The sequence below is a fragment of the Sphingomonas sp. LR59 genome (assembly GCF_036855945.1).
GTDB lineage: Bacteria > Pseudomonadota > Alphaproteobacteria > Sphingomonadales > Sphingomonadaceae > Sphingomonas.
This window is the reverse complement of the sequence record NZ_JASPFL010000001.1, coordinates 630,001-745,343: the sequence shown is the minus strand read 5'-3', so window position 1 is coordinate 745,343 and position 115,343 is coordinate 630,001. Positions and strand designations below refer to the sequence as shown.

At 62.2% G+C, this 115,343-nt stretch carries 103 protein-coding genes, 3 tRNA genes, 3 rRNA genes and 7 pseudogenes (2 of these 116 only partly in view); 63 read left to right on the top strand and 53 right to left on the bottom strand.

Annotated features, from left to right (window positions below):
- The 6 genes and pseudogenes from glf to QP164_RS03490 all read left to right on the top strand — a co-directional run.
- A protein-coding gene (glf, locus tag QP164_RS03510; protein ID WP_443027470.1) for a UDP-galactopyranose mutase crosses the window boundary here: on the top strand, positions 1 to 466 show its 3' portion. Its footprint begins 1,736 nt before the window's first position; only the last 466 of its 2,202 coding nucleotides appear in the window; the start codon falls outside the window, past its left edge; the stop codon is at positions 464 to 466.
- Positions 463 to 1,446, top strand: a pseudogene (locus QP164_RS03505) (glycosyltransferase family 4 protein); the annotation flags it as partial. The gene glf and the pseudogene QP164_RS03505, both read left to right, overlap by 4 nt.
- A gap of 92 nt (positions 1,447 to 1,538) precedes the next feature.
- A pseudogene (locus QP164_RS19740) lies at positions 1,539 to 1,844 on the top strand (Gfo/Idh/MocA family oxidoreductase); the annotation flags it as partial.
- 90 nt (positions 1,845 to 1,934) lie between these two features.
- Positions 1,935 to 2,525, top strand: a complete 591-nt coding sequence (locus QP164_RS03500) for a Gfo/Idh/MocA family protein (protein WP_333922142.1) — start codon at positions 1,935 to 1,937, stop codon at positions 2,523 to 2,525.
- Positions 2,518 to 3,618, top strand: coding sequence for a zinc-dependent alcohol dehydrogenase (locus QP164_RS03495; protein ID WP_207901277.1), 1,101 nt, complete (start codon positions 2,518 to 2,520; stop codon positions 3,616 to 3,618). The genes QP164_RS03500 and QP164_RS03495 overlap by 8 nt, the downstream gene beginning before the upstream one ends.
- Before the next feature lie 83 nt (positions 3,619 to 3,701).
- Entirely contained in the window at positions 3,702 to 5,879 is a 2,178-nt protein-coding gene (locus QP164_RS03490; RefSeq protein ID WP_333922141.1) for a glycosyltransferase family 4 protein, read from the top strand.
- A gap of 737 nt (positions 5,880 to 6,616) precedes the next feature.
- Here the strand turns inward: QP164_RS03490 and QP164_RS19735 are convergent.
- From QP164_RS19735 to QP164_RS19725, 3 genes are all read right to left on the bottom strand, one after another.
- Positions 6,617 to 6,829, bottom strand: a complete 213-nt coding sequence (locus QP164_RS19735; protein ID WP_443027469.1) for a CHC2 zinc finger domain-containing protein — start codon at positions 6,827 to 6,829, stop codon at positions 6,617 to 6,619.
- 121 nt (positions 6,830 to 6,950) lie between these two features.
- Positions 6,951 to 7,397 (bottom strand): helix-turn-helix domain-containing protein, encoded by a 447-nt coding sequence (locus tag QP164_RS19730; RefSeq protein ID WP_443027416.1) that lies wholly within the window; start codon positions 7,395 to 7,397, stop codon positions 6,951 to 6,953.
- Positions 7,324 to 7,554: a helix-turn-helix domain-containing protein gene (locus QP164_RS19725; RefSeq protein WP_443027415.1), complete on the bottom strand. Its 231-nt coding sequence runs from the start codon at positions 7,552 to 7,554 to the stop codon at positions 7,324 to 7,326. Before QP164_RS19725 ends, QP164_RS19730 begins: the two co-directional genes overlap by 74 nt.
- A 173-nt stretch (positions 7,555 to 7,727) precedes the next feature.
- Here QP164_RS19725 and QP164_RS03485 point away from each other — a divergent pair, with 173 nt between their 5' ends.
- From QP164_RS03485 to QP164_RS03465, 5 genes are all read left to right on the top strand, one after another.
- Positions 7,728 to 7,874 (top strand): hypothetical protein, encoded by a 147-nt coding sequence (locus QP164_RS03485; RefSeq protein WP_333922140.1) that lies wholly within the window; start codon positions 7,728 to 7,730, stop codon positions 7,872 to 7,874.
- 3 nt (positions 7,875 to 7,877) lie between these two features.
- Positions 7,878 to 8,693 (top strand): recombinase family protein, encoded by an 816-nt coding sequence (locus tag QP164_RS03480; protein ID WP_333922139.1) that lies wholly within the window; start codon positions 7,878 to 7,880, stop codon positions 8,691 to 8,693.
- The gene (locus QP164_RS03475; protein ID WP_333922138.1) at positions 8,609 to 9,247 is read left to right on the top strand and encodes a recombinase zinc beta ribbon domain-containing protein; all 639 of its coding nucleotides are present in this window, start codon (positions 8,609 to 8,611) and stop codon (positions 9,245 to 9,247) included. Before QP164_RS03480 ends, QP164_RS03475 begins: the two co-directional genes overlap by 85 nt.
- Positions 9,248 to 9,738: 491 nt before the next feature.
- Entirely contained in the window at positions 9,739 to 10,278 is a 540-nt protein-coding gene (locus tag QP164_RS03470) for a hypothetical protein (protein WP_333922137.1), read from the top strand.
- Between the two features lie 92 nt (positions 10,279 to 10,370).
- Positions 10,371 to 11,180, top strand: a complete 810-nt coding sequence (locus QP164_RS03465; protein ID WP_333922136.1) for a SirB1 family protein — start codon at positions 10,371 to 10,373, stop codon at positions 11,178 to 11,180.
- Between the two features lie 33 nt (positions 11,181 to 11,213).
- Here QP164_RS03465 and QP164_RS03460 read toward each other — a convergent pair whose 3' ends face one another.
- From QP164_RS03460 to QP164_RS03440, 5 genes and pseudogenes are all read right to left on the bottom strand, one after another.
- The gene (locus QP164_RS03460) at positions 11,214 to 11,588 is read right to left on the bottom strand and encodes a hypothetical protein (protein ID WP_332756707.1); all 375 of its coding nucleotides are present in this window, start codon (positions 11,586 to 11,588) and stop codon (positions 11,214 to 11,216) included.
- Between the two features lie 68 nt (positions 11,589 to 11,656).
- Positions 11,657 to 11,899, bottom strand: coding sequence for a hypothetical protein (locus QP164_RS03455; protein WP_333922135.1), 243 nt, complete (start codon positions 11,897 to 11,899; stop codon positions 11,657 to 11,659).
- Between the two features lie 44 nt (positions 11,900 to 11,943).
- A pseudogene (locus QP164_RS03450) lies at positions 11,944 to 15,205 on the bottom strand (error-prone DNA polymerase).
- A complete protein-coding gene (locus QP164_RS03445) occupies positions 15,202 to 16,992 on the bottom strand; it encodes a Y-family DNA polymerase (RefSeq protein WP_333922134.1) in 1,791 nt (596 codons plus the stop codon). Before QP164_RS03445 ends, QP164_RS03450 begins: the two are co-directional and overlap by 4 nt.
- A complete protein-coding gene (locus QP164_RS03440; protein ID WP_332756703.1) occupies positions 16,907 to 17,668 on the bottom strand; it encodes an ImuA family protein in 762 nt (253 codons plus the stop codon). The genes QP164_RS03445 and QP164_RS03440 overlap by 86 nt, the downstream gene beginning before the upstream one ends.
- Before the next feature lie 194 nt (positions 17,669 to 17,862).
- Between QP164_RS03440 and QP164_RS03435 the strand changes: the two genes are divergently transcribed.
- Complete coding sequence (locus tag QP164_RS03435; RefSeq protein ID WP_332756702.1) at positions 17,863 to 18,309, top strand: hypothetical protein; 447 nt, start codon at positions 17,863 to 17,865, stop codon at positions 18,307 to 18,309.
- Here QP164_RS03435 and QP164_RS03430 read toward each other — a convergent pair.
- Positions 18,306 to 18,482, bottom strand: a complete 177-nt coding sequence (locus tag QP164_RS03430) for a hypothetical protein (RefSeq protein ID WP_332756701.1) — start codon at positions 18,480 to 18,482, stop codon at positions 18,306 to 18,308. The genes QP164_RS03435 and QP164_RS03430 overlap by 4 nt on opposite strands.
- 41 nt (positions 18,483 to 18,523) lie before the next feature.
- Between QP164_RS03430 and QP164_RS03425 the strand changes: the two genes are divergently transcribed.
- From QP164_RS03425 to QP164_RS03410, 4 genes are read left to right on the top strand one after another with little or no spacing between them, the layout of a single operon-like run.
- On the top strand, positions 18,524 to 18,793 hold the full coding sequence (locus QP164_RS03425; RefSeq protein ID WP_332756700.1) for an HU family DNA-binding protein: 270 nt from the start codon (positions 18,524 to 18,526) through the stop codon (positions 18,791 to 18,793).
- Positions 18,794 to 18,847: 54 nt separating this feature from the next.
- The gene (locus QP164_RS03420) at positions 18,848 to 19,519 is read left to right on the top strand and encodes an SOS response-associated peptidase (RefSeq protein ID WP_333922133.1); all 672 of its coding nucleotides are present in this window, start codon (positions 18,848 to 18,850) and stop codon (positions 19,517 to 19,519) included.
- Positions 19,520 to 19,545: 26 nt separating this feature from the next.
- Positions 19,546 to 19,833 (top strand): hypothetical protein, encoded by a 288-nt coding sequence (locus QP164_RS03415; RefSeq protein ID WP_332756698.1) that lies wholly within the window; start codon positions 19,546 to 19,548, stop codon positions 19,831 to 19,833.
- Positions 19,834 to 19,838: 5 nt separating this feature from the next.
- Positions 19,839 to 20,129 (top strand): DUF1488 family protein, encoded by a 291-nt coding sequence (locus QP164_RS03410; RefSeq protein WP_332756697.1) that lies wholly within the window; start codon positions 19,839 to 19,841, stop codon positions 20,127 to 20,129.
- An 83-nt stretch (positions 20,130 to 20,212) separates the two neighbouring features.
- Here QP164_RS03410 and QP164_RS03405 read toward each other — a convergent pair whose 3' ends face one another.
- From QP164_RS03405 to QP164_RS03390, 4 genes are all read right to left on the bottom strand, one after another.
- Entirely contained in the window at positions 20,213 to 20,398 is a 186-nt protein-coding gene (locus QP164_RS03405) for a hypothetical protein (RefSeq protein WP_332756696.1), read from the bottom strand.
- A gap of 302 nt (positions 20,399 to 20,700) precedes the next feature.
- Positions 20,701 to 21,162: a VOC family protein gene (locus QP164_RS03400; protein ID WP_333922131.1), complete on the bottom strand. Its 462-nt coding sequence runs from the start codon at positions 21,160 to 21,162 to the stop codon at positions 20,701 to 20,703.
- Between the two features lie 357 nt (positions 21,163 to 21,519).
- Positions 21,520 to 22,608, bottom strand: coding sequence for an NAD(P)H-dependent flavin oxidoreductase (locus QP164_RS03395; RefSeq protein WP_056025079.1), 1,089 nt, complete (start codon positions 22,606 to 22,608; stop codon positions 21,520 to 21,522).
- 307 nt (positions 22,609 to 22,915) lie between these two features.
- A complete protein-coding gene (locus QP164_RS03390; protein ID WP_333922130.1) occupies positions 22,916 to 23,809 on the bottom strand; it encodes a LysR family transcriptional regulator in 894 nt (297 codons plus the stop codon).
- A gap of 163 nt (positions 23,810 to 23,972) precedes the next feature.
- Between QP164_RS03390 and QP164_RS03385 the strand changes: the two genes are divergently transcribed.
- From QP164_RS03385 to QP164_RS03375, 3 genes are read left to right on the top strand one after another with little or no spacing between them, the layout of a single operon-like run.
- Positions 23,973 to 24,494, top strand: a complete 522-nt coding sequence (locus tag QP164_RS03385; RefSeq protein ID WP_333922129.1) for a pyridoxamine 5'-phosphate oxidase family protein — start codon at positions 23,973 to 23,975, stop codon at positions 24,492 to 24,494.
- Positions 24,491 to 24,901, top strand: a complete 411-nt coding sequence (locus tag QP164_RS03380) for a VOC family protein (protein ID WP_056025071.1) — start codon at positions 24,491 to 24,493, stop codon at positions 24,899 to 24,901. The genes QP164_RS03385 and QP164_RS03380 overlap by 4 nt, the downstream gene beginning before the upstream one ends.
- A 14-nt stretch (positions 24,902 to 24,915) precedes the next feature.
- Positions 24,916 to 25,380, top strand: a complete 465-nt coding sequence (locus QP164_RS03375; protein ID WP_056025067.1) for a nuclear transport factor 2 family protein — start codon at positions 24,916 to 24,918, stop codon at positions 25,378 to 25,380.
- 251 nt (positions 25,381 to 25,631) lie between these two features.
- Here QP164_RS03375 and QP164_RS03370 read toward each other — a convergent pair whose 3' ends face one another.
- The gene (locus tag QP164_RS03370) at positions 25,632 to 26,228 is read right to left on the bottom strand and encodes an alpha-ketoglutarate-dependent dioxygenase AlkB (protein WP_056485412.1); all 597 of its coding nucleotides are present in this window, start codon (positions 26,226 to 26,228) and stop codon (positions 25,632 to 25,634) included.
- Positions 26,228 to 27,322, bottom strand: coding sequence for a DNA polymerase IV (gene dinB / locus QP164_RS03365; protein WP_333922128.1), 1,095 nt, complete (start codon positions 27,320 to 27,322; stop codon positions 26,228 to 26,230). The genes QP164_RS03370 and dinB overlap by 1 nt, the downstream gene beginning before the upstream one ends.
- Before the next feature lie 314 nt (positions 27,323 to 27,636).
- Here dinB and QP164_RS03360 point away from each other — a divergent pair, with 314 nt between their 5' ends.
- The 6 genes from QP164_RS03360 (at position 27,637) to QP164_RS03335 (ending at position 34,113) form a co-directional block, all read left to right on the top strand.
- Positions 27,637 to 29,868 (top strand): TonB-dependent receptor, encoded by a 2,232-nt coding sequence (locus QP164_RS03360; protein ID WP_333922127.1) that lies wholly within the window; start codon positions 27,637 to 27,639, stop codon positions 29,866 to 29,868.
- Positions 29,869 to 29,941: 73 nt separating this feature from the next.
- Positions 29,942 to 31,366 carry a M20/M25/M40 family metallo-hydrolase gene (locus QP164_RS03355; protein WP_333922126.1) on the top strand — a complete coding sequence of 475 codons (1,425 nt, stop codon included), beginning with the start codon at positions 29,942 to 29,944 and terminating at the stop codon, positions 31,364 to 31,366.
- A 310-nt stretch (positions 31,367 to 31,676) separates the two neighbouring features.
- Complete coding sequence (locus QP164_RS03350) at positions 31,677 to 32,213, top strand: alpha/beta hydrolase (protein ID WP_333922125.1); 537 nt, start codon at positions 31,677 to 31,679, stop codon at positions 32,211 to 32,213.
- 72 nt (positions 32,214 to 32,285) lie between these two features.
- Complete coding sequence (locus QP164_RS03345; protein WP_333922124.1) at positions 32,286 to 33,299, top strand: fatty acid desaturase; 1,014 nt, start codon at positions 32,286 to 32,288, stop codon at positions 33,297 to 33,299.
- A gap of 5 nt (positions 33,300 to 33,304) precedes the next feature.
- Positions 33,305 to 33,916 carry a phosphate/phosphite/phosphonate ABC transporter substrate-binding protein gene (locus QP164_RS03340; protein WP_333922123.1) on the top strand — a complete coding sequence of 204 codons (612 nt, stop codon included), beginning with the start codon at positions 33,305 to 33,307 and terminating at the stop codon, positions 33,914 to 33,916.
- A complete protein-coding gene (locus QP164_RS03335; protein WP_333922122.1) occupies positions 33,913 to 34,113 on the top strand; it encodes a hypothetical protein in 201 nt (66 codons plus the stop codon). The genes QP164_RS03340 and QP164_RS03335 overlap by 4 nt, the downstream gene beginning before the upstream one ends.
- A gap of 105 nt (positions 34,114 to 34,218) precedes the next feature.
- On the opposite strand, the gene QP164_RS03330 is transcribed toward QP164_RS03335, so the two are convergent.
- From QP164_RS03330 to def, 3 genes are read right to left on the bottom strand one after another with little or no spacing between them, the layout of a single operon-like run.
- The gene (locus tag QP164_RS03330) at positions 34,219 to 35,112 is read right to left on the bottom strand and encodes a TauD/TfdA dioxygenase family protein (RefSeq protein ID WP_333922121.1); all 894 of its coding nucleotides are present in this window, start codon (positions 35,110 to 35,112) and stop codon (positions 34,219 to 34,221) included.
- Positions 35,070 to 36,362 carry an APC family permease gene (locus tag QP164_RS03325; RefSeq protein WP_333922120.1) on the bottom strand — a complete coding sequence of 431 codons (1,293 nt, stop codon included), beginning with the start codon at positions 36,360 to 36,362 and terminating at the stop codon, positions 35,070 to 35,072. The genes QP164_RS03330 and QP164_RS03325 overlap by 43 nt, the downstream gene beginning before the upstream one ends.
- Positions 36,362 to 36,904, bottom strand: coding sequence for a peptide deformylase (gene def, locus QP164_RS03320; RefSeq protein WP_333922119.1), 543 nt, complete (start codon positions 36,902 to 36,904; stop codon positions 36,362 to 36,364). The genes QP164_RS03325 and def overlap by 1 nt, the downstream gene beginning before the upstream one ends.
- 210 nt (positions 36,905 to 37,114) lie before the next feature.
- On the opposite strand from def, the gene QP164_RS03315 reads away from it, so the two are divergent.
- The 4 genes from QP164_RS03315 to QP164_RS03305 all read left to right on the top strand — a co-directional run bounded on the left by QP164_RS03315 (position 37,115) and on the right by QP164_RS03305 (position 41,080).
- Complete coding sequence (locus tag QP164_RS03315; RefSeq protein ID WP_333922118.1) at positions 37,115 to 39,508, top strand: TonB-dependent receptor; 2,394 nt, start codon at positions 37,115 to 37,117, stop codon at positions 39,506 to 39,508.
- 199 nt (positions 39,509 to 39,707) lie between these two features.
- Positions 39,708 to 40,229 carry a DUF6597 domain-containing transcriptional factor gene (locus QP164_RS03310; RefSeq protein ID WP_333922117.1) on the top strand — a complete coding sequence of 174 codons (522 nt, stop codon included), beginning with the start codon at positions 39,708 to 39,710 and terminating at the stop codon, positions 40,227 to 40,229.
- Positions 40,213 to 40,500, top strand: coding sequence for a helix-turn-helix domain-containing protein (locus QP164_RS19720; RefSeq protein ID WP_443027414.1), 288 nt, complete (start codon positions 40,213 to 40,215; stop codon positions 40,498 to 40,500). Before QP164_RS03310 ends, QP164_RS19720 begins: the two co-directional genes overlap by 17 nt.
- A 136-nt stretch (positions 40,501 to 40,636) precedes the next feature.
- A complete protein-coding gene (locus tag QP164_RS03305; protein ID WP_333922116.1) occupies positions 40,637 to 41,080 on the top strand; it encodes an SgcJ/EcaC family oxidoreductase in 444 nt (147 codons plus the stop codon).
- A gap of 638 nt (positions 41,081 to 41,718) precedes the next feature.
- On the opposite strand, the gene QP164_RS03300 is transcribed toward QP164_RS03305, so the two are convergent.
- Both QP164_RS03300 and QP164_RS03295 read right to left on the bottom strand, forming a co-directional pair.
- Positions 41,719 to 42,030 carry a cupin domain-containing protein gene (locus QP164_RS03300; protein WP_333922115.1) on the bottom strand — a complete coding sequence of 104 codons (312 nt, stop codon included), beginning with the start codon at positions 42,028 to 42,030 and terminating at the stop codon, positions 41,719 to 41,721.
- Between the two features lie 137 nt (positions 42,031 to 42,167).
- Positions 42,168 to 42,914, bottom strand: a complete 747-nt coding sequence (locus QP164_RS03295) for an SDR family oxidoreductase (RefSeq protein ID WP_056504455.1) — start codon at positions 42,912 to 42,914, stop codon at positions 42,168 to 42,170.
- Between the two features lie 308 nt (positions 42,915 to 43,222).
- Here QP164_RS03295 and QP164_RS03290 point away from each other — a divergent pair, with 308 nt between their 5' ends.
- Positions 43,223 to 44,284: a glycoside hydrolase family 43 protein gene (locus tag QP164_RS03290; RefSeq protein WP_132898275.1), complete on the top strand. Its 1,062-nt coding sequence runs from the start codon at positions 43,223 to 43,225 to the stop codon at positions 44,282 to 44,284.
- Here QP164_RS03290 and QP164_RS03285 read toward each other — a convergent pair.
- Entirely contained in the window at positions 44,281 to 44,766 is a 486-nt protein-coding gene (locus QP164_RS03285) for a PaaI family thioesterase (RefSeq protein ID WP_056024468.1), read from the bottom strand. The two genes, QP164_RS03290 and QP164_RS03285, sit on opposite strands and share 4 nt — an antisense overlap.
- A 124-nt stretch (positions 44,767 to 44,890) precedes the next feature.
- The gene (locus QP164_RS03280; protein WP_132898250.1) at positions 44,891 to 45,673 is read right to left on the bottom strand and encodes a glucose 1-dehydrogenase; all 783 of its coding nucleotides are present in this window, start codon (positions 45,671 to 45,673) and stop codon (positions 44,891 to 44,893) included.
- A gap of 179 nt (positions 45,674 to 45,852) precedes the next feature.
- Here QP164_RS03280 and QP164_RS03275 point away from each other — a divergent pair, with 179 nt between their 5' ends.
- From QP164_RS03275 to paoC (QP164_RS03240), 8 genes and pseudogenes are all read left to right on the top strand, one after another.
- Complete coding sequence (locus tag QP164_RS03275; protein WP_056024461.1) at positions 45,853 to 46,548, top strand: RibD family protein; 696 nt, start codon at positions 45,853 to 45,855, stop codon at positions 46,546 to 46,548.
- Between the two features lie 210 nt (positions 46,549 to 46,758).
- The gene (locus QP164_RS03270) at positions 46,759 to 47,991 is read left to right on the top strand and encodes an MFS transporter (protein WP_252574838.1); all 1,233 of its coding nucleotides are present in this window, start codon (positions 46,759 to 46,761) and stop codon (positions 47,989 to 47,991) included.
- Entirely contained in the window at positions 47,988 to 49,106 is a 1,119-nt protein-coding gene (locus QP164_RS03265) for an XdhC family protein (RefSeq protein ID WP_056024456.1), read from the top strand. The genes QP164_RS03270 and QP164_RS03265 overlap by 4 nt, the downstream gene beginning before the upstream one ends.
- Positions 49,090 to 49,743 (top strand): aldehyde dehydrogenase iron-sulfur subunit PaoA, encoded by a 654-nt coding sequence (paoA, locus tag QP164_RS03260; RefSeq protein ID WP_333922114.1) that lies wholly within the window; start codon positions 49,090 to 49,092, stop codon positions 49,741 to 49,743. The genes QP164_RS03265 and paoA overlap by 17 nt, the downstream gene beginning before the upstream one ends.
- Positions 49,724 to 50,673, top strand: a pseudogene (locus QP164_RS03255) (FAD binding domain-containing protein). The gene paoA and the pseudogene QP164_RS03255 overlap by 20 nt, the downstream one beginning before the upstream one ends.
- A 4-nt stretch (positions 50,674 to 50,677) precedes the next feature.
- Positions 50,678 to 52,885 carry an aldehyde oxidoreductase molybdenum-binding subunit PaoC gene (gene paoC, locus QP164_RS03250; protein ID WP_333922113.1) on the top strand — a complete coding sequence of 736 codons (2,208 nt, stop codon included), beginning with the start codon at positions 50,678 to 50,680 and terminating at the stop codon, positions 52,883 to 52,885.
- Between the two features lie 48 nt (positions 52,886 to 52,933).
- Positions 52,934 to 53,542: a cysteine hydrolase family protein gene (locus QP164_RS03245; RefSeq protein ID WP_333922112.1), complete on the top strand. Its 609-nt coding sequence runs from the start codon at positions 52,934 to 52,936 to the stop codon at positions 53,540 to 53,542.
- Positions 53,539 to 55,749 (top strand): aldehyde oxidoreductase molybdenum-binding subunit PaoC, encoded by a 2,211-nt coding sequence (gene paoC, locus QP164_RS03240; RefSeq protein WP_333922111.1) that lies wholly within the window; start codon positions 53,539 to 53,541, stop codon positions 55,747 to 55,749. The genes QP164_RS03245 and paoC (QP164_RS03240) overlap by 4 nt, the downstream gene beginning before the upstream one ends.
- A gap of 91 nt (positions 55,750 to 55,840) precedes the next feature.
- Here the strand turns inward: paoC (QP164_RS03240) and QP164_RS03235 are convergent, their stop codons facing one another.
- Complete coding sequence (locus QP164_RS03235) at positions 55,841 to 57,037, bottom strand: MFS transporter (protein WP_333922110.1); 1,197 nt, start codon at positions 57,035 to 57,037, stop codon at positions 55,841 to 55,843.
- A gap of 512 nt (positions 57,038 to 57,549) precedes the next feature.
- Here QP164_RS03235 and QP164_RS03230 point away from each other — a divergent pair.
- The 3 genes from QP164_RS03230 (at position 57,550) to QP164_RS03220 (ending at position 58,913) form a co-directional block, all read left to right on the top strand.
- A complete protein-coding gene (locus tag QP164_RS03230) occupies positions 57,550 to 57,921 on the top strand; it encodes a cyclophilin-like fold protein (protein ID WP_333922109.1) in 372 nt (123 codons plus the stop codon).
- 84 nt (positions 57,922 to 58,005) lie between these two features.
- Positions 58,006 to 58,794 carry a LysR family transcriptional regulator gene (locus tag QP164_RS03225; RefSeq protein ID WP_333922108.1) on the top strand — a complete coding sequence of 263 codons (789 nt, stop codon included), beginning with the start codon at positions 58,006 to 58,008 and terminating at the stop codon, positions 58,792 to 58,794.
- Complete coding sequence (locus tag QP164_RS03220; protein ID WP_333922107.1) at positions 58,698 to 58,913, top strand: LysR substrate-binding domain-containing protein; 216 nt, start codon at positions 58,698 to 58,700, stop codon at positions 58,911 to 58,913. Before QP164_RS03225 ends, QP164_RS03220 begins: the two co-directional genes overlap by 97 nt.
- A gap of 430 nt (positions 58,914 to 59,343) precedes the next feature.
- Here QP164_RS03220 and QP164_RS19715 read toward each other — a convergent pair whose 3' ends face one another.
- Complete coding sequence (locus QP164_RS19715) at positions 59,344 to 59,673, bottom strand: DnaJ domain-containing protein (protein ID WP_443027413.1); 330 nt, start codon at positions 59,671 to 59,673, stop codon at positions 59,344 to 59,346.
- Between the two features lie 331 nt (positions 59,674 to 60,004).
- Here QP164_RS19715 and QP164_RS03215 point away from each other — a divergent pair, with 331 nt between their 5' ends.
- The 12 genes from QP164_RS03215 (at position 60,005) to QP164_RS03160 (ending at position 72,400) form a co-directional block, all read left to right on the top strand.
- The gene (locus QP164_RS03215; protein ID WP_333922106.1) at positions 60,005 to 60,322 is read left to right on the top strand and encodes an antibiotic biosynthesis monooxygenase family protein; all 318 of its coding nucleotides are present in this window, start codon (positions 60,005 to 60,007) and stop codon (positions 60,320 to 60,322) included.
- On the top strand, positions 60,319 to 61,785 hold the full coding sequence (locus QP164_RS03210) for an 8'-apo-carotenoid 13,14-cleaving dioxygenase (protein WP_243693489.1): 1,467 nt from the start codon (positions 60,319 to 60,321) through the stop codon (positions 61,783 to 61,785). Before QP164_RS03215 ends, QP164_RS03210 begins: the two co-directional genes overlap by 4 nt.
- 285 nt (positions 61,786 to 62,070) lie before the next feature.
- Positions 62,071 to 63,243, top strand: a complete 1,173-nt coding sequence (locus QP164_RS03205; RefSeq protein WP_333922105.1) for a histidine kinase dimerization/phosphoacceptor domain -containing protein — start codon at positions 62,071 to 62,073, stop codon at positions 63,241 to 63,243.
- Positions 63,200 to 63,634 (top strand): response regulator, encoded by a 435-nt coding sequence (locus QP164_RS03200; RefSeq protein ID WP_333922104.1) that lies wholly within the window; start codon positions 63,200 to 63,202, stop codon positions 63,632 to 63,634. Before QP164_RS03205 ends, QP164_RS03200 begins: the two co-directional genes overlap by 44 nt.
- Before the next feature lie 118 nt (positions 63,635 to 63,752).
- Positions 63,753 to 65,243 carry an HWE histidine kinase domain-containing protein gene (locus QP164_RS03195; RefSeq protein ID WP_333922103.1) on the top strand — a complete coding sequence of 497 codons (1,491 nt, stop codon included), beginning with the start codon at positions 63,753 to 63,755 and terminating at the stop codon, positions 65,241 to 65,243.
- Between the two features lie 91 nt (positions 65,244 to 65,334).
- On the top strand, positions 65,335 to 65,685 hold the full coding sequence (locus QP164_RS03190) for a response regulator (RefSeq protein WP_093401120.1): 351 nt from the start codon (positions 65,335 to 65,337) through the stop codon (positions 65,683 to 65,685).
- Positions 65,686 to 65,822: 137 nt separating this feature from the next.
- Positions 65,823 to 66,704 (top strand): MBL fold metallo-hydrolase, encoded by an 882-nt coding sequence (locus QP164_RS03185; protein WP_277984196.1) that lies wholly within the window; start codon positions 65,823 to 65,825, stop codon positions 66,702 to 66,704.
- 90 nt (positions 66,705 to 66,794) lie between these two features.
- Complete coding sequence (locus QP164_RS03180; protein ID WP_056476130.1) at positions 66,795 to 67,670, top strand: SDR family oxidoreductase; 876 nt, start codon at positions 66,795 to 66,797, stop codon at positions 67,668 to 67,670.
- Positions 67,671 to 68,017: 347 nt separating this feature from the next.
- The gene (locus tag QP164_RS03175) at positions 68,018 to 69,529 is read left to right on the top strand and encodes an FAD-dependent oxidoreductase (protein WP_132898238.1); all 1,512 of its coding nucleotides are present in this window, start codon (positions 68,018 to 68,020) and stop codon (positions 69,527 to 69,529) included.
- Positions 69,514 to 69,885: an alpha/beta fold hydrolase gene (locus QP164_RS03170; protein ID WP_333922102.1), complete on the top strand. Its 372-nt coding sequence runs from the start codon at positions 69,514 to 69,516 to the stop codon at positions 69,883 to 69,885. Before QP164_RS03175 ends, QP164_RS03170 begins: the two co-directional genes overlap by 16 nt.
- Entirely contained in the window at positions 69,882 to 70,856 is a 975-nt protein-coding gene (locus tag QP164_RS03165; RefSeq protein ID WP_333922101.1) for an alpha/beta hydrolase, read from the top strand. The genes QP164_RS03170 and QP164_RS03165 overlap by 4 nt, the downstream gene beginning before the upstream one ends.
- On the top strand, positions 70,853 to 72,400 hold the full coding sequence (locus tag QP164_RS03160; RefSeq protein WP_333922100.1) for a GMC family oxidoreductase: 1,548 nt from the start codon (positions 70,853 to 70,855) through the stop codon (positions 72,398 to 72,400). The genes QP164_RS03165 and QP164_RS03160 overlap by 4 nt, the downstream gene beginning before the upstream one ends.
- 140 nt (positions 72,401 to 72,540) lie before the next feature.
- Here QP164_RS03160 and QP164_RS03155 read toward each other — a convergent pair whose 3' ends face one another.
- Positions 72,541 to 73,317 (bottom strand): SDR family NAD(P)-dependent oxidoreductase, encoded by a 777-nt coding sequence (locus QP164_RS03155; protein ID WP_132898237.1) that lies wholly within the window; start codon positions 73,315 to 73,317, stop codon positions 72,541 to 72,543.
- Between the two features lie 113 nt (positions 73,318 to 73,430).
- Here QP164_RS03155 and QP164_RS03150 point away from each other — a divergent pair, with 113 nt between their 5' ends.
- Positions 73,431 to 74,342: a LysR family transcriptional regulator gene (locus tag QP164_RS03150; RefSeq protein ID WP_277984178.1), complete on the top strand. Its 912-nt coding sequence runs from the start codon at positions 73,431 to 73,433 to the stop codon at positions 74,340 to 74,342.
- 9 nt (positions 74,343 to 74,351) lie between these two features.
- Here QP164_RS03150 and QP164_RS03145 read toward each other — a convergent pair whose 3' ends face one another.
- The 3 genes from QP164_RS03145 to QP164_RS03135 form a co-directional block, all read right to left on the bottom strand.
- Positions 74,352 to 74,672: a hypothetical protein gene (locus QP164_RS03145; RefSeq protein WP_333922099.1), complete on the bottom strand. Its 321-nt coding sequence runs from the start codon at positions 74,670 to 74,672 to the stop codon at positions 74,352 to 74,354.
- Between the two features lie 49 nt (positions 74,673 to 74,721).
- Positions 74,722 to 75,886 (bottom strand): IS3 family transposase gene (locus tag QP164_RS03140; protein WP_333922098.1). Its coding sequence is split into 2 segments (ribosomal slippage): positions 74,722 to 75,631 and positions 75,630 to 75,886, totalling 1,167 coding nucleotides; the frame shifts between segments, so codons are not numbered across the junction.
- 321 nt (positions 75,887 to 76,207) lie between these two features.
- Positions 76,208 to 77,518 (bottom strand): cation:proton antiporter, encoded by a 1,311-nt coding sequence (locus QP164_RS03135; RefSeq protein WP_333922097.1) that lies wholly within the window; start codon positions 77,516 to 77,518, stop codon positions 76,208 to 76,210.
- 519 nt (positions 77,519 to 78,037) lie between these two features.
- Here QP164_RS03135 and QP164_RS03130 point away from each other — a divergent pair.
- Positions 78,038 to 78,372: pseudogene (locus QP164_RS03130) on the top strand (HPP family protein); the annotation flags it as partial.
- Positions 78,373 to 79,257: 885 nt separating this feature from the next.
- Here QP164_RS03130 and QP164_RS03120 read toward each other — a convergent pair.
- The 6 genes from QP164_RS03120 to QP164_RS03095 form a co-directional block, all read right to left on the bottom strand.
- Positions 79,258 to 80,004 (bottom strand): hypothetical protein, encoded by a 747-nt coding sequence (locus tag QP164_RS03120; RefSeq protein ID WP_333922096.1) that lies wholly within the window; start codon positions 80,002 to 80,004, stop codon positions 79,258 to 79,260.
- 43 nt (positions 80,005 to 80,047) lie between these two features.
- On the bottom strand, positions 80,048 to 80,722 hold the full coding sequence (locus QP164_RS03115; RefSeq protein WP_333922095.1) for a hypothetical protein: 675 nt from the start codon (positions 80,720 to 80,722) through the stop codon (positions 80,048 to 80,050).
- A 561-nt stretch (positions 80,723 to 81,283) separates the two neighbouring features.
- Positions 81,284 to 82,696, bottom strand: a complete 1,413-nt coding sequence (locus QP164_RS03110) for a diguanylate cyclase domain-containing protein (protein ID WP_333922094.1) — start codon at positions 82,694 to 82,696, stop codon at positions 81,284 to 81,286.
- A 787-nt stretch (positions 82,697 to 83,483) separates the two neighbouring features.
- Entirely contained in the window at positions 83,484 to 84,227 is a 744-nt protein-coding gene (locus QP164_RS03105; RefSeq protein ID WP_333922093.1) for a TorF family putative porin, read from the bottom strand.
- The gene (locus tag QP164_RS03100; protein ID WP_055876914.1) at positions 84,224 to 84,673 is read right to left on the bottom strand and encodes a hypothetical protein; all 450 of its coding nucleotides are present in this window, start codon (positions 84,671 to 84,673) and stop codon (positions 84,224 to 84,226) included. Before QP164_RS03100 ends, QP164_RS03105 begins: the two co-directional genes overlap by 4 nt.
- Positions 84,674 to 84,765: 92 nt before the next feature.
- The gene (locus QP164_RS03095; protein ID WP_333924171.1) at positions 84,766 to 84,909 is read right to left on the bottom strand and encodes a DUF465 domain-containing protein; all 144 of its coding nucleotides are present in this window, start codon (positions 84,907 to 84,909) and stop codon (positions 84,766 to 84,768) included.
- 435 nt (positions 84,910 to 85,344) lie between these two features.
- On the opposite strand from QP164_RS03095, the gene QP164_RS03090 reads away from it, so the two are divergent.
- The gene (locus QP164_RS03090) at positions 85,345 to 85,629 is read left to right on the top strand and encodes a hypothetical protein (RefSeq protein WP_333922092.1); all 285 of its coding nucleotides are present in this window, start codon (positions 85,345 to 85,347) and stop codon (positions 85,627 to 85,629) included.
- A gap of 483 nt (positions 85,630 to 86,112) precedes the next feature.
- Positions 86,113 to 86,610 carry a hypothetical protein gene (locus QP164_RS03085; protein ID WP_333922091.1) on the top strand — a complete coding sequence of 166 codons (498 nt, stop codon included), beginning with the start codon at positions 86,113 to 86,115 and terminating at the stop codon, positions 86,608 to 86,610.
- Here QP164_RS03085 and QP164_RS03080 read toward each other — a convergent pair.
- Together QP164_RS03080 and QP164_RS03075 are read right to left on the bottom strand one after the other, a co-directional pair.
- A pseudogene (locus tag QP164_RS03080) lies at positions 86,600 to 87,433 on the bottom strand (MipA/OmpV family protein). The gene QP164_RS03085 and the pseudogene QP164_RS03080 sit on opposite strands and share 11 nt — an antisense overlap.
- 160 nt (positions 87,434 to 87,593) lie before the next feature.
- Positions 87,594 to 88,571, bottom strand: coding sequence for a TerC family protein (locus QP164_RS03075; protein WP_333922090.1), 978 nt, complete (start codon positions 88,569 to 88,571; stop codon positions 87,594 to 87,596).
- 637 nt (positions 88,572 to 89,208) lie between these two features.
- On the opposite strand from QP164_RS03075, the gene QP164_RS03070 reads away from it, so the two are divergent.
- Positions 89,209 to 90,765 (top strand): MFS transporter, encoded by a 1,557-nt coding sequence (locus QP164_RS03070; RefSeq protein ID WP_333922089.1) that lies wholly within the window; start codon positions 89,209 to 89,211, stop codon positions 90,763 to 90,765.
- A 237-nt stretch (positions 90,766 to 91,002) separates the two neighbouring features.
- Here the strand turns inward: QP164_RS03070 and QP164_RS03065 are convergent, their stop codons facing one another.
- The 8 genes and pseudogenes from QP164_RS03065 to QP164_RS03030 form a co-directional block, all read right to left on the bottom strand.
- Positions 91,003 to 91,476, bottom strand: a complete 474-nt coding sequence (locus QP164_RS03065) for an AI-2E family transporter (protein ID WP_333924170.1) — start codon at positions 91,474 to 91,476, stop codon at positions 91,003 to 91,005.
- Entirely contained in the window at positions 91,410 to 92,369 is a 960-nt protein-coding gene (locus tag QP164_RS03060) for an IS481 family transposase (protein ID WP_333922088.1), read from the bottom strand. Before QP164_RS03060 ends, QP164_RS03065 begins: the two co-directional genes overlap by 67 nt.
- Before the next feature lie 677 nt (positions 92,370 to 93,046).
- Positions 93,047 to 94,927 (bottom strand): putative bifunctional diguanylate cyclase/phosphodiesterase, encoded by a 1,881-nt coding sequence (locus tag QP164_RS03055; protein WP_333922087.1) that lies wholly within the window; start codon positions 94,925 to 94,927, stop codon positions 93,047 to 93,049.
- Between the two features lie 255 nt (positions 94,928 to 95,182).
- Positions 95,183 to 96,417: pseudogene (locus QP164_RS03050) on the bottom strand (integrase).
- A gap of 213 nt (positions 96,418 to 96,630) precedes the next feature.
- A complete protein-coding gene (locus tag QP164_RS03045) occupies positions 96,631 to 97,149 on the bottom strand; it encodes a hypothetical protein (protein WP_333922086.1) in 519 nt (172 codons plus the stop codon).
- Between the two features lie 48 nt (positions 97,150 to 97,197).
- Entirely contained in the window at positions 97,198 to 97,542 is a 345-nt protein-coding gene (locus QP164_RS03040; protein ID WP_333922085.1) for a hypothetical protein, read from the bottom strand.
- A 108-nt stretch (positions 97,543 to 97,650) separates the two neighbouring features.
- On the bottom strand, positions 97,651 to 98,277 hold the full coding sequence (locus QP164_RS03035) for a hypothetical protein (RefSeq protein WP_333922084.1): 627 nt from the start codon (positions 98,275 to 98,277) through the stop codon (positions 97,651 to 97,653).
- Position 98,278: 1 nt separating this feature from the next.
- A complete protein-coding gene (locus QP164_RS03030; protein ID WP_333922083.1) occupies positions 98,279 to 98,776 on the bottom strand; it encodes a hypothetical protein in 498 nt (165 codons plus the stop codon).
- Positions 98,777 to 99,173: 397 nt separating this feature from the next.
- Here QP164_RS03030 and QP164_RS03025 point away from each other — a divergent pair.
- Positions 99,174 to 100,000, top strand: a protein-coding gene (locus QP164_RS03025) for an IS5 family transposase (protein ID WP_443027412.1) whose coding sequence is annotated in 2 segments (ribosomal slippage) — positions 99,174 to 99,324 and positions 99,324 to 100,000 — 828 coding nt in all. Because the reading frame shifts where the segments join, the coding sequence is not laid out codon by codon here.
- Between the two features lie 103 nt (positions 100,001 to 100,103).
- On the opposite strand, the gene QP164_RS03020 is transcribed toward QP164_RS03025, so the two are convergent.
- The 3 genes from QP164_RS03020 to QP164_RS03010 form a co-directional block, all read right to left on the bottom strand.
- Positions 100,104 to 100,346 (bottom strand): hypothetical protein, encoded by a 243-nt coding sequence (locus QP164_RS03020; protein ID WP_056025607.1) that lies wholly within the window; start codon positions 100,344 to 100,346, stop codon positions 100,104 to 100,106.
- A gap of 83 nt (positions 100,347 to 100,429) precedes the next feature.
- Entirely contained in the window at positions 100,430 to 100,666 is a 237-nt protein-coding gene (locus QP164_RS03015) for a hypothetical protein (RefSeq protein ID WP_333922081.1), read from the bottom strand.
- 166 nt (positions 100,667 to 100,832) lie between these two features.
- Entirely contained in the window at positions 100,833 to 104,600 is a 3,768-nt protein-coding gene (locus QP164_RS03010) for a MobA/MobL family protein (protein WP_333922080.1), read from the bottom strand.
- A 467-nt stretch (positions 104,601 to 105,067) separates the two neighbouring features.
- On the opposite strand from QP164_RS03010, the gene QP164_RS03005 reads away from it, so the two are divergent.
- The 4 genes from QP164_RS03005 (at position 105,068) to QP164_RS19710 (ending at position 110,924) form a co-directional block, all read left to right on the top strand.
- A complete protein-coding gene (locus QP164_RS03005; protein ID WP_333922079.1) occupies positions 105,068 to 105,970 on the top strand; it encodes a hypothetical protein in 903 nt (300 codons plus the stop codon).
- A 101-nt stretch (positions 105,971 to 106,071) separates the two neighbouring features.
- A complete protein-coding gene (locus QP164_RS03000; RefSeq protein WP_333922078.1) occupies positions 106,072 to 107,013 on the top strand; it encodes an SAM-dependent methyltransferase in 942 nt (313 codons plus the stop codon).
- A gap of 668 nt (positions 107,014 to 107,681) precedes the next feature.
- On the top strand, positions 107,682 to 108,989 hold the full coding sequence (locus QP164_RS02995) for a hypothetical protein (RefSeq protein WP_333922077.1): 1,308 nt from the start codon (positions 107,682 to 107,684) through the stop codon (positions 108,987 to 108,989).
- A gap of 267 nt (positions 108,990 to 109,256) precedes the next feature.
- Positions 109,257 to 110,924 (top strand): recombinase family protein, encoded by a 1,668-nt coding sequence (locus QP164_RS19710; protein WP_443027468.1) that lies wholly within the window; start codon positions 109,257 to 109,259, stop codon positions 110,922 to 110,924.
- On the opposite strand, the gene QP164_RS02990 is transcribed toward QP164_RS19710, so the two are convergent.
- The 6 genes from QP164_RS02990 to QP164_RS02965 all read right to left on the bottom strand — a co-directional run.
- A tRNA-Met gene (locus QP164_RS02990) sits at positions 110,881 to 110,957 on the bottom strand. The genes QP164_RS19710 and QP164_RS02990 overlap by 44 nt on opposite strands.
- Positions 110,958 to 111,041: 84 nt before the next feature.
- Positions 111,042 to 111,156, bottom strand: a 5S ribosomal RNA gene (gene rrf / locus QP164_RS02985).
- A 221-nt stretch (positions 111,157 to 111,377) separates the two neighbouring features.
- A 23S ribosomal RNA gene (locus QP164_RS02980) occupies positions 111,378 to 114,175 on the bottom strand.
- A 462-nt stretch (positions 114,176 to 114,637) separates the two neighbouring features.
- Positions 114,638 to 114,713: transfer RNA gene (locus tag QP164_RS02975), tRNA-Ala, on the bottom strand.
- Between the two features lie 15 nt (positions 114,714 to 114,728).
- A tRNA-Ile gene (locus QP164_RS02970) sits at positions 114,729 to 114,805 on the bottom strand.
- Between the two features lie 230 nt (positions 114,806 to 115,035).
- Positions 115,036 to 115,343: ribosomal RNA gene (locus QP164_RS02965) — 16S ribosomal RNA — on the bottom strand; it runs 1,179 nt beyond the window's last position.
- The 16S, 23S and 5S rRNA genes sit together here with 3 tRNA genes alongside, the layout of an rRNA operon.

The window sequence follows — 115,343 nt, the reverse complement described above, 5'->3', positions numbered from 1 at the left end:
CATCGACGTCGACCACATCGTCTTTACCGGCCCGATCGACGAATATTTCGACTTCCGCTTCGGCAAGCTCCCCTATCGCAGCCTCCAGTTCCGCCACGAGACCCACGACGTGGCACAGTTCCAGCCGGTCGCGGTCGTCAACTATCCCGACGAAACCGTGCCGCAGACGCGCATCACCGAATACAAGCATTTGACCGGCCAGCTCCACGCGAAGACTAGCATCAGCTACGAGTTCCCGAGCGCGGAGGGCGATCCTTATTACCCGATCCCCCGCCCCGAAAACCAGGCGCTGTTCAAACGCTACGAGGCGCTCGCCGATGCTGAGGAAGGCGTGACCTTCGTCGGCCGCCTCGCGACCTATCGCTACTACAACATGGACCAGGTCGTGGGGCAGGCGCTCGCCACCTATCGACGCATGGTGGCCAAGTCCGCCGTCCTCGAAACCCCCGTGATGGCCGCCGAATGACCCGCATCTGCCTGTTGACCGACAGCCTCGCCCCGTCCGGCGTCGGCGCGCACATGATGACGCTCGCCGAAGGATTGGGCGGAGACGAGATCGTCGTCGCCGCGCGTCCCGGCACGGGCCTGCTCGAACACGCCGCCGCCAAGGGCTATGCGGTCAAGGCGCTCGACGACGATGCAGGCCTCGCGCGCTGGCTCGACCGCGCCGCGCCCGACATCGTCCACGTCCACGCCGGCATAGGCTGGGAAGGCCACGCCGCCGTCCGCGCCGCGCACGCCGCCGGCGTCCCCGTGATCCGTACCGAGCACCTCCCCTATCTCCTCACCGACCCCGCCCAACGCGACGAGCATCGCGACACCGCAGCCGCGCTCGCACGCCTGATCTGCGTCTCGGACGCAGTCGGCGACACCCACCGCGCGGCAGGCGTCGATCCGGCACTCGTCGCGACAATCCACAACGGCGTCGGCGCGCACAAACCCTCGCGCTCCCGCGAAGCCCTCCGCAGCGAATGGGGCGTCGGCACTGCCCCCGTCCTGCTGATGGTCGCGCGGTTTGCGGAGCAAAAGGGCCACGCGCTCCTGCTCGACGCATTGCCGGCTATCCACGCCGCGCATCCGGACGCGATCGTGCTGCTCGCCGGCGAAGGCCCACTCCTCACCCAGACCGCACGCGCCGTCGCCGCCCAAGGGCTGGCCGGTACCGTCCGCATGCTCGGCACTCGCGGCGATGTCGCCGACCTGATGACGCTCGCCGACCTGCTCGTCCTGCCCTCTGCATTCGAGGGCCTGCCGCTGGTCGCGCTCGAAGCGATGGCCGCAGGCCTGCCCGTCGTCGCCACCGTCGCGCCCGGCAATGCCGAAGCGATCGAGGACTGCGTCACCGGTCGCCTGACCGCCGCGGACCCGGCCAGTTTCGCCGATGCGATCGTCACGCTGCTAACCGACCGCGACCGCCTCAAGACAATGGCCAGCGCCGCGATCGAGCGCCAGCAAGACCTCTTCTCGGCCGATCGCATGATCGCTGACACGCGCGCGGTCTACGCCGCCGTGCAAGACCAAAACACAAGGGAGACGGCGTGGAGCGGACACGGATCGGGTTCATCGGCGCGGGCGGCATCGCCAATCGCCATTTCGGCGTGCTGGAGCAGTTCGACGACGTCGCGATCGTCGCGGTCGCCGACGTCGACATGGCCCGCGCGACCGAGGCCGCCGCCCGCTTCGGCGCCCGCGCGTTCGACGATGCCGCGGCGATGCTGGCCGCGGCCGACCTCGACGCGCTCTACATCTGCGTGCCGCCCTTCGCACATGGTGAACCCGAACGCCTGGCGATCGAGCACAAGCTTCCGTTCTTCGTCGAGAAGCCCGTCGCGCTCGACCTCGGCACCGCGGAGGACGTCGCAGCCGCAGTCGACCGGCTCGGCCTGGTCACCGCGGTCGGTTATCACTGGCGCTATCTCGACACCGTGGACGAGGTGAAGGCGCTGCTTTCGGCGACCCCCGCCCGCCTCCTGTCGGGCTACTGGCTCGACTCCACGCCGCCGCCGCGCTGGTGGTGGAAGAAGGACGCATCGGGCGGCCAGATGCTCGAACAGACCACGCATCTCGTCGATCTCGCACGCTATCTCGTCGGCGACGTCGTCCGCGTCTACGGCCAGTCGAGCCATGTCGACCGCGCCGCCTTCCCCGGCCTCGACGTCGCCACCACCAGCACCGCGATGCTCACCTTCGCCAGCGGCGCGATCGCCAATTTCGCGTCGACCTGCCTGCTCAACTGGAACCACCGCGTCGGCCTGCACCTGTTCGGCGAAGGCCTTGCGATCGAACTCACCGACCGCGACGTGATGATCGACATCGGCCGCGGCCGCCCGGTCCGCGGCACCGGCAGCGACCCGGTCGTGCTGGAGGATCGCGACTTTATCGACGCGGTGCGCGGGGGCGAGAACCGCATCCGCTGCCCCTATCCCGCCGCGCTCGAAACGCTCCGCCTCGCGCTGGCGATCGAACGCTCCGCCGTCGAAGGCCGCGCGATCGACGTCCGCGAGCGGGAGGTGATCCATGTCTGAGTGGCGCCACGTCCGCTCGCTCGGCGTCGAACGCCCCGGCCAGGCTTATTTCTTCGGCTATGACGAAGCGCCCCCAGGCGACGGCCAGGTTCGCCTCGACCTGCTCTACACCGGGTTTTCCGCCGGCACCGAACTCACCTTCGTCAAGAACAGCAACCCGTATCTCCACTCGCGCTGGGACGCAGGCCGCGGCGTGTTCGTCCCCGGCGAGCCCAGCGCGCACTATCCGGTACCGTTTCTCGGCTACATGGAATGCGCGCGCGTCAGCGACAGCCGGGTCGACGATTTCGCCAACGGCGACGTCGTCGGCACGGTGTTCGGGCACAAGACCGGCCACACCGCGGATCCGTTCAACGACCTGCTGACCAAGCTCCCACCCGAGCTCGATCCGATCCTCGGCATCTATATCGGCCAGATGGGTCCGATCGCCGCCAACGGCATTCTCCACGCGGACGTTGAGCTACTCGGACCCAATGTCGTCAATCTCGGCGACGGCATCCGCGGCCGCCCCGCTTTGGTGATCGGCGCAGGCATCGTCGGCATGCTCACCGCCCTGTTCGCGCAAGCCGCCGGCGCCAGCGAAGTCGTGATCGCCGACCCGTCCCCCTTCCGCCGCCTGCGCGCCGAATGCCTCGGCATCACCGCGATGACCGAGGACCAGGCCTGGGCCTACGCCAAGGCACGCTGGCTCCACGGCGGCGACGATCGCGGCGCGGACGTCGTGTTCCAGACCCGCGCCGACGCCGCCAGCCTCCACGCCGCGATGCGCGCGCTGAGACCGCAGGGCACGGTGATCGACCTTGCTTTCTACCAGGGCGGCGCCGACCGGCTCCGGCTCGGCGAGGAATTCCACCACAACGGCCTCTCCTTACGCTGCGCGCAGATCAACCGCGTCCCGCGCGGGCTCGGTTTCCAATGGGACCGCCGCCGCCTCGCCAACGAAACGGTGAAGCTTCTCCTCGCCCGCGGCCCCGAGATCCGCGCGCAGCTCATCACGCATGTCGTGCCCTATGACGACGCCCCCGCCTTCATCGCCCGGCTGGTCGGCGAGCGGCCCGAATTCCTCCAGATCGTCTTCAAGGTCGGCGATTAAGTACCGTACTCACTGCCGACGCCCGCCCGATCCGCATCCTGTTCGTCTTCGCCTGGCTCGTCGTCGGCGGCGAGGAAACGGAGGTGCGCTTGCTCGCCCAGGCGCTCGACCCGACGCGCTACCGGATCGAGGTCGTCGCGTGCTTCCGAAAAGACGGCATGCCCGAGCAGACGCACGCGCAGTTGGAAGCGATCGGCGTGCCCGTAGATCGCACACCCTACGCGCTCGGCTTCGACGAGACCGTCGCCTACCTCGCGAGCAAGCTGCCTGCGTACGACGTCGTCGTCTCGTGCCAGAACGTCGCGGACATCTATCCCGCGCTCGAACGCATGCACCTCCGCCCGCCGCTGATCGAGCATGGCGGCCTCGTCTCCGAAGCGCTCGCCGGCCCCAAGCATTTCACCGCGCGCTATGTCGGCGTCTGCGCCTCGATCCGCGACGCGGCCGCGAGCCGCATGCCCGGCCGCGAACACCACGCGATCGAGATCCCATCGATGGTCGACACGCGCGCCTTCGACCGCGCCCGCCGCGCGCCGGTCCGTGCGACGCTAGGGATCGCCGAAGACGTACCGCTGATCGGCTGGCTAGGCCGTCTCGACCCAAAGAAGCGCGTCGAGGACTTCATCGAAGCCGCCGCGCTCGTCCACGCCAACCACCCCCGCGCCCGCTTCGTAGTGATCGGCGGACCGGACGCCTTCATCCCCGAATACGCCGCCGCCCTCCGCAACCGCGCGCACGCACTCGGCCTCGACACCGCCCTGACCTTCCTCGGCGATCGCGACGACGTGCCCGACCTGCTCGCCGCACTCGACATGTTCGTCTGGCTCTCGCGCGGCGAAGGCATGCCGCACGTCATCGCCGAAGCCGGCGCCGCACGCCTCCCCGTCATAGCAACGCGCGACAACGGCTCGGAACAACAGATCGTCGACGGGGTGAGCGGCCTGTTCGTCCCCCACGAAGACCCGCCCTCCGTTGCCGCCGCGATCACCAAACTGCTCGAAGACCCAACACTCCGGACCCGCCTCGGCACCGCCCTCCGCGCGAAGGTCGACAGCGAGTACGCCGTCGCCGCCGTCGTCCCCCGCTGGGAAACACTGTTCGCCGAAGTCCGCTCCGACCGGTCACCTTTACCTCGTCCGACCGGACTTTTCCGCAGCTTCCTGCAAGGCGGCTTCGAATCCTCCACGCACCGCCGCGCGCACGACCGCAAGCGCGTCGACGTCATCGCCGCCAGCCATCACGACACCCTCGCCGCCCATGACTACAATGAACTCGCCAAGCTCGGCATCCTGACCGTCCGCGACGGCCTGCGCTGGCATCTGATCGAGCGCGAACCCGGCATCTACGACTGGTCCAGCCTCGATCGCCAGCTGGAAGCCGCCAAGACGATCGGCACCGAAGCCATCTGGGACCTGCTTCATTATGGCTTGCCTGACGATATCGACATCTGGACGCCCGCCTTCGTCACGCGCTTTGCGGCTTTCGCCGCCGCCGCGTCTCGCCATATCGGCCCGGCCGCACCCGACGAGACGCGCTTCTACGCCCCCGTCAACGAGATCTCGTTCTTCGCTTGGGGCGGCGGTGACGCAGCCTATCTCAACCCGTTCGCCCAAGGCCGTGGCTACGAATTGAAGGTCCAACTCGCCCGCGCATCGATCGCCGCAATGGAAGCGATCCTCGCGGTCGACCCTACCGCGCGCTTTGTACACGCCGACCCGGTCATCAACGTCATTACCGACCCTGCCCGCCCGAACGATGCCCCCGCCGCCGAAGGCCACCGCCTCGCGCAATACCAAGCCTGGGACATGATCGCCGGAAAGGCGTGGCCGCAGATCGGCGGCCGCGCGCCACTGCTCGATATCGTCGGCGTCAATTTCTACCACAACAACCAGTGGATCCACGGCGGCCCACCGCTAGCCTACGACCACCCCCTCAGCCGCCCGCTTCACGCGATCCTCGCCGACGCCTACGCGCGCTATGGCCGCCCGATCTTCATCGCCGAAACCGGCATCGAAGGCGGCGCCCGCCCCGCCTGGCTCCGCATGATCCTGCGCGAGGTGAAGATCGCCCAGTCGCTCGGCGTGCCGGTCGAGGGCGTGTGCCTCTACCCGATCCTCGACCACCCCGGCTGGGACGACGACCGCTACTGTCCCAACGGCCTCCTCGCCTGCTCGCCGATCGTAAGCAACCGTATCCCACATGCCGCACTCGCAGACGTCATTCGGACTCGGCCACTTTTAGTAAATCCAGAGAGTGCCTGAACTAAAGTACGCTCGTATCTTCAAGGCAGACCTTCAGCATGTTTAGGTTTTTCAGAAAAATTCGAGTCTTGTGTAGCAGACTGCCGCCAGCTATCTCGAAAGTATTTCAAATATACAATATTATCTAAGTCGACGCTGAGTAACTCAGCACAACTTCTTATGTCTCAGATTAAGAGGTAATTCCTATATTTTGCTAATTTTCACTTAAGCTGGATTTTGAACTTGAACGTCGAGATGGGTCGCATCGACACCTGCGATGTTCTGAGGACGGCAGATCGTAATTCCAGTAGCGCGCCACCTTTCGAAGCAGCTTTCAATTCCTTTTTCGTAATAAGTATTACTCGAGCGGCTTCGGCTGCCTTGCAAGCGCAAGCCTTCTCTCGCTTACCCCACTCCAAAGCGACCGATTCGCAACCCAGTGGGACGAGCGTTCAAGGGACCAAACGACGCGTAAACAAACGTCTATTTGTCTTTGAACGCTGGATTAAAGTCTAACAGCGGACGGGGGCTTTCTACTAACAGCAGCCTGTTGGGCCCATGCCCCAAAGCCTGAACGAACGTCTGCTTACGATCATCGCCTTCCGAAAGCGGCCGGGCTGCAATCCACCAATTTTGAATGCGGACGGTCGTGTTTCGTCACGGCGATCCGCCACACAATTAATATCCGCACGCCCGATCGATCAGACAAGGCCCCGTGTGCGTTGATACTCTTGGACGATGTGCCGCCACGACCGACTTCATTGCTTTGAACGGCGAAATTCGTGTAATCTTTTCTCCGCTTGCCTTTTGTCCACTGCGTCCCGCCTCATGTTCCAATCGACGGCATCACCACCAGCGCGGCAGGCAAAGCATTGCCATGCCGTGTCAGCCGCGTGGAGGCTGCGGGTTACATCGAGATGCCACGGACAGGTGCCACGGAGCCGGTCATCTCCATCGACGAATGGTTGCAGCTAGACGGTCTGGCTAATCAGCCCGACCACCGCATCGCGCGTTGATCCGTCGCGCAATGAGAACGTATTGTTCTCCATATTCGCCTGCCTCGTCCAGACCGCCGATCTGTATGCTGGACCATCATTTCGGTTGGTTCATCACAACGATCGTCGAGCCGGAGCAACCAAGAAACGCGGATTGGGTCGGTGTCGGCATCAGCGATGACCCCGCCCCGCTCGAACGCACGGTGCAGAGATTGCATGAACGATCGGCGCCAAGATCAGAATGAGGCGCGGCGCAATTTGCCCCCCGCGACCGCAGCGAGGAGCGGGTGGCCGAACACAATCCTCCGATCTTCACAAACGATGTTTCCGTCTTCCGGCTGCCAGATGAACACCGCGGAGCGGTAACCTCACCGCGCTCGATCCGGGACAACTGCGATGCGGAGACGCCGCTACGGCGAGCGAGCTCGGCGAGCGTCGAACCAAGCCGTCGGCGTCCCCATCGCAGAGGATCACAAAGATGAACTTGCTGACCATTTTTGGTTGGTGTCGGGCATCCGGGGATGAGGCCCCGCGTTCGGTCCAACCTCCGCCACTTGTGCCCAGTCCAATTCAAAGATCGCCATCATTCGCTTAAGCGTCTCGGAACGGGGCCACGCTTTTCCGTTTTCGATCCGTGAAACCGCAACCCGACTGATCCCGACCTGCACCGCAAAAACCTTCGGCGCAATCGGCTCGCCCATTCCCGCCTCGCCTCGTCGATAGCTCCGTATGATCTCACCCAAATCGGCACGAAGCCGACAGAAGCCTGCAGGCAGACGCATGCGGGGGCGCGGACGTTCGCAAGTCATCTAGGGCATTTACCGATTTTGTATCGTTGACGCACCCTGGATACCGACCATCCCAAAACGTCAGCATGGTCGCTGTGCAAATCGAGTGGGTGGAAGACGAGAAGGCGCAGGAGGCGCTTGCCGATCTCGTCCGGCTGCTCGCGCATCAGGCAGCAAGAGAGGCTCATCGGGAAGCGCAGGATTCCCGGCACCTCGAAGTTATGAAAGAATAAGTCATGCTGCCTCCCCTACCCCGCCGCATCGCGCTCTATGGCCGTCACTCGACTATCATGCAAACCGCGTCATCAAGCGCTGATCAGGTTGCGGCCTGCGCACCGATAGTCAGCTTTCTGGGCGGAAACGTCGTGGCAACCCAGCTTGATCCTCAGTTGTCAGGTTATCGCCGCAATCGTCCAGGATTGCAGCTGTTGCTGCGCGCAGCAGAAGCTGGTGAAATCGACATCATTGTCTGCGAGCCGCTCGACCGGCTAGCGCGTGATGCAGAAGACGTGGCTTGGCTGGGTAAGAAGCTCGCCTATCACCGCGTCCCGCTCCACACGGTTAGCGAAGGCCATGTTGACGAGATCAAGTTCGCAGTGGCAGGGCTACTCGGATCGATCTTCCTGAAGAATCTCGTCGAGAAGACGCTACGCGGAATGGAGGCCGCCGTCCTTGCGGGACGGTTCGCCGGAGGGCGTGCTTATGGCTACAAGCGGATGGTCCGGCTCGACGCGAACGGAGAGGTTCAACCCGGGCCGCTCAAAATTGACGAAGCGCAGGCTGAGGTGGTGGGCCGCATCTTCTCATGGTTCGCCGCGGGGGTATCCGCTATTCAGATTGCTCCCCGGCTAAACCACAAGGGCGTGCTAGGCCCCCGCGGTGGGGAGTGGAACGCCTCGACGATCCGCGGCGATCCCGCCAAACTTGTCGGCATCCTCAACAGCCCGCTTTATGTAGGACGCCTAGCATGGGGCGCCGGGAGTGGCGCAGGAACCCCGACAGCGAAAAACGCGAACGCCGCTATCGGCTCCGCGACCAGTCTGAGTGGGTAGAAATTGCGGTCCCTGACCTGCGGATCATCGACGATACTTTGTTCGAGGCCGCGCGCGATGAAATCGAACGACGCAAGCGGCCGGCAACGACATCGTCGACGGTCGGCAGCAAGCGCGCAAAGCATCTCCTGTCGGGGCTAATCCGCTGCGGTTGCTGCGGGGCAAACTATACGATCAGCGGGAAGGATTATTACCGCTGCGCTGGTCAGAAGGAGCGAGTCACGTGCGGTAATCGCGTTTCCGTGCGCAAGGAACCTCTGGAGGCCGCGACGCTGGCGGTTCTGCAGGAGCATCTGCTGACCGAGAACCATGTGCGCCTATTTATAGAAGAATTCGAGCACGAGATGCAGCGATTGGGCCGCCAGGACGCGGGCATGGAGCACGCAGCTCAACACCGCCTCAAGCAGGTCACTACTGAACTCGACAATCTGTACCAGAACCTGCTCGCCGGCATTGCCAGTCCGGTGCTCCGGGCGATGATCGCGGAGCGAGAGGCGGAAAAGGAGCGGCTGGCGGCACAAAGAGTGGCACAATTACCGGGAAACCGATCGTAGTCTCCCTGCCCCACCCGGTACTTATGGACCGCTTCCGCAGTAAGGTTGCGGCACTCCGCAAGTCGCTCGACGACGAAGCGATCCGGACCGAGCTGCGGCAGTGATGTCGACGCTCATCGAGAGCGTGACGATATTTCCCAACGAGCCGGGCGGCCCGGAGGCGGAGGTGGTGGCGAGGGTATCCGACTTGATGGCCTTCGCTACAAACGACAACGCCGCCCCGAGGGGCGGCAATCGTAGTTCTATAGCGGTGGTTGCGGGGACAGGATTTTACCGCTGCAGAACTCGTTTTAATTTACGCACCGCTCGCTGTGAGGTTGCATCAAACCAAGTTTAGAAAGATTTCCGGCGCCGCGCAGCTCCATAGATGAAACTTTTAGTTACCCATCACACTCACTTTTAATAGTGGCACTGACCCTCGAGAAGGCGTTCGGCCGTTGCCAAAAAGGCATCAGCGATTGCCGTCACGCAATGCATTAAAAGGATTCATAATGATCTGCGACGAGATGTGGAATAGCGTTACGCTTTACGGTCGACAGGCTGAAATTGATCGCTTCAAGGAGTTGTTCATCGACGTACCTGACGACGATGGCGACGAGACGCTCCTGGCCTTTGATGCCATCCTTCCGATCGCTCGAGCGGAAAGCCTTGAGCTTTTCGGAAAAATCGCAAGATGTGCGGGGTTCCAAACTTGGACTTTTCGCGATTCTATAAAACAAATCCTCGGAACCTACTATTTCGCGTTCGATACCGGCAATCGTTTCCCCGTTCCGGTATTTAATTATCTTGCCATACTATTTCCTGAACTAGCGTTCGATTGCTATTGCATTGCTGACAACGATTCATCGATGGGCTTCGGCTGGTTCAATCCTCCACCCGGAGGGGAGGATTTTTGTGATGAACATAGCGTACCGGTAGACCATTGGGAAGGAAACGGCCGTTATCGCATCGATCCAATAGCGCATGAGCAACATGAAAGATTGCGGGCTCTTGTGGCAAAGCAGGCCTACGATTTGGGCGTTGGCAATTAACCACCTCCCGTATCGTAAACTGGTTGGATGAGGCGCGCCGTATCCTGGCGTTGCCATGGAAACGATCGAAGCAGCCTCCCATCTAACGGCTCATGACCAATAGCATTCTGCATCTCGGCCTCATGGAAGACGGGGAGATCGAACTCGATCTGGCCGCCCTCGAACTCGCAGCGCTCGATCACCCCGGTATCGATCTCGATGAATATCTCGACGAGCTCACGGACATAGAAATAGCCCTCCGCGCCGCTGACGGCGACGCAGTGAGTAGCGTCGCGCAGGCTCAGGCCCTGAGCAGCGTGATGGTCGAAGAGTTTGGGTTCTCTGGCGACCGGGTGCACTACGACGATCCGCAGAATGCGGATTTGATCGCCGTCGTCGATCGACGGCTCGGCCTGCCGATCAGTCTCTCAATCATCTATGTGGCGATGGCACGGCGTCTCGGATGGTCGGCGATGCCGCTCAATACCCCCGGCCACGTCCTGGTGCGCCTTGGCGACGCATCGGATGCGCTGATCATCGATCCCTTCAACGATGGTCGTATCGTTGCCCCTGCACAGGTGGAAGCCTTGTTGGAGCAGATGACAGGCCAGGCCCGGTTTTCCGACGGGATACTTCCCCTGTCGAACCGATCGGCGCTCGTTCGATTGCTGCTCAACCAGGCAACCCGTGCCGAGCAGGCCGGGGATCCCGCGCGCGCGCTGGTCCTGTACGACCGCATGACGATCGTGGCGCCTACGCACGCCCATGGGTGGTGGGAGCGCGCCAGGCTTCAGTTGGTCGCAAGCGATGTGGCCGGCGCCCGCAGCAGCCTCAGTGCGATGCTGGAAATTACCCGGGATGACGATCTGCGCCTGCAGGTATCCGCAGCGCTCGATGCCCTTCCCCGGCCAACGCCGTCTTGAACGTCGCAGTGGACTGGCTCTCGCCGTAACGCCTTATCCGAAGCGCATCCACCGTCGCTCATGCCAGGCCCGGGACTGAACGATGTCTCCGAACCGCCAGAACCGGGTTTCCCGCGTGTGGGGACCTGCACGAACGAGGGTCCAACATTCGCCCGTCGGCAGCTCGGCGATGCGGTGAATGTGCGTAGCGTCGACGTGGTAGGTTTCGCCAGGGGGTCGGTGAACCAGTTCGCTGTGCCAACCGCCGTTTGGATCCAGGTGGAACACCTCTTCGACATAGCCGCCATCAACGATCTCGGTGTCGAAGCTCCAGGGGTGATCATGCGGGGTCGCATGCGGCTCTTCCATCTTGAACCGGTGCAGCGCGCGTCCGTCATCCAGATGATATTTGGTGAAAGCCCGCGACATGCGTTCGACGCTGACGATCCGCGTGCCGTCGGGAACGCGAGCAATCGCTGCTCGCGGTAATCGCATACTCACGGCTCAGACACCTCTTCATAACAGCCGGCGCGGCGCAGCTGGCGGACGATCCCGTTGAACGCCGCGGTCACACCCTGTGCCCTGCCGATCTCGTTCTCCTGCCGGGCGGCATCCCAGTAGAGCTCGAGGGGCCAGCGTTCCGGGCAGTGCGGGAGCAGGCAGCGCAGCGCCAACCGGATCTCGACGACATCGACGCGAGCGTCCGAGCAGCGCGCAACGCCGCCCCGCAAGATATGCACCGATAGTGCGATGACAACGCGTTGATGACGGACAAGCTTGGCCATCAATGGAAGTCGTGAGATTTGAATTTCACGACAGCTTCCGGATCCATGCCGTCCGCATGGGGCGGCCAGTAGGAATTGCGAGGGTTCGGGCTCCAACCCTTGTCACCGCGGTCGGGGGAACCGGCATGCTTCGCGCCGTCACCGCGGCCGGTCCGGTGCGGGAACGACATCTCGCCGACCCGGTGCATCAGATCGCCGTGGTCGATAATCCGATCGCAGATGACGTGGATGACCTCGCCCTCCTTCTGCACCCTGCCCTTCATGCCGATCATCGACGCGGACATCACAGTGCGGCGCTGCCGCTCGAACCGATCGGGCCACAGCATGCCGTTGGCGATCCCGGTCTCGTCTTCGATCGTGATGAATAGCACGCCCTTGGCAGACCCGGGCTTCTGGCGAACAAGGATGATGCCGGCGACCTCGACATGGCGTCCGTCGCGAATGGTCGCCAGGTCCGCACACTTGGTCACCCCACGGCGCGCCAGCTCGTCGCGCACAAAAGTCAGCGGATGTGCGCGCAGCGAGAGCTGCAGCGCCCGGTAGTCCTCGATAACCTCACGACCATCGGTCAGTGGGCGCAGTTCGACATCGGGCTCGATCCCTTCCGCGCTGACGGCCTGGTCCGCGCGGTCGGCCGCGGCAAACAGCGGCAGCGGCGCTTCGCCGAGCCCCTCACCTTCCACAGGCCCTGCCGACGATTGGCACCGAAGCTATGAAAGGCGTCGCCGTCGGCGAGCTTCTCGATCGCCGCGCGCTGGACGCCCGATCGTCGCCATACATCTTCCACGCTTTCGAACGCGGTCAGCTCGCGCGCGCCGACGATCTTGGCGCCGTCCGCATTGGACAGACCGCGGATCTGCCGGAGTCCCAGCCGTACGGCGAGGTACCGCCCGCCATACGGCTCCAGCGTGCAGTCCCAACGGCTTGCGTTGACGCAAGGGGGCGAACCACGACGCCATGCTCGCGCGCGTCGCGAACGATCTGGGCGGGTGCATAGAACCCCATCGGCTGCGCGTTCATCAGGCTCGCGCAGAACACGTCCGGGTGATGATGCTTCATCCACGACGATGCGTAGGAAATCTTGGCGAATGAGGCCGCGTGGCTCTCGGGAAAGCCGTAAGACCCGAAGCCCTCGAGCTGACGGAAGGTGCGTTCGGCGAACTCACGCGGGTAGCCGCGCTCGACCATGCCCCCGATGAGCTTTTCGCTGAAGTGCGACACGCCCCCTGTGAACTTGAACGTCGCCATGGCACGGCGGAGCTGGTCGGCTTCGGCCGGCGTGAACCCCGCGCCGACGATCGCGACCTTCATCGCCTGCTCCTGGAACAGCGGCACGCCGAGCGTCTTTTCCAGCACCGCGCGCAATTCGGGCCGCGGGTATTCCGGCTTCTCCAGCCCTTCACGCCTACGCAGATACGGGTGAACCATGTCGCCCTGGATCGGTCCCGGTCGTACGATCGCGACCTGGATCACGAGATCATAGAAGCGCCGCGGTTTCATGCGCGGCAGCATGCTCATCTGCGCGCGGCTTTCGATCTGGAAGGTGCCGAGCGTGTCGGCCTTCGAGATCATCGCATAGACGTCGGGATCATCGTCCTGCAGATCGGCCAAACCGACCCGAAGCCCCTTGTCCACCTCGAGCATGTTGAAGGCGCGATTCATGCAGCCGAGCATGCCGAGACCCAGCACGTCGACCTTCATGAACTTCAGCGCATCGATGTCATCCTTGTCCCACTCGATGATCTGGCGGTCTTCCATCGCGGCGGGTTCGATCGGGACGAGATCGTCGAGACGGTCATGGGTGAGAACGAAGCCGCCTGGATGCTGAGACATATGGCGCGGCACGCCGATGAGCTTGCGGGCTAGCTCGAGCGTGAGGCGCAGGCGACGATCGCCGATGTCGAGGTTCAATTCGTTGACCTGCTTTTCGCCGACGCCTTCGGCCGACCAGCCCCATACCTGGCCGGCCAATGACGAGGTCAGGTCCTCGGGCAGGCCAAGCGCCTTGCCGACGTCGCGCACCGCGCCGCGCGCCCGGTAGCGAGTGACGACCGCAGTCAATGCCGAGTGGTTGCGGCCATAGGTTTCATAGATCCACTGGATGATCTCTTCGCGACGCTCATGCTCGAAGTCGACGTCGATATCGGGCGGCTCGCGGCGCTCGCCACTTACGAACCGCTCGAACAGCAACTCATGCTTGATCGGGTCGATCGAGGTGACGCCAAGCACGAAGCAAACGCAGGAGTTCGCAGCGGAGCCCCGGCCCTGGCAGAGGATACCGCGCCGGCGGGCTTCGCGGACGATCGCGTAGACGGTCAGGAAATACGGCGCATAGCCAAGCTCGCCAATCAGCCGCATCTCGTGGGCGATCTGCTCGGCATAGGCAGCCGGCACCGCGCCGTTGAACATCACGCCGACGGCGTCTTCCGCCAGCTTCTGCAGGGCCTCCTGCGCGGTCAGCCCGTCGATCAGCCGCTCATGCGGGTATTGATAGGCCAGTTCACCCAGATCGAAGGTGCACAGACGCGCGATGTCGGTGCTGGCACGCAGCGCATCGGGATACGCCTTGAACCGCCGGACCATCTCCTCGGGGGATTTGAGCGCTCGGTCGGCATTGACCTCGCGCCGGTAGCCGAGTTCGTCGACGGTGCATTTCGCGCGCACGGCCGTCACGACGTCCTGCAGCAGCCGCTCTTCCGGCGCGTGGTAGAGGACATCGCCCGTCACCACTGCACGAACGCCGGCGCCGCCCGCCTGCCGCGCCAGCGCATCGATCCGCACGGCATCGTCCGGCCTGCGCCGTTGGAACAGCGCCATATACCCGCGACGGCCATAGACCGTCTTCAGGTCAGCGAGCGCGGCCAGATTATCCTCGTCCGGCTCAACCGGCAGCAGGATGGCGATCATGCCCTCCGACCAGGGTTCGAGGTCATGCCAGTGGAGGAGACACCCGCCCTTCCCTGCCCGCTTCTTGCCGACGGTCAGCAACCGCGTCAGGCGCGACCAGGCGGGGCGGTTGGTCGGGTAGAGCAGCAACTGTCGGCCGCAGGACAGATTGACGCGCGTGCCGGCGATCGAGCGAACGCCTGTCGCCTTCTGCGCTTCCCATGCGCGCACCACGCCTGCGACGGTGCCGATGTCGCTGACCCCGATCGACGGATAGCCGAGCAACGCCGCGGCCGCGAACAGCTCCTCGGGGCTCGATGCGCCGCGCAGCAGTGAAAAGTGCGTGAGGACCTGGAGTTCGACATAGTCTGTCATGCGAACACGCCGTGCATCCACCAGCTGAGATCGCCGGTATCCTCGACGAATCCGTCGCCACGCCGGAACACCCAGTAGCGACCGCCCGCGTCATCCTCGACCCGGTAATAGTCGCGGACCGCCCACACTTCCGCGTCACGGCGCCACCACTCACCGTGGATCCGCTCGGGGCCGTCGCCGGCGACGACCTTGTGCGGCCGACCGCGCCACTCGAACCGCCGGGGCGGCTGATCGGGCATCAACGCTATGACGCCCCACAGCGGTTCGGGTCTGGCCAGCAGACGCGTCGGTCGCCGCCATTTCGGCCATCCCGCGGGCGCCACCACCGGATCGGCGCGCATGACGGCACGCTCGGGCACGTGACTTTCAACAGGGGCGATCCGGAACACCGCGTCGGCGCCGATGCGACCGGCAACGACGTCGACGAGACGGGCCGGATCGCGCACGAGAACCTCACCGGCGAGAACCGCACCAAGATCGACCGCGTCAAGCGGCTCGGTATGCGGCGCCGCCAGATAGAATTGCTCGAGACCCAGACCTGGATCGATCCGCTCGATCCTGAGCTTCATAAGCCGCAACAGGTGCGAGACCTCGCGTGTTGGGCGTGAGGTGCCGACGGCGACGACCTGCTCGGTGCCATCGACGCGTAAGCCACCGAGCCGCAGCGACCGGACGCCGAGCCCCTTCGCACGCAGCAGCTCGGCCATGTCGTCGAGGAGATCCTCCATGACCTGCGCGATCGCGTCTGCGGTGACGATCGGTTCGAGCAATCGGCGCTCGACGATCGGCACGACCTCGTCGGTGCGCGGCGTGATGGGTTCGGCGACGGCGCCGAGGGCCTGATCGAGTCGCGTGATCGCAGCCAAGCCGAGCCGGCGCGCCAAGGGCCCGCGTGCGACAGGCAGGAGATCGGCGACGCGTTCGAAGCCGAACTTGCGGGCCGCAGTGATGGCCGTGCCGGCAAGGCGTAGGGCAGCGACCGGCAGACCGCTGAGCGCTTCGACTGTCCGCCCTGTGGGCACGATCGCGATGTCGGCAGACCCGAACCGGGCCACGGCGTGGGCTGCACCCGGTGTGTCTGCGACTGCCACACGTGCCGTGAACCCAGCGCGCTGACAAAAGGCACGCAGACGCCGACAGAACCGCTCTTCGCCGCCATGAAGATGCGCGCAGCCGGTCAGGTCAAGCCACAGTCCATCGGGTGGCGTGGCCGCGGCGATCGGCGACCAGCGGCGCACCGCGCGTAGCGCGAGTTGATCCAGCAACGCTGCATCCGCCTCGGTCTCGGCGGGACGGATGTCGAGATCGGACACCAGCGCGTGCGCATGGGTCGCGGCCATGCCGATCGTGATCCCCAACGCCGCAGCGCCTTCGCACGCGGCCACCACCTCTTCGCGCCGGCCGACCTTGCCCACCAGCGCGAGCGGCGCCCTGTGAAACGCGGCAACGGTCGCCGCGACCCTGTCGTGACTGTCGGCTTGCGCTGGTCCGTGAAACGGATGGTTCGCCGCCTCCGATCGTCGGCCGAGTTCACGCATGGGCGGCTTGGCATGCGCGGGCAGCGCTGCGATCTGACCTTCCACGTCATGCCTGGTCGGCATATCAGCGCGCGCCCACCGCGCACCCGGCCGCCACCCGCCGCCCCGCGGTACCGAACACGCACCGGGATCGTCGTCGACGGGAAGCTGAAGGGCGGGCCGCTCAGGCGGCCGCGTAGCGTGCCGGTCCAGCCGTCTCAGCCGCTCGATGGCCAAGTGCGGCAGGAACAGCGAGACAACCCGTCTCATCGCAGCCCTCCAAAATCATCGAAAATGCTTCACCGCCACGCTGCCGTGCGACCTCGACCTGCCACCGCGATCGGCCGACACCCGCGACACCCAGCCGTTCGGACGACGCACTGGCGATGCGCCAGCGCGTCCAGGCCGCAGACGGTTCGGCAAGCGGATCCTGGTCGCGGTTACGTCTGCGTCGCAGGATGAGAACGGGAATGTCGGCGTCGGCCGCGACCAGTTGCAGGCGCCGGGTCGCCACCATCGACATCCGGCTTACCTCGGCGATCACCGCCGACGGCGTTCCATCGCGCACCGCGTCCTCGACAACGGCCAGTAAGGCCGCATCGTCACGGGGTTGCGCATGGATTAAGTCGGCAGGCGCCAGCCCTGCCTGCTCAAGGCCGGGTGCATAGAGATCGTTGCGACAGCTTACCCACAGCACCGGTCCGCCTGTATGCGCCGCCTCGCGCGCGGCGATGCCTGTCAGGAACAGCGTTGCTGCGGCATCGTCGACCATCGAACAGCTTTGCGCGGCGACCTCATGCAACGCGCCGGCGCGAAGGCCCCTGCTTGCGAGGCGATCGTCGAGCACAGGGATACCGAACGGCATGATGCGGTGATCCACCACCGGCGTTGCGATTGTCCGCAGGTGGGCGATGGTTGTCGGGAGGGACTCGAGGGCGGTGATCATGATTTCTAGACTCTACATGTTCCCTTTATGTTCCGTTACCGGATGGCGTTGGTCAACTGGGTTTATGTCCCGCAGTTCAGACTCTTTGCTCTTGACCACGGCTCACCGCCGTACGGAACGGTTGCGCAACGAAACGTAAACAGGACGGAACGAATTCGCTTTCGTTCTGAACGCGGCTGACTCATAGAATCGTCATGCCGATCCGCCCCGAGAACCGCTGGCTCTACCCGATCGACTGGCGGCAGCTGTCGCAGACGGTCCGGTTCGATCGCGCGGGTGCTCGGTGCGAAGGATGCAGCAGGCCCCATCTGCGCCGTGTGGTCCATCTCGGCGACGGACGCTGGTGGGATGCCGATGTCCGGTGCTGGCGGTCGGACCGGGGCAAGCGTATTTCGATGAAAGCCGGGTTCGTCCTGGCGTCGGTCCGGGTGACCTATGTCGTCCTGGCCTGCGCGCACCTCGATCACGATCCGGGCAACAGCGCCTCTTCGAACCTCAAGGCGCTATGTCAGCGCTGCCATATGATCCACGATGCAGCCGAGCATCGCTGGCAGCGCTGGTGGAATGTCTTTCGGCTTCGTGCGATCCGCGATCTCTACGAGGATCCTCGCGTCACGCGCGAGCGCATCGCTGGCCGTTAGAGATCGATGTTTCGGGCACGCATTGCCTTGGGCGCCAAATCTGCGATCGGCCCCCGCCCTGCGGCCGCCTCAAAGATTTCGGCGACGTCATGATCCGCGAGGTTGTCCAGCGTGAGGCGAAACGCCGTAACGCTCGCGTCATCCAGTCCGGTCTTTGTCTCGTCGTTCGCCATGGCTAAGGTCCCGCCGGTCTTTCCATTGGAGAACGAATAGCATGAACGTAAGTGACCTGGCCAAGGGCGTCGCTGAGGCGACCGGTTCGAACGAAGCCGATGCGAAGAGGGCGATCACCGCCGTATTCGACCAGATCGCGGCCGCAGCCGTGAAGGGTGAGGAGGTTTCGATTCCAGGGTTTGGCAAGTTCACCGTCAAGGATCGTCCGGAGCGCGAAGGCCGCAACCCCGGTACCGGCGAGGCGATCACGATCGCCGCTTCCAAGAAGGTTGCGTTCACGGCCGCCAAGGGGCTGAAAGACAAGATGTAAGCCGCGCGCGCCGACGGGATCATCTCGTCGGCGCCAACCCTAGGAATACGCTTCGTGTGCAACCGGTATCGTATGACGGCGAAGGAAGCTGACCTTGCGGTCACCTTCGGTATCCGGCCTCCTTATGATAGGGACGAGGAATACCCCGTCGGTGACATCTTTCCGACCGGAAAGAAGACGCCGTTCTACGGCAAGGTGATCGTACAGGACGGCGGTGAGCGTAAACTCGAGCGGATGGAATGGGGCGTACCGACGCAGGTGCCCAGCGCGCGCGACCCCGCGGTTAAGCTCACCAAGTACGTGACGAACGTGCGCAACCTGAACTCGAGCTTCTGGCGCTCGATGTTGATGACGCCTGCGCGACGCTGTCTCGTTCCGGTCACAGCTTTTTCCGAATATGGATTGGCACCCGGCGAAGACGGCAAGAAGCCCCTTCACTGGTTTGACGTGCCGAGCCGTCCAATCTTTGCGTTTGCAGGCATCTGGCGACCGACCGAACGCGACAACGCCTATGGCTTCTTGACCACAGAGCCGAACGCGATCGTGGCGCTCGTCCACCCCAAGGCCATGCCGGTCATCCTACACGACGGCGATTATGATCGGTGGCTTACCGCCCCCTGGGACGATCTGAAGGACTTGGTCGCGGCCTACCCCTCGCAATTGATGCGGGTTGAAGGCTTGGTCACGGCAGACGCGGACCATGCCCGATCGCCTGTGCTATTCTAGCCGTTAAACCTGTAAGGTGACTGACAATGACAGAAGCGACATGGGGCGAAAGCGCCAAGACTCCGGACATCAACTGGCGGAAGAGTGCGTCATTGGAAAACGTGCCCCGTGGTGAAACTGATATTGCCGAGGTGACGAACCTTGAGCGCGCGGTGCGGGATTGGGTCAGGCTGGATCCTGAACATAGAGACACGGCTACCTTGACCACGGATCATCCCGTTCAGATCGAAGGAGTTTCCAGTACGACGTTCACTGGCGAGGCTATCGCAGCAATTGCCGAGCACCTGCCACCTATCCCAAGCGAAAAGGAGTAATAGCTATGGCGAAATCCAGCGTCCGGTTCGAGCGCGGTGACGGATATTGGGTGGCCGAGCGTGACAGCATCGGCTTCACCGGCGCGACCGACTTTGGCCCCGTTGAGTTTCTGATCACCAGCGAAGCGTTGGCCGAGATGCTGAACCCAGAGCTGGAAGGAATTGACCCGGAAACTGCGGTCGAGGTCTTCATCGAATTTGAAAGCGACATTCATCGCATCGCCCAGCGCGAATTTGTGAAACGCCTCGGTGGTGAGCCACCAATCCTGCTTACGACTGCAGATGTAGCGCTTTAGTGCCAAAAGCACGGTTGCAATCCGAGCGGGCTATTGGCCCGGGGCGGCTAACGCTCCGGGCCTACGTCGGCTACATGCTTATTTTAATATAAGCCGCCTTCTTCTCGCTCTTCCGCGCCTTCCTTCTGCGCTTCCTCAAGATCGCTTGGCTTTTGTTCGTCAGCGATTGACTTATCCTCTAAGGTATCTTCCGGCCCTTTGTTGTCGTCCGGAAGTTCATTGACGTCGGTTTCAAAACCAGGGTCTTCCGATTTCGGGGTGGTCATCATGCTTGCTCTCCTTCACCACACCGAACGATCCAAGAAACCGCTCGGTTGCGAACCGGCGGACGATACCCGACACCCGCCCGCAAGCGCTCGCGTTACCGCTCCTGACGAATCTCGATGATGGCGTAGCGTCAGAGGACCGATAGTCGAATGGACCCACTTGCGGTCATTCGCGGCCTCTTTCTGGCTCCCCAACTTCTGCCATCCATTCAGTATTGCAGCAGAGAAGGTGCTGAGCCTCGGCCCTGCACGCTGACTCGCCAGCTTTCAAAGGATGATGAGGCGGCAAAGCTTTTGCCGGCCCATTAACGGGCTGTCGGCTGCATAAGCTCTATCGTGATATGATCGGGGCCTGAAACGTAGGCCACCAACGTTCCCTTCCGTGGACCACCTGGGATCGGCAGCGGATTACCTTTCGCCTTCCATCCTGCTGCCTCGACACGGGCAATGGCGACATGAATGTCCTTTACGGTCAGAGCCAGGTGGGCCGCTCCGATCGATCCTGCGCCGCTGGGCACCGTCCCGTTCTGGAGCCCGTTTGAATATTCCAACAGTTCGATCACGTAGCCGTCTTGTGCCTTGACGATCGCCGTTCTCACTTTCGGATCATCGACACCGGTCACCTGATTCAGGAAGTCGCCCCCCATCTCCGATTGCCGCTCAAGTGTGAAACCGAGCGCTCCCGTCCAGAACCGAACGGCTTCGTCCAAAGAAGACACAGCGAAGCCTGTGTGGTCCACGGCAATTACGTTTGTGGCGTCCGTCATTACTGCCCTCTCACTGGTATGCCGCCCGTGCTTACCACGCGACCGTTCACCATCGTAAACCGCTTTCCCTAAACCCTTTCCCGCATACACTTTCCCAACATGGGCTGGTGGACACGGAGAAACGGAAAGGCTTTGAGCCTTTTAAAGCAGCGAGTTCCAGGATGCGAAAGACCTTGGGAGCAGACGAGCGTGATCATGCAGCGATCAGGCGACCAGCGGCCGCGGAGACCAACAAAAGGACGCCCGCGCCCCTTACCTTGCTTCTTAACTTCGGGCGCTGGTTCATCATGATTTGAGGCTTTCAGTACGCTGAAAGGTCTGCTTATACGGCTTCTAGTGGGGAAACGGCCAGTCCGATCAAGGAACGTCGCAACGCTCAACCGAGCCTCTAATCCGTCGCAATTCAAATTCCTCTCGCAGCACCCTGACCAAGGCTGCTGCCGGCATGGCACGAGAAAGCGGCGCACCTTGCCCCGCCCATTGCGCTCCGAAACCGTGCTCGCCTTGCGCCTTGGCAGCCGCGTGCAAGGCCTTTCCCGCATCATAGGCGATAGGATAATCAGGCGGTCGGCGTTCATCAACCGACTGACTCAGAGCCGTGAACCGGTTGGCCAGCGCACGCGCGGGTCGACCAGAAATTAGCGAAGTGAGGACGGTGTGGTAAGCGCCCTCACCGGTGAGGGCCGCCCGGTATGCATCGTCTGCGGCCGACTCCGGGCACGCGACAAAGGCAGTTCCCAGTTGCGCTGCCGATGCGCCCAGGTCGAGCGCCGCGGCGATGCCGGCGCCGTCCATTATCCCGCCAGCAGCGATGATTGGTAGGTTGTTCTTGCGCACCAGGAGCCGGGTCAGCGCGAATACGCCGAGCGCGTCGTCAGGCGCGATGGGGTCGAAGACACCCCGATGCCCGCCAGCCTCGATCCCTTGCGCGACCACCGCATCGATCCCGGCGGCCTCGATCGCGTGTGCTTCGTTGAGGCTGGTTGCGGTCGCCATGAGATAGATACCACGCGCTCGCAACGCCGAGAGCACGTCGGCGGACGGCAACCCGAAGTGGAAGCTAACCACTGGCGGCGCGAGGTCGAGCAGTACCGCCACCATGTCGGGATCATCTGCGAAGCTCTTGTAGATGGTCATGAGTGCCGTCGGGGGTTGTGCGCCGTACTCGGCGAACAGCGGGGCAAGCCAATCCAGCCATTGCGCTTCCCGCGACAGATCGGCCTTTGGGCCAGCGTGGACGAAGACGTTGACGTTGAACGCGCGGGTCGTGCTGCTGCGCACCTCCTCGATCATCGCCCGTGCGCCGGCGGCGTCGGTCGCGCCTACTCCGATCGATCCCAAGGCTCCCGCCTCGGATACCGCTGCCGCCAGCGAAGGTGTGGCGACGCCTGCCATCGGCGCCTGGATCAAGGGCACCGAGAGTTCAAACCGATCGATGAGAGACATACCTACGCCGGATCCGGTTATGAACAATTGTCCGCTTATGACTACGCCAGTGCATTAAGTGAATGGCGCCAGGTGGGCTAGGTGCGGATCGTCTGCCCTTCAACCGCTCCGACCCAGAAAGCGACATTGCCGAACCGCTCTCGCCCATCCACACATTTGCAGTTCGTTCAGGCGCCGGCGACGCCGCGATCAATGGGCGAACGCCGCCGGAACGCCGCCGGCCTGCGTTTGAGCCTTCACCGGGAGGAATGCTGAAATGGAAATCTGCCGAGCCTTCGCCGCGAAATAGCTTGTCCGGCGGTCCCGGTCAGGACCACACGCCCCGCCGCCCCTGTTCCCGCATCGCATCGATGAACACCCTGACCGCGGGCATAGCGGCTCGACCGGGATCATAGGGCAGGCTTACCGGCATGGCGGACGGAGCATGATCGGCCAAAACCTCAATGAGTCGCCCGCTCGCGATATGCGCGGCCGACTGGTAACTCAGTACATTGGCAAGGCCGACGCCTGCTTCCGCAGCAGCGAGGATCGCATCGATGCCGTTGACGGTCAGGCGGGGGACGATTTCCAACAGCCTCTCGCCGCGCGCGCCAAACGACCATCGGGTGCCGGCGCGCACACCGCTACCCATGATACACCGATGCTGGGCCAGGTCGCCATGATCGATGGGCAAGCCATGTTCGGCAAGATAGCCCGGGCTTGCCACGATGGTCTGACGGACCGAACCGATCGTCACGGTGCGCAGCGTGCTGTCCGCCAGCGTTCCGATCCGCACCGCCACATCGACACCCTCCTCGACGATGCGGACATTACGATCGAGCAGCATCATGCGCGCGTTGAGGCCGGTGTGGCTGGCCAGCAGCGCGCTGATGACCGGCAACACATGCAGCCGCCCGAATATGACCGGCGCAGTTACGTAGAGCTGCCCCCGGGGAACCGAGCGACCGCCCATGGCGATCTGCTCCGCCTCACGAATGTCCGCGAGTATGCGCCGCGCCCGATCGAGCAGGCTTGCCCCGTCGTCCGTCAGGGACACCGCTCGCGTCGAGCGGTGGAACAGCGTCACGCCCAGATGCCGCTCCAGCGCCGCGACCGCACGGGTCACGGCAGGAGGCGACAGATTGAGGACGCGCGCCGCAGCCGCGAAGCCGCGCTGCTCTGCCACCGCGACAAAGACGGAAAGGCTCTCGAAGCGGTCCATTATTCCCCGTATCGCAATAGTCCGTATCAGTAATTGCGAATTATCACATCGCGGGCAACTCGCCATCCTCGTGGCCATGGCGCAGGCATATCTCCACACCCTTTTCGGACCACGCGCTCGCGCGCTGCAAGAAGCAGCGGGGTCGCGAGCGTCCTACGCACGCATGGAAGCCGGCGCGGAGACGGTCGACCGGATTACGGCCAAAGAACTTGCGTTCATCGCCGCCCGCGACAGCTTTTACCTGGCGAGCACGTCCGAAAATGGCTGGCCCTATGTCCAGCATCGCGGCGGGGCAACCGGCTTCGTCAGACACCTCGGGGGCAATTGTTTCGGGTTCGCCGACTTTCGCGGCAACCGACAATATCTCTCCGTCGCGCATATTGCGGCCGACGACCGGGTTGCGCTGTTCTTAATGGACTATCCGAACCGCCGGCGCCTCAAGATCATCGGCCATGCCCACGTGAGCAAAGACCCCGCCGTCATCGCAGCGCTCATGCCGTCCGGCTACGCGGCCGAGCCGGAGCGTGGCTTTCTGATCGATGTCGTCGGGTTCGACTGGAACTGCCCGCAGCATATCACGCCGCGTTTCACCGAGGCGGAAGTGCGCCGCACTTCCCAGCCGCTCATTGACGAGATTGCGGTGCTTCGAGCCCACATCGCTCAACTTGAACGGGTAGCATCATGACCAGCAAACTCACACGCGGCGTCCACCATGTCGGGCTAACCGTGCCCAACCTCGATCAGGCACGCGCCTTCTTCTGCGACACGCTCGGATTCGATGAAGTAGGCGGCGTGCCCGACTATCCTGCTATCTTCGTATCGGACGGCACAATCCTGCTGACCTTGTGGCGCGCGGCCGACCCCGTGACGGCCCGCGCCTTTGACCGGCGCGCCAATATCGGTCTCCATCATCTCTCGCTCTCGGTCGCCGACGATGCTGCACTGGCAGCGGCGTGGGCCGCCGTGACGGCGCATCCAGAAGTCGTGGTCGACGCAGCGCCGGGCGCCATCCGTCCCGGATCAACGGCGCGCCACTTCCTGATCCTCATTCCGGGCGGGATCCGTCTGGAGTTTGCCACGCCCTTTGACTGAAAGGATCCGTCTCGATGCCACGACTGCCCCTCCCTCCCTTCACCCATGAGACTGCGTCGCTAAAGGTCCGCGCCGCCGAGGACGGCTGGAACAGCCGCGATCCAGCGCGGGTCGCGCTCGCCTATACCGAGGACAGCCAGTGGCGAAACCGGTCTGATTTCCTTCGGGGGCGGGATTCTATCGTCACCTTCCTAACCGCAAAGTGGCGTCGCGAGCACGAGTATCGGCTTATCAAGGGCCTGTGGGCGCATGACGGCGATCGAATTGCCGTGCGCTTCGCCTATGAGTGGCATGACGATGCCGGCGCGTGGCATCGCTCCTACGGCAATGAGAATTGGAAATTCACGCTCGATGGCCTGATGGCGCGCCGGATGGCGAGCATTAACGACGTTCCGATTTCCGAAAAGGGGCGACTGTTCCACTGGCCGCTCGGGCCACGGCCCGAGGATCATCCGGGGCTGGAGGAACTTGGGCTGTAGCTTCAAGCCGTTGTTTTCCTACCGGTCTTGGTTGATGCGCCGTCGGCCAGAGTGTGGGTGGGTTCCCGACACTGAGAGGCCGACAGAAAACTGGAAGGCGGCGCCTGTCAGGAAGCCGCTGACGCTGAATAATGCTGTCATCGACCGCTCAGTTGCTGGGAGGACCCAGTTGTGGACATTCGCGGGTAACTCTCCGCCGTCCGGTTTCGGACATTCGTTAATCAGATCTCTGCGGAACGGCATGTTACGCTCTAAGAGCGGGATATGGGTTCTCCAGCCAAATTCTTTCGCCCGATCATAGACAGACTGCGGAATGTAATCGACCACCGAGGTCGGTCCATCTCGACAATACTGTGTTCCCATTCGTGGCGAGCAGCTCCGCTTAATTGGTAAGCGGCGCGGGGATCGAGCGGGGCAGTAGCCCGCTCGAAGCCACCTTTACACCGGCGTCTGAAGCGCATCGTCGCAGACTCGCCGAGCGATATGCCGATGACATCCTCATATACCGGTCGATCACGGTGCCAGCCGATGCCTGCGCCAGGATCATACCGGATCAGCAGTGCCTGAACGAGAAGGGTCGGGTCCAGCTGGGCAAAACGTGCCGCGCGGTCCCTGATCGGAAGCAGCCAATCGGGAAGCGGTTCGGCAGCCACCGGACGTCCCACCTCGAAATCGTAACTCCAGCCGAATGACGTGGTGAGGCGCTTGCCGGTCCAGCCCTGGAACTTGAACGGGGTCGGATCGGTCGCGTCGATCCGCACGATCAGTGCCTGTTCCTCGTCCCGATCGAGGAAGTCGGGACATGCACGAAGCCCAGGTAGTACCGGCATATCGAAAAGATCGAGCATTATGCCGCTGCGGGCGCTGCGAAGATCGGCAATTGCTCCAACTCTGCCGCCGTCGCCCCCGCAAAGTTCGACACCGTTACGCCGACCAGCCTGATGCCCTTGGCCAAGGGAAAGACCGAACGCACGAGATCGATCGCCGCCTGACGCAACTGGTCGTGGACGGTCACGACCGTCGGTTGGCTGCGGCTTCGCGTGATCTGCTGAAAATCGGCATATTTGATTTTCACGGTGACCGTCCGACCGAACGCTCGGCGCCGTTCGCACCAGTTCCAGACATCGTCCGCCATCCGCAGCACCCCGGTTTCGATCTCGCTCTCGTCCGTCAGATCGCGGTCGAACGTCGTTTCCGAACCGGACGACTTGCGGACCCGGTTCGGATTGACGGAACGCGTGTCCCGCGCACGAGCGATGCCGTAATACCATTCGGCAGAACTGCCGAAATGCCGCCGCAGGAAGTCTAGCGACTGTGCGCGAAGATCGGCTCCCGTCTCGATACCCAGCCGCTTCATCTTAGCCGCGGTGACAGGACCGACGCCGTGAAACCGGGCGACCGGCAACGTTTCGACCCAGGCCGGCCCCATGTCCGGAGTGACCGCAAACTGACCGTTCGGCTTTCGGTGATCGGACGCGATCTTGGCAAGGAACTTGTTGTACGAAATCCCCGCGGATGCCGTCAGTCCGGTCTCCCGGAATATGTCCGCACGGATGGCTTTCGCGGTGAGCCACGCCGTCGGCAGGCCCACCTTGTTGTCGGTGACATCGAGATAAGCCTCGTCCAGCGATAACGGCTGGATCAAGGTCGTGTAGCGCGAGAATACCGCGTGAATTTGTCGGGACACCTGCTGGTAAACCTCGAAGCGTGGCGGCACGAATATCAGGTTCGGACAGCAACGTTGTGCCGTCACCGAAGGCAAGGCGGACTTCACCCCGTATTCGCGCGCCTCGTAGCTGGCAGCCGCGACGACGCCACGAGCCCCCGCGTGACCGACCGCAACCGGCTGGCCTCGGAGCGCCGGATTGTCCCGCTGCTCCACGGAGGCAAAGAAGGCGTCCATATCGACGTGAATGATCTTGCGGCTGGGCTCGACGACCATGGTCGAGCTGAATATCGCAAAACGAACGAATGGGGAACACTGTTTCTAGTGAGTGTATCCCACGCCGCGTCGTCAGCTCGAACGAGGCCTCGATCGGACAGGTTTGTGCAACATGGATTATCTTCGCCAGCTCCAATTCCATATCCCATTGAGCCAATGGGATATGAGTCCATTCTCCCGGAGCGTGAGCCTGAAGAGGACACGCTGAAACGACAAATGGGGGCAGAATGCTAGTATCCGTGCGATCCGGCTTTTTAATTCTAACGACCGTAGCTCTGCCCTGCCCCTTGCTGGCACAAACCGTGCCCGTGGACGTGCCATCAGCCCCCGCGCCTGCCGAAAGTGCGGATGCTTCCGGCGACATCGTCGTCACGGCGCTCCGTCGCCAATCGACGGTACAGACAACGCCAATCGCCATCTCGGCGCTGGGGGAAGGCCAGTTGGCCAAGCTCGGCGCGACGACCATTGCCGATATCATTCGGCAAGTCCCGGGACTGCAGCTGACGGAGAGCGATTCAGGACGCACGCGCGTTTCGATCCGCGGCGTTCAGGCGGCCGGCGAAAGCACTGTCGGGCTGTATTACGGCGAAACGCCGCTGACCGGTCCTTCCGGGACGAATTCGGACCCCGCCGGAAACACGCCGAACCTCAATCTCTTCGATGTCGAACGCGTCGAAGTCCTGCGCGGTCCGCAAGGTACGCTCTATGGATCCGGATCGATGGGCGGCACCCTGCGCGTGCTGTTCAACCAGCCTGATGCGAGCAAATACGACGGTACGGCGGAACTCCAGGCGACCACCACGCAGAACGGCGGTATCGGCTATTTCGCAAAGGGTGCGATTAACGTCCCGATCATCGCGGACAGGCTCGCGCTGCGCGTCGTCGGCTACCGCGAGCGGCAGGGCGGTTATGTCGACTACACGCTGCTCGACCGGAAAAACACCAACCGCGCGACGCTCGAAGGCGGTCGCGTCATCCTGGGCTTCACGCCGAGCGACAATGTTTCCATTACTGCGACCGCGCTGCTGCAGACCCAGAATATCGACGGCACCGCGCAGTATAACTCGGTCCTCGGGCCGTTCCGCGCGGACTTCCAGATATTCCAGCCGTGGCATGACAAGCTGCAACTCTACAACGGCGTCGGGCGGTTCAATCTCGGCTTCGCGACCCTGACGACCAGTGCGTCCTGGTATCGCTGGAACGTGGAGAGCACCAACGACAACAATGCCGCGTTCGCCAGCGTGGTTTCGGGCGCACGGTGGTGCCCGCTCTATACCCGCGTCGCCCTGGGCATTCCGACGACGACCTGTACCCCTGCACAACGTACGGCGTATCAGGCCTATGCCCGGTCGAAGGCACCGTTTGGTGCCTATCAGCCGCGCTATGTCCGGAACTTCATCCAGGAAGCACGGCTCGGCTCGAACGGGAATGGCCCACTCAGCTATACCGTCGGCGTGTTCCACGAGGATCGCTTCGACCGCGTAGACACCCTGCCCTTTGCCGGCGACCCGGTCAGCGGCGGACAGCGCGATCCGGTCGACAATCTGGGCGGTCGCAACATCCTGACCAGCGTCAAGCAGACCGCGTTCTTCGGCGAGGTCGGCTACCGGTTGCTGTCGCCGCTGACCCTGACGGTCGGCCTGCGCCACTTCGATTATACCAAGACCGTCGGCGGCGAATATCTCGGCTACAACTTCACCAACGGCCAGGAACCGCGCCCCTATGAGGAAACCAAGGCCAACGCCAAGGGCTGGGTGAAGAAGTTCAACGCCGAACTTCGCGTCACGCGTGACGCCCTGGTCTACGCCAACGCCGCGCAGGGGTTTCGTCCCGGCGGCGCCAACAACATTCCCAATCTGCCGGCTCAGTATCTCGTCTATCGTCCGGACTCGCTGTGGAATTATGAGGTCGGCGCGAAGACGTCGTGGTTCGATCGGAAGGCGACGCTCAACGTCGCGATCTATCGGACCGACTGGGACGAGGTACAGACCTCGGTATCGACGCTCCAGCAGGGCGGTGGCAATTTCAACTTCATCTACAATCTCGCCGGCGTTCGGGTCGAGGGTGTCGAGGTCGAAGCAAGCGTTCGCCCCGTCCGCCACCTCAGCATCAATGGCAGCGTCAACTACAACGACGCCAAGCTGACTTCGGACCAGGTCGATTCCACCGGGTTCATCAATGCTCCCGGCCGCACCGGCGATACGTTGGCGTACATACCGAAGACGACGGCGTCGGCTGGTGTCGAGTATTCCCCGCCCCTGACGGATACGCTGACAGGTCTGGTGCGGTTCGACTGGACCTATACCGGGCGGATGAACACCGAATTGCGAGAGACCAATGCGTTCTATCGCGAGATCGGCAACTTCAGCATCTTCAACGCGCGCATTGGCGTCGATGCGCAGAACGGGCTTGCTGTTTCGTTGTTCGCCAACAACGTCTTCAACAAATACGGCCTGAACCGGGTTGCCTCCGCGACCGGCGTACCGGACTATTACGTCAGTTCCCGACCCCGGACGATCGGCATCAACGTCCGCAAGAGCTTCTGAAGACCACCTGCCGGGTCGACGGCGTCACCGTTCCCGGCCCTTTACCCAATCTCATCGACCAGGAAGACATAGCATGAAGCACATTACGCCTGCCCTGATGGCGACCGTCGCCCTGATCCTTCCGCTCGCTGCGACCGCTCAGGGAGCAACGGAACGTCCCGATCGAACCGCCTTCCGCAGCCTTTACAAGGAACTGGTCGAGACGAACACGACCTCGTCGGTCGGCGACTGCACCAAGGCCGCGCAACAGGTTGCGGCCCGGCTGCGCACGGCCGGCTTCACCGACCGCGATCTCACACTATACGTGCCGGACGGCCGCCCGCGCGACGGGGGCCTCGTGGCGACCTACGCAGGATCGAACGCCAAGGAGCCGGCGCTGCTGCTACTCGCGCATATCGACGTCGTCGAAGCTAAGCGCGAGGATTGGGTCCGCGACCCGTTCACGCTGATCGAGGAGGACGGCTATTTCTACGCGCGCGGTAGCAGCGACGACAAGGCACAGGCTGCGATCTTCTCGGACACGCTGATCCGCTGGAAGCAGTCGGGGTTCAAGCCACGCCGTACCGTGAAGCTCGCGCTGACCTGCGGCGAGGAAGGGACGAACGAACGCGTGCTCAACGGTGCCGGCTGGCTGGTCGACAACCGGCCGGAACTCGTCAGGGCCGGCTTCGCGTTCAACGAAGGCGGCGGTGGCCGAACGGCACCTGGCGGAGGCCCGGAGACGCTCGGCGTCCAAGTGTCGCAGAAATCACCGCGCAACTTCATCCTCGAAGTCACCAACCGCGGCGGACACAGTTCGCAGCCGCAACCCGACAACGCGATCTATCGTCTGGCTGCGGCTCTGACCAAGATCAGCACACTGCAATTCCCGGTGAACCTCAACCCGGTCTCGACGGCGTATCTGGCGCAGGCCGGTGCCCTGCGGAAGGATGCCATCGGGGCTGCGATGGTCCAGCTTGCGAAGCAACCTGACGACGCTAAGGCTGCGGCGCAGCTATTGTCGGACGTGAGCCTCAATCCTCTGCTTCGCACGACCTGCGTGGCGACCCTGATCGAAGGCGGGCATGCCGCCAACGCCCTGCCCCAGCGCGTCACTGCCTCGATCAACTGCCGGATCGCGCCGGGCGAAACCGCGGACCAGACCAAGGCCGCCATCGAGCAAGTCATCGCCGACCCTCAGGTCAAGGTGCTCCGTAGCAAGATCCAGGAACGCCCGGTCGCAGTGACACCGCCACTGGATCCCGCGATCCTGAAGCCAATCGCGGCGATCGGCGCCAAGCATTTTCCGGGCATCCCGGTCATCCCGACCCAGTCGGCCGGGGCAACGGATGCAACATACCTGAGCAAGCTGAACATCCCGACCTATGGCATTCCCGGGCTGTGGAACGATCCTGCGACGGCCGGCACGCATGGACTGAACGAGCGCATCTCGTCTGATGCCCTGTATCGTGGCCGCGACTACATTTATGATCTTGCGACCTACTTCGCATCGCACTGAGAGACAGAAGATTCAACGTGAACGGGGCAGCGCGACACGTTCGCGTTCAATGTTTGGTCTTGAACGAGACGGAAGCTTTTTGCTCCCTTATTTGATGAGAAGGAAGATGCGCCGCTTAAGTGACTTGGCGACTGGGACGGTATTTCGTGTGAAATCGGATTGCTCTGATTTCCACCGAAGCCCGAGATAGAACGGTCTGGCGCGTATCTGAGGAGCTGCGTTGCGTCGTCGACCGGAAGAAGGCAGCTTACGCATTCACGGAGAGGGAGACCGGATTGTGTCTGTTGCTGTCCTAGATAGCCATCGGCTGATGCTCATCGCGCTCGTTCCCGAAAAGGCCGACCCTATATTCGGGCGTTTTCAGGAGTTTCCCCGGTTTGGCGATCCGCAGCATATCGCTGTTCGCAGCCGTACCGCTTCTGAGCGAACGGCGCTGGCGGCGCGGATCGATGCCGCCGTATCGGCGTCTGATCGTGCCGTCATGCTCCTGGCGCAGGGCAGCGCCTGCGCGGCCGCCGCATGGTGGGCGCGACTCTCACCGAAAGCCTATACCGCGAACGTTGCCGGCGCCTTGTTGGTCGCCCCCGAAGGCACGAGCTTGGACCAACGTAACTTCGCGGCGCCAAAAATCGGCTTGCCCTTCCCATCGATCGTCGTCGGCGCCGATGACGAAGCGCAGCGCCTGGGCGTAGAATGGGGCAGTCGCCTCATTGATGGCCCACTCCTGAACGCTGCGACGGCGCCGACCAACCGCCTCCGCGCCATCATCGAACGCTTTACCTCGGCTGTCGTCGAGCGCGACGTCGTTGCTGCGTATCGCATCATCCAGGCGATCGGGGACGCCTAGCTGGACGCCGGCTGCCCAGTAAGACCTGCCGAACGTCAGGCAATGTGAGCGCTCTGTCGAAGATCATACTTCGTGTTTGGGGTCGGCGAGCCCGCGTATCCTCGTGACGAAGCAAACCTATCCCAGCCGCGCACCTTTGCTTGCTTTAAATTCCTATCACTCTGGGGGATGTTAGCATCAGCCAAGGAGTTGGATATGCGTAATCTCTTCGCAAGGATGTCCGTCATTGAGTGGCCCACGCTCACGGTCGCGGTGCTGATCTACGCCAGCTGGATCGCGCTTACCGCGTTTCACGCGCAGGTTCCGCTGCCCGTACTTATCGTCCTCGGCGGATGGTTTATCGCCTGGCAGGGATCGCTGCAGCACGAGACGATCCAGGGCCATCCGACCGGGATCGGCCGGATCGACAGTGCAATTGGATTTGCCCCCTTGTCACTCTGGCTGCCGTATCGGCTGTATCGTCGAAGCCATATTGCGCATCACGGTGCCGAGGTGATCACCGATCCCCGACATGATCCTGAATCGCGCTACCATCTCTCCCGACACGACGCCCTCATCGCCTCGCTACAATCGACCGTGGTTGGCCAGATGATCTTCGGCCCGGCATTGTCGATCGGACGATTCCTATTCAGCGAGGCGCGCCGCGCCGTTCGCAACCCTGTTGCTGTCGCGCGGGACTGGGTGCCGCATCTGATCGGCGTAGCTGCGATCTTGTGGTGGCTGGATCATGTCGGACTGAGCCTCGCCAAGTATGTGCTGGCATTCGTCTATCCGGGCACCGCGCTGACGATGCTGCGCTCCTATGCGGAGCATCGTGCCGACCTCACGAGTCCCGGACGCGCCGCCATCGTCGAGCGCGGCGGCCTGTTCGCGCTTCTGTACCTCAACAACAATCTCCATGCCGCGCATCACGAACGGCCGGGGCTCCCCTGGTATCGCCTCCCGTCCTATCACAGCAGCCACCGTGACCGGTTCGTGGCGCAGGGCGCGCCGGTCTATCGCGGCTATCGTGAGATCGTCCGGCGTTTCGCGTTTCGATCGCATGACGACATGCTCCATCCTGGTGCCCGGCAACATACCGTATGAGCCGCATGGTCGCATCGCTTGGAATGTACGATCATCCGGCGCAGCAGTCCGCCAACGACCGGATCTGGTCCGCGATCGTCCGCATCCTGCGCAAACGGGGGGTCGACGGCGTGCCCGACGTCCTCGACCGGGCGCGCCACGTCCATGATCTCTGGCGGGACCCGAACCTGCTGTTCGGGCAGGCGTGCGGCTATCCGCTGATCGCCGACGATAGCCTTGCCCTGCAAGTGATCGCCTTACCGATCTACGATATGCCGGGGTTCACGAGTAGCGACGCGACACATGCCAGCGTACTGGTGGCGCGCGCGAACGATGGACGGAGGTCGCTGGTCGACTACCGCGACACCCGCGCCGCAATCAACGATCCGCAGTCGAACACAGGAATGAACCTGTTCCGCGCGACGTTAGCGCCGATAGCCGAGACTAGTGCCTTCTTCGCTCGCGTTGTGCAGACCGGATCGCATCGCGGCAGCGTTGCGGCGATCGTCGCAGGGAACGCGGATATCGCGGCGATCGACACCGTCACCTATGCGACGCTGGTGCGTCACGAACCAGATTTGACCGCCCCCTCAAGATCGTCGCCCGTAGCCCGGCCTCTCCGACGCTGCCGTTCGTGACGTCCGCTGCGACGGGCGTCGAGACGATCGCAGCGCTGCGACTTGCCTTGCAACAGGTCATGACGGACCCACGCCTTGCGGAGGCTCGTGCCAGCCTCGGGCTGGCGGGGATCATCACCGCGAACCTCGACGCGCTGGCCCCGATCCACGCGCTGCAACAAACGGCGATCCGCTTCGGCTACCCGAACCTGCGATGACCACCCCGCCCCATCATCAGACGGCTAATCTCGGTTGCGTCATTGTGAGCCTGTGCGGCGCCCGCCCTGCTTTGCAACACATCGATGCTGGAAGCGAAGAAGCGTTTAGACCGGAATGTCACCGCGTATCGTTACACGTTCCATCTTGCGGCGCGCAGGCCAATAGTCTGCGACGGGATAATGCTGCGTCGCTCGATTGTCCCAGATGACGACCGCGTTCGGCGACCATCTGAAGCGAACCTGATATTCGGGCACCTTGAACCGATCGAGCAGATACCCGAGCAATTCTGCGCTCTCGGCCTCATCTATCCCGTCGATCCGACTGGTGAAGCTCGCGTTGACGAACAGGACCTGCTCCCCCGTTTCGGGGTGCACCCGGACGATCGGATGGTGCTGTGGCGGAAACTCTTCGGCGAACGCGGCCCGGCGCTCGGGCTCGATCCGGTCGCCGAAATCGAAGAGCAGGTCATGCGTCGCGGTCCGCCCTGCGATCCGCGCTTTCACCTCGTCGGGAAGCCCCGCATAAACCGCGGCGGCATCGGCCCATAACGTGTCCCCACCGATCTTAGGGATTTCGCGTGCCCGCAACACCGCCCCCATCGAGGGTGCGGCGCGGAAGGTTACGTCCGCATGCCACTTGTCGAGCGTCTGGAAGCGCTGGTTGCCGGCGTTGTCCTCGACGCGTCCCTCCGAACCGCGAATGTCGAGGATTTCGGGATATCCCGGTACATGCTTGATGACCGGATGCCCTTCGAGGTCACCCCACACCCTGGCCAGCGTCAGATGCTGCTCGTGGGTGAGATCGAGATCCCGAAAGAACAGGACCTTGTGGCGCAGCAGCAGATCGCGAAGAGCTGCGGTCACTGGCGCATCGATTGATCCATCGATACGCAGGCCGGAGATTTCCGCGCCTAGTACCGGGCCGGATGGCGCGACTGATAGACCCGCGGTGTCGACTACACCCGCTGAAACCAGCGGCTCCCGTTCGATATCAGCCAAAGCAATCCTCCAACTACGATCAGAACACCCAGCCGCGCAAGCTCGGCCGATGCCACAACGAGCAGCACCCCACACACCAGGATCACGCAGGTGGCGACTGCCGCTCCAAGCGGCAAGTGAAAGCGGGCTTCCGGAATGCCGCGCTGGCGACGAAGACGGAGCAGCGCCGCGGCGCACCCCATGAAGATCAGCAACCGCGATGCGCTTGACGCTGCGATGCCCGTGACGAAATCGCCTCCGAGCGCCAGAAAAACGGCGACGATGCCGGTCGTTACGATGGCCACGTCCGGCGTCCCCCTGCCTGACGCGATGCGGCCGAATATCGCCGGCAATTGGCGGCTTTCTGACAGCGCAAGCATAAGTCGCGGAGCCGTGATCCATTGGCTGACGAGCGTACCGAGCACGATCACCGCTGCGGCGAGCTCGGCGCCACGCGCAACCTCGTTCCCGAACAAGCGGGCGAGCAGATCTCCGACGGGACGCTCGCTCAGCGCGAGGCTCGGCACGCCGCGCCAGCATGCGGCGATCACGCCTGCATACAGCGCAGTGACCACCGCCATACCGGCAAGCAGGGCGAACGGAACTGCGCGGCGCGCGTCTACCACCTCACCTGCGACCGCGGTTGGTCGTTCGAACCCGACGAATGCGAAGAACATCAGGATCAGCGCCGTTACGGGCTGTGCAGCTTTAGAGGGTAAGGTAGCGGGAGCCGCTGATGCGGTAAGGCCAGCGATGGCCACCCCCGCCAGCAAACCGAGCTTGAGGACGGTCAACGCACCGCTCGCGATTGCCGAGCGCCCCATGCCTGCACAGGTCAGGACGGTCAGTCCCAGTCCCGTACCGACCACTATCATGGTGTGTGCGTCAGGTGCCACCATGGTAGCGAAGAGGTTGAGCAGAGACGCTGCAGCCAAAACGGTCGCCGCCCACAAGAGCCAGCCTGCCGCGAACCCCGCGACCGGACCGAAGGCCGCCGTGCAATATTCGACAGGGCCCCCGCTTCCGTCCATGCGGCTGCCAAGCTCCGCAAGGCATAGCGCGGCCGCTAACGCGAGGATGGCTGCACCGGCTACGACCCAGCCGGTCGAGGCGCCTGCAAGCGCATAGACCTTGCCTGGCAGTCCGAGGATCCCCGCGCCGACGACGCAATTAATTGTAAGCGCCGTCAGCCCCCACCGCCCGAGCGAGCGAACGAGACTGACCCGGTCTGGACTGACGACCTCATTCGCGTCTTTCGAACCCAGTCTCATCACCGATCCGTCTCGAGCGCGGCCAGGTCGCTGTCGGGGAACAAAGCGTCGGTGAACCCGAATTGCGTCATGTCGGCAATCCGCTGCGGATACAGCACGCCGTTCAGGTGATCGAACTCGTGCTGGACGACCCGGGCGTGAAAACCCCGGGCCTCGCGGACGACGTCGCGACCGCCCTCGCCGATGCCACGGTAACGAATGTGCGTCGAGCGGGGCACCGATCCTCGCAGGCCCGGGATCGAAAGGCATCCCTCCCACCCCTCTTCGGTCTCATCGGTCAGGATGTCGACCTGCGGGTTGATCAACGTGGTCTTCGGCACCGGTGGTTCGTTTGGATAGCGCGGGTTGTCGTCGAAGCCGAAGACCATGACGCGCAGCTCAACGCCGATCTGCGGCGCTGCCAGGCCGACGCCGTTTGCCGCAGCCATCGTATCGTGCATGTCAGCAATAAGCTTTCTCAACTTCGGGTCGGCGAGGTCGACCACCGGCCGCGCAATGCGTAGAAGGAGCGGATCCCCCATCTTCAAGATCGGCCTGATCACAGCAACACCACCAGCTTGATGACCATCTCTCAGCCCTCACCCACTCGATTGCCTGCAACCTGATCTGCAGGATGAAAATCATGCCATGCCAGGCACCGAAAGCCGAGCGATGCAGCGCAAAACAAAAGCTCTGTCCACAATCCCCACTGTCAGCATAGGGATATCGCCATACAGGGCAAGCAGCGGCAAACGCTGACATAAAGGGGTATCATGGCAGCACATCCGTCATCGACGACGCGCGCGTTCTCGGCGCTTGCATTGATTGCAGGCATGGCAGCTTCGCCAGTTACCGCGCAGTCGATCGCGCAGTCGCCCAACGCGGCTGAAGCCGCCCCTACGGACGACGACGGCGAGATCACGGTCACCGCTCGCCGCCGGGAAGAGAGTCTGCTGACCACGCCGGTTTCCGCGACGGTCCTGTCGGACAGGAACCTTGTCCAGCAGAACATCCGCAACTTCCAGGATCTGCGCGGCGCCGTGTCCAATCTCGAACTGGTACCCCTGCTGTCCGGCGGCACGAGCTTCACCATTCGCGGGATCGGACAGACGTTCAATCAGGTCAATTCGGACACAAAGGCCGGCTTCTACGTCGACGAGATGTACGTCAGCCGGCAGGAAGGCAACGACCTTTACTTCTACGACGTCGCGTCGCTGCAGGTCCTAAAAGGCCCGCAGGGAACGCTGTTTGGTAAGAACACGACGGCAGGCGCGGTGTTGCTCACGACGCAGCGTCCGACCGATCGGTTTGAAGGCTTTGCGCAGGTCCGCGCTGGCAGCTTCAGGCGGATCGATACCGAGGGTGCGCTCAACGTGCCGCTGACCGATGGCATCTATGCCCGGGCAAGCTTTCGCACGCAGAGCGTACGCGGCTATATCAAGCACGTTCTGGACGACGACCGCAGCGGGAACGTCAACAATCAGTCGGGCCGCCTTCAGCTGCGTGTCGACAAGGGCGGGCCCCTCACGATCGATCTGCTCGGCGAGTATAACCGGTCGAAGACCGATGGCGGCGCGACCATACCCGTCGGCTGCCTTTCCACCGCGGGATACATTCAAAACTACGATGCCCTGCACGCCGTCCCCTATTGCACGGCCTATCCCGTGTTGGGGAAGGACTACACCGTCTATGGCGGCGCCACTCTCCTTGCGCCTACGAGCGCGGCCGTGACAGACATCGCGCGCGGTGGCGATGCAGGCGGTATCTCTCGTTATGCGGGCCGTGGCCCCTTCAACGACACCGACGCAACGACACTAAACGGCCGTCTCGGATATGATCTGGGCGGCGGCATCGCCCTGCATTCGATTACCGCGTATCGCCGCTCGCACGCCCAGTTCTACACGCCAGTGAACAACGCCCCGAACGACATCTACGCGGAATATGATGACACTCGCAGCACGCAGTTCACGCAGGAGCTTACGATCGGTGGTACCATCCTGGACGACCGCCTGACGTTTCTCGCCGGCGCCTTCTATTTCCAGCAGAAGACCGACTTCCTCCAGGATACCGGACCCGACTGGATCGATCCGCTTGGCTACGTCTACGACGCTTCGCTCAAGTATCGCAGCTACGCAGCCTTCGCGCAGGCGTCGTACAAGATCACGCCGAAACTCGAGGCGACTCTCGGCGGGCGTTACACCTATGATCGCAAGACGGGCTCGAGCTACGTCTTCTTCGCCGGCCGAGAGAACACGTTCCTCTACAACGGGGTGCCGACGCAGTGCGGCTATTTCAACGGTGACTTTCTCGGAGGGATCGCCAACTGCGGTGGTGCCCCATTCACAGCGCGCGATACCGATCACTGGGACGGCTTCGATCCGAAGCTTCAGCTTTCCTATCGCTGGTCCGACACGGTCTTCACCTATCTGACTGCCGCACACGGCTACAATTCCGGCGGCTTCAACCAGCAATTGGGCGGACCTTCAGCCGACGGACGCTTCCCGTCTTCCTACGACCCCGAAAAGCTGTGGTCGTACGAAGCCGGCGTGAAGCTCGACCTTCTCGATAGGCGAGCAGTAATCAACCTTTCCGGCTTCTATCAGAAATACACCGACATCCAGGCGAGCGTGAACGTCCTGGTCGGCAACGTCTCTACGCGCCAGGTTCAGAGCGCGGCCTCCGCTCACGAGGCAGGGTTCGAAGGCGAATTCGTGCTGCGGCCGGTGCGGGATCTGACGGTACGGGGCAACGTCTCGTATCTGACGCAGGGCTATGACAGCATTCGCCCGAACGCCGTAACTCTGACGCTCGATACGCCGGTCAATTCCGCACCGAAATATACCTACAGCGCGGCCGTAGCCTATGATCTGCATGTTGGAGATGGGCTTGTGACACCCAGTGTCGACGTCCGCGGTGTCGGCAAGAAGCCGGCGTGCCAGTCAGGGGCCGACTATGTTTGCCGCTTGCCGGCTTATGCCTTGGTTGGATTCCGGCTCGACTATTCACCTGACGCTGACGGGCGCTGGCGGATCGGCGTTTACGGGACCAACGTCTTGGACAAGGTGACGCAGCAGGCCCGTACGGGGTATTTCGGCGGCTTTGGCATCGACCGCTACACACCCGGTCGGCCGCAGGAGTTCGGTGTCGAAAGTTCGTTGCGGTTTTAGGGGGGATGTCGACGAGCCCGGACCGAGCTCGCCAAGAAACCGCGATGTTCCATGACCCACAACCGGCCGTTCATAGCGAGTTTGCCGACTCCCAACTTCAGACACTTGTTCACACGGTGGGCACGGTGCCGAAGTCGATCATGAACTCGCTGCCAGTAATGAAGCTAGCGCGCGCGGTTCGGTTGCGCGATGATGCAGCATGATCGTCGATCAACGCCAGGCTGATGCGAGTCTGAGGGGCATCGTGCGTTCCTTTGCCGAGCGACAGGCGCAGCTTGGCGTGGATGCCGTCACGTCACCCTTACCGGCGAGACCTGATCAATTCATCGAGTTTTATCTGCAGGATCGCTATCGCGTTTCGCACGATGATCGCGCAGCATCATTCGCGCCCGAAGTCGTGATCGTCGGCCCCCAAAGCTACCGGCGCACACGCCTCATCCTGTCCGGCAGCATCCACGTATTCACGATCCGATTTCAGCCTGCTGGATTCCATGCTCTGTTCGGCACGCCGATGACCGCGTTGGTCAATGAAGGCGTCGCGATTAGCGACGTCATCGGCCCGGCCGCGACGGATCTGCGGGATGCAGTCATGTTGGCTTGCAACTTCGATGAGCGGGTCAGCGCCGCAGAGCGCTGGTTGAGGAGCAAACTCGATCCCTTATCCCCCGTTGACCCGGTGGCGTGTTCCGCCGCGGCGTTGCAACGTGCGGGGGAAGGTTGAGCGTGCGCGCGCTTGCCCGGGGGCCGAACTCAGTGACCGACAGTTCACGCGCCGGTTCGAGCGGCAGGTCGGCCTCACCCCCAAATTGTTCGCGCGAACGGTACGCCTGAATGCAGTACTCGACGCGAAGGTCCGCTTGCCGTGTGCTACCTGGACGGAGTTGGTCCACGACGCCGGTTATGCGGATCAGGCACACTTTGTACGCGATTGCCGTGCCCTCGCCGGAGGTCCTCCCGCCAGCTTCTTTGCAGAATGGGCCCGAGGGCGCTGACGCTTTTGTTCAATCGCGGTCGTGTCGCCGGCGCTAATCCGGTCCCAGCTATGGAGGATGCGACATGGACCGGCGGCAAACGATATTGGGGCTACTTGCGGTAGGACCGTTAATGAGCAGTGGGATAGGGGCAGCGATGCTGAACACGACGGCTGACAAGGTGCGGCGGCTGGCGGAACGATACGCCGATGCGTGGAACGCCTCCGACATGGACGCGATGGCCAAGCTGTACGCTGATGATGTGCACTGGGTGAACATCGTGGGCATGCACTGGCAGGGCAAGGCGCAGGTCGACCAGGCTCACCGCGTGTACTTCGGCATCATGTTCAAGGGTGTCCCTCTGATGCTCGAAGCAGTCGAGTCCGCCGTCGCGCTGCCCGGAGGAGCCGTCGTCACCGTGCTTCGATGGACAATTGGCGCATTCAAAACGCCCTTCGGCGAGCAGATGCCGCCAAGCCGCGATCGCATGTCACTCGTTCTGATCCCGCAAGCGGATGAACTCGTCATCGCGCATGGTTCTAACGTTCAGATCAATGAGCAAGCGCAAAAGTCTGACCCTATTCGTCAAAAGCAGCGATAGCCGACGCAGGATCGGAAACGCAGAGGCCCTGCTGACAAATCAGCTCAGGGGCTCTGCCCGACCTCCTCTTTCACCGGCTTTGGCGGCGAAGACCCATAGCCGGTCATTCGCGGTTCGTTTTCGGCTTCCCAACTTCAGACATTTGTTCATCGAAATATTTGTGGTCGGCTTCCGGGCTGCCGACGCGGGAGCGAACTTATAATACGCGATCGCTCGCCATCGACCGCGTGCCAAGCCTCAGTTTAGGATGGCGCCGCTGTTCGCCCGCGTGAAGGCTTCGTCCGGATCAGGCGTCGCGCCTCTGTCCTGAGGGCGATCGCCGTATCCCGGTCGCTTGGCGAGATCGTTCCATCGACCCAAAATATCGACCTTGTAGACCGGTTCGCTCCAGTCGTTCGCACGACCTCGTCAAACGCGATCGATACTGCGTCATCGCCATAGCGGAGGATGCCGGTCACCCTCTCCGTGATCGCGTCAGCAAGCCGGCTTCTGATCGTCCGACTTGCCCGGCCATAGCTTGACGATGACGTGCGGTACCACTCAGCCCTTCGCCAACGGCGCGAGATATTGCTCGTCGCTCACCTTTTCCATCCAGGTTACGGGTGTGCCATTCACAGATTCCTGGATGGCGATGTGAGTCATGGCGTCATGCGCGGTCGCGCCATGCCAGTGCTTGTGTTCAGGGGGCACCAGAGCTGGTCGCCCGCATGGAATTCGAGCTTCGGTCCGCCCTCGACCTGCGTCCAGCCGACACCTTCGGTGACGATGAGCGTCTGCCCGGCCGGGTGGGTATGCCAGGCGGTGCGTGCGCCCGGCTCGAAATGGACCACGGCACCGCCGACGCGCGACGGCTCGGGCCGCTGGAATTGTCCGGTGATCGTGACCTTGCCGGTGAAATACGCGTCGGGGCCGGGGACCGTCTTCAGGTCTGCCTTGCGGGATATATCCATCTTGCTCTTTCCTTGCTGTGCGTGTGCGACGCCATTGGACGCCAGGAGAATTGCCGAAATTGTCAGAACTCTGATCATCATCGTCCTCGATAAACAGTGCGCAACGCTGCGGTGGCCCTCTGCTGTGAAGCCAAAAATCATAATTGCTGCGCGGTCGGGCGGAAGATGATCTCGTTGACGTCGACATCATCGGGCTGACTGATCGCAAACGCCGCCATCCTGGCAAAGCTGTCGGCTGAGATACCGACCTTGCCGACATAATCGCTGTTTGCGGAGCGGACGCCCTCGTCCGAGATCTGCTCGAGCAACTCGGTCTTCACCGCGCCGGGGCACAGGATAGTGGTCCGGATGTTGTAGTCCTTCACTTCCTGACGGAAGCCTTCGCAGATGGCGCGGACCGCGAACTTCGTGCCGGAATAGACCGCCGATGCTGGGAAGACGACGTGGCCGGCAACGGAAGAGGTCGTGATCACCTGGCCCGATTTCTGCGCCTTCATATGCGGCAGCGCGGCCGCGATTCCGTACAGCACGCCCTTGATGTTGACGTCGACCATGCGGTCCCATTCATCCACCTTGAGGCTTTCCAAAGCCGACAGGGGCATAATCCCGGCATTGTTGATGAGGACGTCGATCCCGCCAAAGCGCTGTACGGCGGTGTCGACGAGGTTGGCGACCGCTGCACGGTCGGTAACGTCGGTCTGCACAGCCAGAGCCTGTCCGCCCGCCGCCACGATCTCTGCGACGAGCGTTTCGAGGCGACCTGTACGGCGCGCGCCGAGCACGACCGTCGCGCCGCACGCCGCCAGATGCCGTGCCGCCGCCTCGCCGAGGCCGCTCGAGGCGCCGGTAATCACGACGACCTTATCTTTGATACGGTCAGTCATTTCACTGCCCTCCATTTCAGCAATTGATCGGGGCGGCGATACGCCGACCTCGATGTGCTTACGTTGCAGACGGAATATGGGACACGCGGCAGGCTAGATTACCCGCTATCTGGTTGATGCTTCGATGAACAGATTTCATCAATCCGAACCATCAGCATCCAACGCGACTCCGCGATCGATTGGTCGACAAATCCGGGAGATTGTCTGGATGACACGCTGGTCATTCGCGTTAAATACGGCGAATACCGTTTCAAAGCACACCCGTCCAAACTGCAACGGACCCAGTAATGCCTTTGATCGATCGACGAATGCTGTTGGCGGGACTCGCCGTTGGCGCTGCCACTTCGAGGACTGCGTGGGCAGCCAATCCCGTTCTGCCGGGCTGGTACGCCGATCCGGAGATCCGCATTTTCGGCGATCGATACTGGATCTATCCGACCTATTCCGCCGACGGGCCCGTCCCCGCCCCGCCCAGCCGGTTCACCCGTTGGCAAACCCATGAACGCGCCTCGCCGACGATATGGAGCCCGTTTCTGCGACAGACGTTTCTCGACGCGTTCTCCTCGCCAGACCTGGTATCCTGGACCCGCCATCCGCGCGTCCTCGACGTCAAGGACGTCGACTGGGCGGCCTATGCGGTGTGGGCCCCTTCGGCGATCGAGCAGGATGGCCGCTATTTCCTGTTCTTCGGCGCGAACGACATCAAGACCGACCGACAGCGCGGCGGAATCGGCGTGGCGGTCAGCGACCGCCCGGAAGGCCCGTTCCGCGACGCGATCGGCAAACCCCTGATCGGCAGCATCGTCAACGGCGCGCAGCCGATCGACCAGATGGTGTTCCGCGACGACGATGGAACCTGCTACCTGTATTATGGCGGCTGGAAACACTGCAACGTTGTGAAGCTGTCGCGAGACCTCACCAGCCTCACCCCGTTCGCGGACGGCGAGACGTACAAGGCGATCACCCCCTCCGCCGACTATGTCGAGGGACCGTTCATGCTGAAGCGGCGCGGAATCTATTACCTGATGTGGTCGGAAGGCGAGTGGACGGGACCGCTGTACAGCGTCGCCTACGCTACGGCTTCCAACCCTCTCGGACCGTTCACACCGCGCGGCAAGATTCTCGAGCAGGACGCGCGCGTCGCTCGCGGCGCGGGGCATCATTCCGCTGTCTGCATCCCTGGAACGGATGATTGGTATATCGTCTATCACCGACGTCCCCTGGGTGAGACGAACGGCAATCATCGTCAGGTCGCGATCGAGCGGATGCATTTCCGTAAAGACGGCAGCATAGCGCCGGTCGTTCTGACCCAGGGCGGCGTGACGGCCCGACGCCTGCCGGTGGCGACTAAAGCGAGGCCAGGCTCTTAGGAGGCGCCATCAGCCGGATTTGCTACCGCTTTTCGTGGTCGAAGTTCGAAGACGAGCAGCGTCGACGTCGCCGTCGCGCAGAGCTGCCCCTTCTCGTTGACCAGGGTCGCCTCCGAAAATGCGGCGCGACCGCCCATCGACACAAGGCGTCCGACCGCCCGGATCTTCCCGCTGGAATCGTTCAGCGGGCGTAGAAACGACACCTTCAACTCCAGCGTCGTATAGCCGAAGCCCGGTTTCAACCCGGTGTGCGCAGCGATGCCGCAGGCACTGTCGAGGATTGCCGAGATATACCCGCCGTGCACCGTTCCCATCGGATTGTAGGACGTGCCGTCCGGCGTGGCTTCGAAGACGGCATGCCCGTATTCGACCTCGACCAGCGAGATGCCGAGCTTTTCCCCGAGCGGAGGCTGCCGCCCGGTCGCCAGCATCGCGCGAACCTGGGCAAGCCCGTCAGGAGTGATCGGAAGGTCAGTCGTCATGGGTCGATCTCACATAGCGGTTCTTGGTAAAGCAGAGGCAACGACTGGATCTCAACGATTTCCAGGCGCTCGGAACGAGGCAGCGGCGCCACGACTGGCCGCTGCGCGCGCTGCCAGTACCTGATCAACCGCCAAGACCGACCGTCTGTCCACCATCCACGACCATCGCATGACCGACCATGAACGCAGCCGAGTCGGAGCAAATGTAGAGCACCGCGGCGGCGATCTCCTCGGGCTTGCCCATGCGGCCGATCGGCTCCTGCGCGATCATCTTCTTCTGGCCTTCCTCGGTACCGCCAGACACCCGGTCGGTGATCATCGGCGTTTCGATGATGCCGGGGCAGATGACGTTCACGCGGACATTGTCGCCGATATATTCGAGCGCAGCCGACTTGCTCATTCCGATCACGCCGTGCTTGACGGCAACGTACCCGGCCTGCCCTGCAATTCCGACGACGCCTGCGCCCGACGAGGTGTTGACGATCGCGCCGCCGCCCCGCTTCTGCATCAGCGGAATCTGGTATTTCATGCAGAGGAACACGCCGCGCAGATCGATCGCGGTCATGCGGTCGAAATCCTCCTCACTGAGGTCCGCCAGCAGGATCTGCTGCTGCTCGATACCGGCGTTGTTGAACGCGATGTCGATGCCGCCAAAAGCCTCGACCGTCTTGTCGAGCGCGGTACGAACGTCCTCGCTCTTCGAGACGTCGCAGGTGATCCCGACCGCGCTGCCCCCCGCTGCCTCGATCGCCGCGACGACCTCGGCAACGCCGTCTCCGTTCAGATCAACGACGGCGACATGTGCACCAGCCTCGGCGAAGGCGATGGCAGTGGTGCGCCCGATTCCATTGGCGGCGCCGGTGACGAAGGCGATCTTGCCTGCGTAATTCTGGTTCTGGTCGGCCATCTCGATTTCCTTCGCGCTGAAGCGGCTCGATCGCCGCGGATATGGTTCAGAACGAAGTCGGTCGATGCCGCTTCCATGAAATCCCCTCACCGATCCGGTGCAGTAGCCTCATTGGGCCGACAGGCCGCTGCGGTCGTTCCTCGTGACTAGATTTAAAGACAAGCCCGGGATGCCCGTACATGAAGCCGCATATCATCTGTCACATGGCCAGCAGCATCGACGGCAGGATCCTGCCTGAACGCTGGACGCCAAGCGGCGCGCATTCGCATGATATTTACGAGGACCTGCATGACAGGCTCGGAGGCGGGTCATGGCTCGTCGGCCGTGTCACCGGCCAAGAGTTCGCCAAGCGCGACGCGTATCCGGACCAGCCGGAGGCGAGCTTTCTCCGTACCGCCTGGCTCCCGAACCACGCGGCGGAAGCGTATGGCATCGTGTTGGACGCTCATGGCAAGATCGCGTGGGGGCGTAGCGATGTAAGCGGCGATCCTATCGTGGTCGTGCTAACCAAGGCGGTATCGGACGCGCATCTCGCGGGACTGCGCGAGGACGGCGTCGGCTATGTCTTTGCCGGCGAGACCGACCTCGACCCGCACGAGGTCGTAGAAATTCTGAATACCGAACTGGGGATCGACCGCCTGCTCCTCGAAGGCGGCGGTCACCTCAACGGCGGCTTTCTCCGTGCCGGCCTCATCGACGAGATCAGCCTGATGCTCGTGCCTGCGATCGACGGGGCATCGGGCGCTCCGGCCGTTTTCGAAGGCTCCGGCACGGCGGCTTCGGAACGGTTGCCGATCGATACTCTGGCGTTGATGAGTCATGACGTCATGGACGGCGGGACCGTCTGGCTTCGGTACCGGGTCACTCCAGCCTGACGGTTCGCGGTTTTACGGGCGTGTGCATGAGCAGCGCTCACCAAGGCATCAACGTCTGGCTGAATTGTCGGTCGGATCGTCCTTCCCTAAATTAGCATTCTTCGCAGCCAACCGTTCGTCCCCGAACCGGCACGGCACGAGCGCCCGGATCCGTCGCGATCCCCCTCCACGACGGGTCCGGGCGCATTTGGCACAATCAGGAGAGCCATCATGGCAAGTCCCATCGCCGCGGTTGCGGACACGGATGCCGCGCGCATCGACGATCGGCCCGCCCGCTGGGGCGCGGTATATGCAATGGCGCTGTGCAGCTTCGTGCTGATCGCGTCCGAGTTCATGCCGGTCAGCCTGCTGAGCCCGATCGCACACACGCTGAATCTGACCGAGGGCAAGGCCGGACAGGCGATTTCCATATCCGGGCTGTTCGCGGTCATCACTAGCCTGTCGCTGTCCTCCGTACTGGGGAAAACGGACCGTCGGATCGTGCTGCTCGTCCTGACCAGCCTGCTGGTGGTCTCCGGTGCCATCGTCGCGTTTGCGCCGACCTATCTGGTCTTCATGGCCGGCCGCGCGCTGCTCGGTATCGCCATCGGCGGGTTCTGGTCGATGTCGGCTGCGATCGCCATGCGACTGGTGCCGAGCCACGCGGTCCCCAAAGCGCTCGCGGTCATCAGTGGCGGCAATGCACTGGCCACCGTGCTCGCGGCGCCGCTGGGCAGTTTCGTCGGCAGCCTGATCGGGTGGCGCGGCGCATTCTTCTGCGTGGTACCGGTCGCCGTCGCGGCCGTGATCTGGCAGGCGCTGACGCTGCCACCGCTTCCGGTTGCAGAACGACAGAGCGCCCGCGGCATGTTCGCCCTGCTGCGCCGGCCGCCCGTGGTATTCGGCCTGCTGACCGTCGCGATGCTGTTCGTCGGGCAGTTCGCGCTGTTCACCTATCTCCGCCCGTTCCTCGAGCAGGTGACGCATGTCTCGCCGGCCATGCTGTCGATCATGCTGCTCATTCTCGGCGTATCCGGATTCATCGGCACCGTCCTGATCGGGCGGGTGCTGAACGGGGGCCTGTTCCTCACCCTTGCCGTGCTGCCAGCGTTGATGGCGGCAACGGCGGCGGCACTGACGGTGCTTGGTACGTCCGTCGTGGCGGTCGGAATATTGCTTGCGGTTTGGGGTTTCGCAGGCACGTCCGCGCCGGTGGCGTGGTGGACATGGCTGGCGCGCACGGTGCCCGACGAGGCCGAGGCTGGCGGCGGGCTGATGGTGGCGATCGTGCAGCTCGCGATTACGCTGGGCGCGACGATGGGCGGCATCGTCTTCGATGCAGCGGGTCCGCGCGCCGAGTTTCTCGCCAGCGCCGGCCTTCTTGCGATTGCAGCACTCGCCGCGGTCGCGATCGGCCGAGCCGATCGTCGCCCCGCCGCCCCTGCCCAAGCCGTAGCGGCATGAAGCAGGCGCTGGCGATCCTGCGCTTCCTGCGCGACTGTGACGAACGGGGAGAGCGGGCCGCGCTGGTGACGCTGACCGACGTCACCGGCAGCGCGGCCCGCGCGCCGGGCGAGCATATGGCGGTGGCCGAAAGCGGACGGTCGCTGGGCTCGTTTTCCGGTGGGTGCGTGGAAGCCGCCGTGATCGCAGAGGCGCAGGAGGCCCTTGCCGAAGGGCGCGCACGTCACGTGCGCTATGGCGACGGTTCGCGCTACATCGACATTCGGCTGCCCTGCGGCGGGGGCATCGACCTGCTGTTCACGCCGACACCGGATCGTCGGCAGATCGATCGCGCCATCGCCATTCTGGAACGGCGCGAGCCGGTCGTGCTCCACCTCTCGCTCGACGGGACTATCATTGCCGCTTGGTCTCGCGACGGTGATCGCACGCGGTGGCTCGATACGATTTTCAGCGTACGTCACGATCCGGTCCTTCGGCTGGTCGTCATGGGACATGGCGCAGAGCCCGCCGCGATGCTCGACATCGCCCACGCCTATGGCGCCGACGCGACGCTGTTGAGCCCCCAGGCCTCGCTCGTCGAGGACACACGGCGGCAGGGACGATCCGCGGATCTTCTCCGGTTCGTCGGCCGCGTGGACGGATTGGCGATCGATCCCTGGACCGCGGTCGTGACGCTGTTCCACGATCACGACTGGGAGACGCCACTCCTGCTCCAGGTCCTGGAGCAACGCCCGTTCTTCATCGGCGCGATGGGCAGCATGAAAACGCATATCGAGCGTCAGCGGCGCCTTCTGGAAGCATGGGCGGAGCGCGATGATATCGCGCGGGTTGTCGGCCCCGTCGGTCTGATCAAGGCGACACGCGATCCCCAGACGCTAGCGCTCTCGATCATGGCGCAATTGGTCCAGGCCTATGAAGCGACAACGGCGCTCGAAAAGCCTCGCCCGGAGAGTTGGGCCATGAGCCATCCTCATGGTTTCATTGAACATCATGCACGCTCCAAACGGCACGGCGACGCGTTACAGTCCGAGACAATCGTTGATGTAGATCAGACAGTTACCGCGGACGCGCGGTACGGCAGCAAGAGAGATGAAGCCCATGCCCAGCATATCTGAAGTAGAGCTTTCGCGCCGTGGGCTCCTCGCGGGCAGCGCGGCGACAGCCGTGATCGCCGCATCGCCGGCCGGCGCCGTCGCGACGACGCCGCCCCAGGCTAGCGCCACGCCGACCATGCCGGCGCGGTTCAAGGTCAATGGTGAGAAGCGCGAGCTCAGCCTCGATCCGCGGACGACCCTGCTCGACGCGCTGCGCGAACACCTGCACCTGACGGGCACCAAGAAGGGCTGCGATCATGGCCAGTGCGGCGCCTGCACCGTGATGGTCGATGGGGTCCGCATCAATTCCTGCCTGAGCCTCGCGGTGATGCACGAAGGCGACGAGATCACGACGATCGAGGGCCTCGGCACGCCGGACAAGCTGCACCCGATGCAGGCGGCCTTCATCAAGCATGACGGCTATCAATGCGGCTATTGCACGCCGGGTCAGATCTGCTCGGCCGTCGCGGTCCTCGACGAGATCAAGCGTGGCGTGCCCAGCCATGCGCAGGGCGACCTGATGACCAAGCCGACCGCGACGAACGTCGAGATGCGCGAGCGCATGAGCGGCAACATCTGCCGCTGCGGTGCCTATTCCAACATCGCCGAGGCCATGGCCGAAGTCGCGGAGCAAAAGCATGAGAGCTTTCACCTATGAGCGCGCGAAGGATGCGAGCGCCGCGGCGCGCGCGGTCGCCGGCAACCCGGCGGCCAAGTTCATCGCCGGCGGGACCAACCTGCTCGACCTGATGAAGATCGAGGTCGAGACGCCGACGCATCTCGTCGACGTGCAGGATCTCGGTTTCGACAAGATCGAGGCGACGCGTGAAGGCGGGCTGCGCATCGGCGCACTGGTGACCAACACTAACCTCGCCGCCGACGAGCGGGTTATGCGCGATTACGGCGTGCTGACGCGCGCGATCGTCGCGGGGGCATCGGGCCAGTTGCGTAACAAGGCGTCGACCGCCGGCAATCTGCTCCAGCGCACGCGCTGCCCGTATTTCTACGACACCAACATGGCGTGCAACAAGCGCAAGCCGGGTTCGGGCTGCGCCGCGATCGGCGGATACTCGCGCCAGTTGGGCGTCATCGGCGTCAGCGATAGCTGCATCGCGACGTTCCCGGGCGACATGGCCGTGGCGATGCGCGTGCTCGACGCGGTGGTCGAGACCGTCGATGCGACCGGTCAGCGCCGCTCGATCCCGATCGCCGACTTCCACCGGTTGTGGGGTGATACGCCCCAGCAGGATACCGTGCTGAAGCAAGGCGAGCTGATCACCGCCGTCACTTTGCCGAAGCCGCTCGGCGGCAAGCATTTCTACGAGAAGGTGCGCGATCGCGCATCCTACGCCTATGCGCTGGTGTCGATCGCCGCGGTGATCCAGCCCGATGGCACCGGGCGCGTCGCGTTCGGTGGCGTGGCCCCCGCCCCTGGCGTGTCGAGGCGGCGGATGCCTTGCTGCCCCGCGGTGCCGCCGCAGTGACGGCGCGTGCGTTCCAGGGTGCGACGCCGACCAAGGACAACGCGTTCAAGCTGCCACTTGCCACCCGCGCGCTGGCCTCGGTCCTCGCCGAAGCGAAGGCATAAGTCCATGAAGTTCGAAACACCCGCCACTACCAACCCGATCGACCGCATGAAGGTTGTCGGGCGTGCGCAGACCCGCATCGACGGCCCGCTCAAGACCACCGGGCTGGCGCCCTACGCCTATGAACGTCACCGTGAGATCGAGAACGCCGCGTATGGCTATGTCGTCGGCGCGGCCGTTGCCAAGGGACGCATCAACGCGGTCGACACGGCCGCAGCCAAGGCCGCGCCCGGCGTCATCGCGATCGTCACCGCTGCCGACGTGGGCAAGCTCGGCAAGGGCAAGTTCAACACCGTCAAGCTGCTCGCCGGACCCGACGTCGATCATTACCATCAGGCGGTCGCCGTCGTCGTCGCCGAGACGTTCGAGCAGGCGCGTGCGGCCGCCGGTCTGGTCCGTGTCGATTATGCTCGGGGCAAAGGGCGCTTCGATCTCGACGCCGCGTTGAAGACGGCTCCGCTTACCGATGCGGAAAAGCCCGGCAAGGGCGAAGACCGGGTTGGCAAGTTCGAGACCGCGTTCGCATCCGCGCCGGTCAAGCTCGACGCCGAATACACCACGCCGGATCACAGCCATGCGATGATGGAGCCGTTTGCCTCGATCGCCGCCTGGAACGGCGATGCGCTGACGGTGTGGACCTCGAACCAGATGATAGACTGGGGACGTACCGATCTCGCCACCACGCTGAATATGCCTAAGGAGAAGGTCACCTTCCTGTCGCCCTATGTCGGCGGCGGTTTTGGAGGGAAGCTGTTCCTACGCAGCGATGCGGTGCTGGCGGCCCTCGGCGCAAAGGCGGCGGGGCGCCCGGTCAAGCTCGCGATGAGTCGCCCGTTTATGGCCAACAACACGACGCACCGTCCCGCCACGCGCCAGCGCATCCGCATCGGTGCGACCAAGGACGGCACGATCACCGCGATCGCGCACGAGAGCGGCTCGGGCGACCAGCCTAACGGCAGCCCGGAGGCCGCCGTCCTGCAGACTAACCTGTTGTACGCCGGCGCGAACCGCCTGACGTCGATGCGGCTGGCCGTGCTCGATCTGCCCGAGGGCAACGCGATGCGCGCGCCGGGTGAAGCCCCGGGCCTGATGGCGCTAGAGGTCGCGATGGACGAGATGGCGGAAAAGCTCCGCATGGATCCGATCGCCTTCCGCGTGAAGAACGACACGCAGGTCGATCCGAAGGACCCCAAGCGCCGCTTCTCACAGCGCCAGCTGGTGCGCTGCCTGACCGAGGGCGCGCAGCAGTTCGGCTGGTCGCGCCGCAACGCGCAGCCCGGCCAGGTCCGCGACGGTCGCTGGCTGGTCGGGATGGGCGTGGCGTCCGCGTTTCGCAACCACATGAACATGACGTCGGGCGCGCGCGTCCGGCTCGGCAAGGACGGCATCGTCACGGTCGAGACCGACATGACCGACATCGGGACCGGCAGCTACACGATCATCGCGCAGACCGCGGCGGAGATGATGGGCGTTCCAATCGAAGCCGTCGTGGTGAAGCTCGGCAGCTCGGCATTCCCGGTCTCAGCCGGGTCGGGTGGCCAGTTCGGCGCCGCCAATTCAACGGCGGGCGTTTATGCAGCTTGCGTCAAGCTGCGTGAGGCAGTTGCGCAGCGCCTTGGCTATAATTCGGCCGATGCCGTCTTTGACGGCGGCCGGGTCACGAGCGGCAATCGCTCGGCCGACCTTCGCAAGGCGGCGTCTGCGGGCGAACTGATGGCCGAAGACAAGATCGAATATGGCGACCTCGACAAAAGCTGGCAGCTGTCCACCTTCGGCGCACACTTCGTCGAGGTCGGCGTCGATAGCTATACCGGCGCGACCCGCCTGCGCCGGATGCTGGCGGTCTGCGCGGCCGGACGGATCATCAATCCGACATCGGCACGCAGCCAGGTGATCGGAGCGATGACAATGGGTGTCGGCAGCGCGTTGATGGAGGAACTGGCGGTCGACAAACGCTTCGGCTTCTTCGTGAACCACGACCTCGCCAGCTACGAGGTGCCGGTCCATGCCGACATCCCGCACCAGGAGGTGATCTTCCTCGACGAGGCCGACGACAAGGCCAACCCGATGAAGGCCAAGGGCATTGGCGAACTGGGCCTATGCGGCGTCGGCGCGGCGGTTGCGAACGCGATGTACAACGCGACCGGCGTCCGCCTCCGCGACTATCCACTGACCCTCGACAAGCATCTCGACCGATTGCCGGCGGTGGCGTGAGCCACGCCGGTCGATCCGCGGCGGTTGCAACGAATGGGAGACAAGACGATGATACCCGAAAAGACCGCCCTGCTGCTGATCGAGTACCAGAACGACTTCGTTAGCGAAGGCGGCGCGCAGCATGACGCGGTGAAGGCGGTGATGGCCGACACCGACATGCTGCCGCACAGCCGGGCCGTCGTTGAGCAGGCGCGCGCGCGCGGCGTGACGGTGATGCACGCGCCGATCAGTTTTGCGGACGGCTATCCCGAGATGCCGTCCGATCCCTACGGCATTCTGGCCGGCATCAAGCAGGCGCAGGCCTTTCGCAAGGGCAGCTGGGGCGCGGCGATCGCCGATGCGATGGCACCGGCCGATGGCGACATCGTGATCGAGGGCAAACGCGGTCTCGACTGTTTCGCCAGCACCAACATCGATTTCATCCTGCGCCAGCGCGGCATCACCGATCTGGCGATCGCCGGCTTCCTCACCAATTGCTGCGTCGAGTCGACCATGCGCTCGGCATATGAACGCGGCTTCCGCGTCGTCACGCTGACCGACTGCACGGCAACCTTGAGCCCCGAGGAACAGGAGGCGGCGGTCACGAAGAACTTTCCCATGTTCTCACGCCCGATAACGCACGACCAGTTCCTGGACGATCTGGAGACAAATGCGTGAAGTTCGACACGCCTGCGGGCACTACGCCGATCGACCGCCTCTCCGTGGTCGGACGGGCACACTCGCGCGTCGAGGGTCCCCTGAAGACGACCGGGACGGCGCGTTACGCGGCCGAGCATCACGACTTCGCGCCGGATGCGGCGCATGGCTACATCCTCGGCGCAGCGATCGGCAAGGGACGTATCGAACGCATCGATACCGGGGCGGCACGCGCCGCGCCTGGCGTCCATGCGATCGTCACGTATGAAAATTCCGGTCCGATCGGCAAGGGCGAATTCTACACGCAGCGTATTCTGGCCGGGCCATTGGTCGATCATTATCATCAGGCGGTGGCAGTCGTCGTCGCCGACACGTTCGAACAGGCGCGCGCCGCGGCGGCATTGATACGCGTGACTTATGCTCGCGGAAACGGTCGCTTCGATCTGGCCGCGCAGAAGCCTTCCTCCCCGATCGCGCCGAAGGAAGCGTTCGGCGGCCCGAGCGAGCAGTCGGTCGGCGCCTTTGCGTCCGCGTTCGCCGGTGCCCCGGTCAAGGTCGACGAGACCTACACCGTTCCCGATCAGGCGCATGCGATGATGGAGCCCCACGCATCCATCGCGCGCTGGGATGGCGACAAGCTGACGTGCTGGACGTCGATCCAGGCGATGAACTGGGGCTGTCGAGACCTGGGCCTCATCATCGGCACGCCGAAGGAAAATATCCGCCTGCACTCCCCCTTCATCGGCGGCGGTTTTGGCGGCAAGGGTACGACGCAGAGCGATCTTGCACTTGCGGCCATCGCCTCGCGCGTATCTGGTCGTCCGGTCAAGGTCGTTTTGCAGCGCCCGTTGATGTTCAACAATACCATTCACCGGCCCAAGACGATCCAGCGCATTCGATTGGGCGCCGGCAAGGACGGCCGCCTCATTGCCATCGGTCACGATAGCTGGTCGGGCAACCTCGCCGGTGGCCGTACCGAGCCTACCACCCTTCCGACGCAGCTGATGTATGCGGGAAAGAACCGCCTGTTGCGTCGCTATCTCGCCCCTCTCGATCTCGCCGAGGGCAACGCCATGCGCGCGCCGGGCGAGGCGCCGGGGATGATGGCGCTGGAAGTCGCAATGGATGAGCTTGCCGAAAAGCTCGGCATGGATCCGGTCGCGCTGCGTATCGCAAACGACACGCAGGTCGACCCTGCAAAACCCGAACGCCGTTTTTCCACTCGGCCGTTCGTGCAGTGCCTGAAAGAGGGCGCGGACCGCTTCGGCTGGAACGCGCGGGTCGCAAAACCCGGCAGCCGGCGTGAAGGCAAATGGCTGATCGGCATGGGTGTCGCCAGCGCGATCCGCGGCGCACCGATCATGAAGGCCGGCGCTCGCGTACGGCTGGGCAAGGACGGGCACGTCACGGTCGAGACCGACATGACCGACATCGGCCAGGGCAGCTACACGATCGTCGCGCAGACCGCCGCCGAGATGATGGGCGTTCCCTTAGACAGCGTGACCGCGAAGCTCGGGGACTCGACCTTTCCCGAGACACCCGGCTCGGGCGGTCAGGCGGGGGCAGCGTCGGCCACCGCCGGCGTCTACGCTGCATGCGCGAAGCTGCGCGACCTCGTTGCGCAGCGGATGGGCTTCAACACGACCGATGTGACGTTCGCGGACGGACTCGTCAGTTCGGCGGGTCGGTCGGTGCCGCTCGCCGACGCCGCCAGGGACGGCGAGATCGTCGCCGAGGATGTCATGGAATTTGGCGACCTGAGCAAGGAGTATGCGCAGCAGACCGTTGGTGCGCATTTTGCCGAGGTCGCCGTGGACGGCTATACCGGCGCGGTCCGCGTGCGCCGGATGCTGGCGGTCTGCGCCGCGGGACGGATCCTCAATCCGCTAACGGCGCGCAGCCAGGTGATCGGCGGGATGACGATGGGGATCGGCGCCGCGCTGATGGAGGAGATGGCCGTCGACACCCGCTTCGGCTTCTTCGTCAATCACGACCTTGCCGGCTACGAGGTGCCCGTCCACGCCGACGTCCCGCATCTCGAAGCGCATTTCATCGACGAGGTCGATGCGACGATGTCGCCGCTGAAGGCCAAGGGGGTCGGCGAGCTGGGCCTGGTCGGCGTAGCGCCGGCGATCGCCAACGCGGTGTACAACGCCACCGGCGTTCGGGTGCGCGAATATCCGGTGACCCTCGACAAGCACTTCGCAGGCCTGCCGGAAATCGCGTGACGCGACAGACCTGCAGCCGCGTTGCGAGGCGCGCGGCTGCGTTCACCCACACTAGTGCGCTAAAGCGTGGATGACCGCAGCCGCCCTCGCGTCAGGGTTCGGTACGCGCACCCGGCGTGAAGCCGTTGGCTGAAGCTGCGTAGGCAATGGCGAAGGCGACGCCAAGCAAGGCCAGCATCGCGGGGAAAAACGCCGCGACGCCGGCGCTGCGATAGATCAGCGCGCCGACCGCGCCGCCGCATGCGATGCTCACGTTCCAGACCGTCGTCAGCATGGCGCCGACGATATCGACGCCCTCGCCCGCCGCGTCGGAGGCCACCGTCTGGATCGAGGTCGCAGCCCCGCCGAACGTCAGGCCCCACAGGACGACGCCGACAAGGATGACGCTGTCGCTGTGCGGCAGAAAGCCGAGCACCGCAGTCGCAGCGGCGAACACCGCGAGACTGGCGAGGACGTGGAGGCGCAGGTGGCGGTCCACAGCGGCACCCGCGATCCAGATCCCTGCGAGCGCGGCGCATCCGAACACCAGCAGCAGCAGGCTCACCCGGTTACCGTCGCCGGCCCATTCCGTATACGGCGCGACATAGGTGTAGAGAATGTAATGCGCCGTTACCCACGCGAACGCAGTGACAAGAATCGGCGCGACACCCGGCATCCGCAGCACGGCCAGGTTCGACAGCTTGCGCTCGGGCGGCTGGCCGGCGCTGTCCGGCATCTTCCACGCGACCGCCCCGGCCAGGCATAGCGCGAGCGCGGCCAGCACCAGGAACGCGGTCCGCCAGCCGATCGCCCCGCCCGCGAACGTGCCCAGCGGCACGCCGACCGACAGCGCCAGCGGGGTGCCGATCATCGCCAGTGCGAGCGCGCGGCCCTTCAACCGATCCACTACCAACCGGCGCGCATAGCCTCCGAGGATGCCCCAGCCGAGCCCGGCGGAAACGCCCGCCGCAAACCGCGCGACGAGCGTTACCGCATAGCTGTGGGAGAGCGCGGTCACGACATCGAACACCAGCAGGCCGAAGATTGCCGCGAGCAGGAGTGGCTTGCGCGCATAGCTCTGCGTGACACTGACGAGCGGAATGGCCGCCATCACCGATCCGACGGCATAGACCGTCACCATCTGGCCAGCGAGCGCGCGCGATATGTCCAGATCATCGGCGACCTGGGGCAACAGACCTGCGGGGAGCGTCTCGGTCACGATCGCGGTGAACCCGGTCAGCGCGAGCAGGATGAGCGCGCCAACGGGGAGCGTATCGCGCTCGGCGCGCGCCTGTGGTTCGATATCCAAGACTTTACCTTTGTGCGATCGCCGGACGAGCGAGGCGCCCGATCGATGGGAGAGGACTGTCCTACGATCCGCCCGCGCAATCGTGGCATGGCGGCAGCTCAACGCCCGGATGAGCAGGCGTCCATGACGGCCGTAACGCGGCGCGGATACCGTCGCACACTGAGCGTCGCTCATCATGGCATCAACGCAAGATCGTGTTGTTCGGGTCGCTGGTGGCGATTAGATCAAGATCGACACACGTGCCGGTCAAGGATCGCCGCGCTGGATGCCGCCATCGCCGATGCGCTGGCGACCAAGCCGCGGCTCCACGGCGTGCGGCTCGGGCTTGGCGAAGCTGCGGCGGTCGCGTGCCATGGGGGCGTAAGGGGAAGGTGACGATGCGCACTATCGAGGCAGGACGCCCCATTCTCTGCCTGTTGGCCCTGTTGCCGGCGTGCGGCCAACCGGCCGCGACCGCGAAGGCAACCAACGCCGTGGTATCCAATGGAAACAGTGCCAGAGAGACACGAACAATGGCGACGATCGAAATCGATGCCGGCACCCGGCAATGGACCGCGCAGATCGCAGACACCCCGTCGTCACGCGATTTCCTCGCGCAGCTGCCGCTCGATCTGACGCTGACCGATTATGCAGCGACGGAAAAGGTCGCCACTCTGCCCAGACCGCTGACCCGCGACGGCGCACCGGCCGCGGTCACGCCCCGCGCCGGAGAGATCGGCTATTACGCGCCCTGGGGTAACATCGCGCTCTACCACAAGGATGGCCCGCACTCTCCCGGCCTCGTGATCCTCGGTCGGATCGACGGCCCTTACGCCGATCTCGCGAGCCCGGGTGCCGTGAAGGTGACGATCCGACAGCGCGTTGCTCCTCCGACGAAACGCTGATCCTTCGAGCGAGGACGTCCCTGCCGAAGCCGCAGTCGCCCGTCGATCGCTTGCGACGCTAACCCATAGACCGCAGGATACACCATGACGACCAGCCGATCCGACCTCGCCGACCTGACCTACTTCCTGGCAATCTCCCGACATCGAAGTTTCAGGCTCGCCGGGCTCGAACTCGGCGTCAGCGCATCGGCGCTCAGCCATGCCTTGAAGGGGCTAGAGGCACGACTAGGCGTACGCCTCCTCCACCGCACCAACCGGAGCGTCACCCTGACAGCCGCCGGCGAGGAACTGCGCGACAAGGTGGCTGAGCCTTTCGGCACGATCGATCAGGCCGTTGAAAGCCTCAACCGCTATCGCGACGCGCCGACCGGACGGGTTCGTCTGAACGTGGCCGCCGAAGCGGCGCCCTTACTGCTTGCGCCCGTCATGCCGATCTTCATCGAGCGGTATCCCGACATCGAGATCGACATCGCGGCGCGCGATCAGATGACCGACGTTATCGAAGACGGCTTCGACGCGGGGATTCGGTACGGCGGAACCGTGCCCGAGGACATGGTGGCGCAGCGTCTGTCGAGCGAACTCCGCTGGGTCGTCGTCGCGTCGCCCGCCTATCTTGAAAAGTTCGGCGTTCCGCAGCATCCATCTGATCTCGAACACCACCATTGCCTCGGGGTCCGCCTCGGCAATGCGCATATCTATCGCTGGGAGTTTGAAGGCCCCGAGGGTGAATTCTCGGTACCCGTGGCGAGCAAGGTCCTCGTCAACGGGGGCGAGCGATGCTGGCCATGGCGCTCGCGGGGACCGGACTTATGTACGGCATGGAGGCAACCTTCGCCCCCTATATCGCGCGCGGAGAACTACGCCCGGTGCTAGAGGACTGGTCAACGATGGGCCCGGCATACCACATCTATTATTCCAGCCGTCGCCAAGTGCCGACTGGCCTGAAACTTTTGATCGAACTCATTCGCGAGTTGCGTCCGCTAGGCCTTTAGACACGCGAATTGGAAATGCGCATGCAACGTCGGCGCTCATCGCGAACTGCTCGTACCATCGGTTGTCGTAGACATGCGCCATGCGCTCCTTGGCATCGAAGACCCAGAAGCAGACGTCCCCGCCCCTTCCCAGCTTCCCAACTTCGGCCGCTCGTTCATCTCCGCGTTACGACTGCTTTTGGCACCTGACCCTGCGATTTCGAATGTCGCGATTGGGCGATAGTTTAGGAAGCAGGCTGTCCAAGTCCGAGTTTTGTGCCCGATGAGCTGCGGACGGCTTTTGGAAAAGGCTCAGGCACGGGATGAGCGGCGACGCTATGTCGAACCGTAGGTGCCAATCCGGATTCCTCATTCCACAAAACCAGGACTGTAGCGATCGGTGCGGCGGTGAGGATCAGCAGGAAAAGGCCCATCAGCCATTCGTTGGTCTCTAGCGGCTTTGAGAGGCTACCGCCGGGCTGCATCGAGGGGCTAGGTCGCATCGCGCGCCTGCCGGCTTTCCTGGGGTGAAACGGTCGGTCCGCGGTCGCTCGGTGGGCAGACGGCCTGATCTGCGACCGATCATAGGCGGCGCGTGCTTCCTTCTTTCCCAAAACGGATACGCCTCGTTGATCGCTTTCGCACGAGCAGAAACATCCACACCATGATTGGCATCGGGGTGATATTGACGGAGCAGCGCTTTCCACGCGGCGTGGATAGTGACGCGACTTGCCGTCGAGGGAACACCTAAAACAGAATAATAGTCGGGTGAGACAGCCATTTAGCCGTTACTTGCGGCGAAAACGCGAAAAAGGAAAGGCCGCCTGGCGCGTGATCTTAACCGGACGTTCTCAGTGATGCAAAGGGCGGCTTTAGGCGCCAACGGTCAGATGGCTACCATTCCCATCCGCAACTTCGTGCTTTTGACGACACCACGCCGCCTCCCCCACCGGCGCTGACCCACATCCGCCGTTTAGCTCATCTTGATCGCCTTCCCCTCTCGGACATTCGCTCAGATGAGGCTTTCAACTCATATCGCGCATCATCGCCCTCGCATCCCGTCCCGCTAAACCCCACCTTAGGCCTGCCAGTCGACACAGGAGCTTGCCCCCGTGTTCATCGCCATGAACCGATTTCAGGTGATCCCCGGTGAGGAGGGGGCGTTGGAGCGGGTCTGGCTGTCGCGCGACTCGTACCTTGCCGGCGTCCCGGGTTTCGTCGAGTTCCACATGCTGCGCGGGCCCGCGGCCGACGATCACGTCCTCTATTCGTCGCATACCGTTTGGCTGTCGCGCGGGGACTTCGAAAACTGGACTCGGTCCGAGGCGTTTCGCGCGGCCCATCGCGGCGCAGGCGACCACAAGCCGTTGTACCTGGCGCCGCCTCGCTTCGAAGGCTTCGACGTCATCCAAACCGTCACGACATCGTGACGGTCACCCGACGTCCGACGTTCGCCAGCCGCTTCGAGCAGGCGATCGACAACGTCGTCGGCGCAATTGCCTCGCCGATCGTCACCGGCATCGCCGCGTTCAACAAGCGCCGCCTGCCGCCCCGCGATGCGCCGCACCCGTTGCTTACGGGCATCCACGAGCCGATGACTGAGGAACTGACCCTCACCGACCTTGCCGTCGAGGGTATCATCCCGCTTGAGCTTGACGGCCGCTACGTTCGTATCGGACCAAACCCCGCCGACGCCGACCCACGCTCTTACCACTTCTTCACGGGCGATGGGATGCTGCACGGCATCCGGCTCGAGGACGGGCAAGCCCGGTGGTACCGGAATCGCTGGATCCGCTCGACCGATGTCGCGGCGGCCAGGCATGTGCCGGCGGCTCCAGGGCCACGGCACATCTTCGACACCGTCAACACTAGCGTACTGGACCATGCCGGCAGTGGATGGGCGCTGGTAGAAGCCGGCAGTACGCCGGTCCGCTTCGACGAGCATTTGGAGACGCAGCGCTACGACGATTTCGGCGGCACCCTGCCCGGCTCGTTCACCGCCCATCCGCGCCGCGACCCGGCGACCGGCGAGTTGCACGCGCTGTGTTACGAGGCGACCGATCCCAAGCGCATTCGCTACAACGTCGTCGATGTCGCCGGCCGGGTACGACGATCGGTGACGATCCCGGTGTCGCACGGGCCGCTGATCCACGACTGCGCGATCACGCAGCGCTACGTCGTCGTCATGGACCTGCCGCTTACCCTGTCGATGCGCACTGTGCTGGCGGGGCATGGGTTTCCCTATCGGTGGAACGAGAAGCATCCGGCCCGGATCGGGCTGCTGCCGCGCGACGGTGAGGCGGAGGAAATCCGGTGGTTCCCGCTCGATCCGTGCTTCGTGTTCCACACTGCCAACGCGCATGATCTGCCGAACGGGAGCGTGGCGCTCGACGTGGTCGCGTACGACCGCATGTTTGCTAGCGACAATCTGGCACCGGACGAGCAGCCGCGCGGCCTCGAGCGATGGACGATCGACCCTTTGACTGGATCGGTGGACCAGCGCGCGATCGACCCCTCGCCGCAGGAACTGCCGACGATAGACGAGCGTCGCAATGGCCGCCCTTACCGCCATATCTATGCGCTCGGGCTGCCCGAACAGATGACGGAAACGCTGGTTGGCGAGGCGCCGCTCATCAAGCATGATTTAGAAGATGACACGCGACGACTGCACGAGTTCGGACCGGGACGCATCGCGGGCGAGTTCGTGTTCGTGCCGCGCTCGCCGGACTCTGGCGAGGATGATGGCTGGCTCGTCGGGCTCGTGATCGACGCCGGTGGGCACACCACCGCGCTGGAGATACTGGATGCGCGGAACTTCGAGGCACCGCCCGTGGCATCCGTCCGTATTCCGCATTGTGTGCCGCCAGGCATCCATGGCGCATGGCTGAAGTAACCTGATCCACGCAGCCGCCGCGCATTCGTTCAGCCTGACACTCGACCCACAAGCGGACACTCACGAGCCATTTCCTCTTTCCCCATGTCTGCCGTTCGTTGAGCTCCCAGCCTGCAGACGGGTCGCCGATTTTCGATCTCAAAGAGGCTTTGTACGCGCAAGCCATGCCGCCCAATGGTATTGCCTCAGGGAGACGAACTCGATCCCTCAGCGGAACGGAAGCCGATCAAAACGATTTAGTCCCGGCATGGAGTTCGGCTGGTCGGCACGCTCCACGGAGGCGTGATGAAGCAGCGAGACGATTGGCATCTGACGGAAGCGCTCGATTACGAGCACGGACGAGCGGACCCTTTTGCCGCGGCTGTTCGGGCTACCCGAATGCCTATGGTCATTACGGACCCCGCGCAGACCGATAACCCGATCGTCTTCTGCAACGAAGCCTTTCAAACGCTGTCGGGCTATGACCGAAGTGAAATCATCGGCCGTAACTGCCGCTTCCTGCAAGGTCCCGACACCGACCGAGAGCAGGTGGCTAAAGTGCGTCAGGCAATCGACGCCCAGACCGACATTGCCGTGGACCTTCTAAACTATCGGAAGGATGGATCTGCGTTCTGGAACGCATTGTATCTGAGTCCTGTACGCAACGACGCCGGTAAGGTTGTATTCTTCTTCGCCTCCCAGCTTGATGTTACTGACCGCGTCAAAGCGCAGACTATTATTTCAAAGCAGAAATTATTGGTCGAACAGGAGGTCGAGGCGCGCACGTCAGACCTGGAGGCCGCGTTAGATGCAAAAACTCTGCTGCTTCACGAAGTCGACCACCGGGTAAAGAACAACCTTACGATGATCGGTTCGCTCCTGCGTTTGCAGGCGCGTAGCATATCAGACCCGGCCGTTTCATCAAAACTTGAAACTATGCTCGAACGGGTTGATGCGCTGGCGACAGTGCATCGCCGTCTTTATCAGTCGGACGACGTCACCCGGTTCGATGTCGGGGCGTTTACTGAAAATCTAATCAGCGACGTCGTTGGTGCCAGCCGACGCGACGACATCAAGCTTGTTTCGAACATTTCGCAAATAGAGGTGCCGTCCAGTAAGGCGGCATCGCTTGGGTTGATCCTCAACGAAATAGCGACCAACGCCATCAAGCATGCATTTGCCGACGGGCGAGCCGGTACGATTTCCGTCCGCACCGCCCTAGAAGGCAATAATGCCCTGATCGAAATCACCGATGATGGGCATGGGCTTGCCAGCAATGACGTTCAGCCGGACGGCATTGGCAAAATGCTTATTTCCCGCCTCGCCAAGCAAGTCAGGGCCGACGTCGTGTGGTCTGACGCCGCCCCGGTGTTCGTGTATCTCTCTCATTCCCGGTGGACGATTAATGAATGCACGTGCCCAACCGCCGTTGAATGTGCTGATCGTCGAGGACGAAGCTCTTTTGGCGATGGATATTGAAGCGATGATCGAAGACGCCGGTCACCGTGTCGTCGGCGAGGCCGCGTCTCTCTACGAAGTTGAAGACCTGGCAAGCGATCTCCATCCGGACTTGGCTTTTGTCGACATACAGCTTGCGAAAGGCACCAGCGGCCTAGATGTCTGTGCACTAATCCGAAAGCGATGGGCGGACGCAATAGTCGTCTTCGTCACTGCAAACCCACTTAAGATCCCAGCCGACTTTGCCGGTGGCCATGGCGTCATACCCAAACCCTTCTCCCGGAATGGTCTGATGTCCGCAATGCGCTACATCGAAGAGGGTGTCTGCGATCCACCGCCCGTATCCCCGCAGCCAGCGAGCTTCATTGCGGCGCCCGCGTTTGCCGCAGAGTGGTCCCAGACCAGTACCTGATTTCCGGGTGATAAGCGACAATCCACGGCCTCACGAAGTGGGACGACAGATGACAGAAGTTATACATAAATTCGATTACGTTGATCCATCAACGTCTTACCGCTAGGACGTTCCCGCTTTGGACCGTCAGCCACTCCCACCTTCGCCTATTCGACCGCACGATGCCTCAAGTGTCGTACGCGAGGCTGTCGATGCCTTTGCGTCCCGCCTCAACGAGCATGACCCCTTCGTTGCGGCGTTCGATCACTGCATTACGCCAATGGTCGTCAGCGATCCAACGCTACCGGATAACCCGCTGGTTTACGTCAATCGTGCGTTCGAGGCTCTGACGGGGTTCTCGGCAGTCGAGGTCGTTGGCCGGAACTGCCGTTTCATGCAGGGACCGTTGACCGATCAGGCTGACGTCCAACGCATGAAGGACGCAATTGCTCTTCGTAAGCCGATCGATATCGACCTCCTGAATCACCGTCGTGATGGCACGCCGTTCTGGAACCGCCTCATGGTCGCGCCCGTGCATGACGCGATCGGCAGCCTACGCTACTTCGTGGCATCCCAGCTCGATGTCACACTCGAGCGGCACGGGCTGTTGCAGTTGGAACGCGACCGCGACACGCTGAGTGCCGAGCTTGCGAAGCGCGAAGTTGCGCTAGCCGAACGAGAGGCCCGCCTGGCACTTGCGCTCGATGCTGGCGGACTGGGCACTTGGACCATCGACCTGCCGGAATGGCGGCTCAGCTACTCGCCAAGTTGCCTGACGAACTTTGGCCGGCCTGTCGGCGAAAAGTTGTCGATGAAAGGTATGCTGGCATGCGTTCATCCAGAGGATCGAGACCTCCTCACGACCTCGCTGAACAACGCTATCGAGCATGGCACGCGGTATAACGTCGAATACCGCATATTGACGCCTGAAGGCGAGCAACGCTGGATCCATTCCCAAGGCTCGCTGCAGCGCCGTGCGGATGGCACGCCGTTGGCGGTTTCGGGCTTTTCGAGCAATGTTTCAGCGCGCAAATTCGCCGAGGAGCAACGTTCGGTTCTGGCCCATGAACTGACACACCGCGTGAAAAACACGCTTGCGACAGTCAGTGCCGTTGTCAGTCAGACGCTACGCGATGCTGCGTCCCTCGCTGAGGCTCGGGATGCGGTATCGGGCCGCATCGCCAGCCTAGCGTCTGCCCACGAACTGCTGCTCAAGGACGAGATCGAAGGCGCGGCGATCGGTGAGATCGTCGAGCGGGTGCTCGCGCCGTTCATGGACAGCAACGGTCGACGGTTTTCCGCTGTCGGCCCGACGATACGGCTGACCCCGGAAGTGACACTTGCGTTGTCGATGGCGCTGCACGAGCTGGCGACCAATGCGATCAAATATGGTGCGCTCTCGGTACCGGAGGGTCAGGTGAGCATACGCTGGGACCTGAACGGCAATGGGACGGAACGTCGACTTACCTTCTCCTGGGCAGAGCAGGATGGTCCTGTCGTTGCCGTGCCTACGCGTATTGGATTTGGTACGCGAATGATTGAGCGTGTCCTGTCACGCCACATCCGCGGCAGGGCGGAAATCCAATATTTGCCGGAAGGTGTTCGCTTCGCAATCGAAGCGCCGATCTAAGCTCTCGATCATGTCTGACATTTATTAACGCCGTGGCGGGCCCATTGCGTGACCACATTGGTTAAGAGCTCAGCTTATCGGGATCTGTCATATGTGCCATGTGCTCGTCATCGAGGATGATTTCCTCATCGCCGATCACATCATTCAGCTGATCGAGCGGGCTGGTGGCACATCCTTTGATCAGGCCGCCTCGCAAGATGAGGCAATCGATGCCGCGAGATTGCGGCCTCCCTCCATCATCATGTCCGACGTCAATCTCTCAGCCGGTACCGGTCCTGCCGCGGTGGAAGCCATCATCTTGGAGCATGGGCCGACGCCCGTGATCTTCGTTACCGGCACGCGCGAAGCATGCCATGTAAGTCGGCCATCGATGATCGTTCTCGACAAACCGATCAACGAACAGGCTCTTATCGCGGCGTTCCAAAGTCTGGCGCCCGCCTGAGCCAGCGATCGCCGACGGTCAGTGAAGCAGTCGCCCCATCGGCCTTACCTGTAAGACCTGGTACCTCATCAAGTTGTCTCAGGTCACTGAACCCGCCACGTTCCTTACGATATCCAACAATCATCATGGGAATGTAGATGACCCTTCGTTCGATAGCCGCGCTCGGAGTTGCCGTATTCTTGGGGGCGACGGTGCTGGCAAAGCCGGTGCCGATCGGGCCTGCGGCGGTGCCGTTCAGCATCGGCTCGATGCGTACTGTGGCCTTGCGGGACATGATCAACCGCGTTCCGAACGACGGCAGCGTGTTCGGCAAGAAGGAAGGCCCGGCAGCTGTCGCGGATATATTGCGGAAAGCAGGCGCGCCAACCGACGCGCTATCGCTCGGTGTCGATGCGCTGCTTGTCCGCATGCCGGGCCGTATGGTCCTTATCGACACTGGCCTGGGCCCCAAGGTTGGTGGCGTCCTGATGCAGAGCCTGGCGCTCGCCAAAGTATCGCCGGCGGACATTACTGACGTCCTCATCACGCATTCGCACGGCGATCATGTCGGCGGCCTGTCGAGCGCGGACGGCAAACTGGCGTTTCCCAACGCTACGATCCGTATGACGCGCGCCGAATGGGCGTTCATGCAGAGCCAGCCCGACAATGCCGCGCTAGTCGCGACGATCACGCCGAAGGTCATGCCGTTTGATCCTGGCGCGGCCGTGATCCCGGGTATCCGCGCGGTCCCGCTGGCGGGGCACACGCCCGGCCATAGCGGCTACGAAATCACGTCAGACAGCCAGAAGCTACTCGACATGGGCGACGCTGCTCATAGCGCTATCGTGTCTCTCGCCAGGCCCGAATGGATCATCGGCTACGACACCGACGGCGAGCAGGGGCGCCAGCGGCGGACGGCCGAGCTGGCCAAGTTGGCAGCGAGCGGCGAACATGTGTTCAGCCCGCATTTTCCGTTCCCAGGGCTCGGCCAGATCGTCAAGGCCGGCACTGCTTATCGCTGGCAACCGGTGAAACGCTGACACCGACGGGATGCCGTCGTCACGTGCGGCCGCCCGGCACGTTATTCCTCCTGAGCCGTTTGCTGCTGATATCCACCAGCAGGAACCGCTATGACCGACGATCCGCGTACCAGCCAGCCGACAAGTTTTCCTGATGAGCCGCGGCAGCCAAGACCCGGTTTGACGGCGAGGATGCGAACCAAACCCGATCACGGCGAGGAGAGCTACGTCGGCAAGGGCCTGCTGAAGGGCAAGGTGGCGCTGATAACCGGAGGGGACTCCGGTATCGGCCGGGCAGTGGCGATTGCTTATGCCCGTGAGGGAGCCGACGTTGCGATCTCCTACCTTGCCGACGAGCAAGCCGACGCCGAAGAGACACTGACGTGGGTAGAAAAGGCGGGGCAACGTTGTGTTTTGCTTCCGGGCGATCTTCGCGACCGGGATCACTGCATAACCCTGGTTGAGCGTACGATCGCGGAACTCGGTGGCATCGATGTGCTCGTCAACAACGCTGCCGCTCAGACAATGAACGAGGGCCTTGATAGCATCGACGACGACGAGATGCAGGCCGCGTTCGCCGCTAACGTCTTTGCCATGATCCGTTTGGCCAAGGCAGCAGCGCCGCACATGAAGCCGGGTTCGGCGATCATCAACACGACCAGCGAACAGGCAAAGGTCGCTGGCAAGAACATGATTGTCTACGCAGCAACCAAGGGCGCTATCTCTAGCCTGACGGTGGGCCTGTCCAACCTTCTATCCGGCGAAGGCATTCGCGTGAACGCGGTGGCGCCAGGCCCGATCTGGACGCCAATCCAGCCGATCGCCAAGTCACCGGAGGAACTGGAAACGCTCGGCCAGAACACGCCGCTCGGCCGCGCTGGACAGCCAGGCGAACTCGCTTCCGCCTATGTGATGCTCGCGTCGGCGGAGGGGAGCTACATGTCCGGTAATGTCGTGGCCGTGACCGGCGGGGTTCCAATTTCCTGATTCTGATGGCTAAACCTCAGCCGGCTGCACGTCCGCAGTCAGCTGAGGTGGCCATAGGATCTATGGTGCACCAAGGCTTTCAGGACGCCACGATTGGGCCAGCGTCAGCCGCTATTACCAGAGCAGAGGGGTCGGTGATCCGCTTGCCCCAGCTAGCAGGCCCAGAAGCGGTTCTAAGCACGATTGTTGTAGCAGACGGTTTCCGAGCGCGAATCATCTTACTTGGCGAGCTTGGTAATCGTTGATGCAAAGCACTTTTGCAGTCGAAGCTGCTGACCGAGAACGAATTTCCACGGCACCGGATGTCGATTTGCATCGTTCACTCCGGAATTTGGGAGATTTGGAACATGGCAACGATCGATCTCGGCAAGGGCATGCCCGCAGCGGACCTGCACGACGACAAACCGGTCGCGGGATCATTCGGCAGCGAGGACGTTATTCTGGTCCGGCATCGCGGCAAGGTCTGCGCGTTCGCTGGCAAATGCACCCATCAGGGCGCACCGCTGGAAACCGGCCTCGTGATCGACGGGACAGTGCGCTGCCCGTGGCACCACGCGCGCTTTTCGCTCAGTGACGGCGAGGCTGTCGCCGCCCCTGCGTTCGCGCCGCTCGACACGTTCACCGTGGTCGAGAAGGACGGCGTCGTCACCATTACCGGCAAGGAGGAGCAGACGCGGGCCACCCCGTCGACCCGGTCGATCGGCAAGGTCGTCATCGTCGGCGGCGGTGCGGCGGGGCACGCCTGCGCCGACATGCTCGCACGCTCGGGTCTCGGCGGCGACGTCACGATCCTGTCCGACGACGCCGATGCGCCCTATGACCGGACCGCGGTTTCGAAGGACTATCTCGCAGGCGATGCCGAGCGCGACGATACCGCACTCCCCGAACCCGGCCTGGGTCGCGGTCCTGCGCCGAACGTCCGGACCGGCGTTGCTGTCGCGTTGATCGACGTAGAAGGTCACGCTGTCGTCACCGCCGACCAAGACCGCGTACCCTACGACGTTCTCATCCTCGCCACCGGCGCGACGCCGGTCACGCCGGACACCGTGAAGGCCGCGGATAACGTGTTCGTGCTGCGCACGCTTGCCGACGCTGACGCAGTCAAAGCCGCGGCAAAGGACGCGAAGCGCGCGATCGTGCTGGGCGCGAGCTTCATCGGGCTCGAGGCCGCCGCATCGCTTACCCAAGCCGGGCTTTCGGTGACGGTGATCGCCAGGGACAGCGTACCGCTCGCCAAGGTCGCAGGGCCGGAAGTGGGTAAGTTCGTGCAGGCGCTCCACGAGGAGAAGGGCGTGACCTTCCACCTCGACTGCGAACTCGCGCAGTACGACGGCCACACCGCGATGCTCGACGATGGCACGGCTATCGAAGGCGACTTGCTCGTGGTCGGCGTCGGTGTCGAACCACGGATCGACCTCGCCAAGGCGGCAGGGCTGAAGATCGCAGAAAAGGACGCTGGCGGCGGCGTCTCGGTCGATGCGCAGTTACGGACCTCGGCCGACGGTATCTACGCGATCGGCGATATCGCGAGCTATGCCGACCCAAGGCTCGGCCACCCGATCCGCGTCGAGCACTGGGTCCATGCGCAACGGCAGGGCCAATGGCTAGCGCGCTCGCTGCTCGGCGCAGTCACCGGCGGCTATGGCGACACACCGTTCTTCTGGACCGGGCAGTATGACACCAGCCTCCATTATGTTGGTCACGTAGCCAAACCCGACGACCGCCGCATCGAAGGCGATGTGGCCGCTGGCGACTTCGCAGTCTTCCTGAAGGAGGACGGCAAGGAGCAGGCCGTGATGACCTGCGGCAACCACGACGAGATCGCGCTCAAAAAGGAGGCCGCATGGGACGCGGCGTGATGCGCCCGACGCTGTTCTTCCTGCATGCGCTGGGCGGCAGCGCCCGGTCGTGGGACGCGGTGATCGCGCGACTCGGCGCGTTCGACTGCCGACCGCTCGACCTGAACGGCTTCGGCGATGCGTCCGACGCGACCGGGTTCACGGTGGAGGAGATGGCCGACACCATCGCCGAACAGATCCGCGCGGAAAACGCGGACCGATGGATGCTCGTCGGCCACAGCATGGGCGGCAAGATCGCGACGATTCTCGCGCAGCGATCGGAGGCGGGACGCCTCTCCGGGCTGGCCGGCGTAGTGCTTATGGCCGCGTCGCCCCCTCGCCCGAGCCGATCGACGACGAACGCCGCACGACGATGATCGACTGGGTGAAGCAGGGCCCAGTCGGTATCGAAGACGCCCGCGACTTCGTCGACCAGAACATCGCCGCCCCGCTGCCGCCTGCTGTCTATGACGCCGCCGTCGCCGACGTTCAGCGCGCCAATCCCCAGGCATGGCGAGCATGGCTCGAACAGGGCTATCGCGAGGACTGGTCGGATCAGGTCGGCACGCTCAACACCCCTGCCGTGATCATCGCCGGCGCCGAAGACGGCGATTTGGGCGAGGCGAACCAGCGCAAGCTCAACGTGCCGCATTATACCCACGCCCGGTTTCAGAGCATCGCCGGCGCCGCGCATCTTCTCCCGTTCGAACAGCCGGACAGCGTCGCCCACCTGATCCGCGATCACGCGCACGCCGTCGGTGCAGCGAGCATCCCCGCCGACTATGAACGCCTGATCGCCTCCGACCGCGTGAGCGCGCGCACCCGCGCGACGCTGGCCGAACGCGCGATCGCAGACGACCCCGACTATCAACCCAAGATCGTGTCGGCGAAGCAACTCGAAACCCTGCGCGCGCTCGTCGACCGCGTGATCCCGCAGCACGGGATCGACCTCGCCGCGCGGATCGACACGCAACTCGCGGGCGGCGAAGGCGATGGCTGGCGGTTCGCCGCGCTTCCCGTCGACGCCGACGCCTATCGCGCAGGGCTCGACACGCTCGACACACTTGCGAACGGGGCTTTCGCCAAACTCGCTGGTGAAGACCGCGACGCCCTGCTCCACACGATCGAAGCCGCCGACTGGTCCGCCAAGACCCCGCTTACCCCCGAGCAAATGACCTTGTGGTTCGAGGACGTTCGCGCCGACGCCGTGCGGTTGTGGCTCGCGCATCCGGCAACGATGGCGCGGGTCGGCTATGACGGCTTTGCCATTGGTGGCGATGGCGTCCGCAAGCAGGGCTATGCGCTGACCGCCGCCGACGAACGCGAAGGCTGGGAGCCCGCACGATGAACCTTGACCAGATGCGCGCCTATGCCGAGACCGATGTCGTCGATGTCGTGGTGATCGGCACCGGTGCCGGCGGCGCACCGTTGCTGGCCCGCCTCGCCAAGGCCGGGCTGAAGGTGGTCGCGCTCGAAGCCGGCCCCAACGGCGAACCCCAACGGCACACGCCGGATGAACTCGCGGCGAGCGACATCTACTGGATCGACGAGCGGCTGAGCGACGGCGCAACGCCGCAGGCGTTCGGCGGCAACAACAGCGGCACCGGCGTTGGCGGGTCGACGCTGCACTGGGGCGCGTTCTGCCCTCGTCCCGATCCGCGCGATCTGCGCCTAAAGACGCTGACCGGCCAAGGAGAAGACTGGCCGATCGAGCACGCCGAGCTGATCCGCTACATCGAACAGGTCGAGGCGTTCATTGGCGTTTCGGGCCCCGCCGATTACCCCTGGGACGCGGCCCGCCGCTATCAACTGCCCGCGGTCAAGCGCAATGCGCCCGCCGATGCGATGGCGGCGGGGTGCGCCGCGGTAGGCATCACCGCGACCGACGCCCCCGCTGCGCTGGTCTCGCGCGACTGGCGGCAGGAAGGCGGCGGGTTGCGTCAGGCCTGCGTCAATTGCGGCGCTTGCCATCAGGGGTGCCGCAACGGCGCGAAGGCGTCGATGGATACCACCTATCTCCCGCTCGCGGTCGCCGCCGGCGCCGAGATCCGCCCCGGCTGCCGGATGACCGGGGTCGAGCGCGACGCCGCCGGCCGGATCGTCGCGGTAGTCTACCGCAACGGCCGGCAGGAGCACCGTCAGCGGTGCGCCGCGGTCGTGCTCAGCGCCGGCGGCGTCGAGACCCCGCGCCTGCTGCTCCATATGGGTATCGGCAATGCGAGCGGTCAGGTCGGCCGCAACTTCATGGCGCATGTCGCGACGCAGGTCTGGGGCCGCTTCGACGCCGAGATGCGCTGCAACCGCGGCTATCCCTCATCGCTGATCAGCGAGGATATGCTGCGCCCCGACGGCGCGGACTTCGCGGGCGGCTATCTCATGCAGAGCCTCGGCGTGCAGCCGGTCACGTTGGCGACATCGTTCGCGCGCGGCGGCGGGCGCTGGGGCCAGGGGCTGGTCGACGTGATGGACAGATACCTCCATCTCGCGGGCATCGGCATCAACGGCGAATGCCTACCGAGCGACGACAACCGGCTGGTGCTCGCCGACGAGACCGATGCGTTCGGCGTGCCCAAGGCGCGCGTGACGTTCGGCTATGGCGCCAACGAGCAGGCGATCGACAATCACGCGGTCGCGACGATGACCGCGATCTGGCAGGCGGCGGGCGCGCACGATATCGTCACCCTGCCCCGCGCCGCGCATACCATCGGCACCTGCCGGATGGGCGAGAACGGCGACACCGCGGTCGTCGATCCGTGGGGTCGCAGCTTCGAGGTCGACAATCTGTGGATCTGCGACAATTCGGTCTTCCCGAGCTCGCTCGCCGCCAACCCCGCGCTGACCATCATGGCGCTGAGCCTGCGTACCGCGGATCGGATACTCGGGAGCGGTTGAGGATGGCGAGTACGGCAGGACCCACAAACGGACGTTCGCACCTACTTAGCCAGCGCCCAACTTGTGCCATTCGTTCATATTCTGCAAACAAGAAACCGCTCCGATGCGCGCTGAATCAAGTTCGATGGGTCAGGTCTTCGCTACACAATCGTTGGCGTGATCCCGCCATCAACGCGCAACGCGGCACCGTTGGTCGCCGCAGCCAGCGGGCTTGCAACATAGGCGACCATGCTGGCGACCTCTTCCGGCTCGATCATCCGCTGGATCAGCGAGGTCGGTCGGTCCCGGCTGAAGAATTCGCGTTCGATCTCGGCATCCGATTGCGAGGCATCGCTTGCCACGCTCTTGAGGAAGCTCACGATACCTTCGGAGCGCGTGGTGCCCGGCATCACTGTATTGACCGTGACGTTGGTGCCTTTCGTCAGCGCCGCGAGACCGCGCGAGATGGCGAGCTGCGCGGTCTTGGTCATGCCGTAGTGAATCATGTCGGGCGGGATCAGCACGGCGGATTCGCTCGAGATGAAGATGATCCGCCCCCAGTCGCGCGCCAGCATGCCGGGAAAATAGGCACGCGCAAGCCGCGCGCCGGACAGCACGTTGACCTCGAAGAAGCGACGCCAGTCGTCGTCGGTGATCTCGGCGAACGGTTTGGATTCGTAGATGCCAAGGTTGTTCACAAGGATGTCGACCGCCGGCACTGCCGCGACGAGCGCCGCTGCGCCCTCGGCTGTCGCTGCATCGGCGAGGATGGCACGCGCTGCACCGATGTCGGCGGCGGCAGCATCTAGCTTGCCCTGGTCGCGACCGCAGATGATGACGTCTGCACCCTCGGTGGCGAGCTGGCGGGCGATCTCAAGTCCGATGCCGGCGGTCGATCCGGTGACGAGGGCGCTCTTGCCGCGAAGTTTCAGGTCCATGCGAATGTCCTTGATTAGTTCAGTGTCCGTTAAACCCCAGGTAGGACTGCTCCCCGCGCTTGATAATCGCGCAGCTTGGCGCTTTACCCGTGAAGCAATTTCACAGGTGGCCGATGGATAACCGCGCGGGCGAGATGCAGGTCTTCCTGCGAGTGGTGGACACCGGCAGCTTTTCCGAGGCTGCGCGGGCGTTGCTGATGACACCGTCGACGGTGAGCAAGCTGATCGCGCGGATCGAAGCCCGGATCGGGGTGCGGTTGATCGAGCGATCGACGCGGCAACTGTCTTTGACCGCCGAGGGGCAGCTCTATTACGAGCGCGCCCAGATGCTGCTGGCGGACCTGGACGACCTCGACAGCCAGTTGATGCAAGGCGCCGCTAGCCCCGGTGGCACGGTACGGATCACGGCATCGGTCGGGTTCGGTACGCTCGCGATCGAGCCGTTGCTGCCCTCATTCTGGCAGCTCTATCCCAATATCGTCGTCGATCTCTCGCTGTCGGACGATATCGTCGACCTCTATCTCGACCGGACCGACATCGCGTTTCGGATCGGCATCCTGCCTGACTCGTCATTGACCGCGCACAAGCTCGGGACCGCACGCCGCGTCATCGTCGCATCGCCGGACTATCTCGCACGCCGCGGCGTTCCGGTCGATTTCGCGGATCTTGCCGACCACGACTGTTTGGGCTTCAACTTCCGCCGGACGATCACGTCGTGGCCGATCGCGGACGGGGGACGGATCGTCGAGCGCGCCGTCAGGGGATCGCTGATCGCCAACAACGGCGAGACGGTCCGGCGCATGGCGGTTGCCGGCGTCGGTTTGGCGCGGCTCGCCGATTTCCATGTCCGCGACGAACTGGCTGAGGGTCGCCTAGTCGAAGTGCTCCCCGGTCCCTCCGCCGGCGACACCGAAAGCGTCCACGCGCTGTCGGTCGGCGCGCGCGAACTGCCACGCCGGGTGCGCGCCTTCCTCGATTTCGCGGTTCCGCGCCTGCGCGCGTTCGTACAGGGCTCAGGCGGCTGAGCGTGCGCGTCAGTCGGCGGCGTCGAGCACGCGGATGATACGGCGGTCCGGAATCAGCCACAGCGCGATAACGGATACGTACAGCCCGATCGCGATCCAGCGGCTGACGAACGCCAGCGGCACCGCCAGCGTATAGAGCGCAATGCTGCCCCAGCCCTTCCAGTCCGAGCCGATCGCGCGGGCGACCGCGGAGGTCTTTCCGTTGCAGGCGATGATCGCGCGCTCGGTCAGCGTATAGCCGATCGCGGCAAGCCCGAGGACGATCCCGTAGGCGGCAGTCGCACCCGCCGCGAACTGGCTTTCGTCGAGCCAGCGGATCACGAACGGCACCAGGCTGAGCCAGAACAGCAGGAAAAGGTTCTGACGTGACCCCCGTTTTTCATCCAGCGGCAACCAGAGACCGACCGTTGTTGTCGCGCAGGAGCGCGGGTGAAGCAACGGGCGGGTTTAAACCCGCCCGTTGCTTTTCGAGTTCGGCGGCGAAGGCCGCTGGTGTGGCGTAGCCGAGCGAGGAGTGCGGCCGCTCAGTGTTGTAGTCGTCGACCCAGCGCGCGAGGATCGCGCGCGCCTGGCGGATGGTGAAGAACAGCGTCTCGTTCAGCAACTCGTCGCGCATGCGACCGTTGAAGCTCTCGACGAACCCGTTCTGCGTCGGCTTGCCCGGGGCGATATAGTGCCACTCGACGCCGGCATCGCCCGACCACGCGAGCACCGCGTTCGAGGTCAGTTCGGTCCCGTTGTCGCTGACGATCATCTTGGGCGCACCGCGCTCGGCGATCAGATTAGCGAGTTCGCGTACCACGCGCTTGCCCGAGATCGAGGTGTCGAGCACCGCCCGCAAGCACTCGCGTGTCACGTCGTCGACGATGTTGAGGATGCGGAACCGCCGCCCCGTGGCCATCTGGTCATGCACGAAGTCCAGGCTCCAGCGCTGGTTGGGCAGCGCCAGCACGGGGGCCGGCGCCCGCGCGCCGACAGCACGCTTGCGTCCCTTGCGACGACGCACCGTCAAACCCTCTTCGCGGTAGAGCCGCTGGGTCTTCTTGCGGTTGATCGTGATGCCGTCCCGGCGCAGCAGGATGTGCAGCCGCCGATAGCCGAACCGCCGGCGCTGCTGCGCCAGCTCACGCAATCGCGACCGCAGGTCGCCATCATCTCCCCGGCACGAGCGGTACCGCATGCTCTTGCGATCCGCTCCGACGACAGCACACGCCCGCCGCTCGCTCATCCCCAGCGCCGTCTGGAGATGCGCGACCGCTTCCCGCTTCGCGGCAGGCGTCACCATTTTTTGACAGCAGGTCCTTCAGACCCGCGTTGTCGAGCATCGTATCCGCCAGCAGCCGCTTGAGCCGGGCGTTCTCCTCCTCGAGCGCTCGCAGCCGCTTCGCGTCGGACACCTCCAGCCCTCCGAACTTGGCCTTCCACGCGTAATACGTCGCGCTCGACATCCCGTGCCGCCGGCACAGGTCCGTCACTACCGCGCCCGCCTCGGCCTCCTTCAGGATGCCGATGATCTGCTCTTCCGAAAACTGCTTCCGCTTCATCTGTCCGTCCCTTTCCGGGGTCGGACTCTAGCTCCAACTGGAGGAAAAAACGGGGGTCACGTCAGACTGGTGCAACTTGCGCAGCACCGGCGATGCTGACCCGGGTCTCCCATAATCCAGCCCGCTGCCCCTGGCCGACCGCGGGCATGAAGATCAGAACACCCGGTAGCAGCTTGAGCCACCGCATGATTGAGCCGGGACAGCTTATAATTAGCATCGTCTGTTGTGGCGTATGAACAATCGAAGGTCCGATTTGAATCGCAGCAGCTCGCTGGTTGGCGGGTGGCGCTGCCCTAACTCATATGTACTCCACGCGAGATGTCAGGCGAGGCCTTTGGCAGGGGCGGCTACTATGTCCTCGTTATCGTCTGCCTCATTAAGCTGGCCAAGCTCGCCAGACGCCCGCGCTTTTCTACCATACACAAGCTCGAACAGGGGCGATGCCATCAGCGTCGTCACGATGGCCATGACGACCAGCATCGAGAACAGCGCAGGACCGATGATGCCCTTTTGCAGACCAATGTTGATGATGATGAGCTCCATCAACCCGCGTGCATTCATCAGCGTGCCGACCGCCATGGCGGTCGCATTGTCCTGACCCGTGACACGGGCTGCCGCCCAGCATGCCAACCCTTTGGCCGCAACCGAACCCTCTAGAATCACGGTAGCGATGGCAGCCAGGTTGAGGCTGTTGACCATTGTGAGTTGCGTGTTGAGCCCTGAGAAGGCGAAGAACGTCGGCACGAGCAGCGCTGTGGTAAACGGTTCAACCTGCTTTCTAATCTCACGGGTCAGCAGCCCACGCGGCATTGCCACACCGAGCAGAAAGCCTCCGAACACCGAGTGCAGTCCGGCAGCGTCCATAGCCCAAGCGCTCAACCCAAACAGCATGACCACGACGGCCAGGATTTGCGGGGTGACCTTACCTTCACGCTCCGCCCAACGGGCAAGTGGCGCCAGCAGCTTTGGACCCAGGACAATCATGAACGCGGCAAACAGACCGCCGCCAACGATGGCCTTGATGGCGACCTCCGGACCTCCGCCAAAGCTCGCCAGGACGATCGCGAGCACCGTCCACGCACCGGCATCGTCGATTGCACCGGCAGACAGTGCCAGCGAACCGAGCGGCGTCTTCGTCAGCCCGCGTTCCTGAATGATGCGCGCGAGCACGGGAAACGCGGTGATCGAGATACAGGCACCCATGAAAAGCGTCGCCTGGACGCTGGTTATGCCTTTGCCGAAGAGATCGAGGTTGAGGAGCCACGGCGTGAGCGCCACGGCAACGAGGAAAGGCGCGGCCATGCCAGACACTGAAACAGCAACCGCGCTCCTTGCGTTCAATCGGAAATGGTCGGTGCGGAAGCCAAGGCCGACGAGAAACATGTAGAGCCCGACGCCGAGCTGGGCACAGACATACAGCACCGGCTTTGCATCCTTGGGGAAGATCATCGCCTGGACGTCGGGCGCAAGCAGCCCGAGCAGCGACGGCCCCAGGATGACGCCGGCGATCATCTCCCCGATGACTTGCGGTTGATCGAAGAAGCGCTTCATGATCCAGCCCATCGCACGGCATGCGGCGACGATGACGAAGACCTGCAAAAAGAATGCTACGCTCAGCTCAGATAGAGCCATATGTCCCCCCCATGCGCCAGCCAGCCGATCGATTGTCGATTGTGTCCGCGGTGCCGCTACCTACCGCGGAAGAAGACGCAAATCGGGGCCGATTTCAAGCCGGATGCATTGCAGATGGTACATGCACTCAAGCATTCCTGATGATCGCTCCAGGTTCTGTTGCCCAAGCGCCACAGGGTAGTCGTTCTAATGTCACGCCTTCAGCGTGGACCGCGATCATGCCCCCATGGCACAGGGATCGGTAGAACGTTGCAGGGTCCGGTTCGGCGTAAGCTCAGTTCGTAAGGAGGCTCAGTCGCGTGCCTGCCATATCCGACACACCGAGCTTGGCAATTCTGCTAACAATTGAGCAGTTGTAGTTGATGTGGTTACCGCGGTTTGGTCTCCATCGTTGTAGGTAATCTGAGAATATGAGACGGCCATTTTTCCCCATGATGCTTGCTGGTGCAACCCTGCGTGACCGCCTTTTTGCGTGTATTGGGGGTAATCGGGGTCGCACTGACGAGCCTCGTGTGCGCTATGGCGCTGCACGGATCTGGGCCGCTCCCGTTGCTGGTGGCGCCGATCGGCGCTTCTGCAGTGCTAATTTTTGCCGTCCCGGCGAGCCCATTGGCACAACCTTGGTCAGTGGTCGGCGGTAACATCATATCGGCGCTGGTCGGCGTAACAGCGGCCCGCTTCGTACCCATACCGTATCTGGCGGCAGGGGTTGCTGTGGGCGGGGCAATTCTGGTCATGTCGCTCCTACGCTGCCTTCATCCCCCGGCGGGGCTGCTGCGTTGACAGCAGTGATCGGTGGGCCTTCAGTGCTGGAAGCTGGTTACGCTTTCCCTCTCGTCCCGGTCGGCGTTAATTCACTGATCCTAATCTTGGCTGGCATCGCGTTCCACCGGGTTTCGGGCCATTCCTACCCGCACCGCGCAGTCCCGGTAGTAGGTCACAAGCTTGCTGCATCCGAGTTAAGCATCCCGCACCCCCTAGACATCGACCTTGCGCTCGCGGATCTCGGAGAAACCTTCGATGTGAGCCGGGAAGACCTCGACCTGCTGTTCCGGCGTGTTGAGTTCCACGCGGCCAGTCGGGCGGCAAGCGGAATTCTCGACAGGCGCCCACGAACTTGACTTTGAATTCATATTTGTAATGCAAACGGGAGTTTTTTAGATTATAGAATCTATTAATATCCTTCTTGCACTATTTATAGCGTTGTTTTGCGATTTGCTCTGGCGATCGGAAGCGAGAGCGGGAAAAATATTGTTAACATCGCTTACAATGGCAATACTGACCGCCACAATTTGGATTGCTCAGGTCGGTTTAGTCCAAGAAGCGGATCCTATATTTTCTTGGGTTGCCATTTTTTCAGCAACGCTTCTGCTAAAGTGGCTTCACACCATTATTCGAGAAGTAGACGGAAAATGACGCTATTGCTCTGTCTAAAGAGAGTTTAGGATACCAGAGGATTCGGGATACTAGTCAGGGTTGCTCTTGGGCGTTCGCCCGAGTTTGGCGACAGGAATAGTTCGGGGTATCTTCGTTAGTTTCTCGGCCGTCCGACAGCGGTAAAAGTCTTCGACGTATCGGCGCGCCGTGTTTTAGATGGCAACTCCCGTCGACTAGACGGTCGGAATGATGCATTCCGTGGATGCGGGTTTTCGGCGATTGGGAGGTCTGCGCAATCCGAAGGCATCCTGCCAGGTCGCACTGAAATTACGGTACTCCCGGCTGCGCCTTCCGCAAGACGATCACCGTGGCGGGCGAGCCTCACCTTCTTCGGCCATCCGCCGGATATCCGCGCCTGCCTTGCGCATGGTATCCTCGGCGCCACGTGCCGCATCTAGAAAATCTTCCTGCGACGCCACGGCGTAATTGCACCCGACCAGGAGCATTTTCGGATCCGTCGATGGCGGCACCTTCGCAGACTTCGCGGCCGGATCGCCGCCGAAGGCATCGACTAACATTTTCGCCATCGCATCACCGGTCGGCGCGAACCCGCCGATCATCGGCCCGGTTTCGGGATCGACAAAGCGGTAATATTGTTCCGTGATCGCGATCGGCGCCCGCGTCATCTTCTGGGCAGCAATCACCCGCTCGGCGCTTGCGCGGGGTAGCAGCGCAACGACCCAGTCGCTCATGAAATAGACGTGGTCGACCGGCTCCCCGAACACCGAGACGTTGCCCTCGACCGCGAAGCCATACAACCCGATCATGCCGTCGAGCGCCTTAGGAAGTTTACTCGGGCGCATCCACGCTGGCGGGCGATACTGCAGGAAAAGCAACTCGGCGAAGGTTCCGAGCGCGTCGCGCGACTGGCAGGACAGGACCTGCGTTAGCGATGCCGGCGTCGGCAGCACCTCATGCTCGGATTGGGCCACGGCTGGCGATGCCGCCAACGCGCTGGCAACCGCGACGGCGACCATCGCTCGCACCGGAAACCGCCTCAGGGTGAAGCGCGTCGGCGACGTGGTCGCGCGGTGGTGACGATGATCCATGTTCGCGGTACTACCCCGCCAGTACGCAGGATCAACTCCAGCGTTACGCATGCCGCTCGTACCGGCCTTTATCCGTGCCGTTCAGCAGCAGCGCACCATGGTCAATCAGCAACCGCAATTGCCGGAAGGCCGGTTCTGCGGCAGCGCCGGGTCCGGTTCCGGCCTCCAGCAGGACCGCGTCGCCATTGACCCGCCACTTGCCCTCCGCCGCCTGATCCGCGGCGCCGTAGCTCATGAACCAGACAAAGCTTTGATCTGGACGTAGCAGCAGTTCCGATCCCGTCTCCATCACACCTAACAGGTGGTAATGACCGGTAAGACTGCGACTGGCGCCGGATGCAACCGCTGATGCATCCGGCGCGTAGCGTGCATTGCACCGCAGTTCTCGCATATCCATCGACGACATGTACAGGAACGACGTCATCGGATCGCCGGCGTCGACGTTCTTGTGGACGTAACGTGGGCCGCCACTGAGCAGGAAGGTCATGAAGCCGCCGTCGTCAGTTTCGAACGCGGCGATCGCTCCTCGATCATGCGGTGCCTGATACGTCTTCGCTACCAAGTCGAAGCTGTAGCTTTCCTTGGCCTCGCCTTCGCGTCGCTTGCAGGTCTTCGCTTCCGCGCAAGCCCAGGTTGTTACCGCCGTACACTGCAGACCCACGGGCGACCGTATCGTGGCAGATGCCGCGGCGGTGGCTAGCAATCCCATCGCCGCCACCGCCGGTCCAACTCGCTTCAACACGATCCATCCTCCGGTCGACACTCCGGCTCGCTGCACACGGTAAGGGCACCGTCCAGCGCGGGCGAACAGGTCCTACCATGATCTTTACTGATGCACCGGCGGATCCATTCGCGACCTGTCACAACGGTCGTGAGCGAGCCGCAAACCAGCCGGTAAAAGCTGAGATTGCGACAGCCGGCACAGCGAGGACGCAGCACATTGCCAGGCCGATTACCCAGAGCGAGATAGTCCCAGCGTTGAGCCATATCACAGGAAGCTGGGCAAACGTCAGGATAACTCCTGCCATCCACCCCCTCGTCTTGAACGCTGCCCCTGCTAGCGCAGCTAGGCCCAACGAGGACGGGTACCAGAGACGCCAGTAGGCGTCGGCATCCCAGGGTTCCGCCGCGCCTGTCACCCAGCGGACGAAAAGCCAGTACAGGACACCGGATACCAGCAAGACGGGGATCTTCATCAGTCCGGTGCTCATCGGCTCATTGTCACATGCAAAATGCCTGAATCCTATTCTCGCCAACCAGGTGCCGGGGTCAAAGCAGATTATCGCGGCTCACCAACCAAACTTTGGATATGGGCGCTGTTGCCTGCAATAGCGCCCGTGCCTCGCTGCATCCGCTTCGCGCGGTACAGAGCCTCGTCTGCCTCTTTAAGCAACGAAGCCCGATCGACATAACTTGCGCCATAGACACAGGCTCCGATCGTCGCAGACACCGTTATAACGCTACGGTCGTCAGGCACGGCGTAGCGTAGGTCTGCGAGCAATCGCGCGATGTCTTGGACGAGTTCTTCGTCCGTACGCCGTCCGCGTAGGATCAGCACGAACTCGTCCCCGCCCAGTCGGGCGATGGAGTGATCGCCCAGATACTGTACTGCTTGCAGCTTGGCGGCCATCACCTGCAAAACCTTGTCCCCTGTCGCATGGCCAAGCCGGTCGTTGACCTCCTTGAACCGATCCAGATCGATGATTGCGATAGCAAGCGGTGCGCCTTCCCGGGCGCGATCGAGCGCAGCTTCCAATTCTTCGTTAAAAGCGCGTCGGCTTGGTATGCCCGTCAGTTCGTCGGTTCGAGCTACCGCAACCAGGCGGCGCTCGAATTGGTACCGGTCCGTGATGTCCTGGATCACTCCCATGACGGCGACACGCTTACCGGCGCGCTCATCGATCTCACCCAATGTGCGCACGCGACGGGGCCGCCCCTGCGCATCTGTGAAGTTCAGCTCCAGATCCCATGCAGTCCCTTGCCGCACACAGCGGTCTAGCGCTGCTTCCAACTTGGCACGATCGTCTTCGGGGTAGAACTGCATAGCTAGGGCAAGCTGCGCTTGCGAGCCCGGTGCCAGGCCGTGGATCGCGTAGGTCTGATCGGACCAGTGTATCCGTCCGCCTTCAAGCTCGAGGCGCCACGACCCGATCCTTGCCATGCGTTCGGCGTGCTGGAGCAGTCTGTGCGTGCGGGCCATGTCACCGAGGGCCTCCTGGCGATCAAGCGCCAGCTGTAGGTTCTCTTTGCTGGTCCGGCGCGCCTCAAGCAGCGCTTCGACGACCCGCGCCATACCGGCGAGTATCTCCAGCTTTTCGCGGGTCGGATCCTGCGGTTTGTCGTCAGCCACGCACAAGGTGCCGATCGGCAGCGCGGCACCTCCTCCTGGTGGTGTCACTCGCAACGGCACGCCTGCATAGAAACGCACAAAGGGTGTATCCACCACCATAGGATTGGTTGCAAAGCGCGGGTCTTCGCGCGTGTCCGCAATGACGAGCAGATCGTCGGCAGCGATCGTATGGGTGCAAAAAGACACATCTCGTGGTGTCTCGCTAGCCTCAAGGCCGCACGCTGCCTTGAACCACTGCCGGTCCGCGTCAACTGACGAAACGAAAGCGAACTTGCAGCCAAAGAGGTGCCGCGCCCCTACAGCGATGGCGTCGAACTCGGCTTCAGGGGGAGTGTCGAGCATATCGAGAGCACGAAGCGCGTCCAGCCGCGCTACCTCGTCGACTATGCCGGTTAGGTTTACCATGGGGGACGGTAGCATAAGTGAGGTTGGCATCGGGTTAACGGCATGTACAGGGTCGGTACATCGCCGCGACTCGCTAATGGCATGGCGGCGACTGAGAGACGCTGGAGCGCTCCCGCTTGATAGGAGCATAAACGTGTCCAACTCGAGCGATCTGAGCACTCTTGTTCGTAACGAAGCGCGCGCGCGGGAACAGGCCGAAACCAGTAACGACGTTTCAGCTCGCATCGCTCATCTGGTTCGTGCTGCCGGGTACGCCAAAATGATCAAGGCTTTGAAGCCATGATGGACGGCGAAACAACCGCTCAGCGCCTCGAACGTCTAATAACGGGTTTCGGTCAGGCTTTGGCGGTCGCGGATGCTGGTGACCAACCGTTGGTAGGCGCGCATCTTCATAAATGCCTTCGAACGGCAATCGCGTTGCGTGCTATTCCCGATAGTTTGTCACGGCCTTTTTAATAGCAATCAGCCCGATATCGTGAAGGCGGCAGCAAACAAGTTCGCTCGCCAGCAAAACTTACCATCCGCGACTTCTAATCCCGCAAACGAACGATGATCGAGACGGATAGGGCGTTCTCGGACTCGATCCCGGTCGATACGATCAGCAGCGCGACGTCAGGCTATTTTTCAACCGCACCGGCCGTTTGTTTAACATATACAGACGGTTCTGCCGAGGCAGATCGTATACACATCAGCGTTAATGGGCACTCACTGACCGCGGTAATCGTCAGAACGAAACCTGTACGCGCCCTACGATTCTGTTTCCGGCGTTGCGTTGATCGGCAAACCTGCTGGCAGTGGCGGTGCGGGAGACGTCAGTCCCAATATAATCGACGCCGATCGTCAGACGGTCACGACGATGCTCGAGACCCAGCCGCCAGTTGGTGTAACTGCCGCCCGGACGAAGACGCTGCACCCGACTGGGGTCGCGGACGCTGCCGGACGAGTGGCCGACTTCGGCCAGCATCGTCAGCGGCGTACCAGGAATACCGGCATTGGCGTTCGCATAGACATACACGTTGCTGCCACCGATCGCGCGCTGCGACGGCGCGCCGATCACGCCGGCCGTGGCGTAGAGCGGACCATAGGCATAGCTTGCCGATACGCCGGCCTCGACATAGTCCATGCGGCCCCGCGCGCCCACGAATGCGTGGCCGGTGGCGTCGGTACGGATACGCACCGCACCCAGATCCCAGTCGGTTCCCACCGAAAGGTCGACGACCGCATCGGCGCCACCGTGTCGCACGCTGTTCCGAAGCGTTACCACGCGCGCCGATGCATCGAGCCGGCCGCGCGAGACGCGAATATCGCCCGCTAGCGCGGCACGTCCCTCACTCCAGCTCAGCCCGCGCCGTTCCTCTTCGCTCATCATTTCCAAGGTTACCGACCCGACATCTTGTGCAAACGCGGGCGTGATCAGGCCGCAACTTGCGGCACCGAGCACGCCCGCCAATCGAACGCGCCGGATCATCCTGCGCGCTGCGGACCGTGGATCCGGTCGAGCTCGACGCGCAGCATCTGCTCGTCTTCCTGCGCCAGCTTTACCAGATGCTGCTGCATGTCCGCGGACTTCGTCGCGACCTCCTTCTTGATCGCGCCATGGCTCGCAACGCACCAGCCGGGCCGGGTGCCGGAAATCACCGGTTCGCTGTCGATGCTGCGCACCAGCCTGGTACCCGACGCCGCGACCGCGTGCCGTGCCACTGACATGCTCGCCGCCCAGTCGCAGCGTAGCGACGACGGTCTTCCGCCGGGTGCAACCGCGCCCACCTGCTTGTGCGTGATGACAACGTCACCGCGATATTTGACGGCGACCGGACCGCTGCGGTGATCCACCTGGTTCTGATGATCGACAGTCATGCCGAGGGCCGCCCCGGTAGCAGCAAGCACCAAGCCGGCGGTTAGAAAATAGGCCATATTCGTTCTCCTTTTGCCATCCCGATCCATTCTGATCGGTAAAGCCAATCCTTACGGACGATGATTCTACAACGATGGTTCAGCGTGTCGGTTCAGCTGAATTGCGGCCGCAAGGCGCGCGCGTGCAGGCGGTCCTTCACGTCGAGACGCAACCGCTTCAGCCGAAATAGCCACAAGGTATCGGGCATGCGTCGCTTCACCTCGCCGCGGATCTGCTCATCCAGCCGGGCATGCAACTGGGTCAACTTGTGAGAAAATATAGGCAAAGCCGCTCTCCAACCAACGATTGAACGATCGGATCAGTCGCGATGAAAGCAGGCAAACAGGCCAGGCCTAGACATCGAGATAACCCGATGCGGTCCGACATCACGTTCGTCCTGAGACGATCGCCAGAGGGGCCCGGCCCGCTCCCTCAAGCTAGGGTTTCGCCGGTCAAGGTCAATAGGAGAGCGAATGGATTTGCAGGAGTTGACATTAGGACACGGGTCCCCAATGTTACTGGCATGTACGCTCCTGCGACACATAAGCGTTTCCGCGACCACGCCGGCCAACTCGCCGCACGCGCTTAGCCCGAGCTCGCGGCCATTGCCGTTCGAGTTCGGGCATTATTCGATCTGACCTTTGGGACGCGTTCTGTGCGCCCATGATCTCGAATAAGTGGAAACCGTGTAGTGGAAAACCAAGTCACGAAATCCGATGATTTGTGTCAGGATGACCGTCAGCATCAAGCTGCCAATCCAGCACCTCAGCCTTTCCTGCGGATGCGACCACAAAGCTTTTTCTCGAACAAATTCGATCTGGAAATCGTAGAAGGCTATTCTAAGGCTGATGCCGAAGCCCGACAGAATGAAGGTAAGGGCGGGCTGAGCCGACTTATGGAGCTCAACCTGGTACTTTTGATCGTTTTGGTTGGCGTACCGGTGCTGGTATATTGCGTCTTATCCTCCGCACTTTAGAACACGATAAGATACCGCCTTCGCGTCGCAACCGGGATTGTGGGTAAAGGTCTCTGGGTCGTCCCACTGAAGCCTCGGGTAAGTGACAATATGTCAGGCGCCCGAGGACCGTTTAGGCACGATAGCGCTGAATGCGAGCGAGTTCCTTTGTGACATTGCAACGCGTAAGCCGATCGGCCGTTGTGGAAAAATGGCAACGAATACCTTACCCCAACGGACCGCGTTAAATCTGCCGCATCTCGCGGTGCTGCTGACAGCAGCGCTTCAAATTCTGACGCCTCTTTTACCGCAGATTAGGATCGGTGAGCCTATCGGATCCCGGTCTCTGGCGGTCCGAACTTTGATAACCCCGGCAGGCTGGGCATTCTCGATCTGGGGCGCGCTCTACCTCGGAGCCACGGTGTTTGCCGTTTTTCAGGCAATGCCCGCACAGCGCCAAGATGCGTTGCTTCATCACCTGCGCTGGCCGGCAGCTGGCGCATTTTGGGAAACGCACTCTGGGCTGCTTACACACAGCTGTACGGGTTAAGCGTCGTATCGGTTCTGATCATTACCTTCACGCTGACGTGCCTGATCGTTGCCTATCATGCCCTGTCGAATGCGACGGTGTCGAAAACCGCGTGGTGGTGTGCGTACCTTCCGTTGAGCGCGCTCGCCGCATGGTTGACCGTCGCTACCACCGTCAACATCGCGGCTAGCCTCAGATATCACGGCGTGGAGGGCGGTGCAGCCGCTCCTGGGATCGGTGCAGCGGTGATCGTGATTGCCGGACTCATCGCGGCCACCGTGCTGATCCGAGGATGTGGCAATCTACCGTACGCAGCTGTTTTCCTTTGGGCGCTTGCTGCTATCTTCGCTGCAGGTGGCCAAGCTGCAGGACCTATTGCCGTAGCAACCGGCGCTGCCGCGATCCTCGTTATTGCAGGCTTGATCGCCGGATATCGACGGCGGGGGTATGCGCCTGGTTCGATTACAGGTTGAACCTAAATCCGTAGCCGAGACCTAGGGTGAATTGGGTCCGGCGCCCGCGTTCGCGGATGAGGGGTGAATCGCCTGCGTTCTGACCTAGTCGATCCAGGCCAGTAAAAAGCGTGACGGCGCTTCGCCGGTTCAGGGGACGAATTACGGTACCGCCTACACCGTAGGACAATAGTCCGCCTGACGCAGATTAAGGTCTAAGCCCGGACCGTTGCGACTGGAGCGCATCGATGCCGAAATACGTCTCGATATACTCGCGGCTTGCCAGCGTTGCTCGAGGCCCGACGTTGATGATGGTCCGTCCCCGGCGCGCCTGGTAAGCAACTGACCCGTCGGCGACAACGCCGTCATGCCCGCCGAAGCCGCGACGAACTTCGATCCGTCCACGCCATGGCCCAGCCCGTTTCTCGACGAAGCCTCCCACCTCAACAGCTGCATCTACGTCGCCGAGGCCGCGTAGCGCGTCACTCCCGCCTGTAATGAGGAACGGCGATCCCCCGCGCTCCTCATCTCGCCCGAAGCGGAGCTTGGCGAGAGGTCCTGCCTTCCACCCGTCGTGGTTCACCACGTTCCAGCCCAAACCGTCAGGAATTGAGGCAAAGATCACGTCCTTGTAGTTGATCCGCAAGTCGGGGAAAATCGACAAGGCCATGTCTCGCGAGCCTTGCCATGCAGGGCTGAGGACTGGCGCAACGCCAACGGTAATGCTCCATCCGGCAGTGCCTGCCTCCAATGGCCGATCTGCAGGCGGGCTTGACCTCGGGTCAGTTTGCGCGAAGCAAGGTTGAGCAGAGACTAGCGCGATGATGGCTAAAACGGCGCGCATCTTGATCCCTTTTTTGACCCTGTTGGTGGACGGCCGGACGGTCATAATCAGCAGCCACCTTATCCCTGTGCGTCGTAAACGCCAGTCCCGGTAAATGGAGTACGGCTATACCCACAGCGTATGACCGGTCCGCTTTCAATGCCGGCGGACGCGTTCAAACTCAGGCCGAAGCAGCCGCTCGCGTTTTCCACAGGGACCAGCCGACGCCGCAACCCAGTATCGCAAAGGTTACCGCCAACGACGCTGCGGGCGGGAATTTGGCGAACCCGAACATGTCGGCAACGAAGATTTTCGAGCCAATAAACACCAGCAACGCAGCCAAGGCGTATTTCAGGTAATGGAACCGGTCGACCATTGCGGCGAGCGCAAAATAGAGCGCGCGTAACCCAAGGATAGCAAAGATGTTCGACGTGTAGACGATGAATGGATCCGTGGTGATCGCGAAGATGGCCGGCACGGAATCGACCGCAAAGATGACGTCAGCGCATTCGATCATGACCAGAGCCAGTAGTAACGGCGTGGCGATCCGGCGCATGCGCCCAGTTGCTGGGTCCTGCTCTTTCACCCAGAAACGTTCCCCGTGAAGTTGGTCGGTAACCGGCATGCGCTGGCGAACCCAGCGTAAAACGGGCGAACTGGCTACGTCATATTCCGTGTCGGCAGTCAGCCACATCTTGATACCGGTGAAAACCAGGAAGGCCGCAAAGACGTATAATACCCATTCGAACCGATCGACCAACGCCGCGCCAAAACCGATCATCACTGCACGCAGGACAATGACACCTAGAATGCCCCAGAACAGTACGCGGTGCTGGTGGATGCGGGGAATGGCGAAGTAGCCGAATATCATGGCGATGATGAACACGTTATCCATCGCGAGGCTCTTCTCGATGACGAAGCCCGTCACGTAGTTGAGACCGGCAGTAGGCCCGATATACCACCAAATCCACCCGCCGAACGCCAGTCCCAGCGTGATGTAACCTGCTGACAATGCGAGGCTCTCGCGCACACCGATTTCCCGCTGTCCGCGGTGCAACACACCCAGATCGAGGATCAGCAACGTTGCGACGATGCCGAAAAATGCCAGCCACATCCAGACAGGCGTACCAAGGAATGACAAGGAGAGCAGCTCAGGCATGGGGACCTCTAACAAACATGATGACGTGGGGCGAGATCAGCGGTCAGGAGGGCCGGTATCTCGCGTGTGGTGGGCACAAGCGGCCTCTCAGGCCCAACTCAAAGCGCTACAATTGCAGCACAATTGGAGAAGTCGGGGTTCGGCGCGCCATCGCGATACGCGCGTGCTCGTCCAACTGCTGATGGAGCTGTGCCGATCTGTTCGTTTCCATGCTCAGAGCCTCTTTTCAATCGGTGATCGAAAGCTCGGATCATCAACGACGACAGGAGGCAAAGCGGCCAGGCCTATATCGAGATAACCCGATGCGGTCCGACATCACAATAACCCGAGGGAAATTGTCAGAGGGGCCCGGCCCGCTCTTTCTAGATAGGACATGGCTCCCGGTGATCAAGCTGTTTCACTGTTTGATAATTACTGTAGTCGGCACTCAAACTGCCGCACTTCCCTTCCCAAAATATTACGCTGACCGGAAAAAGGGGTCGGTCGAAAACACTTGCTTCTGGACACTCAGTTTGGCGATCCGCAAGCCTGAAGGCCATTCGCCAAGCCATGAGCCGCAACGTGCCCGCCGGCAGGTACTCTGCTTGCGGCAGGCAAGCCGTGCGGCGTATGTCGCTACTGCTGGTGGGGGAAATGAATGGCGAATGGCAGTAGCAGCCGCGGAAACTCGGTGGTCGGCGAGCGCTGGCCGCTCTTCTGGGCAGGCTGTGCGGCGATCAGCGTTGGGGTTGCACTTCACCTACCGATGCTCGCGATGGCCCATACGATGGGCAATCACCTGTCGGGTATGCCGATGGACGGATGGATGTACCTGGGCATGGCGCTGATCGGCGTCGGCGTGCCGGCAGCTATATTTGGCGCTTTACCCAAGAAACGGCCTGATCACAGGGCAGGCGTTGGCGTCGCATATGAAGCGCCCGATGATACCCCTCTGACGCGCTCGCATGCGGCCGTTCTGCTGGTGCTTACCCTCGGGCTCATCATCGACACTATGAAGCCAGCAACGCTCGGCTTCGTTCTTCCCGGCATGCGGGGCGAGTATGGGCTCGCCAAATCGACCGTTGCCCTGCTTCCGTTCGTTGCCCTTACGGGGACCACAGTTGGCTCGTTCTTGTGGGGATGGCTTGCGGACATCTACGGTCGACGTGTGTCGATCCTGTTGTCGACGATCCTGTTCGTTTCGACCTCCATCTGCGGAGCTATGCCTTCCTACAGCTGGAACCTGGTCATGTGTTTTCTGATGGGGTGCTCGGCTGGCGGAATGCTGCCCGTCGTCTACACGCTGTTAGCAGAGATCATGCCTCCGCGGCATAGAAGCTGGGTCCTTGTGCTGGTTGGTGGTACGGGACTGGTCGGTGGCTACCTCGCAGCTAGCGGTGCAGCGCATCTGTTCGAGCCCCTGTTCGGCTGGCGTAGCTTGTGGCTGCAGGGCTTTCCCACCGGTTTGCTGCTGCTTGCGATGGCAAGGTGGATACCTGAGTCCCCGCGATTTCTGTTGGAACGGGGTATGGACGCCGAACTAGCGGACATGGCTCGAAAGTTCGGAATCGTCAGGCGTGCGCCGCAAGCAGCGCCAGCGGACGCTGGCAGCGCCGCGGCTCACCACCGCGAGTTGACTATCGCCCTGGTGATCACGGCCGTGTCTTGGAGCTTCGTCAACTTCGGCTTGCTGCTATGGTTGCCTTCCGATCTCCAGGATCGAGGCTTCAGTGCTGAGCTTGCGAGCGGCATCATCGCAAGCTCAGCACTTGTTGCCCTGCCCACGATCATGATCGCGGCCTTCCTTTACAGCCGATGGAGCAGCAAGCGCACCCTGATCGGCACTGTGCTTCTCACACTCGCCGGGCTTGCCGGAGCCCTACTGCCGGCGCCTACGCTGGCTTGGCCACCACTGCTCATCGCTGTGATCGCATTGTTGGTTGTTGGCACAAACGGATTGATCGCCGTGCTACTTCCCTATGCAGCCGAAAACTACGCATTACGGGTCCGTGGGCGTGCCACCGGGCTTATCGCGGGGAGTAGCAAATTTGGTGGCGTTGCTGTCCAGCTGGGCGCCTTCGCAGGGCTGATCCCGACGATGGGGGGCGCGGCAATCGCGCTAATTGTACCAATGACGCTGTCAGCGGTACTGATCGGGCGCGCAGGAAGAGAGACGCGAGGCCGCAGCTTACGCGAGCTGGAAACAACGGCTTAGCTGTCGGCTCGACATAGGCCTGCGGAGTGTCCTCCTCAGCGGTCAGATATGTGAAAAACCCAGTCGCAATCACGACTGCATGACAAACAGGTGATTCCAGACGGTAGCCTCTCGAGCGTTGCAAAACGCCGTCGCCAACCCCGATTGGCGACTATCGTGTATTTTCCGACAGGTACTACGCGTCCGTCAGTAGCCCACTAGCGCCCGACAATCTCAAGCGTCGCGATGGTACTGTGCTCATTGATAGGAGGGGCTATTCGCAGACCCGATTAGACTCCACACCGTGATGAAGATCGCTGCGGCAACGGGTCCGATCAGCAGGCCGTTGAACCCGAACGCCGCCAGCCCACCAAGGGTTGTGACCAGAACCACGAAGTCCGGGATGTTTGTCTCCCGGCCGATCAAGATCGGACGCAGCACATTGTCCACCGACCCGATCACGAGAAGGCCAGACGCGGTCATAATCAGCCCGTGCCACATGTCAGCAGTCGCAAAGAGATAGATCGCCACCGGCACCCAGACAATACCTGTCCCCACGGCAGGCAGCAGCGACGATAGCGCCATGACGACCGCCCACAAAAGAGCGTTGGGCACGCCGAGTAGGGTCATGATGGCACCGCCGACCGAGCCCTGTGCCGCCCCGACTAGGTGTTTAGTCCCGGCATATGGTGGATCGGATCGACGATGAACCTGTCCGGCTCTGACGTCCAGATCTTGGCGATGTATTCGTAGGGTGTGAGGCCGCTGAGCGTCTTCAGTCGGCGGGTAAAATTATACGCAGCCATGAAGTCGGCAAGGTGCGTCCGTAGCTGCTCGTGGCTCTCGTAGTGGAAGCGTTTGACGGTGGCTTCCTTGATGGTGCGGTTCATCCGCTCAACCTGACCATTGGTCCAAGGGTGGTTCGGCTTGGTAAGCCGGTGCTCGATGTCATTGGCTTCGCAGATCATGTCGAAGCGCATCTGCCGCGACCAGGCGGTGTTGCGGTTGCGCGGCTGCTCGGCGAACTGGATGCCGTTGTCGGTCAGGATCGTGTGGATTCGGTACGGCACCGCTTTCAGCAGGTGTTCCAGAAATTCCCAAGCCGTCCGCCTGTCAGCCTTGTCGACCAACTGCGTCACCGCGAACTTACTCGTGCGGTCGACGCCTACGAACAGATAAAGCTTGCCTTCGGCGGTCTGCACCTCGGCGATATCCACGTGGAAGAAGCCGATAGGGTAGCGTTTGAAGCGCTGCCGCTTTGGCTTGTCGCCTTCGATGTCCGGCAGACGGGAGATGCCATGGCGTTGCAGGTAGCGGTGCAGTGCTGACCGGCGCAGGTGCGGGATCGACGGCTGCAATGCGTAGAGGCAGTCGTCCAGCGGCAGCAACGTGTGACGCCGGAATGCGACGACCGCTGCCTCCTCGGCTTCGGTTAGGGTCGTGGAGTGAGGGGCCTTCGGCCCGGTCTTCAAATCCTCGACCGTCGTTCGCTTACGCCACTTCGCCACCGTCTTCGGGTTTATCCCAAGCTCCCGGCTCAGCGTCGAGAGCGAAGCTTGCGATCGCTGTATTGCTGCTCTGATGGCGTGCGTGGTCGTGGCGCTCCCGTGACGTACCTGTCCCATATGGCTTCCTTCCATTCCAACGAAAGGATCGCACCATCAAACCGTGGGATCAAACACCTAGTACAATCGCCGGTCGCCGGATCCGTGGTGAAGCCGGGCACGATAGCGATCGTTGCTGCTGACAGTCCGACCACGTCTTCCACTATCACGAAAACCTTCACGGACGCCGTTCAGCGAACCCTCCTTCGAACACCTTTCCTGCCCCTGCCCGACGCAAACCACAGCCTTTACGTCGCCAAGGTCGAGGTATCGCAGACACAGCGCGGCGTCGTCCGGTCCGGCAACGACCGATCGGATCGGCCGGGCATGGCAGCGGGCCTCGGAGGCCTGTCGCTGACTTTGCCTTCGGGGAAGGACCAATTGCGCGGTCTGATCGTAACCCGTCTCAAGGTGACTGTATCGCTGCGCTGCGACAATCACGTCGTGTGGACGGGGCAGGCGACCACGGTGCGCGCTAGTGGCACACTAACGGGCGATCCCTCCGTTGTCGCTACGGCGCTGTCAGACGCCCTCCTGACGTGGTTCCCTCGGCAGTTACCGGGACCGTTGTCTGTTCCGTAAGGCCTGATAAACGCGGTGATCATCCGCCGACGATCCGTGGCAACACGCCGCTGCGGTAATTCATCGATCCGCCCCTGCTGCCGAGTGCTCCAGTCCTTTGAGCGCTGGATCGTGAATCAGCCCATGCCAGATCGCATCGCAATCGGCGGTCGCGCAATACCCTGCGCATGCTTAAGGAGAAGGGCGGTCGTCGTATCGCGATTGGCTGCTGGTGAGAATATGTACCCCTGCCCTAACGCACAGCCGATCGCGCGAAGCTGTTCGACTTGTTCTTCAGTTTCTATCCCCTCGGCGACGATCCTGATGCCCATCTTTTTCGCGGTACGGATCAGGCCTTCGACGATGGTCACGCTGACACCGTCGGGTTCCAGGTGGTCAACGAACAGTTTGTCGATCTTGATGACATCGACGGGAACGGTGAGCAGGTGGGTCAGCGATGCGAAACCCGTTCCGAAATCGTCCAGCGCGACCCGTATGCCGTCAGCGCGAAGTGCCCTGATCGCTTGCTGAATCGCTTGGTCCCCGCGGCCCATGTACACCGTCTCGGTTACCTCGAGAATGACGTGATCGAGAGGAACCCGCTCGCGTTCGAGCGCCGCAGCAAGGACCTGCCCGACGGCACCGCCACTCAAATCCGCAGACGAGACGTTGATACCGACGTGTTGGAACGGAATACCCAAATCCAGCCAACGGCGTAGGTCAGCCGCGACAAGAGCCATCATCCTGGCAGTGAGCGAGGTCGCAACCTGGGCGTCGGCAGTCGCCTCATGAAAAGAGGCAGCCGAGACCAGATTGTCGCCGATGCGCATGCGGCAAAGCGCTTCCAGGCCGACGATCTCGCGCGTGTCTAGTCGGAAGATCGGTTGATAATGGGCCTCGATCCTGTCCTCTCGCAAAGCCGCACTTAGATCCCTGATTGCGCCCATGCGCCGCGTCATGTTCGAGCGGAGCCCTGCCCAGTATCGTACAAAACCACCACGACCGGTTTCCTTGGCGTGGTAAAGGGCAAAGTCGGCATTCTGCCGAACACTCCCAACCCCGGCGTCGTCCGATGAGAACGTAGCGCCTCCGATGGTAGCGCGAGGGACGATGCTATGCCCGCCGCAGTCGGCAGCAACCGAGAGCGCACTTAGAACCTCATCCGCGATCTTCTCCAGGTCACGAAGGACATCGTTAGCCTGGAGAATGACAGCAAACTCGTCGCCACCGACGCGAAACGTTCGCCCGGGGCTGACCGCTGCTGAGATCCTGTCGCTGGCGATCTGAAGAAGCTCGTCACCCGCATGATGCCCGAACGTGTCATTCACGACCTTGAGATTATCGAGATCCAACACGAACAGTGCCCAACTGCCCACCGCAGCGCCTTTGAGTTTGGAAAGTGCGGCATGGTAAGCGGCCCGATTGGGGCAACCGGTCAAGGCGTCGGTAAAAGCCCGTCGTTGGTGCTCGAGGACACGCTCATGTCGCTCGATAGCGATTTGCGTGAGGTTAACGCAGTTAGCCACCACCTCGCGCTCAAAGGCCGTCGGTCCGCGGGCGCTGCGATAGTAGAAAGCAAAAGTTGCGATCGCGCGACCGTCTGCATCACATATCGGACTGGACCAGCAGGCGCGCAGCCCGTGCGGAAGTGCGAGGTCTTTGAACTGCGCCCAGCGGACGTCGGTCTCCATATCAACGACGGTGATTTCTGTCTTTAGATAGGCGGCAGTTCCGCAGGAGCCGGCTAATGGGCCTGCAGACAAACCATCCAGCGCTTGGGAATATACTTCCGGAAGGCTCGGGCCGGCTAGTGGATGAAGCAGGCCTGCCAAATCGACGGTCAGGACTGAACAGATCACCTCAGGGAGGATCCGCTCTACTTCTGCACACAGCGTGGTACACGTTGGTTCAAGCCCGGCACCCTTGGCAATCATTTTCAAAATCGCATTTTGAAGATGAAGCAGGACGCTTACTGTGTCATTGCCTCCTTGATACCGAGAGTTTTCAGGAAGGCTCATGGAAGCGGAACCTATCAAATCACTGGTTTAAATATCTTTAATGCGGAAGTTGACGAGGACCATAATACTGATCATGTCGGTTTTGTCTTAGTTCAATCTGAATATATTCGGATCACTGGCCAGCATCCGATCAGCGATCGCACACTTTAGATCGACGTTTAGCGGTTTGCTCGCGAGACTCGACGAAGAATAATGTGCGCCCATACATCGCGAACCCAACTCGATACCCAAATTGGCGGCTTCGGTTTCAGCAGTTCAAGCTCTGATGCGAGACAATACGCGCGCTGCAACATTGCTCCTTGCTGCAAGCTTCCGCCCGTAGCGGAGCGCGGTCGACGGTGATGACCAACGCAGGGCTTGGGCAATTCCGACGCCGTCCTCGCCGGCCGCAAACAGGTCCTGCGTGAGCCCTACGCGCAGCGAATGGCTCGACAGGGCCCTCGCTGCATCTTCGACCTTGGCGATCGGCATCTCGACCAGCCCCTGATCGAAGGCACTCAATGCCACGCGCCGGTAGATCCCGTTAACGCCCTGACGACTAAGCGAGACCGTCCCGACGGTGTAAACCGTCCGGGCCGGTTCGGCCTTCTTGCCCTTGAGCTTCTCCTGCCAGTGCCGCGTGTGGCCCGGGATCGCCTCGTACGCCATCGGCGGAACCGCGGCGCGCAGCCGACGCCGATCGACCCCAACGCGGCGGAAGACCGGCCCCTCGGTAATCGCACTCGCTACCAGCCAGGCGCCGACCCGGCGCATAGTGTCCGCGGACAGCCAGCCCCAGGCCCCCTGCCCTTCCTGATCGGTCTTGGATAATGGAATGAACAGGAGCGCCGAGCCATCGCTGTGCGGATCGATATGCGCGACGGTGACGGCGACAAGCTCGCTGACGCGCAGCCCCGCATCATAGCCGAGTGAGAGCAGCGCTGCGTCGCGCAAGCCCTGCAGATCGCCGCTACAGGCGCCGAGCAAGGCAGTAAGCGTGAACCCCTTGGTATGGGGATCTAGCGAGGCTCCGAAGCGCAACGGGGCAGCCTGACGCTGAGCAGCGCCACGACGCCGGCGGAGGCCCTTGAGCGCCGCACGGACCATGACGTGGCTGGTGGGCGCATGCCCCTCTCCTGCATCCCTGACAGCCCATGTGCGGTGGCAAGACTGGCAACCCGCCGGGCGACCGTCGCGGGCTTGGCGCCGCGCGTCTCGAGCATGGCGATGTAGCGGACCAGGTTTTCGGGCTCTGCGGGCAGCGGGGCGACACGGATGTCCTCACACCAACGCAGATAGCAGGCAAGGTCCGACGCCAGCGCCGCTTTGCTCGCCGCTGCCATAGCGCCGAGCTGCGCCGCGAAACCGATCTCGCTGACGGGGCCGGCATCAGCCGGCAGCGCAAGACCCAGCAGCCGGGTTACGCGGACATCGATCGGCTCGACGATGCCACGACGCGCTCGGACCGGAAGCCCCTCCCCGTCGGTGCGATGGACAACGATCTCGCTCATGCGGCACCTGCCCGCTGATCCGATTTACCGTGCATTCCGCCTGTGTAGCACATCGCTGTAGTTACCATAATGTCCGATTATGGTAAGTGCTTCGGCGCTCTTTGAAAACCAAGCAAACAGAGTAGATGTCGTCTGCATTGAGCATCGAAGTCACTACGAAATCCAAGTCTGAGGCGGGGCGTTAGTAATGCCGCCCCGCCCGCATTTCGGTACCTATTGACCGGCTCGTGCTTTGCAACAGGCTCGAACCACATCGGCAGCGGCTCGCTCAAGCCCAGCCGCACGATCGATCCACCGGTCGAACGGTGCGATGAGCGACACCCAGATCCCATCGGGGCCGACGGTGAGGAACAGGTCCTGGTGCTGCGGCACGAGATGGAGCTGCCCGTCCATGTCGCGGAAGAGACTGAGGTCGGGGACAAGGATCGGCCCGGTGGTAGACCTGAGGGCGACATCGACCCGCACCGGGTCGAGCGTTTCGGGGTAGAAGCCGTGACGCACGAGGAGTGTGTCACGATACTCAGCCGAGCGCAGCAGCGCCTCATCGAAAACGCGGACGCTGACCGGGGTGGCGGCCAGCACGACGTTGTGATCCAGGCTCTCGAGGGCGCCGGCGGGCAAGCCGGTGTTGCCGCCGAGCGGGTAGTAGGTTTCGCCGCCGAGCGCGGCGAGGAAATAGTCGAGCAATGCGTTCGACGTGGACGGCAGTGGTTCGTGGAGCATGCGGTGCATGACGGTAGGCCTTCTTTTTGGCGTGATCCCCGAACCGACTGGTTCGGATCAGGCCCGTTCGCTTTTCATTGCGCTTCCCGGGCTTCGCCTGCCTGTCCTGCCGATCCCTTCCCCTTTCTGCGGTCGCGGCAGCGTGCAGCGATCCCTACCGTTCCTTCCGGTCAGATCGCCGAGAAGGGCGTAGCCCCAGCCGTCTAGCAGACGGGCGCTGTCCGCCACGGTGAGCGGGCCAGCTTCGCCACCGACGCCAGGACAATAGGAATGCATCATGGTCACCAAAGCATGGCCATCGGCGCCAAGCGGCTGCCGCTGCCACCACTGACCGAGCGCAGCAGAACTGAGCAGCAGCATGGCGGCGACGCGGAACACCATGGGCGGATTGCGCGAGATCATCGTCTTTTCTCCATCGAGCTTGTTACCCCATCGAGATCATCCAGCGTCGCCACCGGGAATCAGGATGCCGGTGGTGCCGATTGGCGGAGGCGCTCGGCACCCTCACCTTCACGCCTCCGGCTTGCGACGCCAAGCCTCACAGAAGTCGAGCCATCGCTCGGCCCAGGCGCCATGCTCGCTTTCAGCGAGGTCCGGATGCAGCTGAGCCCATCCGCACGCATCATGGATACGGCTGAACACGACGATGTGAGCGTGCGGTGCTTCCACAGCGAGTTGGTCACCGGGCGCGTGCAGCACGGCAAGGCTGGTGAGTTGCCTCGCCCGTGCCAGATGCAGCATCGCCCAGGTGGTCACCTTGTCGAACTGATCGTGCAGCGGTTCACCGCGAACGAATGGCAGCGTCAGGACAGCAGCGAGCAGCCGCTGGTGCTCGGGCACCGCCGCGTCATAATCAGCAAACAGCCGTTCGAGCGACACCGGGTCTGCGACACCCGGCGCGAGCAGCAGCCGGTGATCGCGCGCGGTCGTCGGCATACCGCAGCGGGTTTGCGGGCTGGTCGGTCCGGGCTCGATCGGATTCATCTTGGCGAAGGCAAGCCGCGACAGACTTCGCTCCTGCCCCTTGGAGCGGGGACGCAACAGTGCGTAACCAAGCCCCGTCACGCCGGGCTGGCGCACATCGAACATCATGTCCGACGCTTCGCTGGGGCTAGCCCACACCTTGAGCTGGCTCATATCAGCGCCCCGCCATCAAGGCCGCAAGCGCGTCGGCGCCGAGCGCGAATCCATCTTCGCGCTCCTCGTCGCTGCTCCACGGTGGCACCTCACAACCGCGCAGCCCTACGCTGAAGAGGGCAAAGACGGTGTCGTCCGGATGATTGGGGACAAAATGCGCCGGTGCCGCTGCTCCGAGCCACAGCCGGGTAGGCGCCGACCAGAACAGGCGATGTCCATGCAGACCGACCGTAAAGCGGGCACGCCTTGCATCGGCGCCATCTGCTCGCGCCACCAGCGCGTCGCACCCGAACGCCGCCATCACCTCGCCCACGGCGGCGGCATCGCTGCCGTCCGACAGGGTTGAGGGCACAAGTAGCAGCCGCGCAGTGCGCGCGTGGAGGTAGTTGCGAATCTTCAACATCGGCACGTCGACGTCCGGTTCGAAGCGCAATGCCGCCAGGCGCGCAACCATGAGCGCTGCCGCGATGGCGGCAGCCTCGTTCGAATGATGGTTCATTGTGTTCGTCTCTCAACGGAGCAGGCGCGCGGGCTGTTCGCGTCACCTGTCAGGGATCATTTCACCTTCCGGTCCAGCCGAAAGGCTCCCCCACCCTCTCTTCACTCGTCTCTAAGTTAACGTCATGCCGCTGCGGTGCAGCCGGCTCATCGGTGCGTGCAGATCATCTTGGCTTGTAAACTGGCTCGCCTAGATTTGGCCTGTTCGCCAGCATGCGAGCTGAGGCGCTGAAACCTTGTCAGTAAGTAGCCGAAGGCCCAATTCGAATCAGTTTTGGCCGGGACGCGGGCGTGCGTGTCCAGGCTTTCTTCGTGGCCTAAGAGCCCGACCGAAAATTGAGTTGAGCGATTTCAGTAGCTTGTGATTCACCGAGGGTTGCGAAGACCACGAGGATCACATGAGCTGGACTGAAACCGCTCGACGCGAGCATGACAGAAGCAGGCTGCGCTATGCAAGCGACTGCACCGATGAGGAATGGGCTGTCGTCCGGCCGTCATTGAGGCGAACCTCCAGGGTGGGACGCCCCCACAAGCACAGGGCGCGGACCCTGTTGATGCGATCCAGTATATCGCATCAACAGGGTGCCAATGGGCACAACTGCCCAAGGACTTTCCGCCTTTCACGACGGTACAGTACCATTTCTACCGGATGCGCGACAGCGGCCTGCTCGATGTCGTCAACACGGTGCTGGTGGCATGGGTGCGGGTCGCGGAGGGCCGCGAGGCCGAACCGACCGCGGGCATCATCGACAGCCAGTCCGTTAAGACCGCCCAAGCAGGCGGGCCGCGCGGCTACGACGCCGGCAAGAAGATCAAGGGTCGTAAACGCCATATCGTGACCGACACGCTCGGCAATATGCTCGAAGGTGTGGTGCACGGCGCCGATGTGCAGGACCGCGACGGGGCGCCCGGCCTGATCGAGCGATCCTGCGACGCGTATCCCGCGCTCATCAGACTGTATGCCGATGGCGGTTATGCCGGGCAGAAACTCAAAGCAGCCGTTACGCACATTGATCGGCTGACGATCGAAATCATTAGGCGCTCCGACCTTGTGGGCTTCGTCGTCCTGCCCCGGCGCTGGGTGGTCGAACGTACCCTGGCGTGGCTCAACCGATGCCGGCGTCTCGCCAAGGACTGGGAGACCTCCATCGCCTCGTCCGAGGCCTGGATGGTAGTCTCATCCATCAGGCGAATGACGCGCCGTATCGCTAAACTCGAATTATGAGTCGGGCTCTAAGACGCGCGCGCCTTCAATGCAGGTTTCCAATCTTCGGCTCAATTAGCCATCTCATCGACGATTGATTACCCTGCTGGGCGACGCTTTTAGTTCAGGGTTGCCAACCAGGAACGAGCGCCATGAGCCGAAGCGCCTCGATGTGACCGATTGCCTTACAGGCGACCAGAGGTTCCAAATCGGCTGCCGCGAGATGACGCAGTTCAGGCTGAGCGAAGGGTGGCGTCTTTAAAGTCGCCAAACATTCGATGATTTCGATGATGGTCCAGCTACGGACATCCACCTCAATCACGCGTCGCTGCTCAAAGGTCCAGATCGTTTCGCTGTCTGTCAGCACACTTCCGTTCAGACCGGACGATCGCAGCCACAAGCCGCGCACGGTCGTCCAGTGAGGCGGTAGGACAAGCCGACGGCCGCCTCTCACAATGTCACCTGAGCGATCTGGCGGCGCGCGCATGCACAGTCCATCTCCGCTAGCGCCGCTAGATATGCGACCTCCGTGATGGTCATGCTCCACTCGACCTGCTCGCCGCCGCAGGCCGTTTGTGCGATCGTTCGATCGGCCAGTGACGAGATAAATCCATCGAGCCGGGCGACGATACCGCGCAAACCTGCCCAATACTCGTGCGCTGCCCGCACGTTGTTGAGACCGTCCATATGTCCTCCGCGTCGCGGGGGCCCAGGCGAACTGCCTTTTGCTCCTTCCCATCACGACCCGACGCTCCTCAGGCTTCAACTTCGTATCAGGGATCTTCTGGGTAGTAGGACAATCACGACAGAGACATTGGCTGGACTTGATATTTCTAATCAGGCATTGACGGTGTCAGCGCCCGCGATCGCGAGGTCTACCAATACCAGAACTCGGCATTTCTGCCTCGACCTGATCTGCGATGAGTATTCGGTTCCATTGAAGATTGGACTTAAATTTATCGTTTGATGACGATGGCCGCGCAACGGCGTTGAGCATTTGCCATCCACCGGGAATGTCCCGTAACGCGCAAAAGCTTTCCCAGACCGCTGCAGAACTGAAGCCGATATTGATGCGATCGTCGCTTCGCACGATCGCACCAAGACCTGCCCCAAGGTAATGCAATGGCATCGCGGCCGCTTCATCGAGAAGATCGCGCTGCGGGCTTGGCAACGCCCGATACTGCGGTGACTCTCGGTGGGCGGCTAGCTGATTGGAGAGCCAAGGTTCAGGAAAAAGTGCCTCTTTAACGGCCAAGTGAGCGCGCCCGACAGGTTTGCTATTTGGAGCCGTCGCTTGCCCACGCGTCGACGTCGTCGGCGTTGCTCGGCCGTCTACAGGACGACCTGCGATGTCAAGCAATGCACCGTTCTGAACTTTTACTGGCATCGGAGGGGCCGCTCGATCAACCGTCCGAGTTTTAGCGATATCGCGGGCACGCTCTGTGGATGACTTTACACGAATTTCGCATTTCGCCAGCGTTGTCGGCATCTGGCTGTTGTCTGCATTCGAGCGAATCCCGTCCTCGCTTCCAGTCTCTTCGGTCTCTTCAGTCTCCGACTGCTTCTTCCCGCAGGGCGGCGTCTCCTGATCTGCGACGGAAGCGGGATCCATCGCGATGACCGGCGAAATTGGACGACGTTTCGGACGCCGTGAAATGCGATCGTCTGTTAGCTCCGCCGCTGGCTCATTGGGATCAACGGCGCTCGCTTGCTTAGCCGAACCATTCGGAGAAGCTTCATCTGATGAACGGGTCAGCGGATTGTCCGACGAGAGACCGTTAATTTGCGCGTGTGGGTCTGGCTCATTCTGGAGCGCGGCTTTAGTCGCAACGTTGTCGGGACCGATTAGTCCAACCGCATCGCCCGAGATCGGCTTCATGCAAGCGGCAGAAGCCGACATCGGCTTGTCAGCGGTATTCGGCAGTTTTGGCGAATCAGTAAAATCGATGTTTCCGGATTCTTGGAAGGGACGATCATGGATCCTCGCCTCGTTTTCGGCTTGATCATTCTCGCTTATTTCTACCTCTGAGAGCTGGCTTAGGGCTATATCCTTCCCCCTCGTATCTGGAGCTTCCATGGCATGGGCCTGGACGTCCGCCCTAGAAATCGATCCCGGTCCACCATCGTCTTCGCCGCTCAAGCGTGGGTAGAAGTTTGCTGCGCCCAGTGCGGCCCTGACATCCTCGTCAAGATTCCATCTGGCGGTAATCGGGGCCGTAGTTTCCACAGACTTGGTCTCTGCAGATGTCGGTTGTTTTGCGAACAGCCCGGCGTCGTTTGGCCGAAACGTCCGGGTCGCGACTGGGACAACAGCAGCGCTGACTCCGTCTGAACCGGCACGTAGCGGCGAGAGTGCCGACACCAGTTTTACCGTCGAGTGATCCGTTACGGGTTTCATCATCTCGCCGCGTTCTTGCGTCGCATGCGGCTCGCCAATCAGGATTTTCTCGTTCGGCGCATTCCTGTTGACGAAGGCAACGTCAGCGTCGAAGCGGCCTCGCAGAAACAGCGGATGCGCCCCATAACGCCGGTTAAGTGTTGCTATCGCATCGTTGGCTGTTTTCGGGTGCCGTGTCCGGGCTTCAAGTTGGTCAACACCGTCTTTCGCGACGTAGCGGAGCAGGCGCTCAACGCCGTCGGTCTGCGCCAAGATTGCCGCTTCAAGAGCACGGTCTGCACGAAACGCAAAGGCGGGGTTTACGAGCAACTCAAGGTCGAGCGACTTGAGCCCCTTAAACTGCGTGCGCCCGTCCTCACGCCACAGGTGAACAAACGTCGTAGCGTCATCAGCCTGTTGTGGATGCCGGTGGATATATCGGATGAGTTTGTCGAAGTGCCGATGCGGTGACAGGCGAGTGATATGTCGCGCGGCCAACACCGAGCCGGCAACCCAGGCCTGCTCTAACGCAATCCGGTCGCACAGCTTTTGAGCCCGCGCTTCCAGGCGCTCCATTTCCAAGGTATGGTGTTTCGCTGTGGCTTGATACGGTGCGATGGCCTGCTCAATTTCGTCTATGTGGGCGAGCGCCAGCTGGTGCCTGGCCGCGATCCTGCTCCGCTCTCGAACATCCGCCGATTTCGCCAGCCCGGCATCGATATCCGCAATAAGGCGAGCGCAGTTCTCGGCCAGCCGAACTGCCGCTGACAAAGCCATTTCAAGCTGTAGAGCCACCTCATCAAGTGCATCACGGCCTTCTTCGATATGTTGAAATATGCCAGTGAGCTCGTCTCGCAGCTTTGCCATCGGCACGTCGCCAACACGCGGCTTGACCGCTCGAAAGGCCTTAAGCATGTCGACGTGACGATCACGGCGCTCGCGCGAATGATTGGCCAGCTCGAGCTTGCGTGCAGACCAGTATGTTTGCGCATTGTCGCGATCTTTCGGCACATCGATGCCCGCCTTCACCAACGCCGAAGCCGCCTTGCCGAGCGACATCATCGGCGCCGCTGCTATGCCCATCTGTTCGTAGGTGCGCGGATCGTACAACCGTCCTGAACGTGCCCGCGTGAGATGGAAGTTACATATGTCGGCAAAACGTTTGCGCAGGGCAACAACGTCTGCGCTGGCACTGGTTTGATGAAACGTGCTTTGCCGACGTTCCTTCGTCCAGCCCGCCAGTTCGCCAGGACGGAGCTTGCGGCCCGAAGCAAGATCAAACCGACCGTCCGCGCCGCGCCTGCATATCGCTGGATAGAATATGAAATGAGGATGATAATTGGCGCGGTGGTTGTAGCCATTGGGTCTGTGAAGTGCTGCTGTGAAGGGGAGGCCAAGGGTGTCAAGCTCTGCACCAAACTGTGTGACGATGTCCCTATGCGCGGCGGCATCAAGCTCGGCTGGCAGTGATGCTACGAACTGTTTTTGCACTTGCCCAAAACGTGGTCGAACGAAGTGCAGCCCTCGTGTCTTCAGGTCCGCGCCGTAGGTTGTGCCAAGCTGTCCTGCCCAGTCGAGATCTTCTTGTCGAAGCTCGAGTTCCAGCAGTCGGCTACCGTCGCGGACGTAGCAGCGACCTTGATCAATTTGCTCCCCTCTCCTGAGCGCCGCAACAATGTTGATCAGGGCTGCCGGGGCGTTCGGGTCGGCGCTCAGCGTCTCCCAATCGCTTTCGCTCATCGTGGTCAGGTTCAATCGCAGGCGCGGCGCGCCAGCCTTGCGTTCGACCCTCCAAGCTTCTTCCCAGAACGCGATGCGTTCTACACCAACGTCCGAGATGTTCGAGTGAATGAAGACGACGCGAGAGTCCGGGTCGTTGACTGAATCATCGGCTTGATCACCATCGACGACATAGCGCTCGGAACCAGCTGCCCTCGACAATTCACGGGCCCAGTTGTCGGTAAGATACCGTTCTTGCCCTACCGCAGCATTAACTGAATTACGGCCTGCTGCGGTCGCGCTGTCGCTTCTGGAGATCGTCGAAAGGCGCGTGTGAAAACTGGTTGCGCCATTCGCCGCGGTCGGCCGTTCGCCGGCAGCCGGTCGTTGAAGATTGATGGTACCGACCCAACGAGACTTCCGGCTTGTCACGTCTTGGATTCCACGCTGCCGTCCAGGCCTGACTGTCCCGACAAGCCCTTCCCGCTCCTGCCAATCGATACGTCGACGCAACGCTTCGGTCATGTGAGTTATGTCGGCGGGAACGGGCATCTCGGTGTCCAGGATGATGGTGCGACAACCAGCATGCCCGAATGGCGATACGCAGTAATGGGTAACTAACAATCGCCCAAGATATGCTGCCCCTGCCCCGCCTTCCGGAGGCACAGCCAGAGGACCCCTGCGCGCTCGGCGTGCAGGCCGACCCTGCCCCCGACTTCCGCACGCGGAAATCCGATTATAGCGCAGCGCGCGCAAATAACGGCTTGAGCCGTTGTTTGCAGCTTTGCACAAAAACCTGAACTTCCCACTGTTTTCTCCCCCTCGCGTACACGTGCACGCGAACACGCATGTGCGGGTGAGCACGTCATGGGTGAAGGCGCGCACATCCGCGCCTGTGTGAAATGAAGATTTAGGTACCCTGTCCGGGGTTCGGTCAGCCGCCTTAAGACACGGCCAATGACGCACTGTCGCATCATCAGGAGCCAAAGACAATGACCGATAAAACCGATCCCGCCATTACGAATGTGCTCGCTGCTCTCGCCGTCGAACTAGGCATCACGGCCAATCGGCAACCGTGGAGTATGGACCGGATCGCCGCTCTGATCGATATGCCTGCGCGACGTGATCTCGTCACCGAATTGCTGTTCGGCATCCTGCCTGCAACGATCGATGCCGGCCAATGGATTGCCTGGATACAGGGCGACCAGCCGCCAGTCCCGGCCAGTCTGAAGAACCCGGAGAACAGCGCCCGGCCATCCGCACGTGGCGCAGTGCAAGCAGCGACGACCAAGCATCAGTCGGCAATGGATAAAGTCGCCCGTCTGGAAGCGCAGCTGGTGCAGGCGAAGCAGGAACAGGTAGTTGCCGAAGCAGACCGTCAACGTAGTGCAGACCAGCTCCGCGCTGTGGTCGTCTACCGAATCATGGTCGAGATTGGCCGTCAGGCATCCGGTATCGCGCTGGGTCCTCTCTATGCCCTCGCGCGCGCGGTCTCACCCTATCTGCAGCAGGATCTGGCGTTCGAAAACGCCCTCGACGATCAGGGGCGTATCCTCCTGAACGAGCGTCGCCAAACCCGCGAACAAGACAGTCGCGAGATGCTCGACCGGCTCGACCGCTACGCAGGCGAGCAGGCGCTCGAACTGAAGCTCCATCGCGCCATGCTGAAGGTGATTCGGGCCTTTCATGACGAGAGGGAGGCCGAGAACGCGGCAGCGCGTGAAGCTGGTCAGAGGTTGCCCACCGTCAGGAAGCGACAGGCGGTACGCCGCACCTCCGAGGCGCAACAGCGCGACGTCCACCCGGCCGCACCGCGGGCAGACGTCATCGATGTTTTCGATGCCTTCGCGAGCCTGCGGTCTGACGCTTCCAATGACAACGACGAGCCCGCGTGAGTTCATTCGTGGGAAGCAAATGCGAGTGGCTGCTCGGCTCACGTTGTCGAGCAGCCGGGATTTTTCGTCGAACATACGGACATGAATGAGGAGCAAAGACGATGGGCAAGATCAACGACGTTAAGACCACAGCCTCCAGGGTTTCGACACATCCGGTAAGCGGCCTTCGGAAGGCCGCCTCGTCCTCCCCGAAGTTGACGTTCGAACCAAAGCCGTCAGCCATGACGAAACGAGCGGCAAGCAACGACAATAGCGCGTCAGACAGGAAGTACGATCAGTACTATACGCTACCAGATGTCGCCGCCTTTTTCTACGACTGTTTCAAAGAATATTTCGATCCTTCCGAATACAGAATGGTCGAGCCTAGCGCCGGGACGGGATCGTTTTACAAGATATTGCCCAGCGGCAGTATCGCCTTTGATATCGAACCTAAATACCCTGGCATCATTAACGCCAACTTTCTCGACGTTATAATCAAAACTGACCGACCAATTGCAATCATCGGCAATCCGCCTTTTGGCAAGAACTCCAGCACAGCAGTCCGATTCTTTAACCATGCTGCTCGCCAGTCCAGCGTAATTGCGTTCATTCTACCAAGGACGTTCCGGAAGGCATCGATCGTGAACCGGCTTGATCGTTCCTTCCATCTGGTGCGCGAATGGGATGTGCCTGCCGACGCATTCCTGTTCCGGTCCAAGCCGTACGATGTGCCAGCGGTATTCCAGATCTGGCGTCGCAAGCCGGAACTCCGCAAATTGCGCCCAGTCCAGACGCGACACCCCGACTTCAAATTCACGACGAAGGAATGTGCCGATTTCGCAATTCAGCGCGTAGGTGGACAGGCCGGTCGAGTGCATCAGGACTTTTCTAAGAGCCCGTCTGCGCATTATTTCATACAGGGGAACGTCAAGCACGTGATGGAACAACTTGACTTCGCTAGAGTCACTGGCGACGTTGCAGGTAATCCCAGCCTCGCGAAGTCCGAGATCGTCGCACTGTATCGTGACTGGCGAAAGAAAAATCCGAAACTTAACGTTAGCTAGCATACCATTACCAAACAACTTTATCAGCTGAAGCTACGCCTCCTCTCGAGCACTGGATACAACCGGCATTCCACCGGGAAAGACTTCAGTGGCCGCCAGATCGCGACAGTCGGGAAATCAACCTATTTATTCGGTCGTGTGTCGGAACAGCGTATCCTTATTTCGAACATACATCGATGACGTAAAGTGGCTCGCCAGAACAGAATAACCGGCTTGGGATAGAGAGCGATTGTTCTATCTTTTGACACCCAATGCCTTGCCTACGCTTAAGCGATTACGCTGTCACCGGTCGTACCCTTCGAAAAAGAATTTCGCGCTTCACCATAACATGCGATCACGTTCGACCCTGCGGTGGCACTTTTTTTACCCGTCTTGCGTTTGGATGCAGTCCGCCAAGTGCTTTTGGCGCAACTAAGATTTATCGCCTGTAGACATGAGGCGTCTCACGTATTAATGATCCAGCGCTTCGTTTTGAGATGCGCGAACGAAGCACTAGGTTCATGGTCGCCACCTGGAGCGGCTGCATGCAGGTCGCCGGGGCGCGCTATCAACCCCGCCTTTCCGTCTCCCGCCGCTGCGAGTGCGGGTCAGCAAACGCCCTTCGGGGTTGATCGATACGGTTCCAGGGACCGCATGCGCTGACCTGAGTATTCTCTATGAACACATACTTGAACACGGTGCCGTTCGTCGGTCGTCATCGCCCCGCGAGCCTCGTAAACCACGCCCTCTTCTCCAGCGGCACTCCTTTGAGCCGTATCGAGGATCTGGCGGCTGCCTATATCTCCTCGGTCCTGAACGATCAGCGACAAGAGCCGGTGGCGCCTTCCGCCCTTCGCGCCGACGTCACCTGGAGGAAATACACACTGAAGGTTGCTGTCGAGGGCCGGCAGCGAGACCTTCGCCATCTTTCCGGCGAGCTGCTTCTCAAGCCGCTGGTATTTCCCCGCCACTATCGCCTGCCCGGCAGCATCGGCGTATGGGTAACGCGCATGCTGACGGGCGGAACGACGATCGCCGACGTCGACCAACTACAGAAGGATCTCGGGTTCGACATCGTGCGGCACACGGTAAACCTGCAGGCACTTCGCGCCTCGTCTGCCATCGGCTGGCGGCTTCTCCTTCGAGGTGATCTTGCCGGCCTCTACCTGCTGGCACCTGACTCACCCGACCAGCGAACGCTTCTCCGCGCAGTCGTACGCGACCACGCACTGCTCCTCGGTGTCGTCCGCGCCCGACTCCTCGCCGAGTATCTACGACGCCTTGCGACCGAGCCGATGGGTCCGCGCTTCGTCGATGACGATCCAGCTTGGGCGAGGCAAGGCACCCTTCTTATTGATCGGCTCGTCAAACCCTCTAGACGCCTAGACCAGTTTCTCGGCATGGCAGGGGGCGGCTCGGGTAGAAAAACGCTGGATCGCGCGATCGCCAGCGGCCGGCTCGCCTATGATCATCGGCTCCTTTCGATGGCACGCCGCATCTACCAGCGCATCGGTCCCGCCGCGTTCGTCGCCACAGCGAATCTGCGCATAGCTGCAAGCATCCAGACCGAGATCGCGCCGCTGACCGCTATCACCCCGAAGATGCTTCGCACCGATGGGATGGGTAAGGAGAGCTTCGCGCAGGCACAGCTCGGACTGTCGGTTCCCGAGGCCGTTACCGTCCTGGCCATGAACCTTATCGCCCTGCCCGGCCGACTGGATGCGGCACTCCGCGCCATCGACGAAGGACAGCAGGTGTCGATGGCGGCGCCGGCACCGCCTGCCTTGCCTGGCACCGCCAACCGCGTGCGCCGGACTGCCACCGCGCTGAAGGCGATCAGCCTTTGCGACCGGCATATCGGCGATACGAGCACCGACCCCGACAACAAGGCGGGCAGAAAACTGCATCAGCGGGTCATTAAGCTCTTGGCAGACTCGAAGCCGCCGCACGGTGCGGCCCTGCTTCAGATCTCGCCCGCGGAGTGGCTGCGGCGATGATCGCCGCAGCAGTTTTAGGTACCCTGTCCGCTCATCGTCCGAGCCTTCATCCCATCATGGATGAGACCCGCTGCCACTCCTGCTCCCGCCAACCCATCGCACGCTGCCAATCCAGCCTTCGCCATCGGCATGACAAAGCTCGTCCGACTGATGGCGAGGCAGGCGGCAGCCGAACATTATGCACGCTGCGCATCCGCCTCGCAGGCAACCAATGATCCCGACACACCCGCTGCTTAATGTACTCCTGACACAAGGTGCTCCTCCGCCATGCTGATGCGCCCTGCCCCCCGCATCGTCCTCTACGGGCGCCACTCGACCGCGATGCAAACGGCTACGTCGAGTATTGATCAGACAGAATCGTGCATGAAACTTGTCGCCTATGTTGGCGGCGCGGTGATGGCGACCTATCACGACCCCGAGCAGTCCGGCTATCGCCGTGATCGGCCCGGCCTGAGGAAACTGCTGGCGGACATCGAGTCGGGAACAGTCGACTTGATCGTCTGCGAAGCGCTCGACAGGCTTGCGCGAGACGCGGAGGATGTGGCGTGGCTCGGCAAGAAGTTGGCATACCACCGGGTGCAGTTGCACACGGTGAGCGAGGGGCATGTCGACGAGATCAAGTTCGCCGTCGCCGGGCTGCTGGGCGCGATCTTCCTCAAGCACCTCATTGACAAGACCTTGCGCGGCATGGAGGCAGCGGTGCTTGCGGGACGGTGTGCCGGCGGTCGCTCCTATGGCTACAAGCGGGTCATCCGCCTCGACGACCGCGGCGAGCGCGTTCGCGGCCTGCTGGAGGTCGACAAGGCACAGGCCGCAATCGTCGAGCGGATCTTTACCGAGTTCGCGGCCGGAGCGTCTTCCATCCAGATTGCGACCAGGCTGAATGCCGACGGCGTGCCCGGTCCGCGCGGCGGGCAATGGAATGCCTCGACGGTCCGCGGCGACCCGAAAAAGGCGACCGGCATTCTCAACAACCCGCTTTATGTTGGCCGGCTGGTATGGGGACGCCGGCAATGGCGTCGCAACCCGGACAGCGAGAAGCGCGAGCGACGCTATCGCCTACGCGAACATTCAGAATGGATCGAGGTCGCCGTACCTGATCTGCGCATCGTCGATGACGCACAGTGGAGCGCGGTTCAGACCCAGATCGAGCAGCGTTCGCGTCCCAGCAACGATGTTCCGATCGCCCGTCAGAACCGCAGGAAGCACTTGCTGTCGGGACTCATCCGCTGCAGCTGCTGTGGGTCGGGCTACACTATTTCGGGCAAGGACTATTATCGCTGCGCCGGCCAGAAGGAGCGCGGCACCTGCTCGAACACGGTCTCGGTCCGAAAGGGCCCTCTCGAAACGGCGACCCTCTCGATTTTGCAACACCAGTTGCTGACCGAGGATCATGCGCGGTTGTTCGCGGACGAGTTCCAGCGGGAGCTGGCGCGGCTGACGAGCACGTCGGCGAGGCAGGATCAATCGATCATCGACCGCCTCGCCGTAGTCACCCGCGAGATCGACACGCTGGCCGCCAACATGCTGGCCGCGGTGGCGAGCCCCGCCCTGCTGAAGCTCCTTGGCGACCGCGAGGCCGAGAAAGCGCGCCTTGAAGGACAGTTGAATACGCCAATGGCGGTCGCGCCCTCCGCGACGATTCTGTCGCGTCCGTCAGTGCAGCAACTATTTGAGGAAAAGGTCAGCCGCTTGCGCGAGGCGCTCGACGCTGAAACGGTCCGCGGCGAGGCGGCAGAGATCTTGTCGACGCTCATCGAAAGCGTGACGATCTACCCGAACGGCACGGATGGCCCGGAGGCGGAGGTCGTCGCGAAGGTCGCAGACCTTGTCGCCTTTGCCACAAACGACAACGCCGCCCGTGAGGGCGGCATGTCGAGTTCTATGGTGGTGGTTGCGGGGACAGGATTTGAACCTGTGACCTTCAGGTTATGAGCCTGACGAGCTACCGGGCTGCTCCACCCCGCGACATTCGCTTTCGCGAAGGGGGTATGAGACATGGTGAATGGGTTTCAAGCGTTCTGTGTTACGTATTGCCGCACGGGCTTCAATGCCTGGCGACGACCTACTCTTCCATCGCTTGAGCGATAGTACCATTGGCGCAGTCGGGTTTCACGGCCGAGTTCGGAATGGGATCGGGTGGGACACCGACGCTATAGCCACCAGGCAATGGAGCCGGTGCGACGATACGTTGGGGAATGCTATGGGTACCCTGGCCCCGGCTTTCGCCGGGACAGGGTTTTAAAATCGATACCGTGCAAGGTTTGTAGTGGTATTTGACCAATCCCTCGACGGCGAGGGGATTGGCAATCTGGCGTCGTCTTAATCATCCGCACGCATCGTTTGTCGCTACTGGTGACCCAGTGTTGTCATTGATGGTGTGAGACTCTCAAGCGCGAATAGAGCAATTAGTATCGGTTAGCTCCATGCGTTACCGCACTTCTACATCCGATCTATCAACGTCGTGGTCTCCGACGGCTCTATGAAATCTTATCTCGAGGGAGGCTTCCCGCTTAGATGCTTTCAGCGGTTATCCCGTCCATACATAGCTACCCAGCTGCGCTCCTGGCGGAACGACTGGTACACCAGAGGTATGTTCAACCCGGTCCTCTCGTACTAGGGTCAACTCCTCTCAAATTTCGACGCCCACGGCAGATAGGGACCAAACTGTCTCGCGACGTTCTGAACCCAGCTCACGTACCACTTTAATTGGCGAACAGCCAAACCCTTGGGACCTGCTCCAGCCCCAGGATGTGATGAGCCGACATCGAGGTGCCAAACAACCCCGTCGATATGAGCTCTTGGGGGTTATCAGCCTGTTATCCCCGGCGTACCTTTTATCCGTTGAGCGATGGCCCTTCCACGAGGGACCACCGGATCACTATGACCGACTTTCGTCTCTGCTCGACTTGTCAGTCTCGCAGTCAGGCGGGCTTATGCCATTGCACTCTAACAGACGGTTTCCGACCGTCCTGAGCCCACCATTGCGCGCCTCCGTTACTCTTTAGGAGGCGACCGCCCCAGTCAAACTACCCGCCACAGAGGGTCCCTGTTCCGGCTTACGGAACGAGGTTAGACATCAGAAACAAACAGGGTGGTATTTCACCTATGGCTCCACATCAGCTGGCGCCGATGCTTCAAAGCCTCCCACCTATGCTACACAGTTTCTTCCTAATGCCACTCTGAAGCTGCAGTAAAGGTGCACGGGGTCTTTCCGTCTAACCGCGGGTACTCCGCATCTTCACGGAGAATTCAATTTCGCTGAGCATGTCCTGGAGACAGTGGGGAAGTCGTTACGCCATTCGTGCAGGTCGGAACTTACCCGACAAGGAATTTCGCTACCTTAGGACCGTTATAGTTACGGCCGCCGTTTACCTGGGCTTCATTTCAGAGCTTGCACCCCTCCACTTAACCTTCAGGCACCGGGCAGGCGTCAGGCCCTATACGTCGTCTTGAAGCCGACTTAGCAGAGCCCTGTGTTTTTGCTAAACAGTCGCTACCCCCTGGCCTGTGCCCCCTCAAAGTGCTTGCGCATAGTGAGGGCCTCCTTCTTCCGAAGGTACGGAGGCAATTTGCCGAGTTCCTTCAGGACACTTCTCTCAAGCGCCTTGGTATACTCTACCTGACCACCTGTGTCGGTTTCGGGTACGGTCTATACGGTGGGGCTATTTCCTGGAACCATTTCGAAGCCATCCCAATCCGATAAGGGATGACAACACACATGATCCGTCACACACCACCAGGCCCACGAATATTAACGTGGTTCCCATCGACTACCCCCTTCGGGCTCGTCTTAGGGGCCGGCTCACCCTGCGCGGATTAGCCTTGCGCAGGAACCCTTGGTCTTTCGGCGAGAGGGCATCTCACCCTCTTTATCGCTACTCATGTCTGCATTCGCACTTCCGATACCTCCACGACCCATTACCAGATCGCTTCACAGGCTTACGGAACGCTCCGCTACCGCGTACCACATCAGTGGTACACCCTAAGCTTCGGCACGTATCTTGAGCCCCGTTACATCTTCGCCGCAGGACCTCTTGTTTAGACCAGTGAGCTGTTACGCTTTCTTTAAAGGATGGCTGCTTCTAAGCCAACCTCCTGGTTGTTTTGGAAGTCCCACATGCTTTCCCACTTAGATACGATTTGGGGGCCTTAGCTGTAGGTCAGGGCTGTTTCCCTTTTGACGACGGACCTTAGCACCCGCCGTCTGTCTCCCGCATATCACTCTTAGGTATTCGGAGTTTGGTTAGGTTTGGTAGATCTCGCGACCCCCTAGCCCATCCAGTGCTCTACCCCCTAAGGTGTTCGTGCGAGGCACTACCTCAATAGTTTTCGCGGAGAACCAGCTATTTCCCGGCTTGATTGGCCTTTCACCCCTAAACACAACTCATCCGGTAACTTTTCAACGTTAATCGGTTCGGACCTCCAGTGCATGTTACTGCACCTTCATCCTGGTCATGCCTAGATCGCCGGGTTTCGGGTCTAATACATCAAACTCTGGCGCCCTATTCAGACTCGCTTTCGCTGCGCCTACACCTATCGGCTTAAGCTTGCTTGATACATTAAGTCACAGACCCATTATGCAAGAGGTACGCTGTCAGGCCATAAAAGCCCTCCAACTGCTTGTAGGCAATCCGTTTCAGGTACTGTTTCACTCCCCTCATCGGGGTGCTTTTCACCTTTCCCTCACGGTACTAGTTCGCTATCGGTCACATACGAGTATTTAGGCTTGGAGGGTGGTCCCCCCATGTTCAGACAGAATTTCACGTGTTCCGCCCTACTCGAGTCCTGAATTCTCACTTTCGTATACGGGGCTGTCACCCGCTATGGCGTCTCTTTCCAGAAGACTTCTACTAGTTGAAATTCAGGCACTGGCCTGGTCCGCGTTCGCTCGCCACTACTAACGGAATCTCGGTTGATGTCTTTTCCTCCAGCTACTGAGATGTTTCAGTTCGCCGGGTTCGCTTCACGAAGCCTATGTATTCAGCTAAGTGATACCTAACCTAATTAACCCAACACCCTGCGTTACCGCACGGCTTGGATTAATCGGGATAGGTGGGTTTCCCCATTCGGAAATCGTCGGGTCAAAGCTTGCTCACAGCTCACCGACGCTTATCGCAGCGTGCCACGTCCTTCATCGCCTGTATGTGCCAAGGCATCCACGAATTGCCCTTACCTCACGCTTGAGAGTCCACACCACCAACGACATCACTGGGTGCGTTCCGAAGAACGTCACCAACTCGGCAGAGCAGTGCGCGTTGGCCTTTGTCAGGTGCGGATGATTATAATCTCAGCCAGATTATTAGTATGATGATGTCGATATCTGGAGCCTCGAACCGCTCGTTCAGATCGCGCTGCACAGAGTGCCTCACGAACCGCCGAAGCAATCCTCGTCTCCAAAATCGAGCACCTCACGGCATCGATTTTAAAAAACCCATTCACAATGTCAAATACGGGTCGTCTCGACCCAATCACCGTGCTCTCGCACGGCGAACCGTTTCTCTTCATCTCTAGGTTGTGCTGATGGTGCGTTGCCCGCGAGCCCGTCAGTCGCAGCGAAGCTGCGCCTTGTGGGCGCGCTTTGCGGCGCTGGCCGTTCTTGGCGACGTGCGCGGCAGCTTTGCTGCCTCGTCTCGTCTCCTGCGAAATGGTGGAGCCTATCGGGATCGAACCGATGACCTGATGCTTGCAAAGCAACCGCTCTCCCAGCTGAGCTAAGGCCCCAAACGCACTTGTGTGTGGTGGGCCTAGGTGGATTCGAACCACCGACCTCACCCTTATCAGGGGTGCGCTCTAACCAACTGAGCTACAGGCCCACACCCGCTGCGCCCGTCAGACGCAGCAGAACTGCGCCCAAGAGGCGCGCTTCGCGCGCTGGCCGAGCTTGCCCACGTGCCAAATAGCAAAGCTATTCGTCTCGTAGACTAACCTAGTGATGAAGGGACATGAGGACGGCGGCTAATGTTCTTTGGAATGGAAGAAGCTCTTCCGACAGGGTGGCACCATAAGATGCGGGCCTATCAGCGCTTTCTGCCGATATCCTTAGAAAGGAGGTGATCCAGCCGCAGGTTCCCCTACGGCTACCTTGTTACGACTTCACCCCAGTCGCTAAACCCACCGTGGTCGCCTGCCTCTCTTACGAGTTAGCGCAACGCCTTCGGGTGAATCCAACTCCCATGGTGTGACGGGCGGTGTGTACAAGGCCTGGGAACGTATTCACCGCGGCATGCTGATCCGCGATTACTAGCGATTCCGCCTTCATGCTCTCGAGTTGCAGAGAACAATCCGAACTGAGACGGCTTTTGGAGATTAGCTCACACTCGCGTGCTTGCTGCCCACTGTCACCGCCATTGT

Bases quoted from the DNA above. Each gene is read 5' to 3' on its own strand.
- QP164_RS03495 (WP_207901277.1), top strand. From the start codon at position 2,518: ATGTCTGAGTGGCGCCACGTCCGCTCGCTCGGCGTCGAACGCCCCGGC.
- QP164_RS19725 (WP_443027415.1), bottom strand. From the start codon at position 7,554: ATGGGCGAGCCGATTGCGCCGAAGGTTTTTGCGGTGCAGGTCGGGATC.
- QP164_RS03485 (WP_333922140.1), top strand. From the start codon at position 7,728: ATGGTCGCTGTGCAAATCGAGTGGGTGGAAGACGAGAAGGCGCAGGAG.
- QP164_RS03480 (WP_333922139.1), top strand. From the start codon at position 7,878: ATGCTGCCTCCCCTACCCCGCCGCATCGCGCTCTATGGCCGTCACTCG.
- QP164_RS03475 (WP_333922138.1), top strand. From the start codon at position 8,609: ATGGGGCGCCGGGAGTGGCGCAGGAACCCCGACAGCGAAAAACGCGAA.
- QP164_RS03470 (WP_333922137.1), top strand. From the start codon at position 9,739: ATGATCTGCGACGAGATGTGGAATAGCGTTACGCTTTACGGTCGACAG.
- QP164_RS03465 (WP_333922136.1), top strand. From the start codon at position 10,371: ATGACCAATAGCATTCTGCATCTCGGCCTCATGGAAGACGGGGAGATC.
- QP164_RS03460 (WP_332756707.1), bottom strand. From the start codon at position 11,588: ATGTCGCGGGCTTTCACCAAATATCATCTGGATGACGGACGCGCGCTG.
- QP164_RS03445 (WP_333922134.1), bottom strand. From the start codon at position 16,992: ATGAGACGGGTTGTCTCGCTGTTCCTGCCGCACTTGGCCATCGAGCGG.
- QP164_RS03440 (WP_332756703.1), bottom strand. From the start codon at position 17,668: ATGATCACCGCCCTCGAGTCCCTCCCGACAACCATCGCCCACCTGCGG.
- QP164_RS03435 (WP_332756702.1), top strand. From the start codon at position 17,863: ATGCCGATCCGCCCCGAGAACCGCTGGCTCTACCCGATCGACTGGCGG.
- QP164_RS03430 (WP_332756701.1), bottom strand. From the start codon at position 18,482: ATGGCGAACGACGAGACAAAGACCGGACTGGATGACGCGAGCGTTACG.
- QP164_RS03425 (WP_332756700.1), top strand. From the start codon at position 18,524: ATGAACGTAAGTGACCTGGCCAAGGGCGTCGCTGAGGCGACCGGTTCG.
- QP164_RS03415 (WP_332756698.1), top strand. From the start codon at position 19,546: ATGACAGAAGCGACATGGGGCGAAAGCGCCAAGACTCCGGACATCAAC.
- QP164_RS03410 (WP_332756697.1), top strand. From the start codon at position 19,839: ATGGCGAAATCCAGCGTCCGGTTCGAGCGCGGTGACGGATATTGGGTG.
- QP164_RS03405 (WP_332756696.1), bottom strand. From the start codon at position 20,398: ATGATGACCACCCCGAAATCGGAAGACCCTGGTTTTGAAACCGACGTC.
- QP164_RS03400 (WP_333922131.1), bottom strand. From the start codon at position 21,162: ATGACGGACGCCACAAACGTAATTGCCGTGGACCACACAGGCTTCGCT.
- QP164_RS03395 (WP_056025079.1), bottom strand. From the start codon at position 22,608: ATGTCTCTCATCGATCGGTTTGAACTCTCGGTGCCCTTGATCCAGGCG.
- QP164_RS03390 (WP_333922130.1), bottom strand. From the start codon at position 23,809: ATGGACCGCTTCGAGAGCCTTTCCGTCTTTGTCGCGGTGGCAGAGCAG.
- QP164_RS03385 (WP_333922129.1), top strand. From the start codon at position 23,973: ATGGAAGCCGGCGCGGAGACGGTCGACCGGATTACGGCCAAAGAACTT.
- QP164_RS03380 (WP_056025071.1), top strand. From the start codon at position 24,491: ATGACCAGCAAACTCACACGCGGCGTCCACCATGTCGGGCTAACCGTG.
- QP164_RS03375 (WP_056025067.1), top strand. From the start codon at position 24,916: ATGCCACGACTGCCCCTCCCTCCCTTCACCCATGAGACTGCGTCGCTA.
- QP164_RS03370 (WP_056485412.1), bottom strand. From the start codon at position 26,228: ATGCTCGATCTTTTCGATATGCCGGTACTACCTGGGCTTCGTGCATGT.
- dinB (WP_333922128.1), bottom strand. From the start codon at position 27,322: ATGGTCGTCGAGCCCAGCCGCAAGATCATTCACGTCGATATGGACGCC.
- QP164_RS03355 (WP_333922126.1), top strand. From the start codon at position 29,942: ATGAAGCACATTACGCCTGCCCTGATGGCGACCGTCGCCCTGATCCTT.
- QP164_RS03350 (WP_333922125.1), top strand. From the start codon at position 31,677: ATGCTCATCGCGCTCGTTCCCGAAAAGGCCGACCCTATATTCGGGCGT.
- QP164_RS03340 (WP_333922123.1), top strand. From the start codon at position 33,305: ATGGTCGCATCGCTTGGAATGTACGATCATCCGGCGCAGCAGTCCGCC.
- QP164_RS03325 (WP_333922120.1), bottom strand. From the start codon at position 36,362: ATGAGACTGGGTTCGAAAGACGCGAATGAGGTCGTCAGTCCAGACCGG.
- QP164_RS03315 (WP_333922118.1), top strand. From the start codon at position 37,115: ATGGCAGCACATCCGTCATCGACGACGCGCGCGTTCTCGGCGCTTGCA.
- QP164_RS03310 (WP_333922117.1), top strand. From the start codon at position 39,708: ATGATCGTCGATCAACGCCAGGCTGATGCGAGTCTGAGGGGCATCGTG.
- QP164_RS03305 (WP_333922116.1), top strand. From the start codon at position 40,637: ATGCTGAACACGACGGCTGACAAGGTGCGGCGGCTGGCGGAACGATAC.
- QP164_RS03300 (WP_333922115.1), bottom strand. From the start codon at position 42,030: ATGGATATATCCCGCAAGGCAGACCTGAAGACGGTCCCCGGCCCCGAC.
- QP164_RS03295 (WP_056504455.1), bottom strand. From the start codon at position 42,914: ATGACTGACCGTATCAAAGATAAGGTCGTCGTGATTACCGGCGCCTCG.
- QP164_RS03290 (WP_132898275.1), top strand. From the start codon at position 43,223: ATGCTGTTGGCGGGACTCGCCGTTGGCGCTGCCACTTCGAGGACTGCG.
- QP164_RS03285 (WP_056024468.1), bottom strand. From the start codon at position 44,766: ATGACGACTGACCTTCCGATCACTCCTGACGGGCTTGCCCAGGTTCGC.
- QP164_RS03280 (WP_132898250.1), bottom strand. From the start codon at position 45,673: ATGGCCGACCAGAACCAGAATTACGCAGGCAAGATCGCCTTCGTCACC.
- QP164_RS03275 (WP_056024461.1), top strand. From the start codon at position 45,853: ATGAAGCCGCATATCATCTGTCACATGGCCAGCAGCATCGACGGCAGG.
- QP164_RS03270 (WP_252574838.1), top strand. From the start codon at position 46,759: ATGGCAAGTCCCATCGCCGCGGTTGCGGACACGGATGCCGCGCGCATC.
- QP164_RS03265 (WP_056024456.1), top strand. From the start codon at position 47,988: ATGAAGCAGGCGCTGGCGATCCTGCGCTTCCTGCGCGACTGTGACGAA.
- paoA (WP_333922114.1), top strand. From the start codon at position 49,090: ATGCCCAGCATATCTGAAGTAGAGCTTTCGCGCCGTGGGCTCCTCGCG.
- paoC (WP_333922113.1), top strand. From the start codon at position 50,678: ATGAAGTTCGAAACACCCGCCACTACCAACCCGATCGACCGCATGAAG.
- QP164_RS03245 (WP_333922112.1), top strand. From the start codon at position 52,934: ATGATACCCGAAAAGACCGCCCTGCTGCTGATCGAGTACCAGAACGAC.
- QP164_RS03230 (WP_333922109.1), top strand. From the start codon at position 57,550: ATGGCGACGATCGAAATCGATGCCGGCACCCGGCAATGGACCGCGCAG.
- QP164_RS03225 (WP_333922108.1), top strand. From the start codon at position 58,006: ATGACGACCAGCCGATCCGACCTCGCCGACCTGACCTACTTCCTGGCA.
- QP164_RS03220 (WP_333922107.1), top strand. From the start codon at position 58,698: ATGCTGGCCATGGCGCTCGCGGGGACCGGACTTATGTACGGCATGGAG.
- QP164_RS19715 (WP_443027413.1), bottom strand. From the start codon at position 59,673: ATGGCTGTCTCACCCGACTATTATTCTGTTTTAGGTGTTCCCTCGACG.
- QP164_RS03205 (WP_333922105.1), top strand. From the start codon at position 62,071: ATGAAGCAGCGAGACGATTGGCATCTGACGGAAGCGCTCGATTACGAG.
- QP164_RS03190 (WP_093401120.1), top strand. From the start codon at position 65,335: ATGTGCCATGTGCTCGTCATCGAGGATGATTTCCTCATCGCCGATCAC.
- QP164_RS03185 (WP_277984196.1), top strand. From the start codon at position 65,823: ATGACCCTTCGTTCGATAGCCGCGCTCGGAGTTGCCGTATTCTTGGGG.
- QP164_RS03180 (WP_056476130.1), top strand. From the start codon at position 66,795: ATGACCGACGATCCGCGTACCAGCCAGCCGACAAGTTTTCCTGATGAG.
- QP164_RS03175 (WP_132898238.1), top strand. From the start codon at position 68,018: ATGGCAACGATCGATCTCGGCAAGGGCATGCCCGCAGCGGACCTGCAC.
- QP164_RS03170 (WP_333922102.1), top strand. From the start codon at position 69,514: ATGGGACGCGGCGTGATGCGCCCGACGCTGTTCTTCCTGCATGCGCTG.
- QP164_RS03165 (WP_333922101.1), top strand. From the start codon at position 69,882: ATGATCGACTGGGTGAAGCAGGGCCCAGTCGGTATCGAAGACGCCCGC.
- QP164_RS03160 (WP_333922100.1), top strand. From the start codon at position 70,853: ATGAACCTTGACCAGATGCGCGCCTATGCCGAGACCGATGTCGTCGAT.
- QP164_RS03155 (WP_132898237.1), bottom strand. From the start codon at position 73,317: ATGGACCTGAAACTTCGCGGCAAGAGCGCCCTCGTCACCGGATCGACC.
- QP164_RS03150 (WP_277984178.1), top strand. From the start codon at position 73,431: ATGGATAACCGCGCGGGCGAGATGCAGGTCTTCCTGCGAGTGGTGGAC.
- QP164_RS03135 (WP_333922097.1), bottom strand. From the start codon at position 77,518: ATGGCTCTATCTGAGCTGAGCGTAGCATTCTTTTTGCAGGTCTTCGTC.
- QP164_RS03120 (WP_333922096.1), bottom strand. From the start codon at position 80,004: ATGGATCATCGTCACCACCGCGCGACCACGTCGCCGACGCGCTTCACC.
- QP164_RS03110 (WP_333922094.1), bottom strand. From the start codon at position 82,696: ATGCTCGACACTCCCCCTGAAGCCGAGTTCGACGCCATCGCTGTAGGG.
- QP164_RS03105 (WP_333922093.1), bottom strand. From the start codon at position 84,227: ATGATCCGGCGCGTTCGATTGGCGGGCGTGCTCGGTGCCGCAAGTTGC.
- QP164_RS03100 (WP_055876914.1), bottom strand. From the start codon at position 84,673: ATGGCCTATTTTCTAACCGCCGGCTTGGTGCTTGCTGCTACCGGGGCG.
- QP164_RS03075 (WP_333922090.1), bottom strand. From the start codon at position 88,571: ATGCCTGAGCTGCTCTCCTTGTCATTCCTTGGTACGCCTGTCTGGATG.
- QP164_RS03070 (WP_333922089.1), top strand. From the start codon at position 89,209: ATGGCGAATGGCAGTAGCAGCCGCGGAAACTCGGTGGTCGGCGAGCGC.
- QP164_RS03060 (WP_333922088.1), bottom strand. From the start codon at position 92,369: ATGGGACAGGTACGTCACGGGAGCGCCACGACCACGCACGCCATCAGA.
- QP164_RS03055 (WP_333922087.1), bottom strand. From the start codon at position 94,927: ATGAGCCTTCCTGAAAACTCTCGGTATCAAGGAGGCAATGACACAGTA.
- QP164_RS03045 (WP_333922086.1), bottom strand. From the start codon at position 97,149: ATGCACCGCATGCTCCACGAACCACTGCCGTCCACGTCGAACGCATTG.
- QP164_RS03040 (WP_333922085.1), bottom strand. From the start codon at position 97,542: ATGATCTCGCGCAATCCGCCCATGGTGTTCCGCGTCGCCGCCATGCTG.
- QP164_RS03035 (WP_333922084.1), bottom strand. From the start codon at position 98,277: ATGAGCCAGCTCAAGGTGTGGGCTAGCCCCAGCGAAGCGTCGGACATG.
- QP164_RS03030 (WP_333922083.1), bottom strand. From the start codon at position 98,776: ATGAACCATCATTCGAACGAGGCTGCCGCCATCGCGGCAGCGCTCATG.
- QP164_RS03015 (WP_333922081.1), bottom strand. From the start codon at position 100,666: ATGGACGGTCTCAACAACGTGCGGGCAGCGCACGAGTATTGGGCAGGT.
- QP164_RS03010 (WP_333922080.1), bottom strand. From the start codon at position 104,600: ATGACCGAAGCGTTGCGTCGACGTATCGATTGGCAGGAGCGGGAAGGG.
- QP164_RS03005 (WP_333922079.1), top strand. From the start codon at position 105,068: ATGACCGATAAAACCGATCCCGCCATTACGAATGTGCTCGCTGCTCTC.
- QP164_RS03000 (WP_333922078.1), top strand. From the start codon at position 106,072: ATGGGCAAGATCAACGACGTTAAGACCACAGCCTCCAGGGTTTCGACA.
- QP164_RS19710 (WP_443027468.1), top strand. From the start codon at position 109,257: ATGCTGATGCGCCCTGCCCCCCGCATCGTCCTCTACGGGCGCCACTCG.